Raw genomic sequence first — 113,429 nt, forward strand, 5'->3', positions numbered from 1 at the left:
GTCCGTGCACCCGCTGCCGGGGGCGCTGGAGAGCCAGGACGCCGTGCTGTTCGCGGACATCTTCCCGACCGCCTACGAGGTGGGCGTGATCAACGGGGGCGTACGGCCCGGTGACACGGTCGTCGTCGTCGGGGCGGGGCCGATCGGACTCGCCGCGATCCTCACCGCCCGGCTGTACTCGCCGGAGCGGATCATCGCCGTGGATCTCGCCGACTCCCGGCTCGAGGCCGCCAAGCGGCTCGGTGCAGACGCCGTCGTCCCCGTGCGGGACGAGCCGGAGCAACTCGTCGCCGACCTCACCGACGGCCTCGGCGCCGACGTGGTCATCGAGGCGGTGGGAGTGCCGGAGAGCTTCGAGATGTGCACCCGCATGGTGCGGCCCGGCGGCCGGGTGGCCAACGTAGGCGTGCACGGCAAGCCCGCGACCCTGCATCTCGAAGACCTGTGGATCAAGAACGTGACCATCACCACCGGGCTGGTGGACACGTCCTCCACGCCCATGTTGCTGAGGATGGCGGCCTCCGGGCGGGTGCCCACCGCACCGCTGGTCACCCACACCTTCCCGCTGGACCAGATGGAAGAGGCGTACGAGGTGTTCGCACACGCCGCCGACACCGGCGCGCTCAAAGTCGTGCTCGGCGAGCAGCGGCACGACGAGCTGGCCGTTCCGGCGGCGTAACCCGAGGGGCGGTGTGGTGCACGGTCAGCGCCTTGTTCCCCGAGAGGCGTCGCCAACGGATAACGATTCAGGAAGTGGTCAGCATGCTGGGCTACATCATGGTGGGCCTTGACGGCTCGTCCGAGAGCCGGGCGGCCGCGGAGTGGGCGGCTCGTGAGGCGAAGCTGCGTGGACTGCCGCTGCGGCTGGTGCACGTCTGGGAGCCCGTCCCGGAACCGATGGCACAGGCCCCGCTTCTCGGTCCGGAGACCCTGCAGCACTGGAGCGAGCGGATCCCACGCGAGACAGCTGAGGGGCTCCAGTCACGTCATCCGGGAGTGGACGTGAACGCGGTCCACCTGACCGGGCTGCCGGGCGATGTCCTGGTGGACGTGGCGAGGGACGCCGAACTGGTGGTCCTCGGCTCCCGCGGCCTGAGCGGGATCGGAGGATTCATGGTCGGCTCCGTGGGCCAGGCCGTCATCGCGCGCACCGAAGTGCCGGTGGTACTGGTGCGGGCCAGTGAACAGGCAGTGGACGAGCACACCATGGACCCCGCCGGCATACCGTCCGCGGCGACCCCGTTCCGCGCGGTGCTCCTCGGCCTCGACACCCGCAGTCTTGACGACATGGTCATCACCTTCGCTTTCGAGGAGGCGGCCTGTCGCGACACGGCCCTGCGCGTCCTGCACGCCTGGACCGCGCCGCCGTACAACATCTACGGCCTGTCCGACCATGTGAGCCTGTACGACGAGCTCGCCCGGGAGTATGCGGCCGAGCTCACCGAGGCACTGCGTCCCTGGCGGCACAAGTACCCGGCCGTCGAGGTGATCGAGGCCTCCAGCGCCGGCAGTGCTGCGGACCAGCTGGCGAACGCCTCCCGCGATGCCTCCCTGGTCGTCGTGGGTCGGCGGATACGGCGCAGCCGGTTCGGCGTGCACATCGGCCCCGTCGCCCATGCCGTCCTGCACCACGCCGTCGCCCCCGTCGCCGTGGTGGCACACGCCTGACAAGCCGGAATGGTCGTACCAGGAGCGGTCAGCCTTCGGGCACCGCCATGTCCCGGGCCACCATCGTTGCCCAGGTGCCGATCTGCTCGAAGTCGCGATAGTCGCCGCCCTTTCCGGACTTGACGATCATCCGGGCGATGCGCCCCTTGACGTCACCCTCCAGCCGTCCCCCGAAGGTGGCGTGACCACGTGGGCCGATGCGGTTCATCACCCGCTGTACGCCGGGCGCCGGGGGGATGTCCCGCTCGGACGCCGAGGGGTCGAGGGGCCCGCTGCTGAACAGCCACACCGGCCGCTCGGCCAGGGCCTTGCGGTGCCGCCGTGCGAAGCGTCGGGTGTCGCGATGCCAGCGGCCCCCGTAGAGTCCGCCGCCGAGGACGACCGCGCCGTACGACGCGAGGTCGGTGACGTCCGAGGCGGGCCGCACGTCCACGGCCAGCCCTTCCTCGGCCAGGACCTCACCGACGTAGTCGGCGATCTCGGCCGTCGATCCGTTGGTGGAACCGTAGGCCACCAGAACCTTCTCTTTCATGATTGCCAGGCCTTCTCACGGCTTGCGCTGCCAGTAGTAGGGGAGCCCGTGCAGGGTCGGCTCCTCGGGCGACAGTCGGGAGTCGTCGAAACGGTAGGTGAGGTGGTCGACGACCGCGACCACACCGTCCATCCGGCGGCACATCTCCACCGCCGAGGTGGTTTCCACACGCCGCTCCAGCTGTCCGGTGAGCGTGACGACGCCCTCGCGGACGTCCACGTCGGCGGCATCGGGCGGCAGACACAAGGCCCGCCCCAGTACCTCGTTTCTGATCGCCTCCCGGATCTCCGCGTCTGGGCGCAGGAACACCTCGAGCAGATCGCGGCGGGTGACGATGCCGACGAGCCGCTCCTCGTCGTCGACAACCGGCAGCCGTTCGACGCCGTGCTGTGCCATGACGCGGGCCGCCTCGACGACGGTCGCGTCGCTGTGGACCGTGATGGCGGGATGGGACATGAGCTGTCCGGCCGTCCGGGCTTGCGCCTTGGTCCGGCGAGCGCGCGATCCCGGCGTCCAGCGCGGCCGGCGGAGCAGCCGTCGCGGCTCGGACGGGTCCGTCCGGGTCTCCGCCTGCCTGACCATCACGTCCGTCTCGGAGATCACCCCGAGGACCTTTTCGTCGTCGTCCACCACTGGCAGACCACTGATCCGGTGCTCGGCGAGCAGCCGGGCCACCTCCTTGAACGGCGTGCCGTACTCGGCGCGCACGACGTCGGCCGTCATCAGTGCGCCGACCTTGCTGTGCTTCATCGTGTTCCGCCTCCTTCGGCGGTGCGCAGACCCGCGGTTCAGCGGAGCCGGCGCAGATAGGGGTCTTGGGCGCGGCGCGGCAGCAGCCGGATCCGCGCGTCGAGAGCGGTGATGTGCTCGGGCCGGGCGAGGACCGGATTGAAGTCCGCCTCCGCCAGCTGCGGCAGGTCGCTCGCCATCCGGGACAGTCGCAGCAGCAACTGCTCAAGACCTGGGAGATCGACCGGACCGGTGCCGTCACACCCGAAAAGGAGGGGCGCGCAGCGCGGTGCGGTGATCAGGTCGTGCACGTCTGTGTCCGTCAGCGGGGCGAGCCGCGCCGCGTGGTCGGCCAGGACCTCCGTCGCCGTGCCACCGAGGCCGAACAGGACCAGCGGCCCGAACACCTCGTCCTGGACCACGCCCGCGAAGAGTTCGATGCCGCGCGGGGCGAGCGGCTGGACCACCGCCCCGGTCATGATGTGGCCGAAGCGGACGTCGAAGTCCCGGAAGGCGGCACGCACCTGGGCGTCCCCGCGCAGGTCCAGATGGACCGCGTGCTGGGCCGTCTTGTGTACAAGCCCCGGCCAGTAGGCCTTGAGGACGACGTGCCCGTCCGGCCCCTTGAGCCGGTCGGCGGCCCACACGGCCTCGTCCTCGGTTTCCACCCAGGCCCACTGCGACTGCGGGATGCCGTAGCAGTCGAGGAGTTCGGCGCAGGTGCGCGGGTCGAGCCAGGCGCCGTCGGGATGCTGCTTCAGGAACCGATCCACCAGGGTCCGGCCACGCGAGGTGTCGATGCCTTCCAGAGCCGTGACGGTGCCGGGCGGCCGGGCCAGCCATCGGGCGCGTTCGGCTGCGTGGGCGAGGGCGCGGGCCGCCGCCTGCGGGTCGGCGTACGCCGGCACCTGGCCGGTGTTCGACGGCAGCAGCCGCACCGGTACGTCCTGGTCCAGGAGAACGGCGGCGATCGTGCGGGAGCGGCGTGCCGGGGCGTGGGTGAGGGCATTCACCAGGACGTCGCCGGTCGCTGCCGCGACGGCGGTGGGTACCAGTGCGACGAGTACCGCGTCGACGCCCTCGTGGGTGGCGAGCCGGTCAAGGCAGGTGCGCAACTGCTCCTCGGTGACCGCCGCCGTCGCGTCGACGGGGTTGGCGGTACTCGCGCCCGGCGGGAGAACGGTCAGCAGGTCGTCGACGAGGCCGGGCGGCAGTGGCGGCAGGTTCAATCCGGCCTCCGCACACGCGTCCGCCGCCAGCACACCGGCGCCGCCCGCGTTGGTGACGACGACGACCCGGTCGGCGGCGGGCAGTGGCTGGGAGTGCAACAGGGCAGCGGTTTCCAGCAGTTCGGGGATGGCGCGGGCGGCGGTGATCCCGGCCTGGGCGAAGAGCGCGCGCCGCGTCATGGTCGTCGTGGCGGCCGCCGCGGTGTGCGAGGCGGCGGCCCGTCGGCCCGCCTGGGTACGGCCCGCGTCGACGGTCAGGATGGGCATGCGGCGGGTGACGCGGCGGGCGGTACGGGAGAAGGCACGCGGATTGCCGAAGGACTCCAGGTGCAGCAGCGCCAGGTCGGTGCGCCCGTCGGACTCCCACCACTGGAGCAAGTCGTTGCCACTGACGTCGTACTTGTCGCCGAGCGAGACGAAGCTGGAGACACCGATGCCGAGTCGCTCCAGCCCGCCGAGCAGGGCGATGCCCACCCCGCCGGACTGTACGGCGACCCCGGCGCTGCCCCGTGCGGGGTGGGCGGCGGCGAAGGTGGCGTCGAGACGGAGCCCCTCCTCGGTGTTGGCCAGGCCGAGGCAGTTCGGGCCGACGAGACGCATGTCGTGCTCACGGCACGCTGCCAGAAGTTTCCTGGACTGGTGGGCGTCGAGCCCGGAGGAGACCACCAGCAGAGCCCGGACACCGAACTGCCCGCACTCCTCGGCGACCTGTGCGACTTTCTCGGCAGGCACGGCGATCACCGCCAGGCCGGGGATCATCGGCAGGGCACTCACGCCCGGGTAGGCGCGGACGCCGAGGATCGACGTAGCCGCCGGGTTGACCGCGTACAACTGGCCCGTGAACCCGCCGGTGGTCAGGTTGTGCAACACGGCCCGGCCCACCGAGCCCGGCCTGCGGCCCGCCCCGACGACCGCGACGCACCCGGGCCGCAGCAGCGGCGCCAGGCTGGCCACATCCGCGGCCTGCCCGCGGCGCTCGACGCTCCGGCGGTAGTCCTCCGTGTCGTCCAGAGGGATCACGCAGTGCACCTCAGGCCCGTCGAAGCGCCGTTCCGCGCGCAGCCCCAGGTCGGCGAAGACCTTGAGCATCTCGTGGTTGTCGGTGAGCGCGTCCGCGGCGAACGTCCTGATGCCGTGAGCGCGGGCAGCGGAGATCAGGTGCTCCAGCAGCAGGGTGCCCACTCCGCGGTGATGGCGTTCGTCCCCCACCGCGAGCGAGATCTCGGCACTGCCGGCCGTTTTCCCGGCATCGATCTGGTACTCGGCGATGCCGATGATCCGGCCACCGCGCTCGGCGACCAGCGCCCGGTAGCCGGAGTCCTCCGGCTGGGCGACCCTGGCGGCGGCCTGCTCGGCGGAGCGCCGGCTCACGGAGAAGAAGCGCAGCCGCAGGTTCGCGTCCGACATTTCCGAGTACAACCGGAGGACGGCCTTCTGGTCGTCCGGCCGCGCGGGCCGTACGCACACCGTCGTGCCGTCGGTGAGAAGGGCGTGCACCCGTTCGCCGGATGCCGGGGTGACGCTCATGGCATGCCTTTCGTCGCCGGTCCGCAGTTTCAGTCTCGCTCTCGGAAGGCCGCGAGCCGATGGGCCGGACGGGCATGTGAAGGGTCCGACGGTCCCAGGTAGGCCCCTCACGGCCCTGGCTCGCCGGCTCCGTGTCCATGGCGCCCGCCATGGGGCGCAGGACGTCAATGGCGCGTAGCGCCCGCGCCGCGTCCACGACCACGGCCAGACGGGCGCCCTCCCACAGTCCGATGAGGCGGGCGGGCCACCGTCGCAGGCACTCACCACGGTCTCTGGTGGAGGGGCCACCCCGGCCGCTGTTCCATGGCCGTACGGCCCTCACCGGCGGGTCGTACCGCCCGCATGCGGGAGTCACCGTGTCGACCCAGACTTGGCGTATGGGCCGTACGGCCCTCCGCGAGGACATGGCGGCCCCTGCACGGCGCCCGGCCTCGGCCCGTGACGCATGGCAGCGAGGAGCACATCGAGCTCAGGAGGTGCGCGTCATGGTTGCGCCTGTCATCGCCGGAGTCGGGGAGAGCCTGGGCGCCGCCCAGCGCGACGAGCTGATCGAGGGCCCGGCCGCCCCTGGGTCGGCTGAGAGCCGCCGAGCAGTGCGAACCCCGGGTCCTGGGCTCACACGGCCTGAGCTCTTTAACCGGGTCACCGATCGCACGGTGGGTCCGCACCTGGTCCCGTCACCCACGCCGTCGTCCACCAGGTCGGCTGCCCCGTGGCCGTCGTGCCGCACGAGTGAGAGACCCGGTGCGAGATGAGCACACCTACCCAGTACCTGTACGAGTTCGCCGAGGGCAGCCGGGAGATGGCTGACCTGCTCGGCGGCAAGGGCGCCGGCCTGGCCGAGATGACTCGGCTCGAACTGCCGGTGCCGCCCGGCTTCACCGTCACCACGGAGGCGTGCCGGGTGTATCTGGAGACCGGTCAGGAACCGCCGGAGCTCGGCGTGGAGGTGGCCCATGCGCTGGCCAACCTGGAGCGTGCCTTGGGGCGCGATCTCGGGCGGGCCGACGATCCGCTGCTGGTGTCCGTTCGTTCCGGAGCGCGTTTCTCCATGCCCGGGATGATGGACACCATCCTCGACATCGGTCTCAACGACGACTCCGTGGCCGGCCTTGCCAAGGCGTCCGGACGGGAGCGGTTCGCCTGGGACTCCTACCGCCGCCTGCTCCAGATGTTCGGCCACAGCGTGATGGGGGTGGACGCCGGGCTGTTCGAACGGGTCGTCGGAGCCCATAAGACCGCGCTGTCCGTGACCGACGACCACGCCCTGGACGCGGAGGAACTGGCGCACGTCGTCGAGGAGTTCAAGGGCGTCATCCGCCGCGAGACGGGAGAGGAGTTCCCGCAGGACCCCTTCGAGCAGCTCTACCGGGCCGTCCGCGCGGTTTTCGGCTCCTGGAACAGCGAACGCGCCCGCGTCTACCGCCGCCGCGAACACATCCCAGACGACCTCGGCACCGCGGTGAACATCCAGGCGATGGTCTTCGGCAACCTCGGCCCCGACTCCGGCACCGGCGTCGCCTTCACCCGCGACCCTGCCACAGGGGAGCGTGGCATGTACGGCGACTATCTGCCCGACGCCCAGGGCGAGGACGTCGTCGCCGGCGTGCGCAACGCCGTCCTGCTGGCCGAGCTGGAGCACCTCGACCCCCGGGCGTACGGACAGCTCGGCGATCACCTGCGCACTCTGGAGGCCCATTACCGCGACCTGTGCGACGTCGAGTTCACAGTCGAGCGCGGACGCCTGTGGATCCTGCAGACACGGGTGGGCAAGCGCACCGCCGAGGCAGCCTTCCGCATCGCGCACGAGCTCGACGAGGCGGGCACGATCACGCCCGACGAGGCGCTGGCCCGCGTCGACGGCACGGAACCGCACCGAGCACATGTTCCTCGGCGACCGCAGGGCCCTGGTCGAGGCGATGATCCTGGCCCACGACGACACCGCACGCGAGGCGGCCCTGGCCGCATTGCTGCCGCTCCAGCGCGAGGACTTCACCGGCATTCTGGAGGCGATGGACGGACTGCCGGTGACGATCCGGCTGCTCGACCCGCCGCTGCACGAGTTCCTGCCCGACCGCACGGACCTGGCCGTCCGCATCGCCTCCACCGCCCACCCCGATCCGCACGACCGCGAACTCCTCACCGCCGTCGAGCGGATGCACGAACAGAACCCGATGCTGGGGCTGCGCGGGGTACGCCTCGGCCTCGCCGTGCCCGGCCTGATCGCCATGCAGGTCCGGGCGGTCGCCGAGGCCGTCGCCCAGCGGCTGCGTGACGCAGGTCGGCCCCGCGCCGAGATCATGATCCCGCTCGTGGGGACGGTAGAGGAGCTGCGGCTGGCGCGGGCGGAGGCGGAGCGAGTGCTCGCGGAAGTCGCAATGGAGACGGGGACCACCCTGGACTGCCCGATCCGGCACCATGATTGAACTACCCCGTGCGGCACTCACCGCCGGCCGGATCGCCGAGGTGGCCGACTTCTTCTCGTTCGGCACGAACGACCTCACCCAGACGACCTGGGGCCTGTCCCGCGACGACGCCGAGGCGTCCTTCTTCCCTCTCTACTTGGAGAAGGGCGTCTTCGCCGCCTCCCCCTTCGAGACCCTCGACCAGGAGGGGGTGGGACGCCTCGTGGAACTCGCCGTCGAGGCCGGCCGTGCGGTCAACTCCCGTCTGGAGACGGGAGTGTGCGGCGAGCACGGCGGTGATCCGGAGTCCATCCACTTCTTCCATCGGGCCGGGCTGGACTACGTCTCCTGCTCACCCTTCCGGATCCCGGCGGCGAGGCTGGAGGCGGGGCGGGCGGCGCTCGTCGGTGCCGTCGGCAGTGACAGCAAGTGACGTCCGTCAGCCGTACCGCCTGATCGTCGGCGCGAAGCTTCGTTTCTCGGGGAGGCCGGGTGTCGCATGCCTGCGTCGGTGTCACCCGGCTCACCACACAGGGGGCCTGCGGTTTTGCGCCTGTCGAGTGGCCACCGCCGACGGAACCGGGGGAGGCTGGAGGGAGGCGGCGATCCACGTGCCCCGGCAGCCGTCCCCGGTCGCGACGAGGGCCGCGACCGGACAGGGTGTGCATCGGATGGGAGAAGACCCATGAAGGTCGGAGTACTGACCGGTGGCGGTGATTGTCCCGGCCTCAACGCCGTGATCCGCGCCGTCGTCCGCAAAGGCGTCCAGGAATACTCATTCGATTTCGTCGGTGTGCGGGACGGCTGGCTCGGATTGCTCAAGAACGACGTCGTTCCACTCGAAATCTCCAGCGTTCGGGGAATTCTTCCCCGCGGCGGGACCATCCTCGGGTCCTCTCGCACCAACCCGTTCAAGCACGAGGAGGGGCTGCGACGAGAGCGGGACACGCTCGCGGCGCATGATGTGGACGCGCTTGTCGTGATCGGCGGGGAGGACACGCTGGGGGCGGCCACGGAGCTCAGCCGACAGGGGATCAATCTGGTCGGCGTGCCGAAGACCATCGACAATGACGTCTCGGGTACCGACTACACCTTCGGCTTCGACACCGCCGTCGGTATCGCGACGGAGGCCATCGACCGCCTTCACACCACCGCCGAGTCACACATGCGCGCCCTTGTGGTGGAGGTGATGGGACGGCACTCCGGCTGGATCGCCCTGCACGCCGGCATCGCCGGCGGCGCCAACGTGATCCTCATCCCGGAGCGGCCGTTCGACATCGAGCAGGTGTGTGAGCAGGTGAAGCGCCGGTTCCAGATCAACTACGCGCCGATCGTCGTCGTGGCCGAAGGGGCGACCCCCAAAGAGGGTCAAATGATCGTCAAGGACCAGTCTCTGGACGAGTTCGGTCATGTGCGGCTGTCCGGCATCGGTGAATGGCTGGCCCAGGAGATCTCCGCACGCACCGCGAAGGACGCCCGCACCACGGTCCTGGGCCACATCCAGCGCGGCGGTACCCCGAGCCCCTTCGACCGGTGGTTGGCCACCCGCTTCGGGCTGCACGCCATCGACGCGGTCAAGGAGGGGGACTTCGGCTGCATGGTCGCCCTGCGGAGCACGCGAATCGTCCGCGTGCCCCTCGCGGAAGCCACAGCGGAGAACAAGGTGGTGGAGCCGTCGCTGTACGACGAGTTCGAGGCGTTCTACGGCTGACCCGTCATCCGGCGTGCGGTACGACCGCGACCGGGCAGCGGGCGTGGTGCAGTACGGCGTGGGCGACCGGGCCCAGTCGGCCTTCGGCCGCCTGCGGCTCGGTACGGCGCCCCACGACGAGCAGGCCCGCACCCCGGGAGGCGTTCAGGAGTGCTTCCGCTGGGTGGAGCAGCATGACGTCGGAGCCGACCGTCACACCCGGGTACTTTCGCTGCCACGGACGCAGGGCGTCAGAGAGCCGCAGAACCTCCTGATCCTCCCAGGTGGCTCGGTCCTCCTCGGTCACCACCAGGATGCGGGGTGAGACGGACTCGACGGGAAGGGCCCAGGCCTGCACCACGCGCAGAGGTGCCGCGCGGGCCTCGGCGGCCGAGAAAGCGAAGTCGGCCGCCTCACCGACCGGCCGATGCGCGTTGAACCCCAGCACGACCTGGCCGGTGCCGCGTGCCGCGGACGCCCCATCGGCGAAGGTGCCGGAACGGTGAGGGACGAGCACGACGGGGCAAGACGCCACTGCCGCCGTCCGCAGGGCCACCGAGCCGACTGCCAGCCCCTCGAAACCGCCCGTTCCGCGGGTGCCGACAACGAGGAGTGCGGCATCACGTGCCGCGCTGCGGAGGGCGTCGGCCGGGGAGTCATCGGCATGCTCGCCCTCCACTTCCAGGTCTGGGTAACGGTCGGCGAATTCCGTAACCGTCCGCTGGACCAACTGGGCGCCCATCTCCTGCAACCGGTCCCGTGCCGTGCCAGGCACGACGGTCCCGGGAAGCTGGGGAGAGGCGTGGAGCAGTCGCAGCGGAACGCCGCGCAGCGCGGCCTCCCGCGCCGCCCAATCGGCTGCCGCCGCGGCGCGCTCGGACCCGTCGATGCCCACCAGCACAGGGGGACGCATCCTGGCCTCCTTCGTCCGGCCCGAACCTTCGCGGGGGCCACGGGCCCATGACTCCTCTCCTCCACTGTTCCACGGCGGGACCGCTCCGGCGCCCGGGCCGGATACGGAAGCCACAGGGGCTCCGGCAGCCTGTCCCGGCGCGGTCGTGGTGCTCGGCCTGAGGGCGATCCGTGTCACATGAGCCCGGTGGTCGGGGGAACCCGGGTGCCACCTGTCCCACGTCGCATGTCCCGACCGACCGAAGAGGCGAGCCGATGACCGACATCCAAGGCTTGCTGGGCGATGAGGCCGATGACCTGCTGGCCCACACCGCTCACGGGATCCCCAAGGAAGACCTGGTGCTTCCAGGCCCCGACTTTGTGGAGCGGGCCGTGGCCGTGTCCGACCGCTCCCCCCGGGTCCTGCGCAACCTGCAGTCTCTTTTCGACCATGGCCGTCTGGCGGGGACAGGACACCTGTCGATCCTGCCGGTCGACCAGGGCATCGAACACTCGGCGGCGTCCGCCTTTGCCGCGAACCCCCGCTATCTCGACCCCGGGAACATTGTCGAACTTGCCGTCGAGGGTGGCTGCAACGCGGTCGCGAGCACGCTCGGTGTGCTCGGTGCCGTGTCACGGCGCTATGCGCACCGGATCCCGTTCATCGTCAAGCTCAACCACAACGAGCTGCTGACCTACCCGAACCACTACGACCAGGTCATGTTCGGCGATGTCGAGCAGTGTTTCGACCTGGGCGCGGCCGGTGTCGGCGCCACCGTCTACTTCGGCTCGGAGCAGTCGGACCGACAGTTGCAGGAAGCCCGCGAGGCATTCGCGCGCGCCCATCAGCTGGGCATGTTCACCGTGCTGTGGTGCTACCTGCGCAACCCGGCGTTCAAGAAGGACGGCGTGGACTACTCGGTGTCGGCCGACCTCACCGGGCAGGCCAACCACCTCGGTGTGACGATCGAGGCCGACATCGTCAAGCAGAAGCAGCCGGAGAACAACGGCGGCTATCTCGCGCTGGGCTTCGGCAGGACCGACGAGCGTCTGTACGACAAGCTCACCACCGATCATCCGATCGACCTCACGCGCTGGCAGGTGGCCAACTGCTACATGGGACGCGTCGGGCTCATCAACAGCGGCGGTGCGTCGGCCGGCAAAGGAGACCTGGTGCAGGCCGTACGGACCGCCGTGATCAACAAGCGGGCAGGAGGCACCGGCCTCATCACCGGCAGGAAGGCCTTCCAGCGTCCCACCGCAGAGGGCATCGCGCTGCTCCACGCCGTACAGGACGTCTACCTCGACGACGACGTCACCGTGGCCTGACCAGCCAACGGCGCCCCGCCGTGCACAGGCGCACCCGAGGGCCGGCCAGGGGCTCGGACCGCATCAGCTGCACCCCTCGGCGAGGGCGTCCGGCAAATTCGCGTACGGGCGTAGGGCATTCGGTAACGCGGGCATCGTGGCGCTCCACGCGGACCAGCTGTGAAGCGCCACCAACGACGCGCGTCGCCAGAGGAGTCAAGGGCTCGACAGTGACCACGACATGACTTACAACGACGTCGGACACCACCGCCCGTGCACGTTCGACCGCCGGGGAACGTCGTGTCCGAAGCCTCACCCGCTGGCGCGGCTCAGACCGAGGGACGTCCGCCGCTCAGCGCAGTGAGAGTGGAATCGAGGTCCGTCGCCTTGGGCCGGTTGTACGGGAGCTTGGCGAGCAGGCGGGCCATGCCGCAGGTGTCGGTGACCGCGGAGAAGACCAAGCCACCGGCGACGCCTGCGGAGATCCATCGCGCCCCCGGGCGGAGCCGTCCGGCGAGGAGGCCCGACAGGACGAGGGACCCGGCGGCCAGGCGGACCTGCCGCTCCATCGGCCAGGGTGCGCGGACGCCGGCGGGGCGGTGGACGTCGTGGCCGAGCTGGGTCCAGGTGCTGGTGCCTCCGGTGAGGGTGGCGGCTGTGATGCCGGCCTCGGCCAGTCGCCGGCAGGCTTCTGCGGAGCGGGCGCCCGAGGCGCACACGACCAGGAGGTCGCCGCGCTCGGCGGCCATCTTGAGCGCGGGCAGGGCCGCGTCGAGGTGGTCGAGGGGGATGTTGTGGGCGTCGGGCAGGTGGCCGGTCGCGTATTCGCCGGGGGTGCGTACGTCGATGACGGTCAGCTCGTGAAGGCGGGCGCTGGCCTGGCCGGCGGTGAGGGCGGTGTGTGCCACGGGAATTTCCTTTGCTCTCTGTACGTCACCCCTTCGGTAGGATACCCATGGGGGTATCCGCGAAGGAGTGTGGGCTGTGGAACTGGTGATGGCGGCTGAGGAACTGAGGACGGTGGTCAACAGGTTGCGCCGGGCGCAGGGCCAGATCGCCGGTGTGATCAAGATGATCGAGGAGGGGCGGGACTGCGAGGACGTGGTCACGCAGCTCTCGGCGGCGTCCCGGGCGCTGGACAGAGCAGGCTTCGCGATCATCGCCACCGGCCTCCAGCAGTGCCTGGCAGACGGGGACATGGCGGCATCCGAAGACCGCGAGGTGATGCGGGCACGGCTGGAGAAGCTCTTCCTCTCATTGGCCTGAGGCTGTCCGGTCATGTCAGGGCGTCGGTGAGCATGAACGCGGCCACTGCCAGCAGTACGACGGCGAACGTGCGTTGCAGCAAGGGGCCGGAGATCCTGGTGGCCAGCCGCTTGCCGTCCCAGGCGCCCAGGATCGCGGCCCCGGTGAACGGCGCGATCACCGTCCAGTCGACGCCCGCCGTGGTGGCGCCCCGGGTGGCCAGGGAGGCGAGCGAGTTCGCGGAGATGACCAGCAGGCTCGTGCCGATCGCGGCCTGCATCTCGAACGCCAGCACCGTGACCAGAGCCGGAACGGCAAGAAAGCCCCCGCCGACGCCGAGCAGCCCGGTCAGCGCCCCCAGCCCCGCGCCGGCTCCGGCGGCCCGGGCCGGCCGTGCACCCTGGGGCCCTGCGGGAAGGCCCCGGGCGGGGCGCAGCATACGGACGGCCGCGGCAGCGGCGACGGCGGCGAACGCGGCGGTCAGCAGCGGCTGCGGCAGACGCCCTGCCAGGGCCCCGGCCACGGCGGCGGGCAGGAGACCTGCCGCCGCGAACAGGGCACCCGTTCGCCACCGCACGTTCCCGGCGCGGGCGTGACCGTACAGGGCGGTCAGCGAGGTCGCGACGACGATGAGGAGTGCGGCCGTGGTGGCGGCCGCCGGGGTGAAACCGAGCAGATAGATCAGCGCGGGCACCGCCAGGACGCTGCCGCCCCCACCGAGCGCGCCGAGCGCCAGCCCCACCACCCCTCCGGCGATCAGGGCCAGGACCAGCTCACTCACGCTATGACACCGCCACTGCCGTTCACGCCGGTGACCGGCAGGCCCTGCCGGGCCCAGGCGGTCATGCCTCCGGTGACGTCGGTGGCCTCAACGCCGACGGCAGCGAGGAAGTCCGCAGCCGTGCGGGAGCGGTTCCCGGAGCGACAGATGGCCACCACCCGCCTGCCCCGCACGGCGGTGGGCAATGGTGCTCCCGCCATCAAGCGGGTGAGAGGCAGGTGCAGCGCGCCGGGCGCGTGCCCGGCGTTCCACTCCTGCGTCTCGCGGACGTCGAGGAGGACGGCTTGCCCGTCGGCGACCAGCCGGTGGGCCTGTTCGGGGGTGACGCGGCCGGAGCCGCGTCGGAAGAAGGGCGACATGGTGCGTGTCTCCGTGCGGAAGGTGGGATGTGGTTCAGTCCTTGCCGGCAGGCCCGATGAGCGACAGCCCGGCTTCGCCGGCGGCGGTGAAGGCGTCGTCGACGGCGACCACCTCACGGCCGGCGGCGTCCAGCAGGGAGGCGGCGACCGCCGCGCGCATCCCGCCGGCGCAGTGCACCCACACCACACCTGCGGGCACCTCACCGAGTCGGCCGTGCAGCTCGTGGACGGGGATGTGCACCGAGCCGTCGACGAACCCGTCGGCCCGCTCGGAATCGCGGCGCACATCCAGCACCACCACCTGCTCACCCCTCTCGCGGGCCTCGGCAAGATCGGCGAAGCGGGCGCGACGGAACGAAGCCAGCCGCTCGCCTTCGCGGACCCAGGTGTGTGCCTCTCCGGTGGCGGCGGCGGCCGGACGGTCGATGCCCACGCGGGCCAGTTCCCGCTGCGCCGCAGTGATCTGCTCCGGCGTGGAGGCCAGCAGGGTGACGGGCTTGCCCCAGGGGATCAGCCACGCCAGGTAGGTGGCCAGTTTGCCCTCGCCCTCGAAGTTGAACGAGCCGGCCACGTGGCCCTCGGCGAAGGCGACACGGTTGCGCAGGTCCACCACCCACTCTCCGGCCGCCAGCCGGGAGGCGATCTCCTCGGCGTCGGCCGACCGCGGCGGGGTGAGGTCGACGGGCGCGGGGCCGGAGGCGTTGGCCGGACCCATGTGCGCGTAGTAGGCGGGTACGTCGTCCAGGCCGGCGAGCATCTCCGCGACGAAGGTGGCGACGTCCATGGTCAGGGCGTCGTTGTTCTTGCGCTCCGCGCCGATCGTCGTCGCGTCCCCCTCGGCCTGTGACGAGGAGCAGAAGCTGCCGAAACCGTGCGTGGGCAGCACCCGCACGTCGTCGTCGAGGGTGTCGGCAAGTCGATGTGCGGAGGCGTGCTGGGCGCGGGCCAGCCGCTCGGTCAGCCGCGGCTCCACCAGGTCCGGCCGCCCGACGCTGCCGATCAGCAGTGATCCGCCGGTGAAGGCCGCTACGGGCCTGCCGTCCTCCTCCAGGACATATGACGTGTGGTGCGGAGTGTGGCCGGGAGTGGCCATGGCGCGCAGCAGCAACCCTTCGTCTACCGCGATCGCGTCACCGTCGGCGATGGGCGTGCGATCGAAGGACACCGAGGCCCCGGCCGGAACCAGGTAGCGGGCGCCGGTCGTGCGGGCCAACTCCAGGCCACCGGTGACGTAATCGTTGTGCACGTGGGTCTCGGCCACGTGGACGATGCGCACCCCGCGGCGGGCTGCTGCTGCGATGACCTGATCGATGTCGCGCTGGGGATCCACCACGACGGCGGCATCCGGCCCGCCGGCCAAGTAGCTGCGGTTGCCCAGTCCCTCGAATTCCAGGGTGTCGACGAAGAACACGGATACGACTCCTCTCGCGACGGTGTACCCCGGGGGGTATCTGTCCTTCACCGTAACAGAAATACCCCCGGGGGTATTTCGCGGAGGTGCGAGGGGTTCTCCCCGGGAGCCTCTCTGTGCCTGAAGCGCAGGTCATCAAGGCTGGGGGACATGGAAGGTGGTGTTGCGGACCGCGTCGCGAGCCGATCGCGGCCGTGCTTGCGTCCGTGGTTCGTGTTCACACTCGGACGGGATGAGACGCCGCACCGATCAGCGCCAGCCAGTCGGTCAGCCCGGCCGGGTCGGCGGTCCCGCACTGGAAGCCGACATGCCCGTCCGGCCGGACCGCCACCAGACCGCGGCCCGGGCTGTTCGCCAGCCGAAGGACAGTGACCTGGGAGCCGGCCACCACCTGCGGTGGCGGGGGAGCGGCGTCCCGCTGCAACAGCAGGTGCACACCCGGGCCGGCCAGCAGTTCGTGGAGCCTCCGTGGAGCCCCTCCGAGGCTGACGGTCGCGTCCGGCAGGCGGTCTCCTGGGCGGGGAGCACCCCGCAGGGGAGGTGTTCCCTGCACCGACAAGGGGCTGTGCCGGTAGTTCACCCGCAACTGGGAGATGAGGCGGATGGCCTCGGCGACCAGCCTGCGCCGGTCGAGCAAGGCGGGTACGGCTGCGGCTGCATGCGGGGCGGCCACTCCACGCAGCCAAGAGGAGAATCGCCCGGTCGACGCCTCTGCCCAGAACGCCATATGCGTGAGGACGATCCGGCGGCGGGCAGCCGGCCTGCGCTCCTGGTCGTAGGAGTCCAGCAGCACGTCGTCACCGGGATCGCCCTCGGCATGCCCTGCCGCGAAGCCGAGTTTCCAGCCGAGGTTCACCGCGTCCTGGATGCCGGCGTTCATGCCCTGACCGGTGGCAGGCGAGTAGTTGTGGGCCGCGTCCCCGGCGAGGAAGAGCCGCTCCTGGCGGAACCGCCGCGCGAGGCCACACCGCAGCGGCACCCGCGCGGACCAGGCCAGGCGCTCGATCCGTGCCGGCGTCCCCGCGTCGCTCAGAAGGCGCTGGAGCTCGGCTTGCGGGACGGCGGCGCCGGGCTGACCGAAGTCCCGCCCGGCGCTGCCGACGGCCGCCCGGGTGGCCAGCAGGCGCCAGGCGGCCTGCTCTCCGAGCGGGAAGAGGAACACCAGCCCGTCACGCCCCGCGAACACTTGAGCACCGGAAGGACCGTGGCGACCCGCAGCACCCGCCAGATCGAGGTCGGCGAGGATCACCTCCACGGCGTACGGCCTGCCATGCCAGCCGATGCCGGCACAGGCCCGCACGGTACTGGCCGGGCCGTCGCAGCCGGCGACGTAAGGACAGCTGATCTCCTCCGTGCCGCGCGGCGATCGCAGGACGGCCGACGCGTTGTGCCCGTCATCGCGGACGGTGACCAACTCGGTGCCACGTTCCACGCGCACCCCGCGGTCGGCGAGCGCCCGCGTCAGCACTTCTTCGACGTCCGTCTGCCGCACGAGGGACAGATGCCGGAACGCCGTCTCAGGCAGCGCGAAATCGGCCAGCCTGGCTTCGACGACACGGGAGCCGAGACGGAGAACGGCCGCAGGGGCGGTGTCCGCCCGTTCCAGCACGGCGTCGGTGACCCCGAGAGGGCGCAGAACCTCCAGGGTGCGCGGATGCAGGATGAGGGCGCGGGAGGGCCGGAAGGGCTCGGGCCGCCGCTCGACGATCCGGACCCGTGCCCCGTGGTCATGGGCCTCCAGCGCCAGGGTGAGGCCGGTCGGCCCCGCCCCGACGACCAGGACGTCCACGGTCATCATCGTGTCCCGGCCGTCACCCGCCACCAGTCCGAGGCGTCGTCCCGCGCCGCACCCTCGACCAGTCCGGGGTCCGCGAGGACGTCGTCGCGGCGCAGCCCGGGCAGCACGGTGTAGCCGATGGAGCCGGGCATACTGGCGAGGGCCAGTACCCGCCACAGGGAACGGGCGTAGTGCTCGGCGCGCTGCGGGGCGTCCCACTCGTACAGGCCGCGGTATCGGCCGTCCTCGTCGTGGGCCAGCCACAACTTCGAGGTGAAGCCTGGGAAACCGACGAACAGTGGAGTGTTCAGCAGGCTCTCCGCCCGGAACAGCGCGTGCCCGGGACCGTGGACCAGGCGCAACCGGAAGACGACCACCAACGTGCACGGATCCTTCGCCAGTCCGCTGCCGAGGCGGGTCTCCCGGTACGCCCGGGCCGACGTGCCGTCGGCGAAGCGGATGCGCGTTCCCACCCGTTCTCTCGGCAGGTGGACCCGGCGCCGGGCGAGCAGCATCCAGGAGGCGAGGAAACATCCGGCGACAGCCCGCCACGCCTCCAGAGGGGCGAGCGGCCCTTGTTCGCTCATGGTGGTCTCCTCCCGAGAAGGGACCGGCCCCGTACCACCACCATGCGGGAACGTGCCACGTCGCGCGACCCACGGACATCCGCCGCTGCACGCCCGGCCCCGGTCGGCGACGCCCCCGCTGATCACGCCCTTCTGGCTGCGGGCGTGCCTTCACCGGGCCGTGGAGTTCCTCAGAGTAGATCCGTTTGCACTCGACGACCGCTGTCGGGTGCGCTCGATGGACCACTGCAAAAGGCGAGGTTGTAGTTGAGGATTCTGGCGGCTTTGCTGATGGAGCCGGGCATGAGGTGGCGGTAGATCTTGAAAGTGACTTCGATGGTTTTGTGGCCCATCCACTCGGCGACGTCGGTGATGGGGATGCCGTGGGTGAGGCAGTTGGAGGCGAAGAAGTGCCGCAGGCTGTAGATGACCATCCCGGTGGGGATGTCGATCTCGCCGGCTTGCTTGATGCGTCGCCACTGGTTGGCGATGTGGTAGTGCGGGAACGTGGCGGAGGGGTCGCCGGGGTGGCGCAGGAGGTAGCCGTCGACGGTGCCGTGTTTGGAGGCGTACCACTCGATGGTCTGCCGCACCCGCGCGGGCAGGGGCACGTCCCGGTACTCGCCGGCCTTGCGGTGCTTGAGCCGCTCGTACTGGCAGGTGGTGCGATTGACCTGTTCGGTGATGCGGTAGACGTCGTCGGCCACGATGTTGTTGAGGTTCACCGCGAACGCCTCGCCGTTGCGCATGCCGCATCCGCTCATCAGGTCGGCGACCAGCAGGAAGCTGTCGTCGCCGGCGGTGCGTATCTGACGCAGCTGCTCGGGGGTGGGGATCACCACGCGCTTGGGGTCGTACCGCGGCGGCTTCACCCCGGAGACGGGATTGTCCTCGAACAGTCCCAGCCGGTCCGCGTCCAACAGGATCGCCTTGAGCCTGTCGAACGCGTTCGCCTGGGCGGCCAGGCCAACACCGTTGCGTTCCAGGGTCAGGATGAAGTCCTCGACGACCTTGTGGTCGAAGGTGTCCATCCGCCGGCTGCCCAGCAGCGGCAGCAGGTGAATGTTCAGCAGCGACTCCAGGTGCACCACCGACGCCGGCCCCAAATCCCGCTGTCCGGCCTTCCACTGCGAGGCGTACTCCCCGAACCGCATCGCCCCGTACTTCGCGACCCGCTCCGTCTTCGCCTGACCCCGCGGCACCCCCCTCTTCGCGTTGTAGATTTCCGTCAAACGCGCGATGGCCTTGTCCTGGGTCGCGAACCCGGACTCCTTCACCTGCTTCCCGGCCGCCGACCGATACCGGATCTTGTACGGGTGAGGACACTTCGACCACCGCGACCGCGGATGCTCACACTCCTTGAAAAGCGACCCCATCCCACGAACCAGGGCAGTGGAACTCACGGTTGCTGACTCCTCCGGGACCGATGCTGACAGTTTGCTAACCGTCGGCGGTCCGGAACGCCGCTGACCTGCACTTATGCGAGCAGGGTTCGCTATGTTCTGGAACTGGATCGGGCGGACGCAGGGGGAGATCGAGCAGGCGCGCCGGGACTGGATGGAGGGCTCCCGGTTCGGGGAGGTGAAGGGGTACGACGGGGATCCGCTGCCGGCGCCCGAGCTGCCGCCGACCCGTCTGAAACCACGGGGAAGGGTTCGCTGACCCGCGGAAATGGCTGATGCTGGTGACGGGCGGGGACTTGCTTTGAACACTGCCGCCCGCCCGTCGGCCCCTCGAAGGGGCGGCGGATTTCCTTGCTCAGCCTGCGAGACGGTGAGATCGGGGCCCGGTCAACCCAGATGGAGAAGGCCGGCCTCGACGACAGCACGGCCGAAGGGGCTCGCGAGTTCGGCGAGACGCTCACAGCCGGCGTCACCGAGGGCGGCGTAGGCGGGAAGGGCCAGGCGGTCGGTGCGGTCCTCGATGTGCCGGCGCAGGAGTACGCCTTCCGGGCTGAGGGAGTCGCCATCCAGGAGACCTCGCTCGCGCAGGTGCTCCTGGGTGCCGGCCCACTCATCCTCGGGCCATGCGCGGCTCGCCTTGAGGAAGCCGACGGGGACCTCACCGGTCGCGGCGTGCAGAATCAGCGCCTCCAAGCCTCCGACACCCTCGCTCAGCAGGCATGCGACATGGCCGTCTCCACGGAACTCCCGGAGCAGTGTCTGGGCATGCCACAGCCGCAGCACCGGCTCCTTTGGCCACGGCAGTGCGGCATGCGCCGCGAACAGCGGGCGGCCCTGCGCGTGTTCACAGGCCGCCTCGGCGGCCCGGCGGGTCAGCGCCAGCACCTCGTCCACGTGGGGCAACTCGTGAATTCCCGCCCGTCGCAGGGCTTCGCCCGCCGCGGCGTACCGCGCGTCCAACACCTGCTGCGGCGTCGTTGCGTCCCAGGCCCCGTCGACCGCCTGCCGTACGGCATCGGGGTTGAAGTTGTAGAAGGTCGAGATGACCAGTTCGGCGGAAGCTTCGCCGAATGCGGCGCTCCTGGAAGCGAAGTACCCGGCGCGACCGCTCAAGCCGAGGTCCGCGTACCGTCGCCTTGCCTCGGGAACGAAGTAGATCATGCCGTGGACGGGCTCGAGACGGCGCCAGGCCTCGTGGGCGGTCTGCATCGGGTCACCTCTTCGGAGAGTCGACGAACGGGACATGCGCTGCGGGTTCACTACTCGGCGTGCGCTTGCAGGTGTTCGAGCAGCAGGCGGCTCAGCGTTTCGGGCGCCTCCTCGGGGATCCAGTGGCTGACGCCCTGGAGGGTCTCGAACCGGTACGGCCCGTCGACCCATTGCTCGGTCTCCTGTGCGGCTGCCGGACCGAACGCGCTGTCCTCCGTGCTCCAGATGTACAGCGTGGGGACGTCGATGACGCCGATGGCGCCGTCGGGGCGGCCGGCCCGATACCAGTTCAGCGCCGCGCTGAGAGCGCCCGGCTGGGACAGGTGCGACACGTAGGCGTCGGCGCTGCCTTGTGGGACCTTTCCGGCGTAGAAATCGCGAAGCTCTTGGGCACCGTGGGCGAGCATGCGCTCCTCGGTCGCTGGTGTCTCGCGCCAGTCGATCATGTAGTGGGAGCGTTCGCGCTGGTCCTGGTCGGTGCGCAGGGTGGTGGCCAGAGCGCCGGGGTGCGGGGTCGAGACCACCGTCAGGGTGCGCACGCGGCCGGGGTGGGCGTGCGCGGTCCACCAGGCCACCGCGCCTCCCCAGTCATGGCCGACGAGGTCGAACGCCGCCCAGCCCAGTTCCTCACTGATCGCGACCACGTCGTCCACGAGAAGGCTGATGCGATAGTCCTCGGGCCGCTGGGGGCGGGCGCCGGGGGAGTACCCACGCTGGTCGGGCGCCACCACCCGGTAGCCGTGCGCGGCCAACGCCTCGATCTGCCGCTGCCACACCAGCCCCGTCTGCGGGAAGCCGTGCAGCAGCAGCGCCGGGCGGCCCTCGGGCGGACCCGCCGCGATCGCGTCGAACACGCCCGCACCCGTGGAGATGCTCAGCTGCTGAGTCACGACCCATCCCTTCGTACGACACCCCTTCGTACCGACTGGTCGGTACCCTCCAGGTGAGGGGGCGGACTGTCAAGAGCCGGGGCATGGTTGAACCTGACGCCGGATTCAATTATAACCGGCGGAAGGCCGGCCACCGGCTCCACCCGGACGAACCGGGCCAACAGGAAGCAGTGAGGCGACATGAGGGAAGCAGTCATCGTTTCGACGGCACGCACGCCGATCGGAAAGGCCTACCGCGGTGCGTTCAACGACACGCAGTCGCAGGAACTCGCCGCCCACGCCCTTTCGCACGCGGTGCAGCGGGCCGGGCTCGAGGGTGGTGAGGTCGAGGACGTGATCTTCGGCTGCGCCGTGCAGCAGGGGTCCTCGGGTTTCAATGTCGCGCGTCAGACCGCTCTCCGTGCCGGGCTTCCTGACGTCGTGTCGGGGATGACGATCGACCGTCAGTGCTCGTCGGGCCTGATGGCCATCGCGACGGCCGCCAAGCAGATCGTCGCGGACGGCATGCAGGTCGCTGTCGGCGGCGGTGTCGAGTCGATCTCCCTGGTGCAGAACGACCACATGAACACCCACCGCATGGCGGATCCCTGGCTGGCCGAGCACAAGCCGGGCATCTACCTGCCGATGCTGCACACGGCGGAGATCGTCGCCGAACGCTACGGCGTGAGCCGGGAACGCCAGGACGAGTTCGCCCTGGTGTCACAGCAGCGCACCGCGGCGGCGCAGGAGGCCGGCCGGTTCGACCAGGAGATTGTCGCGCTCGGCAGCGTCAAGAAGGTCCTGGACAAGCAGTCCGGCCAGGTGCGGGACGAGGCGGTGACCCTGACCCGGGATGAGGGCAACCGCGCGTCGACGACGCTCGAGGGCCTTGCCGGGTTGGCGCCGGTGCTGCCCGACGGTGAGGTGAGCGCGCGATCCAGCGTCACGGCGGGCAACTCCTCGCAGCTGTCGGACGGGGCTTCTGCGTCGGTGCTGATGGAGTCGAAGGAGGCCGAACGCCGCGGACTTCAGCCGCTGGGCGTCTACCGGGGTATGACCGTTGCCGGTTGCGGGCCGGACGAGATGGGCATCGGCCCGGTTTTCGCCATTCCGAAGCTGCTGAAGCAGCACGACCTCACCATCGACGACATCGGCCTGTGGGAACTCAACGAGGCGTTCGCCTCCCAGGCGCTGTACTGCCGGGACGAACTGCACATCGACCCGGAGCGGTTCAACGTCAACGGCGGCGCCATCTCGGTCGGTCACCCGTACGGAATGACCGGAGCCCGGCTGGTGGGGCACGCCCTCATCGAGGGCAAGCGCCGCGGTGTCCGGTATGTGGTGATCTCGATGTGTGTCGGCGGCGGCATGGGCGCAGCCGGACTGTTCGAGGTCGCCTGAGGTGCCGAGCGTGACGGACAAGGCGCGCACCGCCGTCCTCGTGGACTTCGGCGGTGTCATCACCTCCAGTGTGCTGCGGGCTTTCACCGACTTCGGCGCCTCGCTCGGCGTCGATCCGCGCCTGCCGCTGGACCTCCTCGGCCGGGACGAGGCATCACGCACCCTCCTGGCCGACCACGAGTGCGGCCGCATCGACGCCGAAGCCTTCGAGCGAGGGTTCGCCGAACGGCTCCGTGCCCACGGAGCCGACGTGGCGGCCGAGGGGCTCACGGCCCGCATGCAGGCGGGAATGTCGATCGACCAGGACATGCTCGCGCTGCTCGGTGGCCTCCGGGCCGCCGGCCGTCCCGTCGCGCTCGTGTCCAATTCGTTCGGTACCGGAACCTACGACGGCGTCGAACTCGTGTCCCTCGCCGACGTGATCGTCATCTCCGCCGAGGTCGGGATCCGCAAGCCCTCCCGGCGGATCTACGCGATCGCGTGTGAACGCCTCGGTATCGACCCCGAGCAGGCAGTCATGATCGACGATCTGCGGCAGAACCTCGACGGAGCGGCGCGGCTCGGAATCGGGGGCGTACTGCACACCAGCGCCGCCGACACCCGCCGCCAACTCGCCGAACGCTTCGGAATCACCACCTGACGATCGACCGAACGGGCGCGGTGAGGTCGGTCATCCGGCCGCACCGCCCGAGCACTTGATGCCGAAGCCGGGCCAAGTCAACCCATCGGTGAGGGCGCGAGCCGCACCCTCCCCTGCTCACACTCCGGAAGGCACCGCCCATGACCAGCGTTTTCGATCCCGTGTGCCGCCACGCCGCCGCCACCCCCGACCACATCGCACTGCGCGGCGCCACGGATCAGTGGACCTACCTTCAGCTGCGGGCCGCGAGCATGCGGTACGCGGGCGCCCTGGTCGCCGCGGGCCTGTCCCCGGGGGACCGGGTGCTGCTCGCGGCCCCTTCGGTGCCCGAGTTCGTGGTGGCCTATCTCGGGATCCAGGCCGCGGGCTGTGTCGTGGTGCCCGTCAACACGATGTCCACCCGGGCCGAGGTCGAGTACGTTCTCGGCGATGCCGGATGCTCACTGGCGATCGCATGGCACGCGCTCGGCCCGGCCGTCGCGGAGGCGGCCGCGGCGCTCTCGGTGCCCTCTTGGACGCTGTCCCCGGGCGCGTCGGTCACCGCTGCCCCGGCCGGCGTCGTCGACCGGGACCGCGGCGAGACCGCGGCCATCCTCTACACCTCGGGAACCACGGGACGGCCGAAGGGGGCCCAACTCACCGTCGGGAACCTGCTGTCCGCCGGGGAGATCGGCGCCGAGTGCAGCCGAGCGACGAGCGCCGACCGTACTGGCACCGGCCTCCCGCTGTTCCACGTGTTCGGCCAGGCATCGGTCATGATGGCGACCTTGACCGTGGGCGGCTCGATGTCGTTGCTGGCCCGATTCGACCCGGCGTCGATGCTGGACATGCTGCGCCGCGACCGGCTCACCATCATGGCCGGCGTGCCGACCATGTGGAACGCGCTGCTGCACGCGGCGGGTGACGCGAATCCGGCGGACTTCGCCGGGCTCCGGGTCGCCGTCTCCGGTGGCGCGTCGCTTCCCGGGGAGATCGCCCGGGCCTTCGAGGCCCGCTTCGGCTGCACCATCCTCGAGGGGTATGGGCTCACCGAGACCACCGCGTTCGGCACCTTCAACGACATCGACCGCGGCGGCAAGACCGGGTGCACCGGCAGGGCAGTGCCGCGGACGCAGGTTCAGGTGCGTGACGACGACGGCAAGGAGTGCCCGCCGGGCAGCGTCGGCGAGGTCCACGTCAAGGGGCCCACGGTGATGCGCGGCTACTGGAAGCGCCCCGCTGACACCGCCGCGACCCTCTCGTCCGACGGCTGGTTCCGGACCGGTGACCTCGGTGAAACCGACGCGGACGGCGACCTTCGTATCGTCGACCGCATCAAGGACCTGATCATCCGCGGCGGTTACAACGTCTACCCCGGCGAGGTCGAGGAAGTTCTCTACGAGCATCCGGACATCATCGAAGCAGCCGTGATCGGCGTACCCGACGAGCACTACGGCGAGGAGGTCGCCGCGCTCATCGCCGCCCGGCCCGGTGCGGAGCTCGGCGCCGCCGAGGTGTCGAGCTGGGCACGGGAGCGGCTGTCCGCATACAAGATCCCGCGCATCGTCCGGTTCGTGGACGCGCTGCCCAAGGGCCCGACCGGGAAGATCCTCAAGCGGTCCATCGACCGTACGGCTCTGACCCGCGACAGGGCGCCCGCCGACGTTCCCGCCGCCCGCCGCCACTGAGTCTCCGCCCTCCGCGTTTGTGATTGTGGTGTCGGATTCAAGTACAGTTGCCGGGATGGAGACCACTGCGCACGAGGAGATCGACGGCGAGCAGGCACCGCCCATGGCGCCCCTGACGCACCTTCGTGAGCCCCCCACGACGAAGCGCGGAGCGCGGACCCGGGCCGCTCTGGTGAAAGCGGCACGGAAGGTGTTCGAACGGGACGGCTACCTCGACACGCGCCTGACCGACATCACCAAAGAGGCTCAGTGCGCGGCGGGATCCTTCTACACCTACTTCGCCAACAAGGAAGAGGTGCTTGCCGCCGTCCTCCTGGAGGCGCAGGAGGACATGATGCACCCCGGCATGGCCCGGGTGGAGGGTACCGACGATCCCCATGCGGTACTCGAGGCGAGCAATCGCGCGTACCTCGAGGCGTACAAACGGAACGCGAAGCTGATGGGCCTGCTCGAGCAGGTCGCCCAAGTGGAGCCGGAGTTCCGTGAGTTCCGGCGTCGGCGCGCCGACGCGTTCATCCGCCGCAATGCCCGTGGCATCGCCGACCTGCAGGCGCGGGGTGTCGCGGACCGCGAGGTCGATCCGATGATGGCCTCCCGTGCGCTGTCGGGCATGGTCAGCGTCATGGCCTACAACGCCTTCGTGCTCGGCGAACGGCAGGAAGAAGGTGCGCCGGTGGACTTCGAGGAGCTCGTGTCCACGGTGACCCGACTCTGGGCGAACGCCCTCCGCTTCCCCGACCACCGCTGATCCGCCTGCCCCTTAGCCGCTCATCCCCCTGGGGATTGGGCGGCTTTCTTCATGTGGTTTGGTGTGGGCAGCTATTGAACTTGACGTCGGATTCAACTATACAGGTGAACGCATCGCACGCCCGTCAACGGAGAGGGTTGCCGTGAACGTCGCACAGAGAGTCGCCATCGTCACCGGTGGTGGCGCGGGCATCGGCGGCGCGCTGGCCGCACGGCTCGCTCGTGAGGGTGCCCGGGTCGTCGTCGCGGACCTCGACGCGGACAGCGCGCGGGCGGTGTCGGAGGCAGTCAACGCCGACCGCCCGGGAAGCACCGTCAGTGCCGGCGCGGACGTGTCGGACACAGAGCAGATCCAGCGGTTGGTCGACCTGGCGGAAAGCACCTTCGGTCCGGTCGATCTCTACTTCGCGAACGCGGGCATCGCGGGGGCGCCCGGCCTCGACGCGAGCGAGCAGGACTGGGACCGCACGATCGACGTCAACCTGCGAGCCCACATCCGTGCGGCAAAGCTGCTGGTACCGGGGTGGCTCGAGCGCGGTGAGGGCTACTTCGTCAGCACGGCCTCGGCGGCCGGACTGCTGACCCAGATCGGCTCCGCCACGTACGCCGTCACCAAGCACGCGGCGGTCTCCTTCGCCGAGTGGCTGAGTGTCACCTACGGCGATCGCGGGGTCCGTGTCAGCTGTCTGTGCCCGATGGGTGTGAACACCAGGCTGCTGTACTCCGGGAAGGACTCCGGGGACGTGCTGGGAAGAGCGGCGACGCGGGCCGTCACGTCCGCGGGTGACGTCCTGGAGCCGGCCGAAGTCGCCGACGCCGTCCTGGCCGCAGTCAAGGACGAGCGCTTCCTCGTCCTGCCGCACGAAGACGTTCTCGACATGTACCGGCAGAAAGGCTCGGACTACGACCGGTGGCTGCGCGGGATGCGCCGCTACCAGAGCTCCCTGCTGGCGCAGACATGACCGGCGCGCCGGGCGAGCTGGTCCTCGCCGAACACCGAGGGCCGGTGCTGGTGCTCACGTTCAACCGGCCCGCCAAGCTGAACGCCTGGACCGACGAACTCGAGGACCGCTACTTCGCGCTGCTGGACGCCGCCGAGGACGACCCGGACGTACGCGCCGTCGTGGTCACCGGTGCGGGACGCGGATTCTGCGCCGGAGCGGACCTGCAACAGCTGCAGGCGGTCGGCGAGGTCTCCGAGGCGGACCGGGTTCGGCGCCGTCCGCGGGACGTTCCGCGGACCCTGCGCAAGCCGCTGATCGGGGCGGTCAACGGGGTGGCCGCCGGCCTGGGCATGGTGGAGGCCCTCTACTGCGACCTTCGTTTCGGCTCGCCCGCGGCCCGGTTCACCACGGCATTCGCGCAACGCGGGCTGATCGCCGAGTACGGGATCTCCTGGCTGTTGCCCCGGCTGGTGGGGCACAGCCGGGCAGCGGACCTGTTGCTGTCGAGTCGCATGGTGGATGCCGAGGGGGCCTTCCGTATCGGACTCCTCGACCACCTGGTCCCCACCGGCAGCGTGGTGGATGCCGCTGTCGCGTACGCCGCCGATCTGGCGAGGCACTGCTCCCCGGCATCCATGGCCACCATCAAGAGCCAACTGAGCAACGACGCGGACGGCACCTACGCCGATTCCGTGGCCCGGGCGGAAGGCCTCATGCTCCAGGCCTTCCGCGGGTCCGACGTCGTCGAAGGCGTGGCCAGTCACCTGGACAAGCGCCCGCCCGACTTTCCCTCCCTACCCGTCAGGAGTTCGGATGTCACTGTTTGAGATGTCGGCCCGCGCCAAGAAGTACCAGGCGGATCTGCTCGAGTTCATGGATGCGCGCATCTACCCCGCCGAGGCGGTGTACCACGAGCAGATGCGCACGTCGGGTGACCCGCACTTCCACCCGCCGATCCTCGAGGAGCTCAAGGCGGAGGCCCGCAGGCGTGGACTGTGGAACCTGTTCCACCCGCACCCGGAGTGGGGCCCCGGTCTGACGAACCTCGAGTACGCGCCGCTGGCGGAGATCATGGGGCGCAGCCACATCGCCTCCGAGGCGTGCAACTGCAACGCGCCCGACACCGGCAACATGGAGGTGCTCACGCTGTTCGGCAGCGACGAGCACAAGGAGAAGTACCTCAAGCCCCTGCTCGACGGGACGATGGCCTCGGCCTTCGCGATGACCGAGCCGCGTGTCGCCAGCTCCGACGCCACCAACATCGAGCTGCGGATGGAGCGCGACGGGGACGCGTACGTGCTCAACGGCCGCAAGTGGTTCGCCTCGAACGCGATGCACAAGAACTGCAAGGTGCTCATCGTGATGGGCAAGACCGACCCCACGGCGGCCCCCCATCGCCAGCAGTCGATGATGGTCGTACCCGTAGACGCCCCCGGGGTCACCGTGGTCCGCAACCTCCCGGTGTTCGGGTACGCGGATCGCGAGGGCCATGCGGAGATCGTCTTCGAAAATGTCCGGGTGCCGGCCAAGGACGTGCTCAAGGGCGAGGGCGAGGGTTTCGCGATCAGCCAGGCCCGGCTCGGACCCGGTCGTATCCACCACTGCATGCGGGCCATCGGCGCGGCCGAGCGGGCGCTGGAACTGATGTGCCGGCGCGCGCAGTCACGGGTGACCTTCGGCAGCCCGGTCGCCGAGCGGTCCAACATCCAGGACTGGATCGCGGAAGCGCGCATCGACATCGAGATGATCCGCCTGCTCACGCTCAAGGCCGCGTACCTGATGGACACGGTCGGCAACAAGGAAGCGCGCACCGAGATCGCGGCCATCAAGGTGGCCGCCCCCGAGATCGCGTTGAAGATCGTCGACCGCGCGATCCAGGTGCACGGGGGAGCGGGAGTGACCGACGACTTCCCGCTGGCCATGATGTACGCGCATCTGCGGACGCTGCGGCTGGCGGACGGTCCCGACGAGGTGCACAAGCGGGCCATCGCCAGGCAGGAACTGCGGCAGTACCGCGACGCGGCGACGGCGGCGGTGAGCTGAGATGGCGGGACTCGACCTCACCGGTCGCACCGCCGTCGTCACCGGGGCCTCGCGCGGTATCGGCCTGGCGATCGCCCAGGCCATCGCGGAGGCCGGCGGGAACGTCGTCCTCACCTCCCGCTCCCAGGAGGCGGCGGACGCCGCCGCGGCCCAGGTCAAGGGCACAGCGGTCGGCGTCGGGGCGCACGCGGTCGACGAAGAGGCGGCCCGGCGCTGTGTGGATCTGACGCTCGAGCGCTTCGGCGGCCTGGACATCCTCGTCAACAACGCGGGGACCAACCCGGCCTACGGGCCGGTCATCGACCAGGACCACGGCCGGTTCGCGAAGACGTTCGACGTGAACCTGTGGGCGCCCGTCCTGTGGACGGGTCTCGCCACGCGGGCCTGGATGGGGGAGCACGGCGGGGCGGTCGTCAACACTGCGTCGGTGGGCGGCATGGCCTCCGAGGCGAACATCGGGCTGTACAACGCCTCGAAGGCCGCACTGATCCATCTCACCAAGCAACTGGCCCTCGAACTCTCGCCGAAGGTCCGCGTCAACGCGGTGGCACCGGGTGTGGTGCGCACCAAGCTGGCCGAGGCCCTGTGGAAGGAGCACGAGCAGACCGTGTCCGCCTCGATGGCGCTGGGCCGTATCGGGGAGCCTGCCGACATCGCCTCCGCGGTCGCCTTCCTCGTCTCGGACGCCGCGAGTTGGATCACCGGCGAGACCATGGTGATCGACGGCGGGCAACTGCTCGGCGACGCGCTCCCGTTCAGGCAAGGAGCCCGTATCGGTGTCTAGCGCGGACATCATCGGAATCGACGCCGGGTCCGTGAGCCGCTGGTTCGCCACCCTCGGCGTCGACTTCGCCGGGCCCTTGGCCCTCGAGCGGATCGGGCTGGGCCAGTCGAATCTGACGTATCTCGTACGGGATCGGGACGGCCGCAGATGGGTGCTGCGGCGCCCACCGCTGGGTCATCTGCTGGCGTCGGCGCACGACGTGGCCCGCGAGGCGCGGATCCTGACCGGCCTGGAGAGCACCGCCGTCCCGACCCCGCGGGCACTCGGGCTGACCGATGATCCCGCCGTGACGGACGTCCCGCTTCTTCTCATGGAGTTCGTGGACGGCGAGGTCGTCGACTCGATGTCGATCGCGCGGTCGTTGACGCCCGAGCGCCGCCGGGCGATCGGGATGTCGTTGCCGCGGACGCTGGCGCAGATCCACGCGGTCGATCTCGAGGCGACCGGGCTGACCGGTCTGGCGAGCCACAAGCCGTATGCGCAGCGTCAGCTCAAGCGGTGGTCGGCCCAGTGGAAGCGGTCCAGGACCCGCGAGCTGCCCGCCCTGGAGGACCTCACCCGGCGCCTGGTGGCGGCCGTGCCGGAGCAGCGCGAACTGGCGCTCGTGCACGGCGACTTCCATCTGCGCAACGTCATCACCTCCCACGACAGCGGGGAGGTGACCGCGGTGCTCGACTGGGAACTGTCGACGCTGGGGGACCCGTTGGCGGACATGGGCAGCCTGCTGGCCTACTGGCCGGCCAAGGGTGAGAACACCTTGGGCGACTTCGTCGCGACGGCCCTCGACGGCTTCCCGCACCGCGAGGAACTCGTGGCGGCCTACTCGGCGGCGTCGGGACGAGATCTGACGGCGCTGGACTACTGGCACACGATGGGCCTGTGGAAGGTCGCGATCATCGCGGAGGGAGTCATGCGCCGCGCGATGGACGAACCGCGGAACAAGGCCGCGTCCGGGACCCCGACCGCGGAGCGCATCGACGCACTGGTGACGAAGGCCCACGAAGTCGCGGACACGGCAGGTATCTGAACCGATCGCCCGCACACAGGACTTCGACACCCACGCTCAGAGGAAAGCAGCAGTGAAGAGTGAGAGGAGCCGAAGCATGGCCGGCCTGCCGGAGGTCCTGGCCCTCGACGAGACCGGGCCGGACCTGTTCCGGTCCGGCCCGATCCCCAGCGAATGGGCGCGGACGTTCGGTGGCCAGATCGCCGCCCAGTCGCTGATGTCCGCGGCGCGCACTCTCGACCGGTCGTACGCGGCGCACTCGCTCCACGGGTACTTCCTGCGGCCCGGCCGCCCGCACGAGCCGACCGACCACCTGGTCGAGCGGCTCCGCGACGGCGGCAGCTTCTGCACCCGCCGGGTGACCGCGGTCCAGGCCGGGGAGACGATCTTCACGGTGACGGCGTCGTTCCATCGCGGGGACGAAGGGTTCTCTCACCAGGTGGACATGCCGGTGGTGCCGGCACCTGACGACATCCCGGAGTCCGACCGCATCAACGGCTGGGGCATGCCGCGGCCCGCGGAATGGCGCCACTGGGAGATACGCTGGGCGCCCGGCGGCGAGACCGGCCACGTCCCGGGGTCACCGGCTCGCCAGCGGGTGTGGATCAGGTACGGACATCCGCTGCCGGACGACGGTGCCGTCCACGCCTGCGCACTGACCTATCTCAGCGACATGGCGCTGCTGGGCTCCGCGCGGCTGCCACATCCCCCCACCGCCGTACAGGGTGCGTCGCTGGACCATTCGCTGTGGTTCCTGCGCCCCTTCCGCGCGGACGAGTGGCTGCTGTACGACCAGGTCTCCCCTTCGGCCGAGCACGGCCGGGCGCTCACCCGCGGAAGGCTGTTCGACACGGGCGGGCGTCTGGTGGCCGCCGTCGCGCAGGAGGGACTCATGCGCTTCGACCGGCCCCGGCCGATGGAGGGCGGCGACGGGGAAGCGTCCCTGTCGCCGCCCGCTCCAGCTGTCCCCGACCTGCGTTGACCACCCGTTCGTCACAGGGGCTTGGCGAGGACGGCTTTGCGGTGGCTGAAGGTCTCGATGGAGTAGCGGCCGTGGTAGCTGCCCATGCCGCTCTCCCCGACGCCCCCGAACGGCAGGTCGGAGACGGTGAGATGGGCCAGCGGAAGGCCGAACCCGAGGCCGCCGGAGGAGGTTTCGGCGGCGAGCCGCTCCCGGGTGGTGGCGGAGTCGGTGAACGCGTACAGGGCCAGCGGCTTTTCGCGGTCGTTGATGAAGTCGATGGCCTCGTCGAGTCCGGCCACCTCGACGATGGGGAGGATCGGGCCGAAGATCTCCTCCTGCATGACGGGTGCGTCCGGTGACACCTCGGCCAGGACGGTCGGCGCGATGTACTTCGCCTCGCGGTCGTACGCGCCGCCGGTGGCCTGACGGCCGGAGTCCAGGAGAGCGGTCAGCCGGTCGAAGTGGCGTTCGCTGACGATGCGGCCGTACTCCGGGGAGGCGGCGGGGTCGGACCCGTACAGCCCCTCGACGGCCTTGGCCAAGGCGCCTTCGAGAGCAGGCGCGGTCTCGGGGTCGGTGAGGACGTAGTCGGGCGCGACGCAGGTCTGCCCGGCGTTGAGGAACTTCCCGGCCGCCAGGCGGGCGGCGACGGTGTCCAGGTCGGTGTCCCGGTCCACGAACACCGGGGACTTGCCGCCCAGTTCGAGGGTGACGGGCGTGAGGTGCCGGGCGGCCGCGGACATCACGATGCGGCCGACCGTGCCGTTGCCGGTGTAGAAGATGTGGTCGAAACGCTGCTCGAGCAGGGCGGTGGTCTCCGGGACCCCGCCTTCGACCACGGCGACCGCGTCGGTGTCGAGGTACTGCGGCACGAGGCGGGCGAGGGCGGCGGAGGTGGCCGGGGCCAGCTCGCTGGGCTTGGCGACCACCGCGTTGCCCGCGGCCAGGGCACCGGCCACCGGGGCCAGCAGCAGCTGCGCCGGGTAATTCCAGGGGGCGATGACCAGTACGACCCCCAGGGGGTCGTACTGCGTCCAGGCACTCGCCTCGCCGATGAACGCCGGGACGGGGGCCGGTTCGGGGCGCAGCCACCCGTCGAGATGCTCCAGGGTGTGGTCGATCTCGCGTATGACGAAGTCGATCTCCGTGCGATAAGCCTCGGCGGCGCTCTTTCCCAGGTCGGCGTGGAGCGCCGCGGCGAAGGTCTCCCCCTGCTCGGTGAGCAGGGCACGCATCCGGTTCAGCTGCTCGGTGCGCCAGGCCACGGGCTTGGTCCTGCCGACGCGGAAGGTGGCGCGCAGCCGGGCGACGAGCTCGGCGGGCTGCTCGGGTGCGGGGTTGTTCATGGTTCCCTCACAGGTGCGGTGGGGCGGAAGGGGAGCGTCGACGGGGGATCAGCCGCGGTTCAGGGCGTCGATGAGGTTCCGGGCGAGCTGCGCCGAGGAGGCGGGGTTCTGACCGGTGTGCAGATTGCGGTCCGCCACGACGTGCTCGCTGAACGGGGCTCCGGCCTGGAAGTCGGCCCCCAGCTCCACCAGGCGGTCCTCGAGCAGCCACTTGGCCTTGTCGGCGAAGCCGGCCGCGGTCTCCTCGGCGTTGGTGAAGCCGGTCATGCGGTAACCGGCGAACGGCCAGCTGCCGTCCTCGCGGCGGGCGGCGAGCAGGGCCGCCGGGGCGTGGCACAGCACCGCGAGCGGCTTGCCGGAGTCCAGCGCCGAAGTGAGCAGTCGGCCGGAGCCGGCGTCCACGGCGAGGTCCTCCATGGGGCCGTGGCCACCGGGGCAGAGGACGGCGTCGTACGCGTCGAGGTCGACCTCCTCGAGCTTGACGGGGTGCTCCAGGTCGGCGCGGATGGCAGCCAGGTACGCGGCGATGGCATCGGACTGCTCCTTGCCGCCGGTGGACTCGGCGGCGAGGCTGACGGCGTCGACGGTCGGAGCCACGCCGCCGGGTGTGGCGATGGTGACCTCGAACCCGGCCTCGCGCAGCAGCCGGTGCGGAGTGGCGAGTTCCTCGGCCCAGTAGCCGGTCGGGTGCAGGGTGCCGTCGGCGAGCGTCCAGTGGTCGGCGCCGGTGACGACGAACAGAACTGCGGTCATGACTGTCTCCTTCACAGTGCGCACGGTTCGCGCGGTGGTGGGGGTGTTGTCCGTTGGGGTGCCGGTGGTGGGGTACCGGTGGTGGGGCGGCGGCGGACGGTGGTTCAGGCGACGGTGATGATGATCTTGCCGCGGGTGTGGCCCTCGCGGCTGAGACGCTGGGCGTCGGCGGCCTGCTCCAGGGGGAACGCGGCGGCCACGTCCACCCGCACCTCCCCGCGTTCGGCGAGTTCGGTGAGAGCCTCCAGGTCCCGGGCGTCGGGTCGCACGAAGACGTACCCGCCACCGAGGCCGAGCACGGCGCCGTCCACAGCCGAGGCCAGGCGGCCGCCCCCGGCGAGCAGCCCTGGCGAGACCTTCAGGGCGTCCCCGCCGACGAGGTCGAGGACGGCATCCACACCCTGCGGCGCGAGGGCGTGCACACGGTCGGCGAGGCCCTCGCCGTAGACGACCGGCTCCGCTCCCAGCCCCCGCAGATAGGCGTGGTTGTACTCGCTGGCGGTGCCGATGACCCGGGCGCCGAGCGACCTGGCGATCTGAACGGCCAGAGAGCCGACGCCACCCGCCGCGGCGTGCACCAGCACGGTGTCGCCGGCCCGCACCCGCAGGGAGCGGGTCAGCGCCTGGTATGCGGTGAGGCCGGCCAGCGGAAGGCCGGCGGCCTCTTCGAAGGAGAGGCCGGCGGGCTTGCGGGCGAGCGTACGGACCGGGGCGGCGACGTACTCGGCGAAGGTCCCGCGGGAGACGAAGTCCTCACGGACGTAGCCGATCACCTCGTCGCCCGGAGCGAACTCGGTGACTCCGACGCCGGTCTCCTCGACGACGCCCGCCACGTCCCAGCCGGGGATGACAGGGAAGACGGCGTCCATGACGGGGTCCAGGTACCCCGCCTGGATCTTCCAGTCGACCGGGTTGACGGCGGCGGCCTTCACACGGACCAGCACGGTGTCCACGCCGAGCTTCGGGTTCGGTACATCGCCGTACTCCAGGACCTCGGGGCCGCCGTAGGTGCGGTAAGTGATGGCCTTCATGGGGGTGACTCCTTGTGTAGCGGTGGTGCGGTGGTGCGGATAGCGGTGCGGTTGGTCAGGCAGCGGTCGTGGCAGCGGCCGGCTCCGCCGCGGGCAGGTGCTCCGTACGGGGTGCCGGCTGTCCCCGCTTGAGGCCGACCAGCGAGAGGGCCAGGACGAAGGCGAAGGCGACACCGGCAAGGGCGAAACTCAGGGTGAACTGGCTCTCGGCAGGCAGTGGGGGTACTCCGGCCGGAAGGTTCTCGATGGTTCTGGAGGCGAGCAGCGAGGTGATCAGCGCGCTGCCGATCGCGCTGCCGACGGACCGGGAGATGGAATTGATGCCGTTGGCGATGCCGGTCTGATGGGGCGGCACGCCCGCGACGATGAGGGCGGGCATCGCGGCGTAGCCGAGGCTGATGGCTGTGCCGACAGCCATGCCGGCGCCGATCACCGAAGGGGTCGAGGAGTGTGCGGCGGCCAGCCACGTGAAGCCGATGATGCCGATCACCGCGCTGAGGGCGAGCGTGAGGCGTGGTCCGATTTTGCGGATCAGCACGCCACCGAACTGGGAGACGACGAGCGACGCGATCGTGCTGGGCAGCAGGTACTCGACGGAGGCGCGGAGCACGGAGGCGCCGAAGCCGTAGCCCGCGATGTCCCTCGGCACCTGAGCCAGGTAGGAGACGCCGAGGAACTGGGCGAACATCCCGAACCCCACGAAGAGGCCCGCGAGGTTGCTGAAGAGCACCGGGCGGTGGAGGAACATCCTCATGTCGACCATGGGTTCGCGGACGCGGCTCTCGGTGAAGCTCCAGACTCCGGCCATGAGGACCGCTCCGGCGAAGCTGCCCAGCGTAGGGGCGGAGGTCCAGCCCCACTCGTGACCCTGGGAGATCGGCAGCAGCAGGAGAACCAGGAAGAGGCCGAGGGTGAGGGCGCCGAGCAGGTCGGTTCGCCCGCCGGTCTTGGTGCGGCTCGCCGGTACGAGGAGGACGACGGTCAGCAGGGTGACCACTGCGAGGCCGGTGGCCAGCCAGAAGACGTGGTGGTAGTCGGCGTTCTCGCCGCGGGTGAGCAGGCCCGTGGTGACCAGTGCGAAGCCGCTGCCGAACGCCAGGGTGCCGCTGACCAGCGCCATCGCTCCCGGCAGACGGCGGGCGGGGATCTCCTCGCGGAGCACCGACAGGGCGAGCGGGAAGATCGCGGTGGCGGCGCCCTGCAGCACGCGGCCGACGATCAGCCAGAGCAGCGAGTCGGTCATGGCGGCCAGGACCGAGCCGACGATCATGACTGCCAGCACGCCGATGAGGGTCGGCTTCTTGCCGTGCTGGTCGCCGAAGCGGCCGAGCAGCGGGGTGAAGACGGCTGCCGAGAGCAGGGTCGCGGTGGTGACCCAGCTGACCTCGGCGGAGCTGGCTCCGAGGCTGCTCTGGATCAGGCCGAGGATCGGCACCACCAGTGTCTGCATCATCGACACGATCATCGCGGCGAGGCTCAGGGCAAGGACCACGGCGGTCTCGGCTCGCTGTCGGCCGGGCGGCGGAGCAAGGGGTTGGGACACGGGTGCTTTCTCCGGTGCGGGGCGGGGCGCTGGGGCGGGAACCCGACGGGGGACTGGTCGAGGGTTAGATGCTTGATGCAGCCAAGCAATGACAGTGACGGTAGACCTCAAAGGTTGAGAACGTCAAACGTTGAGCTTCGCCTACACTTGAGGCATGGCCCACACCTCCGCCCTGCCCGCCGCACGCTCCGCTGCGCAGGACAGCGACCCCGACCACGACGCACTCATGGAGCGCTTGGCACGCGCTGCTGCCGGCTACTACCGGGACCTGACAGCGGCGGCCGCACTGCACGGGCTCACCATGACGCAGGCCAAGATGCTCATCCTGCTCCGGCGGCAACCGCTGCCCATGCGCGCCCTCGCGGGGCGGCTGGCCTGCGACGCCTCCAACATCACGGGACTCGTCGACCGGCTGGAGGCGCGTGGACTGGTCTCCAGGCACGCCGACGCGGCCGACCGGCGGATCAAGAACGTGGTCGCCACCGAAGAGGGACGGGAGGCAGTCCGCCTCATCCGCGCCGACATGCGGGGCACCTCGGAAGCTTTTGAGCGTCTGGACGAGGAGGGCCGCCGCAGTCTCTACGAGCTACTGGGGCGCCTGCACCCCGAGGACATGCAGGGGACCACCTGATCGCGGCCGCAGCGCCGACCGCTGCGTCGGACCGCGCGGGCGCCGGGCGTTTCAGCCGGGCGGTGCCGTCAGGTGGATCAGATGCCGCATACCTCGTCCACGATCTCCTGGGCCTCCGTCTCGTCCCCGCAGTCGCTCAGCTCGCGTGCCGCCCCGCCGATCACGGTGGTGAGCACTCTCGCCCGAACCCGGTCGGCACGTCGCTTCTCGTCCATCTCCAGGAGCCGGGCGTTGCGCCTTACCCACGCGCGGTCCCACTGGCGGCGCAGCGCGTCGAAGCCCGTGGGGCCGTCATCTTCCGCGAGGAGTCTGCCGAACCGCCGGTTGTCCCACGCGCCCTCCGGGTACGCCCTGGCTCCCGCCACGAAAGGGGCGATGGGGTCGTCCACGCCACGGCCTCGCTCGGCGGTCGGCGTGGCCGCGGTCCGGCGCAACCGGTAGTGCGCTCGACCGCTCGGCGGTCGGTGGCCGAGCGGGTCGCCTGCTCGGGTCGGCGGGCCCCTCGGCTCGTGGACTGCTCCAAGCGGATGTGCTGGTCCGCCCAGTGCTACGGCGAGGCGGGCAGGTGCGGGGAGCGGAGCACGAGCAGGGTGATCTCGCTGGGGGCGAAGACGCGGAACGGCGGGCCCCAGAAGCCGGTGCCGCGGCTGGTGTAGAGGAGGGTGCGCGTGCCGTGGTGGCTGAGGCCGGCGAGGGCGGGCTGGTCGATGCGGACCAGGTGGTGGAAAGGCCAGATCTGGCCGCCGTGGGTGTGGCCGGAGAGCTGGAGGTCGATGCCGTCGGCCGCCGCCCGTTCGACGAACTTGGGCTGGTGTGCCAAGAGCAGGACGGGTAGGTCGGGGTCGGCGCCGTTCAAGGCTCCGGCGAGGTGGGCGCGGTGGCCTGCCAGGCCGGAGGACTCGGCGGTGACGTCATCCACGCCGGCGACCACGAGGGTGTCGCCTCCGCGTTCGAGCAGCAGATGGCGGTTGCGCAGCGGCTCCCAGCCCAGCTCGCCCATCAGGTCGACCCAGCCCTGGGCCTCGCTGTAGTACTCGTGGTTGCCGGTGACGTAGACACGGGCCCGGGTGGCCCGCACGGTACCGAGTGGGACGGCCTGGGCGCGGCGGCGTTCGGCCGTGCCGTCCGCGATGTCGCCGGTGTGGCAGACCAGGTCGGCTTGCAGAGTGTTCACCGTCTCGCATACCCGTGCCGACCAGCGAGTGCGATCGAGCGGGCCGTAGTGGGTGTCGGTGATGAGGACGACGCGGGTGCCGTCCAACCCGGCACCCAGCCGGGGGAGTTGCACGTCGAGTCGGCGCACGCGCGGCACGCGGCGGGCTTCGGCGTACCCCCAGGCGAGTAGTACCGCGGTCACGCCGAGGACGGCCCACGTGACGATCCGGGCCCGGTCCTGACTCTCGCCGACGCCGGCCACGGTCAGAGCGAGCCGCAACGGGACGCCGAGCAGAACGGACCAGGTGAACAGAACCCAGCTGCTGCCCAGCAGGGTGTCACCGACGATCGCCGCCCGGTCCTGCTGGCGCCGGCCGTGACCGCGCGCCATCGCGAGCGGCATACCGACGAGGCCGACGGCGAACAGGGCGGTGCCGGCCAGCATGACGGGCAGCGGCCAGTGCTGGCCGGTGTGCAGGAGCACCCAGCAGGGCACGGCCCACAGCAGAACGGGGGCGATCATTGGGATGTAGCGCATCAGGCGGTGCAGTCGGCTCTGCCGCGGAGCTTGCGCTTCGCTGTCGGCGGGTCGGGTGCTGCTGGTGTCGGTCACGCTTTCCCTCCCTGACCGGGCTGCCGTCCCGCGCACTGTATCCGGTCGCCCGGGGGCCGGCCGGAGGGGCGTTCATGGGAGCGCCCCGCCCCCGTGGGGCGGAGAGTCTCCTGCGGGACGGCAAGACTTCGCGGTGACACCGCGCGAGTCCTTCGAGTGGATCGCCGGTCCGTTCCGGGATCAGGAGTTACTTGTCGACCAGCGACATGTGGTGCGCGTTGCAGCGGTCTCCCTGAACCCCGATCCGGCCGGCGAGTTCGTTGAGGTCCGCCAGTTCGTCGGCGGACAGCGGTAGTCGGGTGGCGCCCGTGTTCTCCTCGATCCGCGCGATGCGTCGTGTGCCCGGAATCGGAACGATCCACGGATGCTGCGCGAGCAGCCAGGCGAGCGCGACCTGCCCGGGGGTGGCGTCCTTGGCCTGCGCGAGGGTGGCGATGTGCTCGACGAGAGCCTGGTTCGCCTCCCGGTTCTCGGCCGTGAAGCGTGGAATGTTCGCGCGGAAGTCACCGGTCACGAACGAGGTCGACGCGTCCACGGTGCCGGTGAGGAATCCCTTGCCGAGCGGGCTGAAGGGCACGAATCCGATTCCGAGCGCCGCGCACGTCGGCAGGACCTCCGGCTCGGGGTCCCGGGTCCACAGCGAGTATTCACTCTGTACGGCCGTCACGGCGTGGACCGAGTGGGCACGGCGGATGGTTTCCGCACTGGCCTCGGAGAGTCCGAAGCAGCGGACCTTGCCCTCCTGCACGAGTTCGCCCACGGTGCCGGCGACGTCTTCGATCGGCACCTGCGGATCGACGCGGTGCTGGTAGAACAGGTCGAGCCGCTCGACCCCGAGCCGTTTGAGGGAGGCCGTGGCGACGGCACGGATCTGCTCGGGCCTGCTGTTGAGTCCGGCGGGAGCACCGTCGTCCTCCGGGTGGGACGGGGCTGGTGGTGGAGGGACGTTTGGTGCGCGGGATCGCGGCAAAGTGCGAAGCCGTGGGTGTGCGACGCGATCCGAGCCTGGACGAACTGGGAGCCTTCCTCACGGCACGCCGTGCCCAGCTGAGTCCCGGCAAGGCCGGGCTGCCCGACAATGCCACGCCCACGCGGGAGCAGCTCGTCGAGCTCCTCCGCTCCCTCCACCGCTGAGCGCACAGGTCGCGGCCCGCACAGGCCGCGGCCCGTCCCGCAGCCCCTGTGTCCCCTTGCAAGAAACGTCCGGGATGCCGCGTGAGCCCTGTCTCACCTGGGCGGCGCCCCTTGGCTATGCAACGAGTTGCATACGAGGATCGACGTATGGCGCTCGAGCACGCGATCCTCGTCTCCCTGCTGGAGAAGCCGGGCTCCGGCTATGAGCTGGCCCGGCGGTTCGAGCGGTCCATCGGATACTTCTGGACCGCCACGCACCAGCAGATCTACCGCGTTCTCAAGCGCATGGAGAGCGAGGGCCTGCTCGCCGTCCGCGAGCTGTCGCAGCAGAGCCGACCGGACAAGAAGGAGTACTCCGTCACGGGCCCCGGCCGCGCCGCCCTCTCTCAGTGGCTGCACGAATCGATCCAGCCCGAGAGCATGCGGCACGACCTCGCCGTGAAGATCCGCGGCGCGGCCTTCGACGACCCGTCCGTGCTGATCCGTGAGGTCGAACGGCACCGCCAGGTACACAGCGACCGGCTCGCGCACTATCTGGCCGGGGAGCTGCGCGACTTCACCGGCCCGGCGGCCCCCACCCCGCTCGATGCCGGTCAGGAGCTGCAGCATGTCGTGCTGCGCGGCGGCATCGCGTACGAGCGGATGACGATCGCCTGGCTCGACGACGTCCTCGCCACTCTCCGCCGGCTCGGCACCTCACAGCCGCACGCCTGAAGTGGCGGCCACCGCCGCCCGCGCCCAGCGACCTCCACCCCTCCACCTCCACCCTCAACCCTCGGAAGGCGGATCTCCATGGCCGACCCCCTCCTCTTCAACCCCCGCACGTACGACCCGGCGCAGTTCGACCCCGAGACCCGCAGGCTGCTGCGTGCCACCGTCGACTGGTTCGAGGACCGCGGCAAGCGCAGGCTCATCGAGGACTACCGTTCCCGCGCCTGGCTTGCCGACTTCCTCGCGTTCGCAGCCAAGGAAGGGCTGTTCGCCACCTTCCTGACCCCGGCGTCCGCCGCCGGACGCGAGGACCAGCGCTGGGACACGGCCCGGATCGCCGCCCTCAACGAGATCTTCGGGTTCTACGGTCTCGACTACTGGTACGCATGGCAGGTGACCATCCTCGGTCTCGGGCCGGTCTGGCAGAGCGGCAACACCGCGGCTCGGACCCGCGCGGCAGAACTCCTCGCCGGGGGTGAGGTGTTCGCCTTCGGTCTCTCCGAGAAGACCCATGGCGCCGACATCTACTCCACCGACATGCTGCTGACGCCGGACGGCGACGGCGGCTTCAGGGCGACGGGCTCCAAGTACTACATCGGCAACGGCAATGCCGCCGGGCTCGTCTCGGTCTTCGGCCGACGCGCCGACATCGAGGGCCCGGACGGCTACGTCTTCTTCGCCGCCGACAGCCGTCACCCGGCCTATCACCTTGTCAAGAACGTCGTGGACTCCTCCAAATACGTCAGCGAGTTCCGCCTCGAGGACTACCCGGTGGGCCCGGACGACGTCCTGCACACGGGCCGCGCCGCCTTCGACGCCGCCCTCAACACCGTCAACGTCGGCAAGTTCAACCTCTGCACCGCCTCGATCGGCATCTGCGAGCACGCGATGTACGAGGCGGTCACCCACGCGCACCATCGCATCCTGTACGGCCGCCCCGTCACCGCCTTCCCGCACGTGCGCCGCGAGCTGGCCGACGCGTACGTCCGCCTGGTCGGCATGAAGTTGTTCAGCGACCGCGCCGTCGACTACTTCCGCTCCGCCTCGCCGGACGACCGCCGCTACCTGCTGTTCAACCCGATGACGAAGATGAAGGTGACCACGGAGGGCGAGAAGGTCATCGACCTGATGTGGGACGTGATCGCCGCCAAGGGCTTCGAGAAGGACACCTACTTCGCACAGGCCGCCGTCGAGATCCGGGGACTGCCCAAGCTCGAGGGCACGGTGCACGTCAACCTCGCGCTGATCCTCAAGTTCATGCGTAACCACCTCCTGCACCCGGCCGAGTTCGCGGCCGTGCCGACCCGTCTCGACGCGGCCGACGACACGTTCCTCTTCGAGCAGGGACCGGCCCGTGGCCTCGGCTCCGTACGCTTCCACGACTGGCGCCCCGCCTACGACGCATACGCCGGTGTGCCGAACGTCGCCCGCTTCCGGGAACAGGCCGACGCCCTGTGCGCGTTCGTCGCCACCGCGGCCCCCGACGAGGAGCAGAGCCGCGACCTCGATCTTCTTCTCGCCGTCGGCCAGCTGTTCGCGCTGGTGGTGCACGGCCAGCTGATCCTGGAGCAGGCCCGTCTGACGGACCTGAACGAGGATGTGCTCGACGAGCTGTTCTCCGTCCTCGTCCGCGACTTCTCCGCCTTCGCCGTCGAACTGCACGGCAAGGACTCCGCCACCGTGGATCAGCAGCGCTGGGCGCTCGGCGCCGTCCGGCGCCCCGTCGTCGACGAAGCGCGTTCGGGACGCGTGTGGGAGCGTGTGGAGGCACTGGCCGGGGCGTACGAGATGGCGCTGTGACAGCCCGCCCAGCGGGCTCGTCGACATGTGAGGGTCAGGGCCCCCGGCAGCAGTGACGCTCGCACCGTGGCCCTCTGCGCGACCTGCCGCGCGGAGGGCCACGGCCGAACCAGCCAAGGGATGCGTACTTGGGGGACCCGGCGGCGCGGTGCTGACACCCGTGCTGGTCGGTGCTGACCAGACGACCACGTCATCACCTGATCGCCGGCGCCTTATGTCAGGGTTTTCGGGTCGACTGCCTCTTCGCCCGGGGTGTGTCCGCGTCGGCCGCTGTCGGGACGGGCTGCCGGCTGACCTCGGGCAGGGCCTGTTCGGCCCAGATCACCTTGCCCTGCGGGGTGTACCGCGTGCCCCAGCGCTCAGCCATCTGCGACACCAGGAACAGGCCCCGGCCTCCCTCGTCCGTCGTCGCGGCGTACCGCAGATGCGGTGACGTGCTGCTGCCGTCGGCCACCTCGCAGATCAGCGTGCGGTCGCGGATCAGCCGCACGTGGATCGGCCCGGCGCTGTAGCGGATGGCGTTGGTGATGAGCTCGCTCAGGATCAGCTCCATGGTGAAGCCGAACTCTGACAGGCCCCATGCTTCGAGCCTCCGGGACACGGCGTCGCGCATACCCGAGACGGCGGCCGGGTCCGCTGGTACATCCCAGTCGGCGATGCGGTCGCGCGGCAGTACCCGAGTGCGGGCGACGAGCAGGGCGACGTCGTCCCCGGGACGATCGGGGAGCAGGCTGTCCAGCACGTCCTGGCAGGTCTCCTCGGGCGGCCGGCCGGAGTGGCCCGTCAGCGCGTCGCGCAGAATTTCCATTCCCACGTCCAGGTCGCGTCTGCGGTCCTCGATGAGTCCGTCGGTGTACAGGACGAGCTGGGTTCCCTCCTCGAGGCACAGCTCCGCGGTCTGGAACGGCATGCCGCCGAGGCCCAGGGGCGGACCGGCCGGCACGTCCGGGAAGGTGACGGTTCCGTCGGGCTGGACCAGCGCGGGCGCCAGATGCCCCGCACGCGCCATGACGTAGTGGCGCGTCACGGGGTCGTAGATCCCGTACAGGCAGGTGGCGCCCACAACGCCAGCTGCGCTCTCTGCCGTCTCGTTCTGGTCGATGCGCCCGACCAGGTCGTCCAGATGGCTCAGCAACTCGTCGGGTGGCAGATCGAGGGCGGAGAAGTTGTGCACCGCGGTCCGCAGCCGTCCCATCGTGGCGGCGGCGTGCAGGCCGTGGCCGACCACATCGCCGACGGCCAGTGCCACCCGGCTCCCCGGCAGGGGAATCACGTCGAACCAGTCTCCGCCCACGCCCGACTGGGCGGGGAGGTAGCGGTAGGCGATGTCGAGGGCGTTCTGCTCCGGCATGGCCTGCGGCAGCAGGCTGCGCTGGAGGGTGACTGCCAGAGTGTGCTCGCGGGTGTAGCGGCGGGCATTGTCGATGCTTATCGCGGCACGGGCCACCAGCTCCTCCGCCAGCGACAGATCCTCTTCGTCGAAGGGCTCATGCTGGTGCGCGCGCCAGAAATTGGCCATGCCCAGCACGACGCCACGGGCCTGGATGGGGGCGCTGATGAGGGAGTGGATGCCGTGGTCGATGATCGCCTTGGCGCGCTCGGGGTCCTGCACGCGCCAGCCCGTGGCGGTCGGTAGATCGCTCACCAACTGGGACCGGCCGCTGCCGTAGCCGCGCGCCTGGGGCGTGGCGGGAAGGTAGTCGAAAAGCCGGCCCTGTTCGGAGAGCGGATGGTCGTCCTGAATGCCGCACACGGCCGCGCGTCGCATGTCCGTCGCCGTGAGGGCCGGCTCCTCGCCGTGCAGGACTGCGTCGGCCAGGTCCACGGTGACGAAGTCCGCGAAGCGAGGAATCGGGACCCGCGCCAACTCGTCGGCGGTGCGCAGCACGTCCAGGGTGGTACCGATGCCGAGTCCGGCGTCGTACAGCAGCCTGAGCCGCTCCCGTGCCACCTCCGCCCTGCCGGTCACCGCCTGCAGCTCGGTGGAGTCGCGCAGTGTCACCACCATTCCCTCGGGGCCGCCCCCGAAGTCCGTGGGCCGCTGGTTGACCGCGAGCAGCCGCTCGCCCGCGAGGTGCACCTCGTCGGTGGCCTCGCGCCCGGAGACGAGCAGCGCCTTCATCTCGGGATCGAGGCCCGGCAGCTCCGAGACGAGCTGCCCCTCGACGTCGGGAGGCAGCTCCAGCAGGCGTCTGGCTTCGTCGTTCGCCAGCATCAGCTGCCCGTCGGCGGCCACGATCAGTACCCCTTCCCGAACGGAGTGGAGCACCGTGTCGTGGTGCTCGTACATCAGGGTCATCTCGTCCGGGGCCAGGCTGTGTGTCTGGCGTCGCAGCCGCTTGCCCACCAGCGCCGTCACACCGGTGGACAGCGCGAGGGCTGCGGCCCCGGCGCCCAGGATGATCGGTAGTTGCCGGGCCAACTGACTCTCGACGTTCTCGACCTTCATCCCGGCCGAGACCAGGGCCACCACCTGGCTGTCGGCGTTCTCGATCGGGACCGTGGCCTGCACCTCGCGACCGAGCGGGCCGTCGACGCTCTCCACGTAGACCTTCCCCGCCCGCGGCGGCCCGATCTCGCCCACGAACCGCTTTCCGATTCGGTCCGGCAGGGGGTGCGTGTACCGGATGCCCTCGGTGTCCATGACCACGATGAAGTCGACGCCGGCGGCCCGGCGTGCCGCCTCGGTGAGCGGCTGGAGAATCCTGCTCGGATCCCGGGTCTGCAATGCCGCCAGGACGCCCGGTGAGTGCGCGTAGGTCTGTGCCACGGCCGTGGAGCGTCGCCTGGCCTCGGCGCTGGAGTCCCGCTCCGACTGCAGGATGAGAGCGAAGACACCGCAGGTCACGAGCAGCACTACCAGAGCCACCTGGAAGAGCAGCACCTGCCCGGCCACGCTCTGCGTGCCCTTGCTGAGGAGGCGCCTGACTGATGGGTGTCGAAAACGGGCGAAAAGACTCGCCATGCGCCCTTTTTAGCATCGGTGATTCCAAGGGGCCAGGGCTCGGCCCGACCCGCCCCCGGCTGACCTCGGATGCCCGGGCGGCATGCGCTGTATGGCTTCGGTTCCTCTGGGCGCGGCCGTCCGGTGCGCGCGTTTCTTGCGTGCGGCGCATGATCCTTCCGTGCTCGATGTCCTATTAGATCGATATGATGCTTTTGTGATCATGTCTGCACGGCTGTGGCGCCGTCGCCCCGCCTACAGCGGCCGATGGGAAGCTGCCCGGCTGTCACCCCTCATCCTGACCGCCCTCATCGCAGGCCTGGCGTTCTCCACACCCAGGGAGATCGCCTTCAGTCGCCTTCTGCCCGTCGCGCCCGCCCTTGCCGCCGCGATGTGGCCCGTGCTCCCCACGATCCTGCTGGGGGCGTTCTGTCTGCTGCTCATGATCGTCCTGAGCTTCCTCCACACCGATCTGGGGACGCAGTACACGGCGGCCGCGATCGTCGCGGTCACCCTGGCGGCCGCATACGGGAGCCATGTCCGACTCCAGCGTGAGGAAACGCTCTTCCAGATCCGGCTCGTCGCCGACGCAGCCCAGAAGGTGCTGCTGCGCCCGCTGCCACGCCGCATCGAGGGCGTCGAGATCGAGTCGCTGTACCTGGCGGCCCAGGAGCAGGCCCGGATCGGCGGTGACTTCTACGAGGCAATCGGTACACCGCACGGGGTCCGGCTGCTCATCGGCGACGTACGGGGCAAGGGCCTGTCAGCAGTGGGGGCGGCCTCGGCGGTGATCAGTTGCTTCAGAGAGGCCGCTTACGACGAGCCCGACCTGCAGGGCATCGTTCACCGCCTCGAGACCGCCGTCAGGCGTCACAGCGCTGCGTTTCCGGCCCAGGATCAGCCCGAGCACTTTGCCACCGCTCTTCTCACCGAGATCCCGCACGACGGCGGCTACGTGCGACTTCTCAACTGCGGGCATCCCCCGCCGCTGATCGCGCATCACGGAGAGGTCCGGGTCCTGGTCCCGACCATCGCCTCCCCGCCTCTCAACCTCGCAGCGCTCATCGGTGACCGTTACTGGGTCGACGTCGTCGCCTTCGCCCCGGGGGACCAGCTGCTGCTCTACACGGACGGCGTATCGGAGGCCCGGGATCACGCGGGCGAGTTCTTCCCGCTGCCGGACTGGATGCGGCGGCAGGCCCTTGAGCAGCCCCGCGAGCTGCTCGACCGGCTGCACCGGGCTCTGCTGCAGCACAGCGGCGGAAGGCTCGACGACGACATCGCGGCCCTCGCGCTGAGGACTTCCAACCCGCAGGATCGGGGAACCGTCGGCATCGAGGGCTGAGCCTTCGGGTTCGCGTGCCGGAAAACCGCAGGCCCAAGTTTTGGCGGGAGCTGCCATGCCCATGATCCGGTTGACCGTGCCTGCCGGTGCTCTCACGGAGGAGGGCCGCGCCACCGTTCAGCGCGACCTCCCGGCTGTCCTGCTGCGCTGGGAGGGAGGGCCCGACACCGCCTTCTTCCGCGCTCAGGCGCGGAGCCACCTCGTAGAGCTGCCCGAAGGCGCCCAGGCGACTGCCGAGGACGACGCGCCTCGCTTCCTCGTGGAGGTGACGGTGCCGCAGGGAGCACTGTCCGAGCGGAGCAAGGGCGGCCTGGTCCAGGACGCGACGCAGACAGTTCTGTCGGCCGCCGGTCTCGCTCCGGACGACGCACTGCGCGTGTGGGTGCTCGTGTACGAGCAGCCGGACGGAACCTGGGGCGCGGGCGGCTGGGCGGCTCCGTCATCCGGTACGCCGACCTGGTCGCGCTGGCGCGGCAGGGAAAGGAGCAGGCCGATGCGTGAACTGACCTATGTCGCCCGCCGTACGGTCGAGTGGCGCGAGACGCCCGACCTCACGGTGCAGTCGGCCGGTGAGGCGATTGTCACGCCGGTCGCCGCGACCTCTTGCGACGTCGACTCCGCGATCCTGGCCGGACACGGCTTCATCGACCCGCCGTTCGCCCTCGGGCACGAGTGCGTTGCCCGCGTCGCCGACGTCGGCGACAACGTGACCACCGTCGCTCCCGGCGACCTCGTCGTCGTGCCCTGGTCCATCAGCTGCGGCACCTGCGACGACTGCCGCGCCGGACTGACCGCCCACTGCACCTCGGTCCCGCACATGGCGATGTACGGCGCACCGATCGGCGGCGCCTGGGGCGGGCTCTTCTCCGACCTGGTCCGCGTCCCGTACGCGGACGCCATGCTCGTCTCGCTGCCCACCGGCCTCGACCCGGTCGCGATGGCCTCGGCGAGCGACAATTGGTCGCTGTCCTGGCGCCTCGTCGCACCCCATCTCACGGCCCGCCCCGGCGCCAGGGTGCTGGTAGTGGCCCGCGGCAGCATCGGCCTGTACGTGTGTGACATCGCCCGCGGGCTGGGCGCTTCCGACGTCCTCTACGTCGACCCCGACCCCGAGCACCGCAAGCTCGCCGAGAGCTTCGGCGCCCGCACCGCCGAGGCGATCCCCCTGCGGGTAAGCGCGCACGTCACCGGAACCGACGACCGCAAGATCTTCGTGGAAGGCCCGATCGCCACAGAAGCAGTCCCGTCCACCATCCTCGTTCAGGCGGACGGCATCTTCGTCGCGCCCGACCCAGAGGCCGCCCGCGCCCTCTTCCCGGCCCTCGACATCTCGGAGTAGGCCCGTGTCCGGCCAGGACATGCCACCGCTCCGAGACTGAGGGACCGCAGCACCCACCGAGATCGACCACATTGCTGCTGGTCAGGAGCGTTTCCTGAGGCGAGGCCGGTGAGAACCGCTGCGGTGGCGACCTGTACCAGCGACAGGACGACAGCGAGGAAACGGTTCGCAAGCGGCTTGAGGTGTTCGACCGTGCTACCTCGCCGATCACCGAGTACTACCGACTGCGGGATCTCGTGGTCGGGATCTCCGCGCTGGGCTCGGTGGCGGAGGTCACGGAGCGCTCGATGTCGGCTCTGCGTGGGCGTGGTCTCCTCGGGACGAATCAGCAGGGCAGGCCATGGCGGAGGAGAGGGGCGGAGGGCAGGTCAGGACGGGATGATCTGCCATTGCTGCCGCGTCTGTGACGCGTATGGCTGCTGTTCGATGTTGGCTCCGTCGGCGGTGCTGCCCTCGTCGACGCCGAGGGAGAGCCCGCTGTAGCGGTTGATGAGGAGGTAGCTCCCGTCACCGGTGGGCGTGACGGCCCAGTGCTGCTGGGGGGCGCCGGCGTCTGCCCAGATGCCGACGTTGCCGCCGTCCGCGCGAGACAGACCCGCGACCTCCAGAAGCTTGCCGCTGCCCACACCCTTGATCTTGTAGTAGCCGTCGCCGGTGCTGGTGAAAGTCCACTTCTGGTTCGCCTGGTTGAGCCAGGGCCACTGATCGACATTGGTGCCGTTGGCGGTGCCCGCGCCCTCCACGTCGGCGACCTTGCCGCTGTGCCGGGCGACCAGCCGGTAGACGGTGCCGTCGCCGGGCAGTGTGGTGGACAACAGCGCCGGTTCGACCGAGCGGCCGCCGATCCTGACGCCGCTGATGTTGGTGTAGTCGCCGGTGGCCGCATTGACCTGGATCCGTACGAAGCCCACGTTCCGCCTGGGCCACTCCACCAGCTTGTACTTGCCGTCGCCGGCCCACGTGCCGGAGGCGACCCGGGTGAAGGTGACACCGTCGGTGCTGGTCAGGATGGTGTATGAAGTGATGTCGCCGTCGGTGGAGTTGGTGCGGTTCCACTGCTTGGGCAGGTACTCCAGGGTGGAGACGTTGCTCCACACGCCGCCCAGGTCGATGGTGATGGACTGCGGCAGCGGCAGGCTCCAGGTCGACCAGCAGGTCTCGTAGCGGACGTCGCTGAGTCCGTCGATGGCGTGGAGCGGTCCCTCGCCGGTGTGGAAGGCGGTCGCATACGCGTTGACCGGTGTGACCGGGTGCTCGGCGCGCAGTGGCTGGGTGGGCAGCGGCGGCCGGGAGGTGTCCGGGCTCCAGGCGGCACCCACGTCGGCGAGCCGGTTGACGATGTTGGTGTCCAGCAGGCCGTTGCGGTTGGGCGGGCAGTTGAGGATGAACGAGGTGTACTTCGGCTCCAGGTCGGCCAGATGCGACAGGATCGCGGACCTGCTCATGAGGCTCTCGGCCGGGGTGGAAGGGTGCCAGAACCAGCCGTTGCTGATGGTCTGTCCCTGCATGCCGGCGTAGGTGTTGCCCGCCGGTGCCGTGACGCCCAGCGGCTCCTCGAAGAAGATCGCGTCGCTGAGGAAGGGCTCCGTCAGTCCACCGATGTCGATCATGACGCAGTGCGGCTGCAGCTCCTTCACCAGCGAACGGACCCTCTGGTAGGAGACGGCCTGCTGCCCCATCTGCCATGCGTAGCCGTCAGTCATGAACATGTCAATACTGCCGTAGTGGGTGAGCAGTTCGCGAATCTGGCCGAGGATGAAGGTCATGTGGTCGGGCTTGATGGCATCGGTGATTTCGAGCCCGCTCACCTTGTGGCGGCTCTCCCATGCCTCGACACCGAAGGTGCGGTCCCAGATCGAGTAATAGAACCCGACCTTCAGTCCCTTCGCCCGGAAGGCGTCGCAGTACGCCCGCACCACGTCCCGCTTGTAGGAGCTGTTCGCGACGTTCTGGGTGCCGTAGGCGCTCGGCCACAGGGCGAAGCCGTCGTGGTGCTTGGTGGTCAGGATGCCGTAGCTCATCTTCGCGGCGACCGCCGCCTCGGCCCACTGTGCGCAGTTGACGCTCGGGGGAGCGAAAAGGGCAGGGTTCTGATGTGGTTCGGCCCACTCCTGGTCCGTGAACGTGCCCAGGCTGAAGTGGTTGAACATCCCGAACCGCATGTCGACCATCTTGCCCAGGTCGGTCTGCGTGTCAGCGGCGGCCGCCTGCGACAGAAGGCCGGAGAAGCCGGGGACGATCGGCAGCGCACTCGCGGCGGTCGCCGCACCTGCGCCGAGAAGCGCACGGCGGGTCATTCTGCGTGAGGACATGGCCCACTCCTGTGGATCGGTGGCATTGATTGCGGTGACAACGCCCCAGAGGGCAGTCGACGGCCCGGGGCCGGAACGTGCACGGACGGTCAAAGTGGCCGTGAAACGGTGCTCTTCGCCGGAGGAACATCGGATCTATTAAGGAGCTTCGATGCGGGGTCTGTCTAGGGGATCGACGGAAACCACTTGCTCACAGCCGATGGAGCACTCAATCCTCAGGATCACGCCACCGGTACTTGAGGCGCGACCAGGTCGATAGATCGGATGAATGGGTTGCCGTTAGCCGTCCATGCCGGGCCGTGGACGGCGGGCCGCGTGACTCCCGGCCGAAGCTCGAACTGATGTGATGTGCGTCACGCCACCCCATTGGTTACGTTGAGGTGACTGGTTACCGATGGTGAGTATGGGGGTCCTGAGGTCACCGAAGGGACGTTCGCGTTGAACGCGCGTCGTTGATCCACCCCGAGCCGCGCACGTCGCGCTCGAACCCACCCCGTAACGGCAGTCGTACCGCCTCCATGTCAGAGGCATAGGGAGTGTTGTCATGACCAGCAAGAACGTCGACATCGCGCGTGAGTACTTCCAGGCCGTTCAGAAGGGTGACCTGGTCAAGGTGGGCGAGCTGCTGGACGAGGAGATCGTCTGGCATCAGCCGGGCGCCAACCGGTTTTCCGGCGAGCGCAAGGGGCGCGACGCCGTCTTCGCGATGCTCGGCGGGATGATGGAGGCCAGTCAGGGCTCCTTCGCCATCGACACGATCCACGCTCTCATGGGCAACGGCGACATGGTGGCCGCCTCGATCCACTTCGCCGGCCGGCGCGAGGACGCGTCCATGGGCATGGACGGCGTGGATGTTCTGCGCCTCAAGGACGGCAAGATCGTCGAGATGTGGCTGTTCTCCGGCGACCAGGTGGCCGAGGACGCCTTCTGGGGGGAGTAGGCCGCCCGCATCCTTCCTGGTGACCAGTCAGGTCACTGGCGGGCGTCGTAGCTCTCGCGTGCCGCGAGCACCTCGGTGAAGTGTTCCTCGGCCCAGAGGGCCAGTGCCTGAAGCGGGGCATGCAGCGTACGCCCCAGCGCAGTCAACTCGTACTCGACCCGGGGCGGGACCTCGCCGTACACGTGCCGGGTGACGAGTCCGTCGCGTTCCAGGTCCCGGAGTGTCTCGGTGAGGACCTTGGCGCTGATGCCGTCGACGCCGGTGCGCAGGTCGCGGAAGCGCATGGGGCCTGCGCTGAGCGCGATGACCACCATGGCCGTCCACTTGTTGGCGATGCGGGCGAGCGAGGTGCGGGACGGGCAGGTCGCCGTCATGACATCGAAGGCCGGAAACTCTGGCACGTCACACGTCCTCATCGGTTGCGTTGAGGTGGCTATTACCGGCGGTAAATGCAAGGCCCGGCAGGCAGCATCTTTACCGAGGACGTCGTGTCGCACCAGCCCGGTCCCCCCCTTCTCCGGCGGCCACCGCGGCGGGGCGATCCGGAGCGGCTCGGGGCCGCCGGGCCCGGGTGGGTCTCGGGGGCCTCTGTGAGTCAGACGGGGGTGTTCTCGTCGGGGACGAAGGGGTCTCCGTGGCCGGGGACGACCAGGGCGGGCTTGAGGGCCAGGATCTTGCGGCGGGAGGCGCGCAGGCCCTCATGGTCGTCGGAGGTGGGGTCCTCGGCCGGGCCGTGGACGCTCCACCAGGCGTGAGTGAGGACGACGGTTCCTTCCGTCGTCTCCGCGACGGTGGAGATGTCCTGGGGGGTGTGGCCGGGTGTTTCGAGCAGGCGGATCGAGGGGGAGAGCTGGTACCCGTCGGCGGGCCGGTCGTACCAGAGGTTGTTGTGGTAGGCGGCCCAGACGTCGTGGGCGCGCGCGTGGGGGAAGAGGGCTGCGTTGAGAGTGTGGTCGGGGTGGTGGTGACTGAAGACCACGTCGGTGACCTCCTCGGGGCTGATTCCGGCGGTGGCGAGCGGGTCGAGGATGAGTTTGCGGTCCTCGACCATGCCGGGGTCGACGACGACGATCGTGTCGCCGTCGCACAGGAGGGAGACGGTCGAGGCGACGTGCCACGGCTTCTCTTTGCCGTCGCGGTGGGCGTTGCGTGTGTCGAGGCTGTCGTAGCCGGTGGTCAGCACAGTGAATGTGGCCGTCATGAGAGGTGATGCTCCTTCGTTGCTCGTGGGGAAATGGCCGGATGGAGGGCGTGGTGTGCCATCCGTGCCGGGGATTTGAGGGTGTGTGAAGCCGCGCCCCGGCGCGGGTCTGGTGAACGCCGGCCGGGCGGGGGTGGCCGGACTCAGTCGGCGGTGGTCTGGGTGCGGGCGGCGCGGGCGCGGTCGCCGCAGCGGACGGAGCACCAGGGGCGTCGTCCGGTGGCGCCCGGCGCCGACGGCAGCCCGGGATCGGCAGTGCCGGCGACGGCGGCAGTCTCACTCACGCATCTCACGGTACAGCTTGCCTTCATCCGTGACAAACGCCTAGGGTCACGGATGTAAGCCAATCTATCCGTGAGGTGATTTCGCCATGGCAGCAACCGGCGCGTCCAGCGAGCAGGTCCCCGTCCGCGCCTTCGGCGGTCCGACCGCGCTCATCGAGTACGGCGGGCTGCGGTTCCTGACCGACCCGACCTTCGACGCCCCCGGCACCTACCCCTCGGGGCTGGCCAAGACCGCGCCCGCCTCCGCAGCGCCTGCCGACCTGGGCCCCATCGATGTGGTGCTGCTGTCGCACGACGAGCACGACGACAACCTCGACACCACGGGCCGGACCCTGCTCGCCGACGCGCCCCTCACTCTGACCACGCCCGGTGGCGCGGGCAGGCTGGGCGGCACCGCACGCCCGCTGAAGGACTGGGAGTCCATCGAGCTGGACCGTCCCGATGGCGGCACGATCACCGTCACCGGCGTCCCGGCTCTGCACGGCCCCGGGGCGCGCGAGGACCTCGAACCGATCGTCGGTGAGGTCGTCGGTTTCGTCCTCAGCGGTGACGGCCTGCCCACCGTCTACATCAGCGGCGACAACGCCCAGCTCTCGCTGGTCCGCGAGATCGCCGACCGTTTCGGCCCGGTGGACACCGCTGTGCTGTTCGCCGGCGCGGTCCGCACCGATGTCCTGGACCGCGCGCTGCTCACCCTCGACAGCGCTCAAGCCGCCGAGGCAGCCCGCGTTCTGGGCGCCCGCCGGATCGTGCCGGTCCATTTCGACAGCTGGGCCCACTTCACCGAGGGCCGCGAGCAGCTCGTGGACGCCTTCACTGCCGCCGGATTGATCGACCGCGTGGAACTGGCCTGACCCCGCACGCCCGGCCGCTGCGGTGCGTCACGAGCCCACCGCAGCGGGACCCCAACCGCGGGCGCGGCTACGCGGTGCCCGGACCCGGGCAGGACAAGGAGAACGGTCTCTCACAGACCCTCAGCCGTCCTCGCCGAACCGTACGCACTGTCCGGCTTCGCCGTCATGGCCGCCGACGAGGAGGACGAGGCCCTGCGCCGGACGCGCAGCTACGCCCACAGCCCCCGGGTGCTCCTGAGCTCCACCCAACTCATCGCCGACGCCCACCATCTGCCCGCCGCGCAGGCCTCCGCGTCCGCTTGCCGACAGGGCCCCCCGGCCACGCCCCCGGGGAAGTTCGCGCGGACCGCCCGTCGCGCAACGTCGGCCAGGTGACCACGCCAGACGCCGCACACCTCGCCCACCACCGATGGGCTCGTAACGGAGACACCATGCACAACACCGCGACCACACCGCCTGGCGGGCCGACAGACGCCCCCTCGGCCCCTGCCCCTCCGCTGGCCGAGACGCAAAAGCGCATCCTGGTCATCCTGGTGGCGTCCCAGGTCCTCAGCGGCGTGGGGCTCGCGGCCGGTGTCACCGTCGCCGCCCTGCTGGCACAGGACATGCTCCACTCCACCACCCTGGCCGGGCTGCCCAGCGCCCTGCTCACCGCAGGCTCCGCCCTCGCCGCCGTCACCATCGGCCGCATCTCCCAGATCCGCGGGCGCCGCCCCGGCCTTGCCGCCGGCTACCTGGCGGGCGCCCTCGGCGGTGCCGGCGTCGTCGTCGCCGCCGCCCTCGACAGCCCCGCCCTGCTGTTCGTCTCCCTCTTCCTCTACGGCGCGGGTACCGCCGCCAATCTCCAGGCCCGCTACGCCGGAGCCGATCTCGCCGCCCCGCGTCATCGTGCCCGCGCCCTGTCCACCGTCCTGGTCGCCACCACTCTGGGCGGGGTCGTCGGCCCCAACCTCACCGCTCCCGCCGGGCACCTCGCCGCCGCCCTCGAACTTCCCCCGCTGAGCGGCCTGTTCCTCGTCTCCGGCACCGCGTTCGCCCTGGCCGCACTGACCCTGCTGATCTGGCTGCGTCCAGACCCCCTCCTGCTCGCGCGCACCCTCCCCGCCGAGCCGGACGTACCCAAGCGCACCAGCACAGGACCGGCACCCGACGTCCCGCAGCCCGCCCCACACCGCCGTCCCGGCCTGCCGCTGGGGGTCCTGGTGATGGTTCTCAGCCAGCTCGTCATGGTCGCGATCATGACGATGACCCCCGTGCACATGCACGACCACGGCCACAGCACCGCCGCCTCCGGCCTCGTCATAGCCCTGCACGTCGGCGCGATGTACCTGCCCTCACCCCTGACCGGAGCACTCACCGACCGCTACGGCCCCACCGCTACAGCTGCCGCCTCCGGCCTGACCCTGCTGGCCGCCGGCGTCCTCGCCGCCGCCGCACCCGCCGACTCCGTCCTCCTGCTCACCCTCGCTCTCATCCTGCTCGGCATCGGCTGGAACTTCGGCCTGGTCAGCGGCACCACCATGATCACCGACGCCGTCCCCCTGGCCACGCGAGCCAGGACCCAGGGCATGGTCGACGTCGCCATCGCCATCGCCGGGGCCACCGGCGGCATGACCTCCGGGATCGTCGTCGCCGCGGCCGGCTACCCCCTCCTCGCCCTTACCGGCGCCGCCTTCGCACTTGCACTCCTCCCCGCAGTCATCGTCACCGCCCAGAAGAGCTCACGCCGCACATCTTCCTCGAAACGCCGGTAGACCAGCACCGAACTCGGCGCTTGCCCGTCGCCGGGCTGACTGCTGCCGTCACTTCGTCCCCGGGCTGCTTCTCGCCTGCCGGGCGGCTCAGGTCGGCGTCACAGTGCGTCCTTCAGTGCTCGTGCCTGCCGGCGCCAGAACTCCCGCGAGACCTCGGCCTTGGGGAACACGAGGTCGAAGCCGTGGAAGGTGCCGGGGACGACGTCGAGGTCGCAAGGGACGCCGCTGTCACCGAGCCGTCGCGCGTACTCGACGTCCTCGTCGTGGAAGAGATCGAGGGTGCCGACGCCGATCCAGGCCGGAGGAAGACCGGTGAGATCCTCGCGGCGGGCCGCGGCCGCGTACGGCGAGACGTTGGGGCCGGCGACGGCGTCGCCGAGGTAGGACGACCAGCCGTACCGGTTGCTCTTGGGCGTCCAGACGCGCACCTTGAGGGTGCCCAGGTCGGTTCTCGTCGTCGTGCGGTCGTCCAGCATGGGGGAGAGGAGCAGTTGGAACGTCACACGCCGACGAGCCATGGTGGCTGACAGAGACGGTCGCATCTTGGGCTTCACGACTCTTGAGGGAGAGCCGTCCACAGGCGTTTTGGGCATGATGTTCGTCGATCCGCAGGCCATCGGCCAGGGGATCGGCCGCCTGCTGTTCGAACACACCATCGCCGTCGGGCGAGACCTGGGGTTCACCCAGGTCACGATCGACGCGGACCCGAATGCCGAGCCCTTTTACCGTGCGATGGGCGCAGTCCGCATAGGAGACGTCCCATCGGGCTCCATCGCCGGCAGAGTGCTGCCGCAGATGGTCGTCACCATCCAGCGCTGAAACAGCGCTGCTTGACAACATCATTGGGAAGCCTCCGTGTACCCAGAGCAGTGCCGGAGCCGCTGTCTTCAGGCCGGTCGGCTGGAAGACGCGAAGCGAGACAGGCGGTGCGTCTTTCGGCCCGGGCACGACGATCTCCTGGACCGTGACGTCCGGCCCTGGACCGGTCGCGCGCCACTTCACGCTGCGCACGATGCGCGACGACAGACGTCCGTAGGACACATGGGGGATGAAGCGACCTCGTTTGAGATCGGGGTGGAAGGTACTCATCGGGTCCCCGTTCTTTCCCCTCATCGAGGGTGTAGGGAATCGTCTGGCAACCCGCCGGGTGGTCGGCGTCGAGAGTGGGACGGTTGTCAGATCTTGGTCTTCTCCCGGACCCACGCGCCGATCTGTGCGATGGCGGCGTCGGTCTCCGGAATGCGGCCGGCACCGTAGACGTACGAGTGCTGGCCGCCGGGGACCACCACGGTCGCCGTGTCGATTCCGGCGTCCTCGACGCGGGCGGCGAACTCCGCGTCCTCACCGGCCAGGACCTCGTACGTTCCCCAGGAGACGAGGGTCGGGGGGAGGCCGCTCAGGTCGGCCCGGTTCAGGTTGATCCTGGTGTCCGTGAATCCGATGCCCGTGCCGCCGACCCAGGACTCCCGGAAGAAGGCCAGCAGATCCTTGCTGAGAATCTTGTCCGTCCCGGCGTTGGTCGTGATGGTGTCGTTGGCCATCTCGAGGTCGCACCAGGGGGAGATCGACACGATGGCGCCGGGCAGGGGCTGCTTCTTGTCGCGGAGGCGAAGCGCCAGGGCGACGGCGATGAACCCGCCGATCGAGTGGCCGATCGTGATGATGTTTCCCGGCTCGTACCCTTCGGACAACAACCAGTTGAAGGCCGCCTCCGCGTCGTCGACCTGGGACGGGTACTTGTGTTCCGGTGCCCGCCGGAAGTCGATGACCAGTACGGGGGCCCCGGCGGCCTTGGCGATGTGGCCGGCGAGCTTCCGGTCGGCGTGTGCCGACGCCAGCACGGAGCCCCCGGCGTGACTGTGCAGGAGGACGTAGTCGGCACTACGGACTCGGTTTGTCCGAGCGACGCCTGGGCGCCGCGCTGCGCGGCCGTGACCGCGGCACGTACACCGTCTCCACCAAGGTCGGGCGGCTGCTCGAACCCAGCCCTGGGGGCGGCCGCGGCGACGATCTCGTCCACGGCTTCGCCGTGCCCGACACCCACCGGCGAGTGTGGGACTTCAGCTTGGACGGCGTCCTGCGCTCCCTGGAAGCGAGCCTGCACCGCCTCGGTCTGGACCGTGTGGACATCGCCTTGCTGCACGACCCGGACCACCACACCGAACAGGCCCTCACCGAGGCGTACCCGGCGCTGGAACGGCTGCGTGGCGAAGGCGTCGTCAAGGCGATCGGCATCGGAGTGAACCAGTGCGCGCTCCCCGCCCGCTTCCTGCGCGACACCGACATCGACGTGGTGCTGCTCGCCGGCCGCTACACCCTGCTGGAGCAGGAGGGGCTCGCCCAGGTACTGCCGGAGGCCGCCGCCCGCGGGACGAGTGTCATCGTCGGCGGGGTGTTCAACTCGGGGCTGCTCACCGACCCGAAACCCGGTGCCATGTACGACTACGCGCCCGCCCCACTCCCTGTGCTCGACCGGGCGCTGCGCATGAAGGCCGTCACCGAACGCCACGGCGTACCGCTGCGCGCAGCCGCTCTGCGTCTCCCCTTCGCGCATCCGGCGGTCGCGAGCGTACTGTCCGGAGCTCGCTCCGCCGAGGAGGTCCGCGACACGGTGGACCAGCTGGGGCGAACGGTACCGGCCGCGCTCTGGGACGAACTGCGCGCCGAGGGGCTGCTGCCCCCGCACGTCCCCGTCCCCGGCCGCGAGGCCGACGGTGACGATGCGTTCAAGGTTGGCGGCAACGACGACCGTTGCCGCCGTCGTCTTCCTTGATTACTTCGCCTGGGGAGGTGGGAAAACCCGAATGGAGTTGGCTGCCGACCTTCGGCCCCCGTCGACGGCCGCGTCGTGCCGTCGGCTTCGGTAGCATCGGTGCCATGTCTGGTGCTTCGTGCGCGGCTTGTGCCGCGGTGACGAGGACGCTCCGCTAGCGGCGGGGCGTTCATCTCACTTCTGTTGAACGTGTCGTCGCTCCGTGGTGGGACCGGAGCGGCACGTTCGTGCTGCTCGGAACTTCTTCTGGGCAACGGAGTACTCGGTGTTCTCAGGCATTCTCTTTTCGCTCCGGGACGGATCGTCCCCGGTGCGTGCGTGGCTGGTGCTGTGCTGCATGGCCATGCTGCAGTTCTTCATCGCGGTCGACGTGACCGTGGTCAATGTCGCCCTGCCCTCGATCGGCGCCGACTTCGGCGTCGACGGTCACGCCCTGACCTGGGTCGTGGTCGGGTACACGATCACCGGCGGCGGGCTGCTGATGCTCGGCGGCAGGCTGGGCGACGTGCTCGGCAGGCGCCGCATCCTCCTGCTCGGCACCACGCTCTTCGGTGCCGCGTCCCTGCTGGCCGGACTCGCGCCGTCCTTCGCCGTGCTGGTGACGGCCCGCCTGCTGCAGGGTGCCGGGGAAGCGATCGCGCTTCCGGCGGCCATGGCCGTGATCGTGCTCATGTTTCCCGAGGGGCCGCGCAGGTCGCGGGCTTTGAGCGTGTGGGCGGCCGTCGCCAGCTGTGGCCTCGTCGTCGGGTTCGTGGTCTCCGGGATCATCACCGAACTGCTCGGCTGGCGGTGGATCTTCCTGGTGTCCGTGCCGTTCATCCTGGTCGTGCTCGCTGCGGTGATCTTCCTCGTGCCGAGCGAACGGCCTGCCGAGCCAGCACCGCTGGACCTTCCCGGTTCGCTCTTGCTGATCGCGGCTCCGCTGCTGTTCACCCTCGGCGTCGTCGAGGCAGGAGAGGCGGACGGCACGCTGCCCTGGCTGCCGCCGGTGGCGCTGGTCGGCGCGGTGGTAACCGGGGCCCTGTTCGTCGCGGTGGAGCGCCGTTCGCGGAAGCCGCTCGTGCCGCTGCGGTTCTTCCGCAATCGGCCGCGCGTCCTGGCCAACCTCGCCACCGCGCTGCTGAGTGCGGCACTGTCCACCTCGTTCCTGCTGTTCACCTACTACCTGCAGGACCGGTTGGGCGCCGGTCCGCTCCAGGCCGGTCTGACGATGCTGCCCCTGGCCGTATCCCTGATCGTGGCCTCGGTGCTGGTTCCCCGGCTGCTCGGACGGTGGGGCGCCCGGGCCTGTGTCCTGGCCGGCATCGGCTTCACCCTGCTGGCGATGGCAGCCATCGCTCTGGTCTCCTCCCTCGGGGCCACCGGCCTGGCGATGGTTCCGGCCATGATGCTCATCGCTGCCGGGATGGGGTTCGGGCTCGTCGGGCTGCAGTACGTCGCGGTGACCGGGGTGACCGAAGACGACGCCGGCATCGCCTCCGGCGTCCAGCGAGCCGCCGACCAGCTGGGAGGTTCCACCGGCATCACCATCTACGTCGGCATCGGGTTCGCTCCCGCCCTGGACGGTACCGACCCGTTCCTCGTCAGCAGCCTCCTGGCCGTCGCCGGGCTCGCCGCGGCAGGGCTGGTCGCCTGGCGGATCTGCCTGCCCGCCACGGTGACGGAGGAAACGCTCGGGTGATCGCCGGACGGTGCTGCGCCCATTGAGCCGCTTCCCGAGGTCTCGTGCGTCAGCGCTCCACCTGTCCCCGCACGCGGCGGGAGGGAGCGAAGCCGTACAGGTCGAGGATGCCCGGCGGGTCGGCTAGCCCGGGTCCACCCTGTTCGATCCAGGTGGTGATGTCTGCGGTGGCGTCGGGGTCGTTGACCAGGCCGAGCCACACGGGCCGGCCGCCTTCCGCGCGACCGGCGGGCGAGGGCTGCACGACGACGACGTTGGCGTGCTCGCAGGCGTCCAGGCAGTCGGTGACCCGGACGGTCGCGGTGCCGTCGAGCGCTTGGCGAAGGCCGCGCAGCTGGGCCGCGTGGTCGAAGCCGGGGATCTTCGATGTGCCGCAGCAGCACCCCCGGCATACGGTGACCGTGCACCGGGCCGCCCCGGCGGACGTGGGGGAGGGGGTGGCGGCACTGCGGCGGGAGCGCTTGCTCACGCGGTGTCCTTTCCGGGGCCGGTCCAGGCGGCCTCGCGCAGCAGGCGCAGGCCGTTCAGGCCGACGATGACGGTGGAGCCCTCGTGCCCGGCGACGCCGAGCGGCAGCGGCAGCGTACCGATCAGGTCCCAGGCGACCAGCACGGCGATGAACGCCCCGGCGATGGCCAGGTTCTGGAGCACCAGGCGGCGGGCCGTGCGGGACAGGCGTACGACGGTGGGGATGGTGGCGAGTTCGTCGCGCACCACGACGGCGTCGGCGGTCTCCAGGGCGAGGTCGGAGCCGGCCTTGCCCATGGCGATGCCGGTGTGTGCGGCGGCCAGGGCCGGGGCGTCGTTCACACCGTCGCCGACGACCAGAACCCTCCGGCCCTCCTGCTCCCAGGCGCGGACGGCGGCCACCTTGTCCTCCGGTAGCAGCCCGGCGCGGACGTCGGTGATGCCGACCTCGGCGGCCAGCTGCCGCGCGGCGCGTTCGTTGTCGCCGGTCAGCAGGGTCGGAGCGCGGCCGGTCAGGGCGGTGAGCGCGGCGATGGTGGCGGCGGCATCCGGGCGCAACCGGTCGGCGATACCCAGCGCCCCGGCCGGTTCCCCGTCGATCAGGACCACCACGGCGGTACGCCCGGCGTCCTCCAGCCCTTGGACGACGGCATGCGCCCGGCCGCCTCCGGCGGGCAGGAGCCGGTCCGGGGAGCCGACCTGGACGGTGCGGCTCTCGACGGTGGCCGTGACGCCCTGGCCCGGCACGGAGGTGAAGCCGTCGGCGTCCGCGAGGGTCAGCCGGCGTTCGCGGGCGGCGTCGACGACGGCGCGGGCCAGCGGGTGTTCGCTGGGGTGCTCGGCGGCCGCCGCGAAGGCCAGCAGCTCGTCCTCACTCAGGCCGCTGCCGGTCAGCGGGCGGATGTCGGTGACGCGGGGCGTGCCTTCGGTGAGGGTGCCGGTCTTGTCCAGGGCGACGGTGTCGATCTGGCCGAGGCGTTCCATGGCGACGGCGGACTTCGCGAGCACGCCGTGCCGGCCGGCGTTGGCGATGGCCGACAGCAGTGGCGGCATCGTGGACAGCACCACCGCGCACGGCGACGCCACGATCATGAAGGTCATCGCGCGCAGCAGGGCCGGCTGAAGGCCGTCGCCGAGGAGCAGTGGAACGGCGAAGACCGCCAGGGTGGCGGCGACCATGCCGACCGAGTACCGCTGCTCGATCTTCTCGATGAACAGCTGGGTCGGCGCCTTGGTCTCGGAGGCTTCCTCGACCATCTTCACGATCCGGGCGATCACCGAGTCCGACGGATCCCGCTCCACCCGCACCCGCAGGGCGCCGGTGCCGTTGACCGTGCCGGCGAACACCTCGTCGCCCGTCTCCTTGGTCACCGGCAGCGGTTCGCCGGTGATGGTGGCCTGGTCCACCTCGCTCGCGCCGGCCACCACCCGGCCATCCGCGCCGGTCCGTTCACCGGGCCTCACCAGGATCAGGTCCCCGACCGCCAACTGCTCGGCGGGCACGCTCTCCTCGCCGCCGTCGGGCAGCAGCCGGGTCGCGGTGGAGGGAGTCAGGTCGAGCAGGCCGCGCACCGAGTCCGCGGTCCGGGCGGTCGCCACCGCCTCCAAGGCACCGGAGGTGGCGAAGATGACGATCAGCAGCGCGCCGTCCAGGACTTGGCCGATGGCGGCGGCGCCGAGCGCGGCGACCACCATCAGCAGATCCACGTCCAGGGTCTTGTCCTTGAGGGCCTTCAGGCCCTCCCAGCCCGGCTCCCAACCGCCGGTGACGTAGACGGCGGCATACAGCGGGCCCCACAGCCACACCGGGGCGCCGAGCAGATGGAGCGGCAGCGCGGCCAGGAACAGCACCAGGGCAGCCAGCGCCCAGCGGGCTTCGGGCAGCGCCAGGAGCCGGGTGCGCCGCCGTGGAGGGGACCCGGCGGATCGGTGCCCCGGCGCAGCGGGAGCGGTCAGCGTGGAAGTCATCAGACGGGTGCCTTCGATGGGGACGGGGGTTCCGACCCCTCCACCGTACAGGAACATCTGAACAGCTATTCATGCGTTCATTCCCGTACGATGGCCGTATGGGCCATGGACAGAAACCCCTCGCGAGCGACTACGCCACCCCGCGCACCCGGCTGACGCCGGAGAACGCGCCGAAGGTCGCCGAGACTCTCCAGGCCCTGGCGACGCCCTCCCGGCTGCTGATCCTGGCCCGGCTGCGCGAAGGCCCCTGCGCGGCCACGGAGCTCGCCGACGCCGTCGGCATGGAACAGTCCGCCTGTTCGCACCAGTTGCGGGTGCTGCGCAACCTCGGACTGGTCACCGGCACCCGCCGGGGCCGCTCCGTCGTCTACGCCCTGCACGACAATCACGTCGCCGGACTGCTCGACCAGGCCCTGTATCACATCGAGCACCTGCACCTGGGCCTCCCCGACGAGCCCGGTCAAGAGCCCGTACCGGTCGCGACCCCCTGACGCCCCACTGTGCGGGCAGCCTTGGTGGATGCGTGTCTTCTGAGACTCGGTGGCGGGGAACGCCTCGGCGGCATGTACGACAAGCGGCGAAGCACTGCTCCCTTGTCCGCAGGGCACTGCTCCCGTCCCCGGAGGCTCAGTCCCGCGGTGGCGGGGCCGTGCTCTCCCGGACCACGAGATGGGTGGCGATCTCGAGGCCGATCTGAGGGATCTTCTCGCCGCGGCCGAGGGTCAGGGCCAACTCCGTCGCGGCCGCGGCCATTTCGGTCAGCGGCTGGTGCACGGTCGTCAGTGGCGGGTCCACCCAGGCCGTGACCGGTACGTCGTCGTAGCCGACCACGCTCAGGTCCTCCGGGATGCGCAGGCCGGCCTCGCGTGCCGCCTGGTAGACGCCGAGCGCCTGCAAGTCGTTCGCGGTGAAGATCGCGGTCGGCCGGTCGGGGCGGGCCAGCAGCTCGCCCGCCGCGGCGTACCCGTCCTCGCGGGTGAGCTGCATGCGGACGATCAGCTCCGGGTCCACCGCAAGCCCGGCCGTGTCCAGCGCCGAGCGGTAACCGGCCATCCGCGCCAGGCAGAACGCGTGATCGGGGCCGCTGATCATGGCGATGCGCCGGTGGCCGAGGCCGATCAGGTGGCGTGCCGCGGACTGTCCACCCCTGAAGTGCGTGGCGGCGACGTACGGAACACCGTCGGGGACGTCGTCGATCGGGTCGAAGACGACGTACGGGATGCTGTTCGCCGCGAGGCGGTCGCGCTCCGCCTCGGAGAGCCAGGACACCGACAGGACGCACTGCGGGCGACGCCCCGCGGTCTCGTCCATCCCGGCCTTCGAGTCGTGCAGGCCGAGCTTGGAGACCATCACGCCGATCCGGTTCCTGCGGGCCACCTCTTCCACGCCGCGCAGGATCTCCACGCCCCACATGCTCTCCAGCTCGCGGAAGACCAGCTCCACGATCTTCTGGCGGCGGCTTCCGGAGGGCTTGCGGTACCCGTACTTGTTGATCAGTTTCTCGACCCGGGCCCGGGTTTCGTCGGACACCCCCGAGCGGCCGTTGAGCACCTTGGACACGGTGGGGACCGATACGCCGGCCGACTCCGCGATGTACGCGATGGTCACCGACGGGAGCCCGCCGCCCGACGCGGGCTCCTTGCTGTCCTTCGGCGCATCCTCGCTCTTGTCCGCCACGGCTGCCTTTCCTCGTTCCTGAATCCGGACTTCCGCCCGCCCCCGTGTGCGCCCGCCCGTAGGGCGCCATTCTGGCACCGGAGCCGGAGCGGGCTCACCCGGTCCCGGGCCGCGCCCGTGCGGGAACGGCGGTGAGGCGCTCACCCCTCCTCGCGACGGTGACGCTCCGCCCGTTCCGGGCCGCGGTGAGCGGTGTCCCCGCCGCCGCGGACGGCCCACGCCCGCCCGGCGGATGTCATCGCTTCTCTGCAGGGGCCTCCGGTTCGGCGGCGAGGACGCGGACGTCCCACGCGCGGAGGTTCACGGCGGTGCCGGCCGGGAGCGCGCCGCCGTCGAGGGCGTCGGCCATCTGCACGGGTGCCGTGACGGTCGCAGGTTCCCAGCTCCAGTTGTGGACCACGTGGACGCGGCGGCCGTCGGGGGAGGTGCCGGTCGAGACCGTGACCGAGCCGGGCAGGTCCCGCCAGCCGCTGCGCGGGGTGGGTGCGAGCCATGCGGCGAGCGCGCGGGCGAGATCGCGGCCGGGCACGGTGCCGACGCAGGTGACGCGGCCCGCGCCGTGGCGGCGGGTGGTGACGGCGGGCCAGCGCCCGAAGTGCGGGTGGTCGTATTCGGCCAGGACGTCGGCGTCCTCGACGGCCAGGCCTTCCACCCAGCGGGTGGCCACCGCGTCGGTGCCCAGCCCGAGCGGGCTGCCGGGCGGGGTGCGCAGCGGCAGGTCGGCGTGCAGGTTGCTGAACTCGTCGTAACGCACGCCCGCGGCCTTCACAAGCCGCGCGGGCGTCACCTCGTGGCGTGCCCGCGCCTCGTGGTCGCCGTAGCCGGTACGCGGCCCGAGCACGAGATGGCCACCCGCTTCGGCGTACGCGGCGAGCCAGTCGAGCATCCCGTCGTCCGCCACGTACAGTCCCGGCGCGATGAGGACGGGGTGCCGTTCGGCGGCCGACTCCGGTGCGAACCCCGGGCGTTCGCCGCGCGGATCGTGCAACTGGCGGGCGTGCAGGATCCGCACCTGCCGCCCCGCCTCGAACGCGCCCCGGTAGAACGGCTCGAAGATGCCCTCGTAGGCGTACGAGTCCGGGCCGCCGTCGGGGCCGGCGAGCGGCGGGTGCTCGCGCATCAGCCACTTGCTCGGCGCCGAGTAGACCATCGCGATGTCCGCGTCCGGTACGATCCCGGCGACCAGGTTCCCGGCCCGTTCGAACTCGGCTCCCAGTCGGGCGAGTTCGCGGTAGGCGCGCCCCGGTCGTCCGCTGTGCGGGAGAATTCCGCCCCAGTAGGTCTCGGTGCCGAAGTGCAGCGTGTGCCAGTGCCAGTGCTCGATCATGCGGGCCCCGCGCGCGACCAGCGCCCACGCGGCCTGCCGCCACTGCCCGTCGAAGGCGGGACGGTTGTCCGAACTACCGCCGATGGCCTGGGCGTTGGTCTCGGTGATCAGGAACGGTTCCTGGCGCGAGGAGTAGATCCGGTCGGCGCTGTGGTGCAGTGCCCACACCCCGTACGCCATCCACTGCTGCGGCAGTTTCTCGCCCGGCGGCTCGGGCAGGGTGAGGCTGTCCTGCATGTCGTAGTACGGGTTGCCCGCGGTGACGTCCAGGGCGTCGGTCATCGCGTCGTCCTCGAGCCCGGGGGAGCCGTAGGCGAGGCAGGTGGTGACGAACTGCCCGGCCCTCGCGTACTCGCGTACGACGCCGGCCTGCCAGGCGATGAACTCGGTGGTCCGGCGCGCCTGGAACGCCTGCCAGGCGAGGTCGTACTGCGGCTGGGCGTTGCCCTCGGGCGTCCACAGGTCGGCCCAGGTGGACAGCCGGTGCGACCAGTACACCAGGCCCCACTCGCGGTTGAGGGTCTCCACATCGCCGTACCGCTGCCGCAGGTCGTCCACGAACCGCTGGAAGACACCGTGGTTGTGCGGCAGTCGCGGGCCCGGTTCGTTGTCGACCTGGAAGCCGATGACGGCGGGGTGGGCGGCGTAGCGGGCGGCGATGGCGCGGATGACCCGCTCCGCGTGGAAGCGGAAGGCCGGGTGCGTGAAGTCGACCTCCTGCCGGGCACCCCACGCGGCGCGGTGCCCGGTGGCGTCCTCGGCGGCGATCTCGGGGTACTGCCGGGCCAGCCACGGCGGCACCGCATAGGTGGGAGTTCCGAGGACGACGGAGATGCCGCGCTCGTGAGCGCCGTCCAGGACGGGTTGCAGCCAGTCGAGCTCGAAGCGGCCGTTCTCGGGCTCCCAGGTGGACCAGACCGACTCGCCGACGCGGATGACGGTGAACTTGGCCTCGGCCATGAGATCGAGGTCGGTCTTCAGGCGCTCGTACGGCTGGTACTCGTGGTAGTAGGCGGCGCCGAACAGGACGCGCGGGGGCAGTGTGGTCATGGAGGTCCTCATGAAACGGCAGTCCTCATGAAGGGGCCCCGGCTGCCGGGAGCGGGACGTCGGACCGGGCAGCCGGGACGATGGGGGTGGGCTCAGACGGCCGAACCGGTCACTGTGGAACCGGACTTGACCACCTGGTAGGTGATCTTGGTGCCGCTGTAGAAGTGGAACGTCAGCGTCACCGGTGCGTTGTCGCGCAGCGAGGTGAGGAACTTCTCGGTGAGGGTGATGGTGTCGCCCGCGTAGTCGGGGGTGAAGGAGATGTTGAACTCCTGGAACGCCGTCCAGTCGGTGGGCCCGGCGTTGGTGCCGTCGGCGTACTTGGCCTCCATGGTGGCGAGGTGGTCCCCGTGGAACCGGGTGGGAACGGCGAGCGCGGAGGTGGTGCCCGACGCGCCGGTCTGCTGCGGGGCGTCGTACGTCGCCACGTGGAGCTTCCAGGGCAGGCCCCGCGAGAACCTGGCCTGGAGCGTGGCGTTGTCACCGTACGAGCGGTCTCCGGCCAGGCGGGTCAGCGTGGCGGCCTTCAGGGTGAGCCTGTCACCCGAGACCGTGTAGTCCGAGTCCGCGACCAGCTTCCGGTCACCGTGCCAAAGGCCCCGGAACGACAGGCCGTTGCGGTTCAGCGTGAGCGACTGGTCCGTGATCCGACCGGACTTGGGGACGAAGAGGCGGTCGAAGGACGTCGAGCCCGAGCGGGTGGTCCAGCTCGCCCTGATCAGGTCGAAGAGCTCCTGGTCCCGCCACTGGAAGGTCTGGCGGTTCAGATAGGCGAAGGGATCCCACAGGGCGGTGGTCACTCCGGCCTGGCGTGCCGCATGGCCGAAGTGCTCGAAGTACTTGAGGGCCTCGCCCCGCTCGACGCGGGAGGGGTGGTGGTGGTCCGGCCAGCTGAGCAGCCCGTACTCACCGAGGTAGACCGGGATGCCGCGCGCTACGAAGGTGTCGCGCATGCGCTGGAAGGCACCGTCGAGGTCCTTCCGGGCCGCCTCGTCGTAGTGGGTGCCGCCCGCGATGTTCACGCTGAACGGGAACCAGCTGTAGTAGTGCACGGTGGCGACCAGGTTGGGGTCGTTCAGGGACTTGATCGTGTTGTACAGCGTGTCCATGAGCGCCTGGTCAGGCGTGCAGTAGATCGTGGGCAGCACGAGCAGGCGGTTGCCGTTCTTTCCGCCCGAGCCGCGGACGATCTTGTGGAACGACGCGTTCAGCTCGTTCAGGAGCGTGGCCTTCTGCTGGGCCGTGGCGTTCTCGAACTCGGGCTCGTTGATGCTCTCGAAGAGCAGGGTGCGCGGCTTGTCCTTGAACGTCGACGAGATCTGCGTCCACAGGGAGTTGAAGCGGGCCATCACGTTGTCGTGGTCGGTGGGCATCTGGTCGACCCACTGCCACGAGTCGTGGTGCACGTTGAGCACCACGTAGAGCCCCTCGGCCAGCGCGAAGTCGGTGATCTCCTCCACCCGGTCCATGAACGCGGCGTCGACGGCGTACGGGGCGGTGGCGGACTGGTGGTCGGTCCAGGTGACGGGGATACGGACGCTGCGGAAGCCCTCCGAGCGGATCTTCGCCAGGTGCGCTCTGGTGGTGAGCGGGTTGCCCCAGGAGGTCTCGTCCGGGATGGCGTCCAGGGTGTTGCCGAGGTTCCAGCTGGGCTGCATCTCGGCGACGGCGTGCTTGGCGTTCGCGGGCACGCGCGGCACCTGCGGCGCGGCTTCGGCGGCCGGAGCGGTGAGCCCGGCGCCGAGCAGCAGGCCGGCGGTGGCGAACAGGGCGAGCAGCATGTTCGCCATGCGTCTCGGGAGTCGCCTCGCGGCTTGGTACGAGTGGGTCATGTCCCTCGGTCCCTTTCGGTTTCGGGATGGCTGTGGGGGTGCCCCGCCTGCGGGACGCGCGTACAGGCGGAAATCCAGGGGGGAACGGCGCGCTCAGGTCGTCGGATCGCTCAGGTCGTCGGCCTCGCCCGGACGGTCGGTTCATACGCGAACCAGTCGGCGTGGACCGTGCCTCGGGCCGCGTACAGGCCGATGACGCGGCCCGTGAACCCGCCGGCCACCTCGGTCGACAGATAGCGGCCGTCAAGCATGGCGAGTACGGCGAAGGTGCCGTCCGGCTGCTCCACGCCGAGGGTGATGACGTCCGGCCCGGTGCGCGCGTCGTGCGGACGGGGCGGCGGCGTGATCCTCACGGACAGGACGGCCGGGCCTGCGGGCACCGGCAGCGTGGCCACGGTGGCGCGGACCGAGCCGACGCGTGAGATGACCTGTACCTGGGTGCCATCCGTTTCGATGGCGTAGTGGTGCTGCTCGTCCAGGCGTACGGCGAGACCGCCGGCTCCCTGGGTCGCATCGATCAACGCGTCGGCCCGGCAGGCGAGGTGCTGTTGGCGGCGGCCGATGAAGACGGCGTCCGGCTCGTCGAGGGACGTACCGCGGGCCCGCAGGGTCATCCGGCCCGGGCGCTCCTCGGTCGTGCAGTGCTCGGGGGACCGGTCGCGCAGGGAGATCCAGGACGGGTGGAACTCGGGGAGATCGAAGTCGTCGCGGAAGGTTGCGTCGGCGGCGATGCCGGTGTCGGAGGGGGAGACGATCTCGCCGACCACGGGCCAGCCGTCGTCGGTCCAGGTGACCGGTGCGAGGAACGTCTCGCGGCCCATCACGTGCCAGCCCGGGGTGCCGCCGTGCGGCCGGACGCCGAGGAACACCATCCACCACGAGCCGTCCGCGGCCTGCACCAGATCTCCGTGACCGGTGTTCTGCACGGAGTGGTCCGTGCCGCGGTGGGTGAGGACAGGGTTGTGGGGGCAGGCCTCGAAGGGGCCGCTCGGGCCGGGCCCGCGGGCGATGGAGACGCCGTGCCCGCGCTCGGTGCCGCCCTCCGCGATGAGCAGATACCAGTACTCGCCGATGCGGTAGAGGTGCGGCGCTTCGGGGGCCTTGGCACCCGGCGCCCCGGACCACAGTCTGCGCTCCGCACCGAGCGTGCGCCCTGTGTACGGGTCGATCGCGACCTGCCCCACCCCGGCGAACGTGCACCAGCAGGTGCCGTCCTCGTCCCAGGCCAGGTCCGGGTCGATGCCCGGGACGCCGGGAAGCCACACGGGATCGGACCAGGGGCCGGCCGGGTCGGCCGTGGAGACCAGCAGGTTGCCGCCGCCCTCGGAGCAGTTGGTGACGATCAGCCAGAAGCGGCCGTCGTGGTGGCGCAGCGTCGGTGCGTAGATCCCCCCGGAGGACGGCATGTCGGCGGGCAGACGCAGTTGTTCCGGCCGGTCGAGGACGTTGCCGATCTGCGTCCAGTGCAGCAGGTCACGGCTGTGGAAGAGCGGGATGCCGGGGAAGTACTCGAAGCTGGAGCAGACAAGGTAGTAGTCGTCGCCCACGCGGCAGACGCTGGGATCGGGGTGGAAACCCGGAACGACGGGCTGATCGGACACCATGAGGCCCTTCATCGATGGTTCGGGGTACGGACGGGGCTGCCGGTCAGCCCTGACGGCGCCGGTGAGGACACCCGTGCGGAAGTGCTTCCGGAGGAACGGGTAGACGATCAGCAGCGGCCCCGGCGTCAGGACGACGACGGCCATCTGCAACGACTGTCGAAGCGCTTCACCTAGAGGTGGAAGTTAACGAGGTGTTTCGTTCGAAACAAGGGGTGAAACACCATGAAACTTTCTCCAGTTCGGAGCATTGACACCCTGTGACGGCCGGTGGCAGCGTCGATGTGCTTCCCCAAACGCTCGGCTTCTGCCGCATATTGAGGTTGCCGCCTCGCGAGTTCAGCTCTCCAGCCGGAGACCGGCCGGACACCGCTCCGCAACCCCGCTCCGCCACTGTCGAAGCGCATCGACGATGCGATCCCACGGCTCACGCTCGACGAACGGCTCGCGATGCTGCATCCCACAGGCCTTCCCCCCACCGGCCGCCGGAGATCAGCACGGTCGCCGATCCGGGAGGAGGGCTGAGGGCCCCGCCTGGACGCTGGCCGCGAACCAGCTCCTGACCCCTGCGGGGCGTCCCGGCGAGTGAGACGGCCCGGTCCTGTGCGGTGACGGTCACCCGCTGCGTCGGCAGCAGCCGGTGACCGTCCCGGTGTCGGGGACCTCAGCAGCGGGGGACGTGGAGGCGACAAGTCCCAGTCGGCCGGGGCATGGGAAGGCACTCGCCGGGCGTGCCCCGTGCTAGCGTTGGCTGTTTGCTGTGTCGCTGTGTCGGTGCTCCGTTTCGGTGTCCCCGACCGGTGGCCGCGTCCCCGCCGCGCCTTCCTCGGTACGGTTCCTTCGGAGGAAGGCTTTTCTGTGAGCGAAGCAGTACGTGGCGATGCCCTGCGGCAGGACAGCGCGTCCGAGGTGTCGGGCGCCGCTTCGGCGCTGCCCACGGTGGCGTCCTTCGCCCGGCTGGGGCTGCCGGCCGAGGTTCTGCGGGCACTCGACGAGCGCGGTGTGACCGTGCCCTTTCCCATCCAGGCGGCGGCGCTGCCGCCCGCGCTCGCCGGGCGGGACGTCCTGGGCCGGGGCCGCACAGGATCCGGCAAGACGCTCGCCTTCGGCCTGGGGATGCTCGCCCGGACGGCCGGGCGGCGCGCGCAGCCCAAAGAGCCGCTGGCGCTCGTTCTCGTGCCCACCAGGGAGCTGGCGCAGCAGGTCGGTCAGGCGCTCACTCCGTACGCCGAGGCGCTGCGGCTGCGGCTCGCGACCGTGGTGGGTGGAGTATCCGTCGGACGGCAGACCGCCGTGCTGCGGGAGGGCGCCGAGATCGTCGTGGCCACGCCCGGGCGGCTCCACGACCTCATCGAGCGCAAGGACTGCCGGCTGGGACGAGTACGCATCGTGGTCCTTGACGAGGCCGACCAGATGTGTGACATGGGGTTCCTGCCGCAGGTCACCGAGATCCTGGACCAGGTGCGCTCCGACGGGCAGCGGATGCTGTTCTCCGCCACCCTCGACCACGACGTCGACCAGCTGGTGAAGCGCTACCTGCGCGACCCGGCCGTCCACTCCGTGGACCCCTCGTCCAGCGCGGTCTCCGAGATCGAGCACCACGTCTTCGTCGTGCACGGCCCGGACCGGTACGCCGTGACCACGGAGATCGCCGCCCGGGACGGCCGCGTCCTGCTGTTCCTGGACACCAAGCACGGCGTCGACCAGCTCACGCGGCATCTGCGGGCCAGCGGCGTGGCCGCCGCCGCCCTGCACAGCGGGAAGTCCCAGCCGCAGCGCACCCGGACGCTGGCCCAGTTCAGGAACGGGCAGGTCACCTCGCTGGTGGCGACGAACGTCGCCGCACGCGGCCTGCACGTCGACGACCTCGACCTCGTGGTCAACGTCGACCCGCCCACCGACCCGAAGGACTATCTGCACCGTGCGGGCCGCACCGCTCGGGCCGGCCGCTCCGGCACCGTCGTGACCCTCGTCCTGTCGGGACAGCGCCGCGAGACGAGCCAGGTCATGGCGGACGCAGACGTCGCTCCCAAGGTCACCAAGGTGCGGTCCGGCGAGGCGGAGCTGAGCCGGATCACCGGCGCCAAGGCCCCTTCCGGAGAGCCTCTCGACGGCAGGTCGGCCGCATCGCGCCCCAAGAACCACAACGTCCCGTTCCGCGGCCTGGGCAGCGCAAAGGACGCGACGAGCGGCTCCGGTGGCAGGACGTCCCGCAAGACCAGCGAGGCCCGCAAGCTCGCGGAGGCCCGCAAGGCGGCCCGGGTGCGGCGCGGCGGCTGAGCCCGGCTTCCCGGACTCAGGGAGTCCGGGACGAGGCGAGGTGGTCTCCTGCGGGACGGGGCGCGGGCGTGGAAGCCGCGCCCCGGCTTCTCTCAGGGCATCCGGACGACGACCTTGCCGGCCTTCGCGTGCCCTGCCTCGACGTACTCCAGCGCTTCCCGGGTCGAGTCGAACGGGAAGACGGTGTCGACGACGGGGCGGATCTTGCCGGCGTCGATGAGCCGGGTGAGCTCCCGCAGCTGGTCCCCGCCGGCCTTCATGAACAGGAACGAGTACGTCACCCGGCGGCGTCGGGCGCGCCGGCGGATCCTGAAGCTCAGCGCGCTCATCGCCAGCCGGATGACCGGATTCGCCCCCAGTTCCCTGCCGAAAGCGGCGTCCGGGGGACCCGCGACACTGATGACGTGCCCGCCGGGCCTGAGCACGTCCAGGGACTTGTCGAGCGTCTCGCCGCCGAGCGAGTCCAGGACGACGTCGTAGTCGTGCAGGACCGTCTCGAACGCCTGCTTCCTGTAGTCGACGACGACGTCCGCGCCCAGGCTCTTGACCAGGTCGACGTTGGCCGTGCTCGTGGTCGTGGCCACGTGCGCCCCCAGGTGCTTGGCCAGCTGGATGGCGAGGGTGCCCGGTCCGCCGGAGCCAGCGTGGATGAGGACCTTCTGGCCCGGCTGGATGTGGGCCCGCTCGACCAGCACCTGCCACGAGGTCAGGGCGACCAGAGGGAGTGACGCGGCCTCCTCGATGGTCAGCGCGGCAGGTTTGATCGCCACGTCGTCCTGGTGCACCGCGATGAGTTCGGCGAACGCGCCGATACGGTCCTTGTCCGGCCGGGCGCTCGAGCGCGTCGACCTCCACGGCTTCTCGATGGGCGGCATGATCGCCCAGGTGATAGCGCAGGACGAACCTCGACTCGTCCGCAAACTCGTCCTCACGGGCACCGGCCCCGCCGGCGGCGAGGGCATCAAGAACGTGACCTGGCTGTCCCACCTCGACACCGTCCGGGGAGTGCTCACCCTTCAGGGCCCCCAGCAGTTCTTCACCCGCACCGCCAGCGGGCGTCGAGCCGGCAAGGCGTTCCTGGCGAGGCTGAAGGAGCGCACGGCCGACCGGGACAAGGCGATCTCCCCCGTTTCGTACAGCAACCAGCTCAAGGCCATTCACCGTTGGGGCTGGAGCGGCCTCACGATCTGACCGTCATCCGCCGGCCTGTGCTCGTCGTCAACGGGGACAGCAACAGGATGGTGCCGACGCGGAACTCGGTCGACCTGGCCCGGCGGGTGCCGAACGCTGAGTCGGTGATCTATCCCGACGCCGGCCACGGCGGCATCTTCCAGTTCCACGAGCAGTTCGTGGAGACGGCTCTCGCGTTCCTGGGGCGGCCGTAGGCGCGGCGGTCGCGCCTCGCGCCCGACTCCCTGGTACGCGGCGCGGCGCAAGCGGGCAGTCACCCGGATGCGCGTTCACCGCACCTCAGCGGATGAAGGTCAGGGCGTTCTCGATGCCCTGCTCGAGGACCTCATCGGAGAACTTCGGATCCGAGAGGGCGCGGGACAGTTGCATCGTCCCGACGATCATGGTGTAGAGCCCGAGGGCCTTACCGTATGCGGACCGCGGATCCTCAGGGGCCAGACGGGCGGCCATCTCGTCCAGGATGGCCCGCGCGCCGTCGGTGTAGGCCTGCTTGGTCGCGCCCTCACAGCGGCCGACCTCGTCGAGCAGGGCGGCGGAGGGGCATCCGAGGCCGGGGTGGTCCCGGTGGGCGGGCGACAGATACTCGCGAACGAAGTCCTCGAGTCCCTCGCGGCCTGGCCGCAGCGTGCCGTACCGCTCGATCTGGGTGCGCAGTTCCTGCGCGATGACGTGCGAGACGAGGTCGTCCTTGGACGTGAAGTGGGCGTAGAAGGCGCCGTTGGTGAGCCCCGCGTCCGACATCAGCGTGGAGATGCCGGAGCCGTCTATCCCGTCCTGCTTGAACCGCCGGCCGGCCCTCTCGATGATCCGTTGCCGCGTCACCTGCTTGTGCTCCTTGGTGTAGCGCGCCACCAGGGTTCCTCCGTTCGCTCCGCGGGGCCATCGCCCGGCGTCCCATCCTAGTCCATGGTCTGACGCACGTAATATCACGGTCGGCAGTGGACCTGCTGGGTCTCACGACTGGACGGACCTATGCTGGCCTCATGAGGCGGACATCCTTTGCGCAGTGGCCCTGCTCGATCGCGCGGACCATGGATCTGCTCGGGGACTGGTGGACGCCGCTGGTGCTGCGCGAGGCGTTCTACGGGATCCGGCGGTTCGACGCCTTCCAGGAGTCGCTGGGCATCGCCCGCAACACGCTGACGGACCGCCTGCGGCGGTTGGTGGAAGAGGGCCTGCTCGAGAAACGGCCGTACCAGACCGAGCCGGTCCGGTATGACTACGTGCTCACCGAGAAAGGGCGCGACTTCTACGGCGTGCTGCTGGTGATGAACCGGTGGGGAGACCGCTGGCTGTCCGGCGAGGCGGGCCCGCCGGTGACCATGCATCACGACGTGTGCGGGCACGAGAGCCACGCCGAGGTGGTGTGCGCCGCGTGCGGCGAGCCGATGACCGCCGAGAACACCCGCCCCAGGATGGGTCCCGGCTACCCGCCTCACCTGGCCGAGCGGCCGGACGTGCGCGAGCGTTTCGCGAGCTGACTCAGGCCCTGCGGTACCCGGGCCCGCCCTTGACAAGTGAGTCTATCTACGCAACTTTACTGGTCACGTACTGATGTTGAGGTTCTCAATGGCCAGGGAGGCTGCTCGATCATGGAGTGGACGGGCGTGCGCTACGCCGACAAACCGACGGCCGAGGTCCACACCTGGATCGCCGCCCCGCCGACGGGGGTGTGGAAGCTGGTGTCCGACATTCAGCTGATGCCGAGCCTGAGCTCCGAACTGCAGTCGGTGGAGTGGCTGGACGGCCGGAGCGGCCCTGCACCCGGCGCCCGGTTCATCGGCCGCAGCAAGCACGCGGCGCTGGGGGAGTGGGCCACCACGTCCCACATCGTCGAGTACGAGCCGCCGCGGGTGCTGGCCTGGGCCGTCGAGGACCCGCAACACCCCTCGGCCGTCTGGCGGTTCACCCTGGAGCCGCAGGACGGCGGCACGCTGCTGCGGGAGTGGATGCAGCTGGGGCCGGCCCGCTCGGGTCTCTCCTTCGCCATCGATCGCATGCCGGAGAAGGAGCAGAAGATCGTCTTCGTCCGCATGCGGGAGTTCGAGGCCGGCATGGCCGCCACTCTCGAAGCCATCAAGAAGCTGGCCGAGAACCCCCGGACCCCGGATGAGGCGAGCCGCTGATGCGTACGTCCACCACGATCGAAGCCTCCGGTGGCGACTGGCGGGAGATCGTCGACTACGTCACCGAGGCGGAGAAACTCGGTCTGGACATCTGCTGGGTCGCGGAGGCCTGGGGCTCCGAGGCGCCCTCCCCCCTGGGCTACCTCGCCGCGAAGACCGAGCGCATGCTGCTCGGCTCCGGAATCATCCAGCTCGGCACCCGCACACCGATGGCCATCGCCCGCGCCGCGATCACGCTGTCACAGATCTCCCGAGGGCGCTTCCTCCTGGGACTCGGCCCCTCGGGACCGCAGGTGATCGAGGGGCTGCACGGCGTGCCCTTCACCCGGCCGCTGGCACGTATGCGGGAAACCGTCGAGATCGTGCGCCGGGCCGCCGCGGGGGAGAAGGTCTCCTATTCCGGACGGGAGTTCCAGCTTCCGCTGCCCGGCGGAGAGGCGAAGCCCATGCGTCTGTCGATGCGCGCCGAGTACGAGATCCCCGTCTACCTGGCGACCCTCTCGCCGAAGATGCTGCGCTTGACCGGTGAGATCGCCGACGGCTGGCTCGGCACCAGCTTCGTGCCCGAGGGTGCCGGAGAGGCGTACTTCGGCCACTTGGACCAGGGCCTGGCCGCTGCCGGTCGCACCCGCTCCGACCTCGACATCTGCCAGGGCGCCGAGGTCGCTTTCGCCGATGACGAGGACGCGCTGCGCACGATGGTGGCCGCACGCAAGAAGGAACTCGCCTTCAGCCTCGGCGGCATGGGCTCCGCGACCACGAACTTCTACAACAACGCCTACAGCCGCCAGGGATGGGCGGAGGTCGCCGCCGAAGTGCGGACGCGCTGGCAGGCCGGGGACCGGGACGGCGCGGCCGACCTGGTCACCGACGAGATGGTGCTCGCAACCACGCTGATCGGAACTGAGGCCATGGTGCGCGAGCGGTTGCGCGTGTGGCGCGACACCGGCGTCGACACCGTCCGCTTCTACCCGGCCGGTGAGACCCTGGACGCCCGCCTCACCACGCTCGGCCGGGCCATCGATCTGGTCCGCGAGATCGAGGACGAGGCGGCGCGGTAGCGACAGGACCGGCTGGTTCCGGTCCTGTGTCACGCCGGTCCCGGTGCTGTCATCCAGCGCCACTGGGTGAACTGCTCCAGGCTGGCCGTGCCGCCGATGCGGGAGCCGTTGCCGGAGCTGCCCATGCCTCCGAAGGGGGCGTTCGCGGCGTCCTTGGCGGACACGTCGTTGATGTGGACCATGCCGGTGCGCAGCTGCTCGGCGACAGCCGTCGCCCTGGGCACGGAGCCGGAGTGCACGGCCGCCGTCAGACCGTACGCGGTGTCGTTGGCGATCTCGACGGCCTCCGCCTCACCGCGGAAGGGAATGACCGGGGCGACGGGACCGAAGATCTCCTCGGTGAACACGGGCATGGCCCGGTCGACGTGGTCCAGCACGGTGGGCGGGTAGAAGAGCCCGTCGCGTCGGCCGCCCGTGAGCACCCGCGCCCCGGCGGCCACGCTCTCGTCGACGAGGTGCTCGATCCTGGTGGCCTGCCGTTCGCTGATGACCGGGCCGACGCTGACACCGTCCTCGCGGGGGTCGCCCATGCGCAGGGCCCGCGCATGCCCGACCAGCGCGTCGGTGTACGCCTCGACCAGGTCGGTGTGGACCAGATGGCGGCCGGCGGCGACGCACGCCTGCCCCTGGTATCCGAAGGTGCTCACCGCTCCGGCCAGGGCGGCCGCCTCCACGTCCGCGTCCTCGAGCACGACGAGCGAGTTCTTGCCGCCGAGCTCGAGGGAGACCCGCTTCAGCCCCTCACCCGCCACCCGGGCCACGGCGCGTCCTGCCTCGGTGGAGCCGGTGAACGCGACCATCGCGACATGAGGGGCCGCCGCGACCGCCTGTCCGGTCTCCGCGCCACCCGGCAGAACGTGCAGTACGCCGTCGGGCAGCCCGGCATCCTCGAAGAGCTGCGCGATCAGGACGCCCCCGGACACCGGGGTGAGCGGGTCGGGTTTCAGCAGCACGGTGTTGCCCAGTGCGAGGGCGGGCGCCAGCGCGCGCATCGCGAAGAGCAGCGGCGCGTTCCAGGGGTTGATGACACCGACGACGCCGAGCGGCACCCGCCACGCCACACTCGTCCCGCCGGCGGCCTGAGGGGCCAGGACCTCACCCCGGGGCAGGGATGTCAGTCCGACGGCGTGCGTCAGTTGGGCGAGGGCGGCGACGATCTCGTAGTCGCCCTTGGCGGGGACGCCGGCCGACTCGCGGACGATCCAGTCGCGGAATGTGTCGCCGCGTTGACGCAGGGCGGCGGACGCGCGCAGCAGGACCTCGGCCCGATCGGAAGGAGCTGCCGCGGCCCAGTCCCCGGCGGCCCGGGCTGCCCGTGCGCCGGCCCGGGCGACGTCCGCGGGGGAGGCGATGCCGATGTCGGCCAGTACGTCCCCGGTGGCCGGTTCGATCACCTGACGGGTGCCGCCCTCGGACTCGCGCCAGCCCGAGCTGTAGATCTTTCCGGCCCACTCGGCCCGGTCCGGCCACTTCTCGCCGATGACAGCCATGGGTCCCACTCTCCGTCCCCGATCGATGCCGCCGTCCTGCCATAAGGACCTGTTCGCGCACATCTGTCGCGTTTGATGTCTAGTGTCGTAAGGAACGAAGGTGCGGCGCACCTCGGGTTCAGGACGCTCCCCGGCGGGCGGCCCCAGGGCGGGAGTGAGGCGAGATGAGGTCATGATCGGATCCGCGTCCGCCCGGGACGAGGGACCGCCGAGCGGGGGGTCTCGGGAACATGTCGACGAGGCGGCCACGGCCAGGGTCGTCGTCGATGGCCGCGGTGTCGTGACCGCGTGGAACGAAGGGGCCCGGCGACTGCTCGGATACCGGGCCCCCGAAGTGGTCGGCCGGCACGCGGCCCGGCTCCTCGCGGACGCCGCTCACACGCACGTACCGGACGCGGACGCGCTGACCGGCCTGCGAAGGTGGAGTGGGACGGCGACCCTGCTGCACCGGGACGGTCACCGGCTCACCGTCGGGTTGCTGGCCCATCACCGGGCGAACGACGCGGGCGACGACTGGCTGCTGGTGTCACCGGTGGCCCGGCCGGCACCCACGCCTGAGGACGACGCCTTCGTGCGGCGCAGCTTCGCGCAGGCTCCCTACACGATGGCCCTGTACGACACCGGACTGCGGTTGCGCTGGGCGAACGCGGACATGGAACGGGTGATGGGCCTGCCCGAGGAGGAGATGCGCGGTCTGCGGGTGACGGAGATCGTCCTCGACCCGGAGAGCGAGCGGACCGAGGAGGGCATGCGCACCGCGCTGGAGACCGGCCGTCTCCAGGAGCTCGGCGCCGCGCTGCGCCTCGCCGGCCATGAGCGGGAGAGCGCCTGGTCGGTGTCCCTCGTCCCTGTGCGGGACTCCGACGGGAGACCCGAAGGTGTCCTGCTGTCGGCACACGACGTGACGGAGCAGTACCTCGCCCGGCAGCGACTGGTCCTGGTCGACGACGCCAGCCGGCGGATCGGCAGCACTCTGGACCTGCCCCGTACCGCCCAGGAACTCGCCGACGTCGCCGTCCCGCGGTTCGCGGACTTCGTCACGGTCGATCTGCTGCCGGCGATCGAAGGAGGTGAGGACCCGCCCGAGGGCGCTCCGCACGGCCCGGTGAGGTTGCGCCGGGTCGCCTCTCAGTCGGTTCTGGAAGGCTGCCCCGAAACCGTGGTGCAGCACGGGACGGTGGCGGCCTACCCGGAGGGTTCCACCGCAGCGCGGTGCCTGGCCGCGGGGCGGCCGATCATCGAGCACATCACGCCCGCCGCCCTGGAGGAGCTGGACCGGACGGCCCCGCAACGCGCCGAACGGATGCGGCAGTTCGGGTTCCACTCGGTGCTGGCGGTGCCCATGCGCGCGCGTGGTCTCACCCTGGGAGTGGCCACGTTCTCCCGCCACCGGCGGCCCAAGCGCTTCGCGCAGGACGATCTGCTGCTGGGCCAGGAGATCACTGCCCGCGCCGCCGTGTGCATCGACAACGCCCGGCGCTACACCCGCGAGCGTGACACCTCCCTCACGTTGCAGAACAGCCTGCTCCCCCAAGGCCTGCCCGAGCAGGCGGCGCTGGACGTCGCCTCCCGCTATCTGCCCGCCAGCGCCCGGGCCGGTGTGGGCGGCGACTGGTTCGACGTCATTCCGCTCTCCGGCGCCCGGGTCGCTCTGGTCGTCGGTGACGTCGTGGGCCACGGCATCCAGGCCTCGGCGACCATGGGGCGGCTGCGCACCGCCGTACGCACGCTGGCTGATGTCGACCTGCCTCCCGACGAGTTGCTGACCCACCTCGACGATCAGGTCAACCGCCTGGCCGGTGGGGCGGACACCATGGCCCAGCTCGACGGTGACATCGGCGCCACCTGTCTGTACGCCGTCTACGACCCGGTCTCCCGCCACTGCACGATCGCCCGCGCGGGCCACCCCGTGCCCGCGCTTGTGGCACCTGACGGCACCGTCGACTTCATCGACGTTCCGGCAGGGCCTCCCCTCGGCCTGGGCGGCCTGCCCTTCGAGTCGACCGAGCTGGAGCTGGCCGAGGGCAGCCTGCTCGTGCTCTACACGGACGGGCTCGTCGAGGTCCGCGGCCATGACATCGACGAAGGGATCGCCGCCATGCGCGAGGTGCTGCGGCGACCGGCCGGTGATCTGGAAGCCACCTGTGACGCCTTGCTGCGCACCTTGCTGGTGGATCGCCCTTCCGATGACGTGGCGCTCCTCGTGGCCCGCACCCGCGCCCTCGACGCCTCCCACGTGGCGACCTGGCCGGTGCCGCCGGACCCCGCAGCGGTGGCCGAGACGCGCAAGGCCGCCTGCCGGCAACTGTCCGAGTGGGGCCTGGAGGAGGCTGTGTTCGTCACCGAGCTGGTCGTCAGCGAACTGGTGACCAACGCCATCCGGTACGGCCGGCCCCCCATCGAGCTCAGGCTGATCCACGACCGCACGCTCATCTGCGAAGTCTCCGACGGCAGCACGACCGCACCCCACCTGCGCAGGGCCCGTACCTTCGACGAAGGCGGACGCGGGCTGCTTCTCGTCGCCCAGCTCACCCAGGGCTGGGGTACCCGTCAGATCACCAACGGCAAGATCATTTGGGCCGAGCAGTCACTTCCCGCCGACTGAGGCGCGACCCCTGCGTACCGTCCACCGGCCGGTCCGTCTCCGGGCGGGCGTGGCAAGATCCGCAGACATGGAGATCGAACGTGAGGATCGGCCCGTAGCCCTGGTCAGCGGGTCCACTTCCGGGATCGGGGAGGCCGTCGCGCGGCGGCTGGCGGCGGACGGTATGCGCGTCGTCGTGCACTCGCGGCGCAGTGCGGAGGCCGGGGAGGCCCTGGCAGCGGAGCTCGGCGGGGCGTACGTGCGGGCGGATCTGGCAGTGGAGGAGGAGGCCCGGGGACTGGTCGAGGCGGCTCTCGACCGGTACGGGCGGCTGGACGTGCTGGTGAACAACGCGGGCATCAGCCGGCCGATCCCGCATGCCGACCTCGCCGCGGCGACACCGGCGGACTGGCGGCACCTGCTGGAGGTCAACCTGATCGCGCCATGGGTGCTGTGCACAGCGGCCCTTCCGGCGCTGCGCCGCTCACCGGCCGGCGGCAGCATCGTGAACATCACCAGCCACGCCGGCGTCCGGCCCAAGGGCTCCTCGGTGCCCTACGCCGCGAGCAAGGCCGCGCTCAATCATGTGACCCGGCTGCTTGCGGCAGCGCTCGGGCCGGAGGTGCGGGTGAACGCGGTGGCGCCGGGGCTGGTGGACACACCGATGACGAAGGACTGGACACAGGCACACGAACTGTGGCGGGACCGTGCCCCCATGCGCCGCCCGGCCCGGCCCGACGACGTGGCCGGCCTCGTGGCATCGGTGATCGCCAGCACCTATCTCACCGGTGAGGTCGTCGTGCTCGACGGCGGGCTGAATCTGACCTGAGGGGCCGGCCCCGGGCGGGACGGGAGTCTGCGCCGGTCCCGCACCGTCGAAGGCGCCGGGGCCGTGGAGCGTGGGCGGGCCCCGGCGCTCCACGTTCCGCCCCGGGGCCGAGTGATCCGAAGTGAGAGGGGAGTGCACGTGAGTCTCCGAGGCCCCGTCCCCTAATCTCGTGCATGAGACGTCAGAGGCAGGTGCATCCACCGTGAGGAGGCGAGGGTGCTCGGTCGTGGCACGGGCGCGCGGTTGCTCGCGGGCGCCATGGTGGCGTTCTGCATGGTGCTGGTCGGCCCCAGTGCACCGACCGGTGCCCTGTTCGCCGGGGCGCAGCCCGCGGAGGCCGCCGGGGACGTCGTACCGAACCGGGTCATGACGTGGAACATCTGCAACCCCTGCGAGGTGAGCGACGTCGACCGGGCCGCGGAGATCGCCGCGTACGCGCCCCAGGTCATCGGCCTGCAAGAGGCGTGCGTGCGTGACGTGGAGCGGATCCGGGAGTACCTGGAGAACCTTCACGGGCTGGTCTACCACGTCGAGTACGGGTCGGTGCTGCGGAAGTGGGGCCGCTGCGGGGGAGCGCCGTGGAATCCGGGGGCCTTCGGTCAGGCGATCCTCTCGGCCGCACCGATGACGGACCGCGTCAACGTGGAGTATCCCGACGGCGGCTCCGAAGACCGCGGTTACATGGCCGTCACCACCACCGTGGGCGGCCGGTCCGTCCGGGTCTTCAACACGCATCTCGCCCAACGGCGTCAGGAGGCGGTCCGGGCGGACCAGACTCGCGTACTCGCCGCAGAGGTCGCCCGGCACGATCGCGCGATCCTTCTCGGCGACTTCAACGCGGTGCCGGACACCCCCGAACTCGCCGGGATATGGGCCCTGGCCACGGACGCGGACCCCCAGTGCCGTCCGTCGCCCACCGGGACCTGCCAGCCGACCACCGACTGGCAGAGCAAGTTCGACTACGTGTTCCTGCGCGGGTTCGTCCCGCTCCGGCACCGCGTGCTTCCGACCCCGTACTCGGACCACCACATGCTGCACACCGACGTGGACCCGGCCTGACCCGCGCCCGGCCTACGCCTACCCGACGTCGACCATCGGGAGGGGCTCCCTCCCCGCCGGCGACGACACCGCCCAGCCGCGTCGCCCAGCCCTGCGCCCAGCACGCCGCCCGTCCGGTCGTCTGAACGACGCCACCTGCGCAGCCTGCCCCGGCGTCTCGACCGCCCGGTCCGGCCCGGTTCCCCGGGATCGCAGGTCAGCGGCCCCGCACCCCGTGATCACAGTCCGGCGCGGGACGCGACGCCGCCCCGCGACGTGGAATCTTGCCTCGCATGGGCATACGGGGAAGGCAAGCAAGCAGGACATGCCGGCGACAGGGACGCCGGCCCGAGCAGGAGGGAGGCCGCGATGACGGGGCCGGAGCACACGGAGACCGTCCTCGGGCCGTCCGTGCCGACAGCGTCCCTCGTGCTCGCCGGGACTCTGGAAGCCATCGGCGCCGGCGCCTACGTCGTGGACGAGAAGGGCTGCTTCATCGCCGCGAACGCCCGCGCCGAGCGCCTGCTGGGCCGGTCCGCCGAAGACCTGATGGGGCATGACGCGCACGACCTGCTGCACCGCGGCCCGCAGGGGCAGCCACTGCCGAGAACCCAGTGCGCCATGCGGCAGGCCTTCCACGCCGGACGCACGGCCCAGTCCGACGAGGACTACTTCGCCCGCGCCGACGGCACCCTGCTGCGCATCTCCTGGCTGATCACGCCGTACGACGTCGGCGGGCGGCAGGCCGGGACGCTCGTCGTCTTCCACACCCCGGACCACCCGCAGGTCAGCGGCCCACAGCCGGAACCGGCGTACCAGCCGCTGTCCGAACTGCACCGGCTGGCGCTGCTGGCCGAGACCACCGCGCAGCTGACCTCCACCCTCGACGTCGACGAGGCGCTGCGCAGGCTCGTGGTCCTGGTCCTGCCCCGGCTCGCGGACTGGGCGGTCATCGACCTGATCACCGAGCGCGACGAGGTGTGGCGTACCGTCGTGGTCCACGCCGACGGCGGCACCCTCACGCACCACGAGGATCTGCAGGGGCCGATGCCGCCGATCCCGGAGGAGTCCCCGATGCCCCTGTCCAGAGCCCTGCGCGGCGTGGCCTCCAACCTGGCCGACCCGCAGACCTACCACGGGCCACCGGACTCCGGCATCGCGGTCGAGCAGCGCCGCCTGTTCGACGTCACGGGGATGAAATCCGCGGCCATCGTGCCCATCCGCAGCACCCGCGCGGTCCTGGGAGCCCTGACGCTGGGCCGCGACGGGAATCAGGCGGCCTTCACGCCCATGGACCTCCCCCTCGTCGAGGACATCGCCCGCCGGGCCGGCCTCGCCGTGGACAACGCCCGTCTCTACCAGCGCCAGCGCAAGGTCGCCGAGACCATGCAGAACCATCTGCTGCCGCAGATGCCGGGCGTCTCGGGCCTGCAGATGACCGTCCGCTACCTGCCCGCACCGGACGCCTCGCAGGTCGGCGGCGACTGGTACGACGCCTTCCCCCTGCCCGACGCGTCCACCGCCCTGGCCATCGGAGACGTCGTCGGCCATGACCTGGAGGCGGCGGCCGGCATGGCGCAGGTCCGCAACATGCTCCGCGCCTACGCCTGGTCCCAGCACGAGCCCCCCAGCCGGATCGTCGAACGGCTCGACGAGGCGATCCAGCACATCACCGACGTGGACATGGCCACGACGATCTTCGCCCGGATCGAACCGGCCGACGACGGCCACTGGCAGCTGTCCTGGACCAACGCCGGGCACCCCCCGCCGCTGCTGATCAGCCGGGACGGCCTGGCCCGCTACCTCACCGACGGTCACGGCATCCTCCTGGGCACCCAGACCGGCACCCGGCGCCCGGACGCCACCGCGCAGCTGCCGCCCGGTTCCACCCTGGTGCTGTACACGGACGGCCTCATCGAAGCTCCCCGCCGCACCCTCGACGAGGGACTGGACCTCCTGCGCCAGCACGCTGCTGCCCTCGCCCACCGCCCCCTCACCTCGTTCACCGACCAGCTCCTGCGCCGCGTCCGCCCCTCCGGAAACGACGACGACGTCGCCGTCCTGACCCTGCGCGTCCCCGGGGTCTGATCCCTCGCCGGTGCGGGCGTCGGGCTCTCCGTCCCCATCCGGGTGAGGAGGACCGCCGCCGTCCCCGTGGGCGGGTCGACGCGCTGCCCGGGCGTGAGCCATCTGTCGGGGGCCGGACCGGAACCCTGTGAAGCGATGGTGAAAACCCGATGGAGAGCGTGTCGGTGGGGCCGCTTATGCTGCACCGGAAGATCACGCGGGACCAGGGGAGGGCGCGGCATGTTCGGCAGACTGTTCGGCAGGGGTGCAGAGAGACCGGAGGGGGATCCGCACATCCTCCCGGTCCCGCGCAGGCAGAAGAACGGGATGTACACCTTGCGTGCGCTCGGGGACACGTGGGTGCTCGCCCTGATCGAGGCGGCCGACGCGGGTGACTGGGCGGCGGTCAAGACGGCGCTGGCCCCCTTCGATCTCGGCCGCGACCATCGAGTCCTGGGGGAACTCGCCGAGTTGGGCGGCGTGCAGGACTGGATCGTCCGGGCCGTCGAGGAGGACAAGGAGCACCGGGCGACGGCCCTGCTCATATCCGGGGCCCGCCACATCGCCTGGGGCTGGGAGGCGCGGACCGCCGAGCGCGCCGTGAACGTCACGCAGGAGCAGTGGCGGGTCTTCCACGAGCGGCTCGAGACCGCCGAGGAGCACCTGCTGGAGGCCGCCGAGCTGCGGCCGGACTGGGTCACGCCCTGGCGCCAACTCCTCACCTCCGGCCGCGGCATGTCACTGGGCGCCGGGATCAACGAGGCCCGCCGCGACGCCGCCCTGCGCCGCGACCCGCTGGATCCGGAGACGCACCTCGAGTGGCTGTCGCAGCTGCAGCCCCGCTGGGGCGGCGAGCCGGGGCAGGCCCTGGCGTTCGCCCAGGGCGCGTTCGCCCGCGCCCCGCACGGGCACCGTCTCGGCTGCCTGATCGCCATGGCGTACATCGAGGAGTGGGTCGAGTCGGACCGCGGGGACTACCTCGTGACCGAGGAGATCCAGGCGCAGTTGCGGGAGGCGGCCGACCACAGCATCCTCCACCCCGCCTACGTGTGGCGCCCGGGCTGGCAGCAGGACTTCAACATGTTCGCCATGGCCCTGTCCCTGTCCGGTGAGCGCCACACGGTCCGGCGCGTCTTCCAGACGCTGGACGGCGCCTACACCGAGTGGCCCTGGGGCTACTTCTCCGAGCCCGAGAAGCAGTTCGCCCGCCGGCACCGCCGCGCCTGAGCCCTCCGGGCCCGACGGGGCTCGGGGCCTGAGCCCGCGCCGGTTCCGCGCGCCCACGCGCACACCCCAGCGACTGCCCGCACACCCCAGCGCCTGCCCGCCCGGCCCGGTGCCGCCCGCGCGCCACTCGCCATCCCGTCACTTCTCCCACCCCGGACTGCCCCATGACTCTCCCCGGCACCGCCCCGAACCCGCACGGCGCCGACCGCACGTTCCAGGTGGACCTGCGCGGCCTCGTCGATCTCCTCTCCCACCACCTCTACTCCAGCCCCCGCGTCTACCTGCGCGAACTGATGCAGAACGCGGTGGACGCACTGACCGCCCGGCGCACCCTCGAACCGGCCGCCCCCGCCGACGCGTTCGGCGTCCGTCTGTACGCCGACGGCTCGGTCGTACGCGTCGAGGACGACGGCGTCGGACTCACCGAGGCCGACGTGCACAGCTTCCTCGCCACCATCGGCCGCAGCAGCAAGCGCGCCGACCGGATCGCCGAGCAACGCGGTGACTTCATCGGCCAGTTCGGCATCGGCCTGCTCTCCTGCTTCCTCGTCGCGGACGAGATCCACGTCCTGAGCCGCTCCGCCCGTACCCCCGGCGCGCCGGCCGTCGAGTGGCGCGGCCGCGGCGACGGCAGCTACACCGTCCGCGCCCTGCCCGCCTCCGCCCGCCCCCGGCCCGGCACCACCGTCACGCTGACCCCGCGCACCGACGCGGGGGAGTGGACCCGCCCGGCGCAAGTGCACGCGCTGGCCCGGCACTTCGGCTCCCTGCTGCGCCACCCGGTGACCTTCGACGACGGCACAGGCGGCACAGGCGGCCCGGGCACGTCCGTCAACCCCGAGCCCGCCCCCTGGGCGCGGACGCACCCCACTCCGGGAGCCCGTTCCCGTGCCCTGGCCGCCTACGGCGAGGAGGTCTTCGGCTTCAAGCCGCTGGACACCATCGAGCTGGACCTGCCAGCCGTAGGTTTGAAGGGCATCGCCTGCGTGCTGCCCGAGACCGTCCCGGCCGGGCGCCGCCACGGCCACCGCGTGCACGTCAAAGGCATGCTGCTGTCCGAGCAGGCCGAGGAGATCCTGCCCGAGTGGGCGTTCTTCGTCCGCTGCGTCGTCGACGCCGAGAGCCTGCGCCCGACGGCGTCCCGCGAGTCCCTGTACGAGGACGACACCCTCGCCGCCGTCCGCGACGCCCTCGCCGAGCGGCTGCGCGCCTGGATCGCCCGGGCCGCGGCCAGCGACCCGGACCTGCTCGGCCGGTTCCTCCAGGCCCACCACCTGGCCGTGAAGTCGCTCGCCGTGCACGACGACGAGATCCTGCGGATGCTGCTGCCCTGGCTGCCGTTCGAGACCACCGACGGGCACACCACCCTCGACGAGTTCGCGCGCACCCACCGCACCGTGCTCGTGACATCCAGCGTCGAGGAGTTCCGGCAGGTCGCGGCGATCGCCTCGGCCGCCGGGCTCGGCGTCGTCAACGGCGGATACACCTACGACCGTGAACTGGTCCACCGGCTGCCCGAGATCAGGCCCGAGGCCACCGTCGCCGACCTCGATCCGGAGACCCTCACCGCCCACCTCGACCCCGTCGACCGGGAGACGGAACTCGCCGCAGCGGCCTACCTCGCCCAGGCCCGCGACGCCCTGGCCGTCTTCGACTGCGACGTCGCGCTGCGCACCTTCCAGCCGGCCTCCGCCCCCGCCCTGCTCGTCGACAGCCGCGAGGCCCGGCACGAGCGCACCCGTTCCCAGCTCGCCCGTGAGCAGGACGGCGGCCTGTGGGGCGACATCCTCGGCGCCCTGCGCCAGGAGGCCCCGCGGGCCCAGCTGATCCTCAACCAGCTCAACCCGCTGGTCCGCACCGCCGTCGCCATCGACGAGCCCGAGCTGGCCCGCACCAGTGCCGAAGCCCTCTACGGGCAGGCCGCGATGCTGTCCCGGCGCCCGCTCAGGCCCGCCGAGTCGAGCCTGATCAACCGCTCCTTCCTCGACCTTCTCGCCCACGCCCTCCGCAAGGACAGCTGACGATGCCGACGACCGCACCCCAGACCACCGACGAGCTGTACCAGGCGCTCCAGGACAACGACCGGCGCCCCTACGGCCGCACCCGCACCGTCACCGCAGAGGAACTCGTCGACGCCGCCGAGCAGTTCGCCGAGCCCGTGCCGCTCGTCCACGCGCTCCTCGAACTCCAGGAGGCGTACACCTACGGCTCCGAGCCCCGGAAGTCGCCCGTCGTGTTCGCGCGCCTGCTCACCCTCTTCGACGAGCAGCCCGACATCTTCGACGACCGCCTGCGCCACATGCTGTTCTGGCGGTTCAAGTGGGTGTCCAACGCCCTGCGCGCCCTGCCCGAGATACCGCTGGCCAGCCTGCGCCAGTGGCTGACGGAGATGCGCGACCGCTACGAGAAGGCCGGCCTCGGCCTGCACCCCTACTACGGACAGGCGTACCAGCTCGCCGCCCACGTAGGCGAGGACACCGCCCTCGCCTACGAGCTGTGGGCGGGCCGCAGCCGCACCCGGCTCAGCGACTGCGAGGCCTGCGAGATCTGCGAACGCGCCCTGTACCACCTCACGGCGGGCGACGACGAACGGGCCCTGCGGGCCTGGGAGCCCGTCCTGGCCGGCAAGGAGTCATGCCAGGAGGAGCCCGCCCGCTCCCTGTCGTACGCGCTGCTGCCCCTGCTGCGCACCGGCCGCACCGACCGGGCCCGCGAACTGCACCTGGCCGGCTACCGCGGCTGCCGCCGCAACCCCTCGATGTCCGGGGAGGTCGGCCGGCACCTGGAGTTCTGCGCGCTGACCGGCAACGAGGCCCGCGGCCTGGAACTGCTCGCCGAGAACCGGAACCTGTTCGACGAGGTCGACTCGCCGCTGGACCAACTCGACTTCCTGACCGGCGTGGAGGTCCTCCTGCAGCGCGTCGGCTCCCTCGGCCACGGCGAGCTGCCCGCCGCCGGATACGCGGGCCGCACCTGGACCGTCGCCGGCCTGCGCGCCGAGGTGCGGGACCGCGCCGACGACCTCGCCGCCCGCTTCGACGCCCGCAACGGAACCGCGGCCCACACAAGCCGCCGCAGGGCCCGCCTGGACCGCGCCCCGCTCCTGGACACACTCGAGCTGACCCTGCGCACCCGCAGCCTCGACGACGTGACCCCGGCCTCCCCCGTCGCCGCGACCGCCGTCCGCCCGGATGCCGCCGTCCCCGACTCGCTCCCCGAACTCATCCTCCGCGCCCGGACGTCGGACGAACAGGGGCACCCGGACGCTCAGGCCTGCTGGGCGCGGCTGCGGACTCTCGTCGCCGCCCGCGACTACACCCACCCCGACGATCCGGCCGTGGGACCGCTCGCCCGGCTGCGTGCGGACCTGCTGGCCGACGAGGCGAACCGGGCCGGCGAGAGGGACCGGTTCGCCGACGCCGCCGCGCTGCACGAGGAGGCCGCGGCCCTGTACGAGGACGCCGGCGCGCCCGGTGACGCCGCGCTCGCCCGTGCCTGCGTCCTGCTCGCCACCGCCGAGATCCCCACGGAGGGCGCCGACGGGCCCGAGGCGAAGGCCGCCGCCCTGACCGCCGCGCACGCGTCCCTGGTCCGTATGCACGAGGAGACGCCCGGCCTCACCCCGCACCAGGAAGCACGCCTGCTGCGGCTGCGGGCGACCGCCCTCGCCCTGCGCCTGCAGACGACGGGGAGCGAAGAGCACGTGGCGCCGGTCTTCGCCGAGGCGGACCGGCTGCGCGCGTTCGCCACCCGGCACGACCTTGCCGGCCAGATCTCCGGCGCCCAGCTGCTGAGGGCCACCACGTACGCCATCTCCGGCGACCTGCCCACCGCGGTCACCGAAACCGACGCCCTCCTCGAGCGGCTCAAGGCGCACGGACCCGCCTGGCACCTGCCCCGCACACTCGGACTGCGCGGCAGGCTCCAGCTCGTCCTCCAGGAGCCCCAGGCCGCGTACACCGACCTGGCCGAGGGACTGCGGCTGGCCGCCGACTGGCCGGGCGACACGGTCGACCCCACCCGTCTCCACACCGACCTGGCCGAGGCCTGCCTGCGCCTGGGCCGCCCCGACGAGGCACTGCGGCACCTGACGCGCTCGGCGGAGCTGGACCTGCGCCGCGGCAGCCGCACCGACGCGTACTGCACGTACAGCAACGCCGCCCAGCTCAGCCTCGACCTGGGCCGCGTCGAGGACTGCATCGCGCTGCTCGACTCCCTGCTGGCCGAACCGGACGTGGCCGCCGGCGAGCTGGACGACCGGCTCGTCGCCCAGCTGCGTCTGACCCGCGCCCGCGCGCTGCACGCAGGGGAGGACCTCAAGGCCGCCACGGCGGAGTTCGTCGCCCTCGCGGCGGAGTCCGCCGGATGGGACGACGACCCGGGCAGCCACGCCATGATCGCCGCGGAGACGGCCGTACTCCTCGCCGAGTCCGGCGACTTCGGCCGGGCCCGCGAGGCAGCCGACCAGGCACTGGCCGCCCATGCCCGGGCCCCGCGCTACGAGCACCTCAGCAACTCCCTGCGCGAACTCGCCCGTCTCCAGGCGCAGCAGCAGGGCCCCGACGGCCTGCCCGACGCCCTCGCCGTCCTCGCCGACGCCGGCCGGGTCGCCGACGAGGCCCGGGCCGCCGGGTACGAGGCTCACGGCCGCTCTCTGGACACGGCTCTGGCCTACGAACACGGGCGGGTCAACGCCTACGCCGGCGCGTACGAAGACGCCCTGGCGGCACTGGAGCAGGCCCTCGCCCTGCTCGGCGAGCCGGGACGGGAGGACGACGACCGCGCCGGCGAATGGGCCGAGTGCGTCCGCCTCGCGGGTGCCGTGGAGGGCCTCTACCTGGAACGCCCCGCCCCCGCCCGCACCCGCCTGGACGCGGCGATCGCCCGCCTGACCGCCCTGGGCCACACCGAGGAGACGGAGCCGCTGACCTCCTTGGCGGCCCGGCTGCGCGACGAGGAGTGAAGCGGGGCACGGGGCCGGTGCGCACTGCTGCGCCCGCCCCGTGCCTCCGCGTGCGCCGGCGCTGTCGCGCTGCCCGCGCACGACGATCCGGGCCAGGAGGGCCACGCGGCGCCTCTCGTAATGTGGCCTCCGTGATGGTGGGGAACGAACAGACCCGGCTGGTCGTGTTGCGGGGCAACAGCGGGTCGGGGAAGTCGTCCGTCGCGGCCGGGATGCGGGAGAGGTTCGGGCGGGGGCTGGCGCTGGTCGGACAGGACAATCTGCGCCGCGTCGTGCTGCGGGAGCGGGACCGGCCAGGCGCGGCGAACATCGGTCTGATCGACCTGACGGCCCGCTACGCCCTCGATGCCGGATACCACGTCGTCATCGAGGGGATGCTGTACGCCGACCGCTACGGCGAGATGCTGACCCGGCTGCGGGCCGACCACCGTGGACCGACCCACGCGTACTACCTGCACGTGCCGTTCGAGCAGACCCTCGTCCGCCACGCGACCAAGCCGATCGCGCACGAGGTCGGCGAGCCTCAGCTACGGGACTGGTACCGGGAACTGGACCTGCTGCCCGGCGGCGTCGAGACCGTCATCGGCGCCGACAGCACCCTGAGGGAGACCGTGGACCGCATCATGCTCGACACCGGCCTGGCGGGTCTGCCCGAGACCGACCTCTAGTCCGGCGCCCGGCCACGGAGCGGCGCCCCCGGGGACTCACCCGTCCGTACGCGCCGGGCAGGGCGCGAGTGGTCCGTCGCGGTCAGGATGGGCGGTGCCGGGCGCCCCGCGTCGGCAGCTCGGTGCTGCCCGACGTGACCCGCGGCTGTCGCTGCCCGTACGCGCGAGGGAGAGGTATGACCGAGACCGACGAGGCCGGGACCTTCTCTGCCGGGGCCGAGTGGCCCTCGGCGCACCGTGACCCGAGTACCGGCATGGTCGACCTCCGGCGCGTCGGAGCGAACCCGGATTTCTGGTATCCGGTCGCATTGTCGAAGAACGTGCGGAGCAAGCGGGCGTTCGCCACGACGTTCGCCGGTGAGCGCATCGCGCTCTACCGCGGGGAGAGCGGCACCGTGTACGCGCTGGAGGACCGGTGCGCCCACCGGCAGGTGCCGCTGAGCATGGGCGTCGTGGAGGGCGAGGTGCTCCGCTGCTGCTACCACGCGTGGGCCTATCGCGGCGACGGCCGCATCTCGCAGATCCCGTACCTCTCCAAAGGCGACGGCCGGCCCCCGCGCGGCGTGCGCGGCTACCCCGTCCGCGAGGCGTACGGCCTGGTGTTCGCGTTCCCCGGTGACCCGGACAAGGCGGCCGTCACCCCGCTGCCGGACCTGCCGGCGTTCGGCTCGCCGCGGTACAGGACGATGACCTACTCCCGGACGGTGCGCTGCCACTACTCGTTCATGCACGAGAACCTGCTCGACATGAACCACCAGTTCCTCCACCGGGGCGTGGTGGGCAAACTCCGTCCCGAACTGCTGGACTTCCGGACCGACGAGCGGTCGGTGGAGGCCAGGTACCTCTTCAGCCACGCCGGGGGCAAGCGGAACCGCGGGGCCAGCCTGCTGGCAGCCGAGGGCATCGGCGGCAGCGACTCCCGCGACGTCATGACGATCCGCACCGAGTACCCGTACCAGACTCTGGACCTGGTCCCGGAGAACGCCGAGCGGCCGGCCTTCCGCCTCTGGGTCGCCTATGTGCCCGAGGACGCCGAGCAGCGCAGATGCCGTACGTTCGGCCTGCTCATGATCGAGAAGCCGCGGATCCCCGGCGCTCTGCAGATGGCCTGGCCGCTCATCCGGCGCTTCACCGAGCGGGTGTTCGCCGAGGACCGGATGGCCGTCGAGGCCGAGCAGCGGGCCTGGGACGAGCAGGGCGCGGACCGCAACCGCGAGGTGTTCTCCCTCATCCTGGACGTCCGCGAGGTGCTGCGCGCCAACGGAGTCCCCATCCTCCCCCGGACCGGCGCGTGCGGCGCCGCCTCGCTGTGCAACGGCGACGACCGAGGTCCGGTCCTGCGGGCGGACGCCGACACCCCCTAGAGGGCCAGGAACTCCGTCAGCAGCCGGTTCAGTTCGGCGGGTCGTTCGGTGGGGAGGGAGTGGTGGGAGGCACCCGGCACGGTGACCACGCTCGCCCCGGGCAGGAGCCGGCGTGCGGCGGCCGCCGCACGCCGCGGGTCATGAGCACGGCTGTGTTCGGCCAGCAGCACCGCCGTCGGGACGGCGCATGCCGCGAGTGCCCGCGCCTCGGGGCGCCGCATGGCCACGACCTTCGACCGGCGGGCGGTGGCGGTGCTCTCCAGGAACGCCTGCCACACCGGATCCTCGGGATCACGGCCGGTCTCCCACCGGTGGAAGGCGCGCACGCGCCCGGCGGTGGGCTTCAGCAGCATCGGCAGGGCGTGCGCGAGGTAGCGGGGGCTCATGCCGGTGAAGCAGTTGACCGGGTCGAGCAGCGCGAGCCTGCCGAGCCGGTGGGGCGCGTGCAGGGCGTAGTTGAGGGCGATCCAGGCGCCGTAGGAGTGCCCGCACAGGTGCGCGCCGTCCAGGTTCAGTTCGTCGAAGAGGGCGTCGAGCCAGGCTGTCAGATCGGCGGCGCCGCGTAGCGGTACTCCGTCGTGCACGCTGCGGCCGATGTCTCCCATCAGGTCGACGGCGTGGATCCGGTGAGCCGGGGCCAGGGCGCCGACGTTGGCGAACCAGGCGGCCGAGGTCGTTCCGCCGCCGGGCAGCAGGACGAGCGGGACACCGTCCTCGCGCCCGCCGATGTGGACCCGGGTGCTGCCGTAGGGGGTGGGGACGTCGACGCCGTGCGTCTGCACGGGCCACCGTCGCAGGACGGCGTCGTACGCCTCGAAGAACGCTGCCGTGTCATCCATGTCCCCGCCCCAATGCCTCGCTCAACGATACTCTCGACCATCGAGATATTAGAGGAGTGAAGCATGGACGACCAGGATCCCGGTCTGCGACTGGTGCATCTGCTGCGGGCCGTGACCATGGAACTGGACCTGTTCGCAGCCGAGTTCGCCGGCCGCAACGGGCTTCATCCCACGGATGTGCGCGCGCTGATCCACCTGCTGGACGCCGGCCGGGAGGGCGTACGGGCCACCCCGGGGTGGCTGGGTGCGCAGCTGGGGGTGAACTCCGCGTCGACCACGGCCCTGGTCGACCGGCTGGAGCGACTCGGGCTGGTGCGCCGGGAGCGGGACACCCAGGACCGCCGCCGCGTACTGCTGGTGGTGCGGGACGAAGCCGTCCGGCTGGGCTGGTCCTTCTTCGGTCCGTTGATCCACGGGATGGTCGACTCGATGCGGTCCTTCGACGAGGCGGAACTGGCCGTGGTACGGCGGTTCCTGCTGGCCATGCGTGATGTGACCGCGGCCGGGCGGCGAGTCCAGCGGGACGACGACGGGGGAGCGTGAGTTCTTCCCGGCACCGGCAGTGGGCCCGGTGCCGCGCCATTCCGAGAGGACAGCCGAGGCCTCAAGGCCGGGGATTCGTACGCTGCCAGCGCGGGCGGGCGTGGGGGCCGCGGCGGCCCGCCACCGAGGCGCAGCGCGGGCACAGGCGCTGCACCCGGTCCGCGGCGCCACCGGACTCCGGGAAGGTGTCCGGCCAGCCGACGTGCGGGAAGCGGACCAGGCGGGAACGGCTGAGGGACAGGCCGCAGACCGTCTCGTTGCGGCCCGGCTCCCAGGCGTGCACCTCACCGGAGGGCAGCCGGCGCCGCCCCTCCTCCTCGTCGGTCCACTGCCCGGACGCCGCGACGGCGTACTGCTTGGAGCGCGCCACTGCAGGTCAGCCGGCCGCGTGGTCGACGTGCAGCCGCACCTGCTCCTCCAGCCGCCGCAGGCTGGTGTCCAGGGCGTCGGCGACGGCCTGCTCGCCCGGGTCGTGGCCGCCGTCGAAGAACGACAGGTGCACGGTCACCTCACTGGCTCCGCCGTCCAGACCGGCTACCTGCAGCCAGCCCGCGTAGCCGCCCTGGTCACGAGTGCCCCATTCGAGCCGCATCTGGTCCGGCCGGGCGCGCAACAGGGCGGAGGTGTCCTCGTCGGTGCGGTCCTCGTGCACGGTGACGGCCGGCAGTTCCCCGGCCTCCACGTGCAGGGCCTCGGGCAGCCAGCTGTCCAGCCGGCCGACGTTCGCGGCCTGGTCGAAGACGTGCTCGGGCCGTGCGGGCATCGTGCGGGAACGTTCGTACTCGGTCATCGCCTTACCGGCCTCACCTCGGGGGTCGTAGCGCCCACCGCGTTCCCGGCCTGCCCGCCCCTAACCGCGAAAGGCCCCGCCCGCGGGGTGCGGACGGGGCTTCCCGCCGATCAGAATTTGGGCTGCGGGGTCTGCGCCTGGACGAGTTCTTCCGCCTCCGCCTCCGTCTCCACGGACGGCGGGGAGCCGGCCAGCGGCTTGTTGGCGGTCTCGCGCATGCACAGCACCGCGATGACGCCGACGACCGCGGCGCCCGTGGCGTAGTACGCCGGCATGAGGGTCGAGTCGAAGGCACTGATCAGAGCAGTGATCACCAGCGGTGTCGTACCGCCGAAGATCGAGGTGGCCAGGTTGTAGGCCACCGAGAGCGACCCGTAGCGCACCTGCGTGGGGAATATCGCCGGGAGCGCCGCCGACATCGTGCCGAGCATCGCCACCAGCGAGAGCCCCATCAGCAGCAGGCCCAGGGTGATGAGGACGACGCTGCCCTGCCGGATGAGCAGGAACGACGGCAGGGACAGGAACAGGAAACCGAGCATCCCCGTCATCAGCAGCGGCTTGCGCCCGAAGCGGTCCGAGAGCCGCCCGACCTGGTTGATGACGCACATCTGCAGCACCATCACGACGAGCAGGATCAGCAGCCCGTGATTGGTCTCGTAGCCCAGCTCGTCGGACAGGTACGTCGGCATGTACGACAGCAGCATGTAGTCGGTGATGTTGTACGCCGCGACCAGCGCCAGACACAGCAGCAGCGGCCGCCAGTACCGGGTGAAGATCTTGCCGAGGTCGGCGGCCGCCGAGGTCTCCACGGCGTCGGCGGCCTCGCTCGCCTTCGCCTGGCCGCCCTCCAGCTTCTGGAAGGCGGGCGTCTCGTCCAGCTTGAGCCGCAGGTAGAGGCCGATGAGGCCGAGCGGGGCCGCGAGCAGGAACGGGACGCGCCAGCCCCACGACAGCATCTGGTCGTCGCTGAGGAGGGTCTGCAGGACGACGACGAGGCCGGAGGCTCCGACGTAGCCGGCGAGCGTGCCGAGCTCCAGGAAGCTGCCGAAGAAGCCGCGCCGCTTGTCGGGCGCGTACTCCGCGATGAACGTCGAGGCGCCCCCGTACTCCCCGCCGGTCGAGAAGCCCTGCACCAGCCGGAAGAAGATCAGCAGGGCCGGGGCCCACAGACCGATCGCGGCATGCGAGGGGACCAGACCGATGGCGAAGGTCCCCACCGCCATCATGATCATGGTGAGGGAGAGGATGCGCTTACGCCCGACCTTGTCACCGAGCGGCCCGAAGACCATGCCGCCCAGAGGACGCACCAGGAAGGCCACCGCGAACGTGGCGAAGGAGCCGAGCAGCTGGGCGGTGTCGTTGCCGGAGGGGAAGAAGACCCTCCCGATGGTCGACGCCAGATAGCTGTAGATGCCGAAGTCGTACCACTCCATCGCGTTGCCGAGGGCGGCGGCCTTGGTGGCGCGCTTGACCGCCGCGTCGTCGGTCACCGTGATGTCGCTGCGGCGCAGCTTCGGGCGACGTCGTTTCTCGATCGCCCGGAACAGCACGCGGTGTCGTCTCACAGCCGCGGGATCCACCGACTCGTCGTTGTCGGGCGCCGCCATCACGTGGTTCCTTTCGCCGTTCGTTCTTCCAAGCACCACGCCTGCACAGATCTCGCGCGCTCAAACGAACCCCTTCGCGCGGCGTACGGTCGGTCACGGAACGTGATGCACGGGCGCTCAGGGTGAGAGGCGGGTCGCCGCGCCGTCCGGGAGGATCTCCGGGACGGGTGTGTGCCCGTGCCCCGGCGGGGGAACCTGTTTCGCCGGGTGCGCGGCTGGTGAGAGGAGCCCAAGTGACGGCGTCAGCGGCGGGCGGCCACGACCAGGGCGCCCGGGAGGCCGGGTACGAGCCGGACCCGAACCGGTGGCGGGCCCTGTGGGTCACGCTGGTGGCCGGCTTCATGAGCCTGCTGGACGTGTCGATCGTGGCGGTGGCCCTGCCCACCATCCAGCGGCAACTGCACGCCTCCGCGGCCGAGGTGCAGTGGGTGGTGTCCGGGTACGCCCTCTCCTTCGGCCTCGCCCTCGTCACCGCCGGCCGCCTCGGCGACGCCCTGGACCGGCGCCGCATCTTCCTGCTCGCCCTCAGCGGATTCGTGCTCTTCAGCGCGGCCTGCGGAGCGGCCCCGAACATCGCGCTGCTGGTGGCGGCCCGGCTCGCCCAGGGCCTGGCGGCCGGCTTCATGGCCCCGCAGAACTCCGCTCTCATCCAGCAGATGTTCCGAGGCGGCGAACGCGGCCGCGCCTTCGGCTTCTTCGGCGCCACCGTCGGCATCTCCTCCGCCGTCGGCCCCCTCACCGGCGGTCTGATCCTCGCCCTTGCCGACGGCGCCCAGGGCTGGCGGTGGATCTTCTACGTCAATGTCCCCATCGGCATCCTCGCGATCCTCCTCGGACGCCGCCTGCTGCCCCGCACCCGGCGCTCGGGCCGGGAACACGTCGACCTGCCCGGCGTCGTGCTCCTCGGTCTCGGCGTCCTCGCGCTCATGTACCCGCTGGTGCAGGCGGAGAGCGGCGGCCTCACCCGGCTGTGGTGGATGTTCCCGGCCGGTGCCGCGCTCCTCTTCGTCTTCACCCGCTGGCAGCGCCGCCTGCTGGACCGCGGTACCCAGCCGCTGCTCGACCCGCGCCTGTTCACCACCGTGCGCGGCTACGCCGTGGGCGCCGGCGTCGGCACGCTCTACTTCATCGGCTTCAGCGGCGTCTGGCTGGTCTTCGCCCTCTTCTACCAGCACGGCCTGGGCTACTCCCCGCTCGAGTCGGGCCTCGCCGTGACCCCCTTCGCCCTCGGCTCGGCCGTCGCGGCCGCGGTGTCCGGGCGGCTGGTGGACCGGCTCGGCCGCCTGCTCACCGTGGGCGGGCTCACGGGCGTGATCCTCGGGCTGGGCGGCACCGCGCTGCTGCTGCGCTTCGCGCCCCTCGACCTCGCCCCCTGGCTCGCCGCCCCGGTCCTGTTCCTCGGCGGCGTCGGCGGCGGGTGCGTGATCTCCCCCAACATCACCATGACGCTGCGCGAGGTACCGGTACACATGGCGGGAGCGGCGGGCGGCGCGCTGCAGACCGGGCAGCGGCTCGGCGCCGCGGTGGGCACCGCCGCCCTGCCCGGTCTCTACTACCTGGTGCTCGGCAGCAGGAGCGACGACTACCGCGGTGCCCTCTTCCTCGCGATGGTGGCCGGGCTCGTCGGCATGGCCGCGTCCCTGGCCCTCGCGGCGTACGACTGGCGGCGCGACCGGCGGACGAGGGAGCCGCACCGCCCGTGCCCGGACGACGTCGCCCACAGTCCCGTACACTCCCGGCAGACCTGAGTCCCACGAGCTCACGAGGTCCGCGGCCGGGGCCTTCGCGGGGTGGGTGCGTCGTCGTCGAGCTCGCCGCGCAGCGCGCCGAGGGCGAAGGCCGTCATCGATGCCAGGAGCAGCAGCGCGAGCGGCCCCCAGATCGCGGGGATGGCCCAGAGGGGCCAGTCGTTGGCCGCCTGCGCCCACAGCGTCAGGATCGCCGTGGCGCCCAGTCCGACGCCGTGCCACCGCACCATCTTGGCAGCCGTCACATGACGCTGCTCGCCCCGCGCGAACAGGGGCCACAGCCCGCCCACGAGGGCCGCCAGACCGAACGACACGCAGGCCAGCGCACCGCCCAGACGGTCCTCGGGCCATCCCACCGGCCCGTCGGACGTCTGCTGCCGACGCCCCTCGGCGTCCCGCACCTCGACGACCTGCCCGTGCCAGATCACACCGACGACCTTCTCGTCCGGCTCCATCTCGGACATCACGGGCTCGGTGCGCAGGAACGTCACCTCCCACGGCTCGCCGGACGGCGGCACCAGCTCCGCCTCCGGAGACTCGCCCCGCTCACCGCGGTTCATGGCGGCGCTCCGTACGGTGAACTTCTGCTCCCACAGGCACCCCGGCGCCTTGACGGGGACATCGGCGCAGGCCGGCGCGGCGCGGTACTCCCGCTCCCGCTCCAGCGCCCCGCGGATCTCGTGAGCCGACGCCACTCCGACGCCGAGCGCCACGACGGCGATCAGCACCCACAGCACGGACCGCATGACTCCGTCCCCCGACGACCCCACCGCGCCTCAGCCCCCTCCGTGCCCACGGACCCCGGAGCATTGGAACACGGCTCAGGCGCCGGTGTGGACCCGCCTGCCTGCGACGTAGGTCTCCAGGACCCGGGTGGCGGCGATCTCCTCGGGCGGGCCCGCGAACGGGTCGCGGTCGAGGACGACGAGGTCGGCCGCCTTGCCGACGGTGATGCTCCCGGTGATGTCGTCGAGGTGGTTCACATGGGCGCTGCCCGCCGTGCAGGCGGCGATGGCGGCGCCCAGGTCGAGGCGCTGCTCCGGGAAGAAGGCCGGGGTGCCCTCGGGCGCCCCGGGGGAGACGCGGTTGACGGCGACGTGGATGGCCTGGAGCGGGTCGGGGCTGCTGACGGGCCAGTCGCTGCCGGCGGCGAGGGTCGCACCGGCGCGCAGCAGATCCCCGAAGGGGTACTGCCACGCCCCGCGTTCCGCCCCCAGGAAGGGCAGGGTCAGCTCGTCCATCTGCGGTTCGTGGGCGGCCCACAGCATCTGCAGGTTGGCGCTCGCGCCCAGCGTGCGAAAGCGCGGCAGGTCGTCGGGGTGGACGACCTGGAGGTGCGCCAGGTGGTGCCGGGTGTCGCGATGGCCGTTGGCGGCCCGGGCGGACTCCACGGCGTCGAGCGCCTCACGCACCGCCCGGTCGCCGAGCGCGTGGAAGTGGACCTGGAAGCCGTACGCGTCCAGTTCCGTGACGTACTTCCGCAGCTCACCGGGCTCGACGAAGCTGATGCCGCTGTTGTCCGAGGCGCAGCCGCAGCCGGTCAGATAGGGGGACAGCATGGCGGCGGTGTGGTTCTCGGCAATGCCGTCCTGCATGATCTTCACGGTGCCGGCGCGGAACCGGTCCCGGCTCAACTCCTCCCTCCGGGCGACGAGTTCGGGGATCTGCTCGGCGCCGCGCTCGCGGTCCCACCACAGGGCGCCGACGACCCGGGCGGTGAGCAGGCCCCGGTCCAGGGCCGTCAGGTAGGCCGGGGCCGGGTCGGTCAGGTTGGCGTACGTGCCGACGATGGCGTCCTGCCAGGCGGTGACGCCGTGGGAGTGCAGCACGGCCTGGGCGCGCAGCAGGCCGGCGAGCTGCTCCTCCGGTGTGGGGTCCGGCACCAGCCTCCCCACCAGATGGACCGCGCCCTCCTGGAGCATTCCGGTGGGGTTGCCGTCGGCGTCGCGCTCGATCCGGCCGTCGGCGGGGCCGGGAGTCCGGGCGTCGATGCCCGCGCGCTGAAGGGCCCGGCTGTTGACCCAGGCGCCGTGGTGGTCCCGGTTGGGCAGGAAGACGGGCCGGTCCGGGACGACCGCGTCGAGGGCCGCGGCCGTGGGGGAGCCGCCGGGGAACGCCTCCAGGGACCACCCGCCCCCGGTGATCCACTCGACGTCCGGGTGCGCGTCGGCGTACGCCCTGATCCTGCGCAGGTACGCGCCCGCGTCGGCGGTGTCGCCGAGGTGGCACAGGCCGAGTTCGAGGCCCGCGCCCATCGGATGGACGTGGGCGTCCTGGAAGCCCGGCAGCAGCAGCTTCCCGGCGAGGTCGACGACCTCGGTGCGCGGCCCGATCAGCTCGCGCACCTCGTCGTGCCCGACGGCGACGATCCGCCCGCCGCGCACGGCCACCGAGGTGGCGCGGCTGCGGGCCGGGTCGACGGTGTGCACGGGACCGCCGGCGAGAACGAGGTCCGCGGGTCCCGGGGCAGGAGGGTGTGACATGGGGGTGAACTCCATGGAGGATCAGACCGCGGTGCGGTCCATGGGCAGGGTGAGGGCTTCGGCGTCGGTGCCGCGCCCGGTGGTGAAGTAGGGGGAGCGCCGGACGTACTTGGCCACGGCGGCCATGCCGAGGCCGGCGAGCACGATCACGGCGGGCAGCGAGAACATGAACCAGCCGTTGTCCGGGCTCAGTTCGAAGTGATCGCTCATGGTCAGGTAGGAGTAGCCGAGGTAGCCGCCGAGCCCCAGCAGCACCAGCCCGGACAGGGCCGGCACGCCGACGGCGAGCAGCGCCTCGCGTGGTCCCTCGTGCCGCGCGGCGCGGAAGCGCACGGCGCAGGCGAGGGCGGTGAGGCCGTAGTAGAGGGCCACGATCAGGCCGATGGCGTTGACGGCGGCCAGGAGCATGTCGCTCAGCTTGGGGATCGCGAAGGCGAGCACGGCGATCACGGCGGCGACGGACATCACCACGGCCGTTCCCGCGGCGGGCGTGCCGTAGCGCGGGTGGACCCGGGTCCACAGCGGGCCCATGGTGCGGTCGCGGCCCATGGCCAGCAGGCCGCGTGCCGTGGGGATCAGAGTGGCCTGCACGGAGGCGACGGCGGAGAACATCAGGGCGACGAGAGGCAGGGTGGCCCACGGTTCGGCGGCCAGCTTCGCCCCGAGGTAGGGGAGGGCCTGCGGGCCGTTGCGGACGAGTTCGGCCAGGCTCATCTCCCGCTGGAAGGCGACCGAGGCGAAGAGGAACAGGCCGAGCATCGCGAACAGGGCGATGAGCCCGCCGCGGGCCGAGTCGCCCGGGTCCTTCGTCTCCTCGGTGACGCTGAACGCCGCGTCCCAGCCCCAGAAGAAGAACACCGCGAGGACCATGCCCTGGGCGAAGGCGGTGCCGCTGGAGATCTCGAACGGGTTGAACCAGGACAGGGACACCGTGTGGTCGCCGGTGACCAGGGCCCAGCCGCAGAAGCCGAGCAGCACCGCGTACTCGAAGACCAGCAGGGCGAACTGGAACCGGGTCGCGCCGCGGACGCCGGTGACGGCCAGGACGGTGAGGGCGAGCAGGATCACCAGCCCGACCGCCGTGCAGACACCGGTGGACGTCGGATCGAGCGCGACGCCGGACAGGCTGTGCAGGCCGGCCTTGTTGGCGAAGGCCAGCACGACCGAGCCCATGATCGCGCTGGTGTAGGCGCAGAAGATGACCGAGCCGACCAGCGTCACCCAGCCGGTGAGGAAGCCGGGCCAGGGGCCGAGCGATCTGCCGACCCAGGTGTAGCCGTTGCCGCAGTTGGGTTCGGAGCGGTTGAGCCGGGCGTAGGCGAGGGCGATGCCCAGCACCGGCAGGAACGCCAGCAGCAGGAGTGCCGGGGCCTGGAGGCCCACGATGGTCGCGATCGTGCCCATGCCGATGGCGATGCTGGTGGTGGCCGCGGTGCTGGACGCGGCGATGGCGACGCCGTCGATCACGCCGAGGGAACGGCGCAGCGCGGGGCGGGGCTGGGGCGGGGCGGACGACATGGTGGGCTCCTCGGGGGACGAGGGTGGGAAGAGCCGCGCGGGACTGTGATGGAACCGCCGGGGCCCACATTGGGTCAACCCTGTTGACGTAACGCGGCGCGGGTCGTTCACTGCCTTGTGCGAGAAGCCACCGGCGGGCGAGAGGCGTTCGGTGGGCGAAGGGCATCGGTGCGCGAGGAGAGGAGTGCCGGTCATGACCACCCGTGTCCCGCAGGAACGCCGGCGTCGCAGGCCGACCCGGTCGGGGGTCCTGCTGTCGGAGGACCTGATCGTGGAAACCGCGTTGCGGCTCATCGGCGAGCACGGGCCCGAGGCACTGAGCGTGCGCCGGCTCGGCGCGGCCCTGGGCTGCGATCCGACCGCCCTCTACCGCTACTTCCACGGCACCGACGACCTGGTGCTCGCCATCGCCGACCGGATCATCGGCGACGCCATGGCCGGCTTCGCCCCCGGGGACGACTGGGTGGCCTCACTGCGCGAGATGGCCCTCAGAGTCCGCGCGGGATACCTCGCCCATCCCCGGGCGGCCGCCATGGCCGCCCATCGCGTGACCCGGCGCCGCAACGAGATCCGTGCCGTGGAGACGGGGATCGGCCTGCTGCTCACCGCGGGCTTCCCGCCCGCCGACGCCGCACGGCTCTACCTGGCCTTCATCGACACCGTGCTCAGCCACGCCGCCACGGAGGCGGCGTTCCACGCTCTCCCCCCGCAGCAGCGCGAGGCGGACCACAGGTCGTGGCGCGACGTCTACCAGGACCTCGATCCGGCGGCGTACCCGTCCCTGACCGCGGTGCGCCGGGAGCTGCCCGCGATGGCGGACAGCTCCTTCGAGCAGGCGGTGGACCTCCTGCTGGAGGCCCTGGCGGCCCGGGCACGGCGGCCGGAGTAGCGCCGCTAGAGCACTTCGGCCCCTCCGGGGGTGTCGTCCAGAAAGCCGCCCGACTGGTGCTGCCACAGTTTCGCGTAGGCGCCCTCGGCCGCGAGCAACTCCTGGTGGGTGCCCTGCTCGACGATCCGGCCGCGGTCGAGGACGACGAGCTGGTCCATGCCGGCGACCGTGCTCAGCCGGTGCGCCACCACCAGCGCGGTCCGCCCGTCCATGAGCCGCCACAGCGCCTCCTGGACCAGCAGTTCGCTCTCGGAGTCCAGGGCGCTGGTCGCCTCGTCGAGCAGCAGGATCGGCGCGTCCCGCAGGATCGCCCTGGCGAGAGCGACGCGCTGGCGCTGGCCGCCGGACAGCTTGACGCCTCGCTCGCCCACCATGGTGTCGAATCCGTCGGGCAACGCGTCGGCGAACTCGGTGACATGGGCCGCCTCGGCGGCCCGGCGGATCTCGGCGTCGGTGGCGTCCGGCCGGGCGAAGGCGATGTTGTCCCGCAGGGTGCGGTGGAACATCCCAGGGTCCTGCGGCACGTACGCGATCCTTCCGCGCAGGTCGGTCTGGCGCACCCGGCTGATGTCCTGGCCGCCGACGAGGATGCGGCCGCCGTCGATGTCGGTCATCCGCAGCAGCAGCCGGGTGAGCGAGGTCTTGCCGCCGCCGGACCGGCCCACGAGACCGATCTTCGCCCCGCTCGGCACGGCCAGGTCGAGTCCCTCGAAGAGCGGCCGGCCACCCCGGTGGGCGAAGGTCACCTTCTCGAAGCGGACGTCGGCGGCCCGGGGCCGCAGCGGCTCCGGCGCCGGCGGGTCGAGCACGGTCGGCGGTGTCAGGAGCAGTTCGGTGAACTGCGCCGCCTCCGTCATCGAGCTCTCCAGCCGGCGGTAGATCTGGTTGAACTCGAACATGATCCGGGTGGCGTTGTTGTAGTAGGTGAAGGCGACCACGATGGCCTCCACGCCGTGCGCGCCGCCGCCCAGTGTCACCGCGAGCAGCAGGCCCATCGCGTTGGTGAGGACGGACATCGGCGCGACCAGCGTGTCGATGCGCAGGTTGCCGTAGTCCCACGACCGCACCGTGAGCCGACGCGACATCGCCACCCGGGACCGGTGTTCGGCGGCCTCGCGCTCCTCCGCGGCGAACGCCCGCACCGTGTCCATGTTCATCAGGCTGTCGGCGACATGCCCCGACACCCGGGCGATCGCCTCCTCACGCTGGTCGACGAGCGCCTGGCGGCGCCGGATGAGCGGCACGACCAGCACCGCCGTCAGCGCGATCATCACCAGCAGACCGACGACGAGCAGCGGTTCGTAGCGCCACAGCACCACCGCGCCGAACGTCAGCGGCACGAAGCTCCCCACGATCTGGAACGTCAGCGTGTCGACGAACTGCTCGAACCGGGAGGCGAAGCTGAGGACCCGCTTGGTCAGCGAACCGGCGAAGTTGTCGTGGAAGAACGCGGCGTCCTTGGCGAACAGTTCGTCCATGCCGATCACGTACAGGTGCTCGATGCCCAGGGCGTCGAGACGGTTGAGGCAGTGCAGGGCGATGCGCCACAGCGCCTCCGCGACCAGCAGGACGCCGGCGAAGGCGAGCACGTACGGCAGCGTCGAGCCGACGGTGAGGTCCTTGTTCCCCGCGAAGTCGCCGACCAGCTTGGCGACGATCAGCGGCGCGATGTAGTAGAGGCCGATGTTGCCCAGCGCCGAGAGCAGCATCGCGGGTGCCGTCCACCGGCGGAGCCGGGACAACTCCCGTCCGTAGTAGCGAAGTGCGAGCAGCACCGAGCGCCTGCCCGGTAAAACCCTGTGTGTTTCCGGCGTTTCCATCCCACCCCTGTGTCGTCCTGTGGCCGCCCGCCACGCCGCGCGTGCGGGCAGGGGCCGTCGCCGCAACGGATGTGTGAGGTTTCGGGTCGAGTCCGGAAGTGTCCCGCGTCGCCGGCCACGGCGTCCAAGCGTTTTCCGGCCGGGCGGTGGTGTGCGGGGAGCGCCAAGGAGCGCGACGGCGGACTGGCGGTGGCGGCGTCGTCCCTGGCCGGCGTGTCGGGGGAGGACGCCGGCAGCCGGGCAAGGTCGGACTGAGGCACCCAGGGTGGGTCAGGACGCGGCGCTGGACTCCGGGCGCAGGGTGAAGACCCGGTCGAGGCCGACGAGGGTGAGGACGCGCAGCAGGTTCGCCGGTACGGCGGCCAGAACGACGTCGGCGTCGGTGGTCAGGGCGTGCTGGCGGGCGGCGAGGAGGGCGGTGATACCGGAGGAGTCGCAGAACTCCAGGCCGGACAGGTCGAGGACCAGGCACTGCCCCGGTGACAGGGGGAGCCGGTCGAGCCTGCTGTGGAGTACGGGGGCCTGGTCGAAGTCCAGGTCGCCGGCCACGTGCAGAACGGGGCCGGTCGCGGTGTCGCTCTGTCTGATGCTGATCGGGTTCATGAGGTGTGATGCGTCGCGGGGCCCATGGGGGAAGGGGCGGCGGGAACGCCGAGGGCGAGCAGGGCGGTGTCGTCGTCGAGACCGTCGCCGAAGCTCTCGAGCAGCCCGGTGAGGGCGGTGATCACCTCGTGCGGTGCGGCGGGAGCGTGGTCGGTGGCGAAGGCGTGCAGCGCATCCTCGCCGTACAGGTCGTCCCGGGCGGGACCGATGCGGGCCTCGGTGAGGCCGTCGGTGTACAGCACGACCGTGTCGCCGGGCGCCAGGACGGTCTCGGCCGTGCCGATCGGTGCGCCGGGGACGACGCCGATGAGCAGCCCGCCCGGGGTGGGCAGGAACTCGGCGCGGCCGTCGGACCTCAGGACGAGCGCCGGCGGGTGGCCGCCGGAGGCGAGGCGCACGGTCGTCGGCCCCTGGTCGCCGCCCGGCTCGATGATCCCGAAGATGCAGGTGCAGTAGCGGGGGTTGCCGTCGCCGGTGTACCGCTCGTGCAGGACGGCGTTCAGCGTGCTCAGCGCCGAGGCCGGATCCGGGTCGTGGTGGGCCGCTGCGCGCAGGGTGTAGCGGGTCAGCGAGGTGAGGGAGGCGGCCTCGGGGCCTTTGCCGCACACATCGCCGAGGAAGAACGCCCACCTGTCACCGGCGACGGGGAACAGGTCGTAGAAGTCGCCGCCGAGCTGGTCCGGCGCGGCCGTGTGGTAGTGGACGGCCGTCTCCAGGCCCGGCACGGCGGGCAGCGAATCCGGTACGAGGGAGCGCTGCAGGACGGCGAGCGCGTCGGCCAGTCTGGCCCGGTCGGCCTCGGCCTGCCGCCGGGCCTCGTCCGCCTCGGCGCGGGCCCGCTCGGCCTCCCGCCGGCGGTGCAGCAGTTCCTTCTCGTACGCGCGGCGGTCCGAGGCGTCGAAGACGGTGATGCGGATCAGCAGGGGCTCGCCCTCGGTCCCGTGCTTGATCACGGCGGAGACCAGCACCGGCAGCCGGCTGCCGTCCTGGCGCCGCATCTCCAGGGCGATGCCCCGCAGTTCCCCCTGCATGCGCAGCAGCGGAGCGAAGTGTGTCTCGTGGTACAGCTTCCCGCCGACGGTGAGCAGGTCCGCGAAACGCTTGCGGCCCGCCACGGCGTCACGATCCAGGCCGAGCCAGTCCAGCAGCGTGGTGTTGATCTTGGCGATGGTGCCGTCCATCATCGTGGACAGGTAACCGCAGGGTGCGGACTCGTACAGGTCCTCCGCGCTGTCCTCCAGCAGCGCGGTGAAAGCGGCGTCCGTGCTCGCCTCGTCCCCCGCTCCGGCGGGCTCGGGCACGCCACTCGTACGGCACATCACTTCAGGGACTCCAGAAAGCCGAGGATCGCCTCGGTGGTGGCCTGTGGCGCGCTGAGCTGCGGGCAGTGCCCGGTGGCGTCGAGCGTGACCAGGCGGGAGGCGGGGATCGCCGCGTGCACATAGGCGCCGACCTCGCGGGGCGCGATGGCGTCCTGCTCGCACTCCAGCACGAGCGTCGGCACGGACACGCCCTTCAGGTCCTCACGGCTGTCGGTGAGGAACGTCGTACGGGCGAAGACGCGGGCGATGTCGGGGTCGGTGGCGCAGAAGCTGTTGGTCAGTTCCTGGCCGAGCTCCGGCCGCTCCGGGTTGCCCATGATCACCGGGGCCATGGCGGACGACCAGCCCAGGTAGTTCGCCTCCAGGGAGGCGAGCAGCTCGTCGATGTCCTCCGTGCTGAAGCCGCCGCCGTACCCCTCGTCGTCGATGTAGCAGGGCGACGGTGTCACCATCACGAGCGCCCCGATCCGCTCCGGCGCGGCCTGCGCCGCCAGCACCCCGACCATGGCACTCACCGAGTGCCCCACGAACACCGCCTGCCGCAGGTCGAGCTCCTCGCAGACGTCGACGACGTCAGCGGCGTAGCCGTGCAGCGAGGAGTACCGCTCCTCACTCCATGCCGCGAGGTCCGAGCCGCCGGAGCCGACGTAGTCGAACAGCACCACCCGGTAGCGCTCGGCGAGCACCGGCACCACCAGGCGCCACATGTTCTGGTCACAGCCGAAACCGTGTGCCAGGAGCAGCACCGGTGCGCCGTCGGGACCGATCACGTTGACGTTGTTCCTGCGGCGGATGTCCATGCAGACCATGCTGCCACCTCGGCGGGAGCGGTTCGACGGCGGCCTCGTGGACAGCCGCGACGCGATCGCGAAGTCAGCCCAGGTACAGCGGCACCTTCGAGGCCAGCTCGCCGAGCCCGGCCTGCTCCGCCTCGGTCGGCGCCCGCCGCCCGGTGCCGATGAGCAGTGCGTCCACGTCGGAGAAGGACGACGGGAAGGGGCTCCCCGTGATCTGCTCCAGCATCTCCCGGGACCGGACGATCCCCTCCGCGGGCGGCTGCTCCGCGTCCGGGAGGCAGGCGATCAGGTCGAGGTGGTGCAGCGTCCACTCCAGGACGTACGTGGAGAGGAAGTCGCCCACGGTGAGGATCTCGTCGCGGGTGCCGACCCGGCCGGCCGGGTCGGCGAGCAGGGCGGCGCGGCCGGCGGCGGAGCCGACGTCGTCCAGGTGGAACTTGAGCAGGCGCGGATCCTCGTACGCGGCGGCCAGCCGGACGGTCAGCGCGTCGAGCGGGTCGTCACCGGTCGGCGGAGTGTCGGAGATGTCCCAGTACGTCAGCACGTCGCGGGTCGGTTCCCGGCCGGACGGGGTGGCCAGGGTGATCAGGACGTCCTGGGCGTCGACGATCAGATGGCACACCAGGTCCCGCACCAGCCAGCCCGTACAGCCGGAGGGCCGCCGAAGTCCTCCTGGGATAGATCCGCCACCGCCGCGCGCAACGCCGTCCAGGTGTGTGAGAAGAGATCCACCTCGGCACCGTAGCGCCGCGCCGCGACGCCGGACAAGCTCATCCTCCGGGCACCCCTTGCCGTCCGCCCACGAGGGCGGCGAGTTCGTCCGCCGTCCGCGGACCCTGCTCCGCTCGGGCCAGCCACCCCTGCGCGCGCAGGAGTTCCGTCACCGCGGCACCCCACGGCAGGCGCAGCCCCGCCTCGCGGAGGAGATCCGTGCGGGCCAGAGCCGTGGCCGCGGGCCCGGTGCGGACGCCCGACGGGGTGAGGAGCGCCGCGTCGTCGGCCCAGCGCAGGGCGAGATCGACGTCATGGGTGGCCATCACCACCGTGGTGCCGGCGGTACGGAGTCCGTCGAGGGTGGTGAGGAGCCGCTCCTGGCCCTCGGGATCGAGTCCGGCCGTCGGCTCGTCGAGGACGAGGACGCGGGGCCGCATGGCGACCGCGCCCGCGATGGCGGTGCGCTTGCGCTGCCCGTAGGAGAGCAGATGGGTGGGCCGGCCGGCCAGGGCCGTGATGTCCAGGGCGGCGAGCGCCTCCGCCACCCGCGCCCGCACCTGGGTGTCGTCCAGACCGAGGTTCAGGGGGCCGAACGACACATCCTGCTCGACGGACGCCGCGAACAGCTGGTCGTCCGGGTCCTGCACCACCAGCTGCACGGTCGTCCGCAGCCGGGTGAGCCCCTTGCGGTCGTACGACACCGGCTGCCCCTCGACCGTCAACCGCCCCTCGTGCGGCCGCAGTCCGCCGGAGAGCAGCCGCATCAGCGTGGTCTTTCCGCTGCCGTTGCGGCCGAGCAGCGCGAGTGCGCGCCCCTCGCGGATCTCGAAGTCGAGGCCGCTGAGCACGGTGGGGCCGTCCTCGTAGGCGAAGGACGCGCCCCGCAGGGCGACGAGGGCGGGCTCGCTCATGTCAGCGGCCTTTCCAGGACGAGGGTGAGGGCGGCCAGCGCCGCGAGCAGCGCGCAACTGGCAGCCGTGAAGCGGACGGAGACCCGGGCCTCGGGCACCAGGACCCGCAGCGTGCCGTCGTAGCCGCGCCCGGCGAGCCCGGCCTGGAGCCGGGTGGCCCGGTCGAAGGCCCGGACGAACGCGGTGGCGCCGAGCCCGGCCAGGGAACGCCACTGTGCGGCCCGGCTGGTGTGACCGAGCCGGGCCGCCTGGGCTTCCCGGATGCGGCGCACGGAGTCCAGCAGCAGGAAGCTCATCCGGTACGTCACGAGCGCGACGTCGACGACCGGCGCGGGGATCCCGGCCCGGACCAGGCGGGGCAGCAGGTCGGACATCGGCGTGGTGAAGGCGAACAGCAGCACGCCCAGGGAAGCCGCCGAGGTGCGCAGCAGCAACTCCCCGGCCCGGACCGGCCCGTCACCCGCGAGGGAGACGAAACCCCCCGGTCCGCCCACCTGGACGAGCAGCGTGAGCGCGCCGGTCACGCAGAAGCCCAGCGGCACCCGGTAGGCCCGCCACAGCCGCCGCCCGGGCACACCGGCCGGCCCCAGCAGCACCACCAGGGCTGTCAGCAGCACCAGGGCGGCACCCGGCCAGGGCGGCAGGGAGATCGCGAGCACGGTGAGGCCGAGCCCGAGCACGGCCTTGTCCACGGGATGGCGGCGGCGCCAGCGACTGCTGTGCGCCGCCGCGTCGATCGGCAGCACCCGGGGTCAGTCCTGTTCTGCGGTGGACTTCCCGGCGGCGCCGGCGAGCGCGCTGCTGGCCTCCCGCTCCAGCGCCCGCTGCTCGCCCTGCCGACGGCCCCGCCGCAGCCCGAAGTAGTAGGCGAGGACACCGGCGCCGAGAGCGGCCTGGAGGGAGAACAGTGCCGACTCGATCTCGCCGGACGGCGGCTCGTACAGCGGCGAGAACCACGGCTCGTAGTCCGGCCGCAGCTCGGTGATCGCCGTCTCGGCCTCGGCGTCGGCGCCCGTGAACGGCTCCTTCTTGTGGTCGCCGAGGCCGAGCGCCAGGGGCAGCACGGCGAGCGCGGCCACGGCGAACAGCAGCACCAGGTTGATCTTCGTGTTCCTGCTCATCGGGCCACCGCCTCGGTCTCGGTCCGTGCCTGCTTCTTGGCGAGGAGCACGCCCAGCCGGGTCAGTTCGCCCTTGCTGGACTGCACCAGCAGCCGCATCACGAGCACGGTCAGCAGGCCCTCACTCACTGCGAGCGGGATCTGGGTGACGGCGAAGATGGAACCGAACTTGCCGAGTGCGCCCAGGAATCCGCTGCCCGGGTCGGGGAAGGCGAGCGCCAGCTGCACGCTGGTGACGCAGTAGGTGGACAGGTCGGCGACGAACGCGCCGCAGAACACGGCCACCATCAGCGGAGCACCGGAGCGACGCAGCAGTGCGTAGACGGCGTATCCGGCCCAGGGACCGACGATCGCCATCGAGAAGACGTTGGCGCCGAGCGTGGTCAGGCCGCCGTGCGCGAGCAGCAGCGCCTGGAAGAGCAGGGTGATGGTGCCCAGCACCGCCATGATGGGCGGCCGGAACAGGATGGCTCCGAGGCCCGTGCCGGTGGGGTGCGAGCAACTGCCGGTGACGGACGGCAGTTTCAGGGCGGACAGGACGAAGGTGAAGGCGCCGGACGCACCGAGGAGCAGCGTGCTCTCGGGGTGCTCGCGCACTTCACGGGTGAGCGACCGGACCCCGTGGACGACGAACGGCGCCGACGCGACGCCCCAGGCGACCGCGTGCGCCGGAGGAAGGAAACCCTCGGCAATGTGCATGGCTCAGCAGACCCTCTCCAGCACCTCGTGGATGGTTGACGCGCCTTGGCCGGTCTCCTGGCTGACGGGTACCACCGCCCGGACTCCGCCTTCCCGGGTCACTGAGACCCAGTGGCTGCCCGCTAGGGCTGGAGCCGGACTTCCCGATTCACAGTGGCGAGGGCCGCACCGGCATCACACCGGATTTCCCGTTCACCAAGGCCTGGTGACAATAAGGCCCGGATAAGGGCGGTGACAAGCCACCCCAGGGGGCGCGCGAGGGGGCGCCCGCTCGCACACCGGCGCATCCCCCCGCTGATCCACGCGCTGCGGCGGGCGCCGCCGCGCGGCTGCGGAGCCCGCGTCAGTCGTCGCCCCCGTCGTCTCCGCCGTCGTCGCCCTCCCCGTATCCCCCGGCCTGGCGCGGGCTCTCCGGCTTGGGCTGCTGCGGCCCGCCGTTGCCCGCCGCATCCGTCGGAGTCGCGGCGCCGGGCGGCGGCGCGGCAGGGGTCGGGGAAGCGGCCGGCGCGGACGGAGTGACATCGGCCACGGTGCCGGTCGTCGGCGTGCCGACATCCACCGGGCCGGTCGCCGGGCCGGTCGCCGGGCCGGCCTTCGGGTCGGCTTCCGGATCGGAGGAGAGAGACGAGGCGGAATCGCCCGACGGGGCGGCGGCGGGGCTGCTCGCAGTCGGGGACGCGTCGGGTTCGGTGCCCTCCGCGGTGGTGTCGGGCGAGAACCAGCGCATGCCGATGAGCATCGCGGCGAGGAAGAGAGCAGCGGCGGCGGCCGTCGCGGCCAGTCTCGTCCGGCTGCCGAGGCCGCCGCGCCCGCGGGAGCGACCCGAACGCCCCGCCTGGGCGGCCCGGGCCGCGGTGCGGTGCCCCGTGGTAGCGGGCAGCGCGTACGTGGTCGGGTTGCTGGTCTCGGCAGCCGCGTTCGGGCCGGGCGCGGCGTGCGTCGCCGCGGACGCGGTCGTCGGCCGCAGCGGCGGTGAGACCTCCGGCAGCGGCTCGGGCAGGCCGCGCCAGGCGCCCCCGGCGAACCACTCGGCGGCCTGCTGGGCGGTGGGCCGGTCCTCGGGCTGCTTGGCGAGCAGACCGAGGAGGTAGTTCTCGAACGCCGGCGGGAGTCCGGTGACACCGAGCTCGCGGGGCGGCACGGGGGTCGAGTCGAGATGCTGGTGGAGGAGGGCGACGGCGGTGTCGGCCTGGAACGGCGGGCGGCCGCTGAGCAGCTGGTAGAGCACGCACCCCAGGGAGTACATGTCGGAGGCGGGCCCCGCCTGCCGGCCGAGGGCCCGCTCGGGCGCGAGGTAGAGGCCGGTGCCGACGATCTGGCCGGTGGCGGTGAGGGCGGCGCCGGGGTCGTCGAGGAACCGCGCGATTCCGAAGTCGCCGATCTTCAGCGTGCCGTGGGCGTCCAGCAGCAGGTTGGCGGGTTTGACGTCCCGGTGCACGATGCCCTGCGCGTGCGCGGCGGCGAGCCCCGCGGCGGCCTGCGCGGCGAGACGGGCCACGCGCTCGGCGGGCAGCGCGCCGGAGCCGGTCAGCACCCCGGCGAGACTGTCGCCCTCGACCAGCTCCATCACCAGGTACAGCCGGTTGTCGTACTCGCCGAAGTCCAGGACGCCGACCACGTTGGGGTGGTTGAGACGCCCGGCGGTCTGCGCCTCCAGACGGAACCGGGAGGCCGCCGTGGCATCGGTGTCCTGGGGGAGCAGCAGCTTGAGGGCCACCGCTCTGGCGAGCGTCTCGTCGTACGCACGCCAGACCTCTCCCATTCCACCGCGCCCGATCTCAACATCCAGCCGGTAGCGGCCCGCTAGCAGCACTCGTCCTCGTCTCATGCGTGGGAAGGTCGTCGCCGCAGGCCGAACTCCCCGCTTCTGCACGGGGATTGGTGGGGGGTGCCGCAGCCGACCCAGGATACTGGCGCGACGTGACCACCAATCTCCGCAGCGGTGTCCTCGTAGGGTGCGGTTTCGGAAGTCCCGGAGCGAACAGGTCGCCCGCCGGAGTGAAGGTCGCGCGCGCCCGGTTGCCGCGGGGCGCCGGCGCCGGTTCAGGCCACCGCGCCCGCCCCCTTCTCACGGCGCGGCAGCACAGCCACCGCCAGAGCCGGTACGGCCGCGAGGACCAGCCACGGCACGGCGGCCGGCAGGCCCAGGTCGAGCAGGAAGCCGGTGGCCGCGCTGCCGGCCAGGACGATCAGCCCGGAGACGGACGACAGCGCACCCATGTAGAGCCCGAGCCGTCCCTCCTCGGCGAGGTCGGGCACCCAGGCGCGGGCGGCGG

Annotated in this window: 98 protein-coding genes, 7 pseudogenes and 1 riboswitch (2 of these 106 cut by a window edge); of the genes and pseudogenes, 51 read left to right on the top strand and 54 right to left on the bottom strand. The window is 71.1% G+C overall.

Annotation, left to right across the window (positions count from 1 at the left end):
* Positions 1-679, top strand: partial view of a zinc-dependent alcohol dehydrogenase family protein gene (locus IO24_RS0107700; protein WP_031133240.1) — the 3' portion only. Its footprint begins 392 nt before the window's first position; 679 of the gene's 1,071 nt are visible here — the last part of the coding sequence; its start codon lies off the left edge, out of view; the stop codon is at positions 677-679.
* A gap of 83 nt (positions 680-762) precedes the next feature.
* Positions 763-1,668: a universal stress protein gene (locus tag IO24_RS0107705; protein ID WP_031133242.1), complete on the top strand. Its 906-nt coding sequence runs from the start codon at positions 763-765 to the stop codon at positions 1,666-1,668.
* Positions 1,669-1,696: 28 nt separating this feature from the next.
* On the opposite strand, the gene IO24_RS0107710 is transcribed toward IO24_RS0107705, so the two are convergent.
* The 3 genes from IO24_RS0107710 to IO24_RS0107720 are packed head-to-tail and all read right to left on the bottom strand — an operon-like array spanning position 1,697 to position 5,685.
* On the bottom strand, positions 1,697-2,200 hold the full coding sequence (locus tag IO24_RS0107710) for a flavodoxin domain-containing protein (protein ID WP_031133244.1): 504 nt from the start codon (positions 2,198-2,200) through the stop codon (positions 1,697-1,699).
* Between the two features lie 15 nt (positions 2,201-2,215).
* On the bottom strand, positions 2,216-2,950 hold the full coding sequence (locus IO24_RS0107715) for a CBS domain-containing protein (protein WP_031133246.1): 735 nt from the start codon (positions 2,948-2,950) through the stop codon (positions 2,216-2,218).
* A gap of 38 nt (positions 2,951-2,988) precedes the next feature.
* Entirely contained in the window at positions 2,989-5,685 is a 2,697-nt protein-coding gene (locus IO24_RS0107720; RefSeq protein ID WP_031133248.1) for a bifunctional acetate--CoA ligase family protein/GNAT family N-acetyltransferase, read from the bottom strand.
* A gap of 751 nt (positions 5,686-6,436) precedes the next feature.
* Here IO24_RS0107720 and IO24_RS47120 point away from each other — a divergent pair.
* Positions 6,437-8,523: pseudogene (locus IO24_RS47120) on the top strand (putative PEP-binding protein).
* A gap of 252 nt (positions 8,524-8,775) precedes the next feature.
* Complete coding sequence (locus IO24_RS0107730) at positions 8,776-9,801, top strand: 6-phosphofructokinase (protein WP_031133250.1); 1,026 nt, start codon at positions 8,776-8,778, stop codon at positions 9,799-9,801.
* 4 nt (positions 9,802-9,805) lie between these two features.
* Here the strand turns inward: IO24_RS0107730 and IO24_RS0107735 are convergent, their stop codons facing one another.
* Positions 9,806-10,693 (bottom strand): universal stress protein, encoded by an 888-nt coding sequence (locus IO24_RS0107735; protein WP_031133252.1) that lies wholly within the window; start codon positions 10,691-10,693, stop codon positions 9,806-9,808.
* A gap of 254 nt (positions 10,694-10,947) precedes the next feature.
* On the opposite strand from IO24_RS0107735, the gene IO24_RS0107740 reads away from it, so the two are divergent.
* Complete coding sequence (locus IO24_RS0107740) at positions 10,948-12,000, top strand: class I fructose-bisphosphate aldolase (RefSeq protein ID WP_031133253.1); 1,053 nt, start codon at positions 10,948-10,950, stop codon at positions 11,998-12,000.
* Positions 12,001-12,308: 308 nt separating this feature from the next.
* On the opposite strand, the gene IO24_RS0107745 is transcribed toward IO24_RS0107740, so the two are convergent.
* Positions 12,309-12,887 (bottom strand): rhodanese-like domain-containing protein, encoded by a 579-nt coding sequence (locus IO24_RS0107745; RefSeq protein WP_031133254.1) that lies wholly within the window; start codon positions 12,885-12,887, stop codon positions 12,309-12,311.
* 76 nt (positions 12,888-12,963) lie between these two features.
* On the opposite strand from IO24_RS0107745, the gene IO24_RS0107750 reads away from it, so the two are divergent.
* Positions 12,964-13,245: a metal-sensitive transcriptional regulator gene (locus tag IO24_RS0107750; protein WP_031133256.1), complete on the top strand. Its 282-nt coding sequence runs from the start codon at positions 12,964-12,966 to the stop codon at positions 13,243-13,245.
* Positions 13,246-13,255: 10 nt separating this feature from the next.
* Here the strand turns inward: IO24_RS0107750 and IO24_RS0107755 are convergent, their stop codons facing one another.
* The 6 genes from IO24_RS0107755 to IO24_RS0107780 all read right to left on the bottom strand — a co-directional run bounded on the left by IO24_RS0107755 (position 13,256) and on the right by IO24_RS0107780 (position 19,494).
* A complete protein-coding gene (locus tag IO24_RS0107755; protein ID WP_031133259.1) occupies positions 13,256-14,005 on the bottom strand; it encodes a sulfite exporter TauE/SafE family protein in 750 nt (249 codons plus the stop codon).
* A complete protein-coding gene (locus IO24_RS0107760) occupies positions 14,002-14,364 on the bottom strand; it encodes a rhodanese-like domain-containing protein (protein ID WP_031133262.1) in 363 nt (120 codons plus the stop codon). The genes IO24_RS0107755 and IO24_RS0107760 overlap by 4 nt, the downstream gene beginning before the upstream one ends.
* Positions 14,365-14,398: 34 nt before the next feature.
* Entirely contained in the window at positions 14,399-15,775 is a 1,377-nt protein-coding gene (locus tag IO24_RS0107765) for an MBL fold metallo-hydrolase (RefSeq protein ID WP_031133264.1), read from the bottom strand.
* A gap of 217 nt (positions 15,776-15,992) precedes the next feature.
* Positions 15,993-17,570, bottom strand: a complete 1,578-nt coding sequence (locus tag IO24_RS0107770; RefSeq protein WP_234335171.1) for an FAD-dependent monooxygenase — start codon at positions 17,568-17,570, stop codon at positions 15,993-15,995.
* A complete protein-coding gene (locus IO24_RS0107775) occupies positions 17,570-18,139 on the bottom strand; it encodes a hypothetical protein (protein WP_031133268.1) in 570 nt (189 codons plus the stop codon). Before IO24_RS0107775 ends, IO24_RS0107770 begins: the two co-directional genes overlap by 1 nt.
* Before the next feature lie 170 nt (positions 18,140-18,309).
* On the bottom strand, positions 18,310-19,494 hold the full coding sequence (locus tag IO24_RS0107780; RefSeq protein ID WP_078899008.1) for a tyrosine-type recombinase/integrase: 1,185 nt from the start codon (positions 19,492-19,494) through the stop codon (positions 18,310-18,312).
* Positions 19,495-19,615: 121 nt separating this feature from the next.
* Between IO24_RS0107780 and IO24_RS0107785 the strand changes: the two are divergent.
* Positions 19,616-19,780, top strand: a pseudogene (locus tag IO24_RS0107785) (pirin family protein); the annotation flags it as partial.
* A gap of 128 nt (positions 19,781-19,908) precedes the next feature.
* Here the strand turns inward: IO24_RS0107785 and IO24_RS0107790 are convergent.
* Both IO24_RS0107790 and IO24_RS0107795 read right to left on the bottom strand, forming a co-directional pair.
* The gene (locus IO24_RS0107790) at positions 19,909-20,730 is read right to left on the bottom strand and encodes an SCO6745 family protein (protein ID WP_031133275.1); all 822 of its coding nucleotides are present in this window, start codon (positions 20,728-20,730) and stop codon (positions 19,909-19,911) included.
* Between the two features lie 50 nt (positions 20,731-20,780).
* On the bottom strand, positions 20,781-21,620 hold the full coding sequence (locus IO24_RS0107795) for an alpha/beta fold hydrolase (protein WP_031133278.1): 840 nt from the start codon (positions 21,618-21,620) through the stop codon (positions 20,781-20,783).
* A gap of 180 nt (positions 21,621-21,800) precedes the next feature.
* Here IO24_RS0107795 and IO24_RS0107800 point away from each other — a divergent pair, with 180 nt between their 5' ends.
* From IO24_RS0107800 to IO24_RS0107845, 10 genes are all read left to right on the top strand, one after another.
* On the top strand, positions 21,801-23,000 hold the full coding sequence (locus tag IO24_RS0107800; RefSeq protein ID WP_031133279.1) for an acetyl-CoA C-acyltransferase: 1,200 nt from the start codon (positions 21,801-21,803) through the stop codon (positions 22,998-23,000).
* Between the two features lie 10 nt (positions 23,001-23,010).
* Positions 23,011-23,640 (top strand): HAD family hydrolase, encoded by a 630-nt coding sequence (locus IO24_RS0107805; protein WP_037667617.1) that lies wholly within the window; start codon positions 23,011-23,013, stop codon positions 23,638-23,640.
* Positions 23,641-23,780: 140 nt separating this feature from the next.
* Positions 23,781-25,307, top strand: a complete 1,527-nt coding sequence (locus IO24_RS0107810) for a class I adenylate-forming enzyme family protein (RefSeq protein ID WP_031133281.1) — start codon at positions 23,781-23,783, stop codon at positions 25,305-25,307.
* 55 nt (positions 25,308-25,362) lie between these two features.
* A complete protein-coding gene (locus tag IO24_RS0107815; RefSeq protein ID WP_031133283.1) occupies positions 25,363-26,055 on the top strand; it encodes a TetR/AcrR family transcriptional regulator in 693 nt (230 codons plus the stop codon).
* Positions 26,056-26,197: 142 nt separating this feature from the next.
* Positions 26,198-27,016: an SDR family oxidoreductase gene (locus IO24_RS0107820; protein WP_031133285.1), complete on the top strand. Its 819-nt coding sequence runs from the start codon at positions 26,198-26,200 to the stop codon at positions 27,014-27,016.
* Positions 27,013-27,825, top strand: coding sequence for an enoyl-CoA hydratase-related protein (locus tag IO24_RS0107825; RefSeq protein WP_031133287.1), 813 nt, complete (start codon positions 27,013-27,015; stop codon positions 27,823-27,825). Before IO24_RS0107820 ends, IO24_RS0107825 begins: the two co-directional genes overlap by 4 nt.
* Positions 27,812-29,041, top strand: coding sequence for an acyl-CoA dehydrogenase family protein (locus IO24_RS0107830; RefSeq protein WP_031133289.1), 1,230 nt, complete (start codon positions 27,812-27,814; stop codon positions 29,039-29,041). Before IO24_RS0107825 ends, IO24_RS0107830 begins: the two co-directional genes overlap by 14 nt.
* A 1-nt stretch (position 29,042) precedes the next feature.
* A complete protein-coding gene (locus IO24_RS0107835; protein WP_031133291.1) occupies positions 29,043-29,825 on the top strand; it encodes an SDR family oxidoreductase in 783 nt (260 codons plus the stop codon).
* Positions 29,818-30,852, top strand: a complete 1,035-nt coding sequence (locus IO24_RS0107840) for a phosphotransferase family protein (RefSeq protein ID WP_031133293.1) — start codon at positions 29,818-29,820, stop codon at positions 30,850-30,852. The genes IO24_RS0107835 and IO24_RS0107840 overlap by 8 nt, the downstream gene beginning before the upstream one ends.
* A 76-nt stretch (positions 30,853-30,928) precedes the next feature.
* Positions 30,929-31,813, top strand: coding sequence for an acyl-CoA thioesterase (locus IO24_RS0107845; protein WP_045295980.1), 885 nt, complete (start codon positions 30,929-30,931; stop codon positions 31,811-31,813).
* An 11-nt stretch (positions 31,814-31,824) separates the two neighbouring features.
* Here IO24_RS0107845 and IO24_RS0107850 read toward each other — a convergent pair whose 3' ends face one another.
* From IO24_RS0107850 to IO24_RS0107865, 4 genes are all read right to left on the bottom strand, one after another.
* Complete coding sequence (locus IO24_RS0107850) at positions 31,825-33,141, bottom strand: aldehyde dehydrogenase family protein (RefSeq protein WP_031133297.1); 1,317 nt, start codon at positions 33,139-33,141, stop codon at positions 31,825-31,827.
* 48 nt (positions 33,142-33,189) lie between these two features.
* Positions 33,190-33,894 (bottom strand): type 1 glutamine amidotransferase domain-containing protein, encoded by a 705-nt coding sequence (locus IO24_RS0107855; RefSeq protein ID WP_031133299.1) that lies wholly within the window; start codon positions 33,892-33,894, stop codon positions 33,190-33,192.
* A gap of 104 nt (positions 33,895-33,998) precedes the next feature.
* Positions 33,999-34,925 carry an NADP-dependent oxidoreductase gene (locus IO24_RS0107860; protein WP_031133301.1) on the bottom strand — a complete coding sequence of 309 codons (927 nt, stop codon included), beginning with the start codon at positions 34,923-34,925 and terminating at the stop codon, positions 33,999-34,001.
* Between the two features lie 55 nt (positions 34,926-34,980).
* Positions 34,981-36,468, bottom strand: coding sequence for an MFS transporter (locus IO24_RS0107865; RefSeq protein WP_031133303.1), 1,488 nt, complete (start codon positions 36,466-36,468; stop codon positions 34,981-34,983).
* Positions 36,469-36,622: 154 nt separating this feature from the next.
* Here IO24_RS0107865 and IO24_RS47125 point away from each other — a divergent pair, with 154 nt between their 5' ends.
* Positions 36,623-37,099 carry a MarR family winged helix-turn-helix transcriptional regulator gene (locus IO24_RS47125; RefSeq protein ID WP_031133304.1) on the top strand — a complete coding sequence of 159 codons (477 nt, stop codon included), beginning with the start codon at positions 36,623-36,625 and terminating at the stop codon, positions 37,097-37,099.
* A 77-nt stretch (positions 37,100-37,176) separates the two neighbouring features.
* Here IO24_RS47125 and IO24_RS0107875 read toward each other — a convergent pair whose 3' ends face one another.
* From IO24_RS0107875 to IO24_RS0107885, 3 genes are all read right to left on the bottom strand, one after another.
* Positions 37,177-37,488: a hypothetical protein gene (locus tag IO24_RS0107875; protein ID WP_051905867.1), complete on the bottom strand. Its 312-nt coding sequence runs from the start codon at positions 37,486-37,488 to the stop codon at positions 37,177-37,179.
* Between the two features lie 158 nt (positions 37,489-37,646).
* Entirely contained in the window at positions 37,647-38,867 is a 1,221-nt protein-coding gene (locus IO24_RS0107880) for a metallophosphoesterase (RefSeq protein ID WP_031133308.1), read from the bottom strand.
* A gap of 187 nt (positions 38,868-39,054) precedes the next feature.
* Complete coding sequence (locus IO24_RS0107885) at positions 39,055-39,837, bottom strand: aldo/keto reductase (protein WP_234335165.1); 783 nt, start codon at positions 39,835-39,837, stop codon at positions 39,055-39,057.
* 11 nt (positions 39,838-39,848) lie between these two features.
* Between IO24_RS0107885 and IO24_RS45120 the strand changes: the two genes are divergently transcribed.
* The 3 genes from IO24_RS45120 (at position 39,849) to IO24_RS0107900 (ending at position 42,512) form a co-directional block, all read left to right on the top strand.
* Complete coding sequence (locus IO24_RS45120; RefSeq protein ID WP_157851240.1) at positions 39,849-40,001, top strand: hypothetical protein; 153 nt, start codon at positions 39,849-39,851, stop codon at positions 39,999-40,001.
* A 147-nt stretch (positions 40,002-40,148) separates the two neighbouring features.
* Positions 40,149-40,715: a PadR family transcriptional regulator gene (locus tag IO24_RS0107895; protein ID WP_031133312.1), complete on the top strand. Its 567-nt coding sequence runs from the start codon at positions 40,149-40,151 to the stop codon at positions 40,713-40,715.
* 78 nt (positions 40,716-40,793) lie between these two features.
* Positions 40,794-42,512, top strand: a complete 1,719-nt coding sequence (locus IO24_RS0107900; RefSeq protein WP_031133314.1) for an acyl-CoA dehydrogenase family protein — start codon at positions 40,794-40,796, stop codon at positions 42,510-42,512.
* A gap of 217 nt (positions 42,513-42,729) precedes the next feature.
* Here the strand turns inward: IO24_RS0107900 and IO24_RS0107905 are convergent, their stop codons facing one another.
* Positions 42,730-45,477: a SpoIIE family protein phosphatase gene (locus tag IO24_RS0107905; RefSeq protein ID WP_199808811.1), complete on the bottom strand. Its 2,748-nt coding sequence runs from the start codon at positions 45,475-45,477 to the stop codon at positions 42,730-42,732.
* 202 nt (positions 45,478-45,679) lie between these two features.
* Here IO24_RS0107905 and IO24_RS0107910 point away from each other — a divergent pair, with 202 nt between their 5' ends.
* The 4 genes and pseudogenes from IO24_RS0107910 to IO24_RS46245 all read left to right on the top strand — a co-directional run.
* Entirely contained in the window at positions 45,680-46,801 is a 1,122-nt protein-coding gene (locus IO24_RS0107910; RefSeq protein WP_031133318.1) for a PP2C family protein-serine/threonine phosphatase, read from the top strand.
* A 55-nt stretch (positions 46,802-46,856) separates the two neighbouring features.
* Positions 46,857-47,302 (top strand): annotated as a pseudogene (locus IO24_RS42750) (tautomerase family protein).
* Positions 47,295-47,963, top strand: a pseudogene (locus IO24_RS0107915) (alcohol dehydrogenase catalytic domain-containing protein); the annotation flags it as partial. The pseudogenes IO24_RS42750 and IO24_RS0107915, both read left to right, overlap by 8 nt.
* 296 nt (positions 47,964-48,259) lie before the next feature.
* Positions 48,260-48,442 (top strand): annotated as a pseudogene (locus IO24_RS46245) (adenylate kinase family protein); the annotation flags it as partial.
* A 66-nt stretch (positions 48,443-48,508) separates the two neighbouring features.
* Here the strand turns inward: IO24_RS46245 and IO24_RS0107920 are convergent.
* Positions 48,509-50,452: an RICIN domain-containing protein gene (locus IO24_RS0107920; protein WP_031133322.1), complete on the bottom strand. Its 1,944-nt coding sequence runs from the start codon at positions 50,450-50,452 to the stop codon at positions 48,509-48,511.
* A gap of 544 nt (positions 50,453-50,996) precedes the next feature.
* Here IO24_RS0107920 and IO24_RS0107925 point away from each other — a divergent pair.
* On the top strand, positions 50,997-51,392 hold the full coding sequence (locus tag IO24_RS0107925; protein WP_031133323.1) for a nuclear transport factor 2 family protein: 396 nt from the start codon (positions 50,997-50,999) through the stop codon (positions 51,390-51,392).
* A 32-nt stretch (positions 51,393-51,424) separates the two neighbouring features.
* On the opposite strand, the gene IO24_RS0107930 is transcribed toward IO24_RS0107925, so the two are convergent.
* The 3 genes from IO24_RS0107930 to IO24_RS45125 form a co-directional block, all read right to left on the bottom strand.
* Positions 51,425-51,808 carry a winged helix-turn-helix transcriptional regulator gene (locus IO24_RS0107930; protein WP_031133325.1) on the bottom strand — a complete coding sequence of 128 codons (384 nt, stop codon included), beginning with the start codon at positions 51,806-51,808 and terminating at the stop codon, positions 51,425-51,427.
* Positions 51,809-51,987: 179 nt separating this feature from the next.
* Complete coding sequence (locus tag IO24_RS0107935; protein ID WP_031133327.1) at positions 51,988-52,593, bottom strand: MBL fold metallo-hydrolase; 606 nt, start codon at positions 52,591-52,593, stop codon at positions 51,988-51,990.
* A gap of 143 nt (positions 52,594-52,736) precedes the next feature.
* On the bottom strand, positions 52,737-52,877 hold the full coding sequence (locus IO24_RS45125) for a CGNR zinc finger domain-containing protein (RefSeq protein WP_157851241.1): 141 nt from the start codon (positions 52,875-52,877) through the stop codon (positions 52,737-52,739).
* Between the two features lie 86 nt (positions 52,878-52,963).
* On the opposite strand from IO24_RS45125, the gene IO24_RS0107945 reads away from it, so the two are divergent.
* From IO24_RS0107945 to IO24_RS0107955, 3 genes are all read left to right on the top strand, one after another.
* Complete coding sequence (locus IO24_RS0107945; RefSeq protein WP_031133329.1) at positions 52,964-53,731, top strand: MBL fold metallo-hydrolase; 768 nt, start codon at positions 52,964-52,966, stop codon at positions 53,729-53,731.
* 165 nt (positions 53,732-53,896) lie between these two features.
* Positions 53,897-54,106, top strand: a complete 210-nt coding sequence (locus IO24_RS0107950; RefSeq protein ID WP_031133331.1) for a hypothetical protein — start codon at positions 53,897-53,899, stop codon at positions 54,104-54,106.
* Between the two features lie 56 nt (positions 54,107-54,162).
* Entirely contained in the window at positions 54,163-55,485 is a 1,323-nt protein-coding gene (locus IO24_RS0107955; RefSeq protein WP_031133333.1) for an MFS transporter, read from the top strand.
* 98 nt (positions 55,486-55,583) lie between these two features.
* Here the strand turns inward: IO24_RS0107955 and IO24_RS0107960 are convergent, their stop codons facing one another.
* The gene (locus IO24_RS0107960; RefSeq protein WP_107062915.1) at positions 55,584-56,102 is read right to left on the bottom strand and encodes an alpha/beta hydrolase fold domain-containing protein; all 519 of its coding nucleotides are present in this window, start codon (positions 56,100-56,102) and stop codon (positions 55,584-55,586) included.
* Between IO24_RS0107960 and IO24_RS0107965 the strand changes: the two are divergent.
* Positions 55,984-56,304 (top strand): annotated as a pseudogene (locus IO24_RS0107965) (GNAT family N-acetyltransferase); the annotation flags it as partial. The gene IO24_RS0107960 and the pseudogene IO24_RS0107965 sit on opposite strands and share 119 nt — an antisense overlap.
* Positions 56,305-56,660: 356 nt before the next feature.
* Here the strand turns inward: IO24_RS0107965 and IO24_RS0107970 are convergent.
* On the bottom strand, positions 56,661-57,326 hold the full coding sequence (locus IO24_RS0107970; RefSeq protein WP_157851242.1) for an alpha/beta fold hydrolase: 666 nt from the start codon (positions 57,324-57,326) through the stop codon (positions 56,661-56,663).
* Between IO24_RS0107970 and IO24_RS0107975 the strand changes: the two genes are divergently transcribed.
* Both IO24_RS0107975 and IO24_RS0107980 read left to right on the top strand, forming a co-directional pair.
* Positions 57,311-58,258, top strand: coding sequence for an aldo/keto reductase (locus IO24_RS0107975; RefSeq protein ID WP_078898970.1), 948 nt, complete (start codon positions 57,311-57,313; stop codon positions 58,256-58,258). The genes IO24_RS0107970 and IO24_RS0107975 overlap by 16 nt on opposite strands.
* A gap of 337 nt (positions 58,259-58,595) precedes the next feature.
* On the top strand, positions 58,596-59,939 hold the full coding sequence (locus IO24_RS0107980; protein WP_031133343.1) for an MFS transporter: 1,344 nt from the start codon (positions 58,596-58,598) through the stop codon (positions 59,937-59,939).
* Positions 59,940-59,988: 49 nt separating this feature from the next.
* Here the strand turns inward: IO24_RS0107980 and IO24_RS0107985 are convergent, their stop codons facing one another.
* Entirely contained in the window at positions 59,989-60,408 is a 420-nt protein-coding gene (locus tag IO24_RS0107985) for a hypothetical protein (protein WP_031133344.1), read from the bottom strand.
* The gene (locus IO24_RS0107990; protein WP_031133346.1) at positions 60,405-62,375 is read right to left on the bottom strand and encodes a heavy metal translocating P-type ATPase; all 1,971 of its coding nucleotides are present in this window, start codon (positions 62,373-62,375) and stop codon (positions 60,405-60,407) included. Before IO24_RS0107990 ends, IO24_RS0107985 begins: the two co-directional genes overlap by 4 nt.
* 98 nt (positions 62,376-62,473) lie before the next feature.
* On the opposite strand from IO24_RS0107990, the gene IO24_RS0107995 reads away from it, so the two are divergent.
* Positions 62,474-62,866 carry an ArsR/SmtB family transcription factor gene (locus IO24_RS0107995; RefSeq protein ID WP_031133348.1) on the top strand — a complete coding sequence of 131 codons (393 nt, stop codon included), beginning with the start codon at positions 62,474-62,476 and terminating at the stop codon, positions 62,864-62,866.
* 136 nt (positions 62,867-63,002) lie between these two features.
* Here the strand turns inward: IO24_RS0107995 and IO24_RS0108000 are convergent, their stop codons facing one another.
* From IO24_RS0108000 to IO24_RS0108015, 4 genes are all read right to left on the bottom strand, one after another.
* Entirely contained in the window at positions 63,003-63,983 is a 981-nt protein-coding gene (locus IO24_RS0108000) for a LacI family DNA-binding transcriptional regulator (RefSeq protein WP_078899016.1), read from the bottom strand.
* A gap of 304 nt (positions 63,984-64,287) precedes the next feature.
* Positions 64,288-66,429, bottom strand: a complete 2,142-nt coding sequence (locus IO24_RS0108005; protein ID WP_031133352.1) for a beta-galactosidase — start codon at positions 66,427-66,429, stop codon at positions 64,288-64,290.
* A gap of 92 nt (positions 66,430-66,521) precedes the next feature.
* Positions 66,522-68,219 carry a cellulase family glycosylhydrolase gene (locus tag IO24_RS0108010; RefSeq protein WP_078898968.1) on the bottom strand — a complete coding sequence of 566 codons (1,698 nt, stop codon included), beginning with the start codon at positions 68,217-68,219 and terminating at the stop codon, positions 66,522-66,524.
* Positions 68,220-68,371: 152 nt separating this feature from the next.
* Positions 68,372-69,877 (bottom strand): glycoside hydrolase family 43 protein, encoded by a 1,506-nt coding sequence (locus IO24_RS0108015; RefSeq protein WP_031133357.1) that lies wholly within the window; start codon positions 69,875-69,877, stop codon positions 68,372-68,374.
* Between the two features lie 894 nt (positions 69,878-70,771).
* Between IO24_RS0108015 and IO24_RS0108020 the strand changes: the two genes are divergently transcribed.
* Positions 70,772-72,142 carry a DEAD/DEAH box helicase gene (locus tag IO24_RS0108020; protein WP_420823205.1) on the top strand — a complete coding sequence of 457 codons (1,371 nt, stop codon included), beginning with the start codon at positions 70,772-70,774 and terminating at the stop codon, positions 72,140-72,142.
* 92 nt (positions 72,143-72,234) lie between these two features.
* Here the strand turns inward: IO24_RS0108020 and IO24_RS0108025 are convergent, their stop codons facing one another.
* Positions 72,235-73,017 (bottom strand): NADP-dependent oxidoreductase, encoded by a 783-nt coding sequence (locus tag IO24_RS0108025; RefSeq protein WP_234335164.1) that lies wholly within the window; start codon positions 73,015-73,017, stop codon positions 72,235-72,237.
* Between IO24_RS0108025 and IO24_RS46250 the strand changes: the two genes are divergently transcribed.
* Entirely contained in the window at positions 73,016-73,333 is a 318-nt protein-coding gene (locus IO24_RS46250; protein ID WP_234335163.1) for a hypothetical protein, read from the top strand. The two genes, IO24_RS0108025 and IO24_RS46250, sit on opposite strands and share 2 nt — an antisense overlap.
* Positions 73,334-73,380: 47 nt before the next feature.
* Positions 73,381-73,527 (top strand): alpha/beta fold hydrolase, encoded by a 147-nt coding sequence (locus IO24_RS46255; RefSeq protein WP_234335162.1) that lies wholly within the window; start codon positions 73,381-73,383, stop codon positions 73,525-73,527.
* A gap of 85 nt (positions 73,528-73,612) precedes the next feature.
* Here the strand turns inward: IO24_RS46255 and IO24_RS0108035 are convergent, their stop codons facing one another.
* Positions 73,613-74,185, bottom strand: coding sequence for a TetR/AcrR family transcriptional regulator (locus tag IO24_RS0108035; protein ID WP_031133362.1), 573 nt, complete (start codon positions 74,183-74,185; stop codon positions 73,613-73,615).
* Between the two features lie 131 nt (positions 74,186-74,316).
* Between IO24_RS0108035 and IO24_RS0108040 the strand changes: the two genes are divergently transcribed.
* The 3 genes from IO24_RS0108040 to IO24_RS0108050 all read left to right on the top strand — a co-directional run bounded on the left by IO24_RS0108040 (position 74,317) and on the right by IO24_RS0108050 (position 76,520).
* On the top strand, positions 74,317-74,814 hold the full coding sequence (locus IO24_RS0108040) for a winged helix-turn-helix transcriptional regulator (RefSeq protein WP_031133364.1): 498 nt from the start codon (positions 74,317-74,319) through the stop codon (positions 74,812-74,814).
* Positions 74,815-74,925: 111 nt separating this feature from the next.
* Positions 74,926-75,459 carry an SRPBCC family protein gene (locus IO24_RS0108045; protein ID WP_031133366.1) on the top strand — a complete coding sequence of 178 codons (534 nt, stop codon included), beginning with the start codon at positions 74,926-74,928 and terminating at the stop codon, positions 75,457-75,459.
* Positions 75,459-76,520, top strand: coding sequence for an LLM class flavin-dependent oxidoreductase (locus IO24_RS0108050; protein ID WP_031133368.1), 1,062 nt, complete (start codon positions 75,459-75,461; stop codon positions 76,518-76,520). The genes IO24_RS0108045 and IO24_RS0108050 overlap by 1 nt, the downstream gene beginning before the upstream one ends.
* Before the next feature lie 29 nt (positions 76,521-76,549).
* On the opposite strand, the gene IO24_RS41960 is transcribed toward IO24_RS0108050, so the two are convergent.
* Positions 76,550-78,010: an aldehyde dehydrogenase family protein gene (locus IO24_RS41960; RefSeq protein WP_031133370.1), complete on the bottom strand. Its 1,461-nt coding sequence runs from the start codon at positions 78,008-78,010 to the stop codon at positions 76,550-76,552.
* 172 nt (positions 78,011-78,182) lie between these two features.
* Here IO24_RS41960 and IO24_RS0108060 point away from each other — a divergent pair, with 172 nt between their 5' ends.
* From IO24_RS0108060 to IO24_RS0108100, 9 genes are all read left to right on the top strand, one after another.
* Positions 78,183-80,615: a SpoIIE family protein phosphatase gene (locus IO24_RS0108060; protein ID WP_031133372.1), complete on the top strand. Its 2,433-nt coding sequence runs from the start codon at positions 78,183-78,185 to the stop codon at positions 80,613-80,615.
* A gap of 67 nt (positions 80,616-80,682) precedes the next feature.
* Entirely contained in the window at positions 80,683-81,423 is a 741-nt protein-coding gene (locus IO24_RS0108065; protein WP_031133374.1) for an SDR family NAD(P)-dependent oxidoreductase, read from the top strand.
* A gap of 258 nt (positions 81,424-81,681) precedes the next feature.
* The gene (locus tag IO24_RS0108070; protein WP_045295984.1) at positions 81,682-82,482 is read left to right on the top strand and encodes an endonuclease/exonuclease/phosphatase family protein; all 801 of its coding nucleotides are present in this window, start codon (positions 81,682-81,684) and stop codon (positions 82,480-82,482) included.
* 348 nt (positions 82,483-82,830) lie between these two features.
* A complete protein-coding gene (locus IO24_RS0108075; protein WP_031133378.1) occupies positions 82,831-84,549 on the top strand; it encodes a SpoIIE family protein phosphatase in 1,719 nt (572 codons plus the stop codon).
* A 219-nt stretch (positions 84,550-84,768) separates the two neighbouring features.
* The gene (locus IO24_RS0108080) at positions 84,769-85,755 is read left to right on the top strand and encodes a hypothetical protein (RefSeq protein ID WP_031133379.1); all 987 of its coding nucleotides are present in this window, start codon (positions 84,769-84,771) and stop codon (positions 85,753-85,755) included.
* Positions 85,756-85,919: 164 nt separating this feature from the next.
* Positions 85,920-87,776, top strand: a complete 1,857-nt coding sequence (locus tag IO24_RS0108085) for an HSP90 family protein (RefSeq protein WP_031133380.1) — start codon at positions 85,920-85,922, stop codon at positions 87,774-87,776.
* 2 nt (positions 87,777-87,778) lie between these two features.
* On the top strand, positions 87,779-90,718 hold the full coding sequence (locus tag IO24_RS0108090) for a hypothetical protein (RefSeq protein ID WP_031133382.1): 2,940 nt from the start codon (positions 87,779-87,781) through the stop codon (positions 90,716-90,718).
* Between the two features lie 134 nt (positions 90,719-90,852).
* Complete coding sequence (locus tag IO24_RS0108095; protein ID WP_031133384.1) at positions 90,853-91,386, top strand: AAA family ATPase; 534 nt, start codon at positions 90,853-90,855, stop codon at positions 91,384-91,386.
* 176 nt (positions 91,387-91,562) lie between these two features.
* Positions 91,563-92,750, top strand: a complete 1,188-nt coding sequence (locus IO24_RS0108100) for an aromatic ring-hydroxylating oxygenase subunit alpha (RefSeq protein WP_045295977.1) — start codon at positions 91,563-91,565, stop codon at positions 92,748-92,750.
* On the opposite strand, the gene IO24_RS0108105 is transcribed toward IO24_RS0108100, so the two are convergent.
* Positions 92,747-93,589 (bottom strand): alpha/beta fold hydrolase, encoded by an 843-nt coding sequence (locus IO24_RS0108105; protein ID WP_031133388.1) that lies wholly within the window; start codon positions 93,587-93,589, stop codon positions 92,747-92,749. The two genes, IO24_RS0108100 and IO24_RS0108105, sit on opposite strands and share 4 nt — an antisense overlap.
* Positions 93,590-93,652: 63 nt before the next feature.
* On the opposite strand from IO24_RS0108105, the gene IO24_RS0108110 reads away from it, so the two are divergent.
* Complete coding sequence (locus tag IO24_RS0108110; RefSeq protein ID WP_031133391.1) at positions 93,653-94,132, top strand: MarR family winged helix-turn-helix transcriptional regulator; 480 nt, start codon at positions 93,653-93,655, stop codon at positions 94,130-94,132.
* 61 nt (positions 94,133-94,193) lie between these two features.
* Here IO24_RS0108110 and IO24_RS0108115 read toward each other — a convergent pair whose 3' ends face one another.
* From IO24_RS0108115 to proP, 3 genes are all read right to left on the bottom strand, one after another.
* Positions 94,194-94,502 carry a hypothetical protein gene (locus tag IO24_RS0108115; RefSeq protein ID WP_031133394.1) on the bottom strand — a complete coding sequence of 103 codons (309 nt, stop codon included), beginning with the start codon at positions 94,500-94,502 and terminating at the stop codon, positions 94,194-94,196.
* A 6-nt stretch (positions 94,503-94,508) separates the two neighbouring features.
* Entirely contained in the window at positions 94,509-94,922 is a 414-nt protein-coding gene (locus IO24_RS0108120; RefSeq protein ID WP_031133397.1) for an SRPBCC family protein, read from the bottom strand.
* Positions 94,923-95,032: 110 nt separating this feature from the next.
* On the bottom strand, positions 95,033-96,529 hold the full coding sequence (proP, locus tag IO24_RS0108125) for a glycine betaine/L-proline transporter ProP (protein ID WP_031133399.1): 1,497 nt from the start codon (positions 96,527-96,529) through the stop codon (positions 95,033-95,035).
* A 233-nt stretch (positions 96,530-96,762) separates the two neighbouring features.
* Between proP and IO24_RS0108130 the strand changes: the two genes are divergently transcribed.
* Entirely contained in the window at positions 96,763-98,277 is a 1,515-nt protein-coding gene (locus tag IO24_RS0108130; protein WP_031133400.1) for an MFS transporter, read from the top strand.
* Between the two features lie 11 nt (positions 98,278-98,288).
* On the opposite strand, the gene IO24_RS0108135 is transcribed toward IO24_RS0108130, so the two are convergent.
* From IO24_RS0108135 to IO24_RS0108145, 3 genes are all read right to left on the bottom strand, one after another.
* Positions 98,289-99,023: a hypothetical protein gene (locus IO24_RS0108135; RefSeq protein ID WP_234335161.1), complete on the bottom strand. Its 735-nt coding sequence runs from the start codon at positions 99,021-99,023 to the stop codon at positions 98,289-98,291.
* A gap of 75 nt (positions 99,024-99,098) precedes the next feature.
* Positions 99,099-100,760 carry an amidohydrolase gene (locus IO24_RS0108140; RefSeq protein WP_031133404.1) on the bottom strand — a complete coding sequence of 554 codons (1,662 nt, stop codon included), beginning with the start codon at positions 100,758-100,760 and terminating at the stop codon, positions 99,099-99,101.
* Positions 100,761-100,781: 21 nt separating this feature from the next.
* On the bottom strand, positions 100,782-102,278 hold the full coding sequence (locus tag IO24_RS0108145) for an APC family permease (RefSeq protein WP_031133407.1): 1,497 nt from the start codon (positions 102,276-102,278) through the stop codon (positions 100,782-100,784).
* A 193-nt stretch (positions 102,279-102,471) separates the two neighbouring features.
* Between IO24_RS0108145 and IO24_RS0108150 the strand changes: the two genes are divergently transcribed.
* On the top strand, positions 102,472-103,167 hold the full coding sequence (locus IO24_RS0108150; RefSeq protein WP_031133409.1) for a TetR/AcrR family transcriptional regulator: 696 nt from the start codon (positions 102,472-102,474) through the stop codon (positions 103,165-103,167).
* Between the two features lie 5 nt (positions 103,168-103,172).
* Here IO24_RS0108150 and IO24_RS0108155 read toward each other — a convergent pair whose 3' ends face one another.
* The 11 genes and pseudogenes from IO24_RS0108155 to IO24_RS0108205 all read right to left on the bottom strand — a co-directional run.
* A complete protein-coding gene (locus IO24_RS0108155; RefSeq protein ID WP_078898958.1) occupies positions 103,173-104,987 on the bottom strand; it encodes an ABC transporter ATP-binding protein in 1,815 nt (604 codons plus the stop codon).
* 270 nt (positions 104,988-105,257) lie between these two features.
* Positions 105,258-105,590 (bottom strand): STAS domain-containing protein, encoded by a 333-nt coding sequence (locus IO24_RS0108160; protein WP_031133414.1) that lies wholly within the window; start codon positions 105,588-105,590, stop codon positions 105,258-105,260.
* Positions 105,587-106,909 carry a PP2C family protein-serine/threonine phosphatase gene (locus IO24_RS0108165; RefSeq protein WP_031133416.1) on the bottom strand — a complete coding sequence of 441 codons (1,323 nt, stop codon included), beginning with the start codon at positions 106,907-106,909 and terminating at the stop codon, positions 105,587-105,589. The genes IO24_RS0108160 and IO24_RS0108165 overlap by 4 nt, the downstream gene beginning before the upstream one ends.
* Positions 106,909-107,712 carry an alpha/beta fold hydrolase gene (locus tag IO24_RS0108170; protein ID WP_031133418.1) on the bottom strand — a complete coding sequence of 268 codons (804 nt, stop codon included), beginning with the start codon at positions 107,710-107,712 and terminating at the stop codon, positions 106,909-106,911. The genes IO24_RS0108165 and IO24_RS0108170 overlap by 1 nt, the downstream gene beginning before the upstream one ends.
* Before the next feature lie 73 nt (positions 107,713-107,785).
* Positions 107,786-108,441: pseudogene (locus IO24_RS40470) on the bottom strand (maleylpyruvate isomerase N-terminal domain-containing protein).
* Between the two features lie 38 nt (positions 108,442-108,479).
* Positions 108,480-109,334, bottom strand: a complete 855-nt coding sequence (locus tag IO24_RS0108180) for an energy-coupling factor ABC transporter ATP-binding protein (RefSeq protein WP_031133420.1) — start codon at positions 109,332-109,334, stop codon at positions 108,480-108,482.
* Positions 109,331-110,080, bottom strand: a complete 750-nt coding sequence (gene cbiQ, locus IO24_RS0108185) for a cobalt ECF transporter T component CbiQ (RefSeq protein WP_031133421.1) — start codon at positions 110,078-110,080, stop codon at positions 109,331-109,333. Before cbiQ ends, IO24_RS0108180 begins: the two co-directional genes overlap by 4 nt.
* Positions 110,081-110,086: 6 nt before the next feature.
* A complete protein-coding gene (locus IO24_RS0108190; RefSeq protein ID WP_031133423.1) occupies positions 110,087-110,455 on the bottom strand; it encodes an energy-coupling factor ABC transporter substrate-binding protein in 369 nt (122 codons plus the stop codon).
* Positions 110,452-111,153 (bottom strand): energy-coupling factor ABC transporter permease, encoded by a 702-nt coding sequence (locus IO24_RS0108195; RefSeq protein ID WP_031133425.1) that lies wholly within the window; start codon positions 111,151-111,153, stop codon positions 110,452-110,454. The genes IO24_RS0108190 and IO24_RS0108195 overlap by 4 nt, the downstream gene beginning before the upstream one ends.
* A gap of 30 nt (positions 111,154-111,183) precedes the next feature.
* Positions 111,184-111,368: riboswitch (cobalamin riboswitch) on the bottom strand.
* 128 nt (positions 111,369-111,496) lie between these two features.
* Positions 111,497-112,981, bottom strand: a complete 1,485-nt coding sequence (locus IO24_RS0108200; protein WP_234335160.1) for a serine/threonine-protein kinase — start codon at positions 112,979-112,981, stop codon at positions 111,497-111,499.
* Positions 112,982-113,196: 215 nt separating this feature from the next.
* Positions 113,197-113,429 carry the 3' end of an MDR family MFS transporter gene (locus IO24_RS0108205; RefSeq protein WP_031133429.1) on the bottom strand. It continues 1,072 nt past the right edge of the window, so only the last 233 of its 1,305 coding nucleotides appear in the window; the start codon falls outside the window, past its right edge; the stop codon is at positions 113,197-113,199.

Origin of the sequence: Streptomyces flavovariabilis, from assembly GCF_000725785.1 — a bacterium.
GTDB classification, from domain to species: Bacteria; Actinomycetota; Actinomycetes; order Streptomycetales; family Streptomycetaceae; genus Streptomyces; species Streptomyces hawaiiensis.

Excerpts from the sequence above, each read along its gene's own strand:
- IO24_RS0107705 (WP_031133242.1), top strand. The coding sequence starts at position 763 with ATGCTGGGCTACATCATGGTGGGCCTTGACGGCTCGTCCGAGAGCCGG.
- IO24_RS0107710 (WP_031133244.1), bottom strand. The coding sequence starts at position 2,200 with ATGAAAGAGAAGGTTCTGGTGGCCTACGGTTCCACCAACGGATCGACG.
- IO24_RS0107715 (WP_031133246.1), bottom strand. The coding sequence starts at position 2,950 with ATGAAGCACAGCAAGGTCGGCGCACTGATGACGGCCGACGTCGTGCGC.
- IO24_RS0107720 (WP_031133248.1), bottom strand. The coding sequence starts at position 5,685 with ATGAGCGTCACCCCGGCATCCGGCGAACGGGTGCACGCCCTTCTCACC.
- IO24_RS0107730 (WP_031133250.1), top strand. The coding sequence starts at position 8,776 with ATGAAGGTCGGAGTACTGACCGGTGGCGGTGATTGTCCCGGCCTCAAC.
- IO24_RS0107735 (WP_031133252.1), bottom strand. The coding sequence starts at position 10,693 with ATGCGTCCCCCTGTGCTGGTGGGCATCGACGGGTCCGAGCGCGCCGCG.
- IO24_RS0107740 (WP_031133253.1), top strand. The coding sequence starts at position 10,948 with ATGACCGACATCCAAGGCTTGCTGGGCGATGAGGCCGATGACCTGCTG.
- IO24_RS0107760 (WP_031133262.1), bottom strand. The coding sequence starts at position 14,364 with ATGTCGCCCTTCTTCCGACGCGGCTCCGGCCGCGTCACCCCCGAACAG.
- IO24_RS0107770 (WP_234335171.1), bottom strand. The coding sequence starts at position 17,570 with ATGACCGTGGACGTCCTGGTCGTCGGGGCGGGGCCGACCGGCCTCACC.
- IO24_RS0107775 (WP_031133268.1), bottom strand. The coding sequence starts at position 18,139 with ATGAGCGAACAAGGGCCGCTCGCCCCTCTGGAGGCGTGGCGGGCTGTC.
- IO24_RS0107780 (WP_078899008.1), bottom strand. The coding sequence starts at position 19,494 with ATGGGGTCGCTTTTCAAGGAGTGTGAGCATCCGCGGTCGCGGTGGTCG.
- IO24_RS0107790 (WP_031133275.1), bottom strand. The coding sequence starts at position 20,730 with ATGCAGACCGCCCACGAGGCCTGGCGCCGTCTCGAGCCCGTCCACGGC.
- IO24_RS0107800 (WP_031133279.1), top strand. The coding sequence starts at position 21,801 with ATGAGGGAAGCAGTCATCGTTTCGACGGCACGCACGCCGATCGGAAAG.
- IO24_RS0107810 (WP_031133281.1), top strand. The coding sequence starts at position 23,781 with ATGACCAGCGTTTTCGATCCCGTGTGCCGCCACGCCGCCGCCACCCCC.
- IO24_RS0107815 (WP_031133283.1), top strand. The coding sequence starts at position 25,363 with ATGGAGACCACTGCGCACGAGGAGATCGACGGCGAGCAGGCACCGCCC.
- IO24_RS0107825 (WP_031133287.1), top strand. The coding sequence starts at position 27,013 with ATGACCGGCGCGCCGGGCGAGCTGGTCCTCGCCGAACACCGAGGGCCG.
- IO24_RS0107830 (WP_031133289.1), top strand. The coding sequence starts at position 27,812 with ATGTCACTGTTTGAGATGTCGGCCCGCGCCAAGAAGTACCAGGCGGAT.
- IO24_RS0107835 (WP_031133291.1), top strand. The coding sequence starts at position 29,043 with ATGGCGGGACTCGACCTCACCGGTCGCACCGCCGTCGTCACCGGGGCC.
- IO24_RS0107845 (WP_045295980.1), top strand. The coding sequence starts at position 30,929 with ATGGCCGGCCTGCCGGAGGTCCTGGCCCTCGACGAGACCGGGCCGGAC.
- IO24_RS0107850 (WP_031133297.1), bottom strand. The coding sequence starts at position 33,141 with ATGAACAACCCCGCACCCGAGCAGCCCGCCGAGCTCGTCGCCCGGCTG.
- IO24_RS0107855 (WP_031133299.1), bottom strand. The coding sequence starts at position 33,894 with ATGACCGCAGTTCTGTTCGTCGTCACCGGCGCCGACCACTGGACGCTC.
- IO24_RS0107860 (WP_031133301.1), bottom strand. The coding sequence starts at position 34,925 with ATGAAGGCCATCACTTACCGCACCTACGGCGGCCCCGAGGTCCTGGAG.
- IO24_RS47125 (WP_031133304.1), top strand. The coding sequence starts at position 36,623 with ATGGCCCACACCTCCGCCCTGCCCGCCGCACGCTCCGCTGCGCAGGAC.
- IO24_RS0107895 (WP_031133312.1), top strand. The coding sequence starts at position 40,149 with ATGGCGCTCGAGCACGCGATCCTCGTCTCCCTGCTGGAGAAGCCGGGC.
- IO24_RS0107900 (WP_031133314.1), top strand. The coding sequence starts at position 40,794 with ATGGCCGACCCCCTCCTCTTCAACCCCCGCACGTACGACCCGGCGCAG.
- IO24_RS0107905 (WP_199808811.1), bottom strand. The coding sequence starts at position 45,477 with ATGGCGAGTCTTTTCGCCCGTTTTCGACACCCATCAGTCAGGCGCCTC.
- IO24_RS0107910 (WP_031133318.1), top strand. The coding sequence starts at position 45,680 with ATGTCTGCACGGCTGTGGCGCCGTCGCCCCGCCTACAGCGGCCGATGG.
- IO24_RS0107920 (WP_031133322.1), bottom strand. The coding sequence starts at position 50,452 with ATGTCCTCACGCAGAATGACCCGCCGTGCGCTTCTCGGCGCAGGTGCG.
- IO24_RS0107925 (WP_031133323.1), top strand. The coding sequence starts at position 50,997 with ATGACCAGCAAGAACGTCGACATCGCGCGTGAGTACTTCCAGGCCGTT.
- IO24_RS0107930 (WP_031133325.1), bottom strand. The coding sequence starts at position 51,808 with ATGAGGACGTGTGACGTGCCAGAGTTTCCGGCCTTCGATGTCATGACG.
- IO24_RS0107935 (WP_031133327.1), bottom strand. The coding sequence starts at position 52,593 with ATGACGGCCACATTCACTGTGCTGACCACCGGCTACGACAGCCTCGAC.
- IO24_RS0107945 (WP_031133329.1), top strand. The coding sequence starts at position 52,964 with ATGGCAGCAACCGGCGCGTCCAGCGAGCAGGTCCCCGTCCGCGCCTTC.
- IO24_RS0107950 (WP_031133331.1), top strand. The coding sequence starts at position 53,897 with ATGGCCGCCGACGAGGAGGACGAGGCCCTGCGCCGGACGCGCAGCTAC.
- IO24_RS0107955 (WP_031133333.1), top strand. The coding sequence starts at position 54,163 with ATGCACAACACCGCGACCACACCGCCTGGCGGGCCGACAGACGCCCCC.
- IO24_RS0107960 (WP_107062915.1), bottom strand. The coding sequence starts at position 56,102 with ATGGCCTGCGGATCGACGAACATCATGCCCAAAACGCCTGTGGACGGC.
- IO24_RS0107980 (WP_031133343.1), top strand. The coding sequence starts at position 58,596 with ATGGCCATGCTGCAGTTCTTCATCGCGGTCGACGTGACCGTGGTCAAT.
- IO24_RS0107990 (WP_031133346.1), bottom strand. The coding sequence starts at position 62,375 with ATGACTTCCACGCTGACCGCTCCCGCTGCGCCGGGGCACCGATCCGCC.
- IO24_RS0107995 (WP_031133348.1), top strand. The coding sequence starts at position 62,474 with ATGGGCCATGGACAGAAACCCCTCGCGAGCGACTACGCCACCCCGCGC.
- IO24_RS0108005 (WP_031133352.1), bottom strand. The coding sequence starts at position 66,429 with ATGACCACACTGCCCCCGCGCGTCCTGTTCGGCGCCGCCTACTACCAC.
- IO24_RS0108010 (WP_078898968.1), bottom strand. The coding sequence starts at position 68,219 with ATGGCGAACATGCTGCTCGCCCTGTTCGCCACCGCCGGCCTGCTGCTC.
- IO24_RS0108015 (WP_031133357.1), bottom strand. The coding sequence starts at position 69,877 with ATGAAGGGCCTCATGGTGTCCGATCAGCCCGTCGTTCCGGGTTTCCAC.
- IO24_RS46250 (WP_234335163.1), top strand. The coding sequence starts at position 73,016 with ATGATCGCCCAGGTGATAGCGCAGGACGAACCTCGACTCGTCCGCAAA.
- IO24_RS0108025 (WP_234335164.1), bottom strand. The coding sequence starts at position 73,017 with ATGCCGCCCATCGAGAAGCCGTGGAGGTCGACGCGCTCGAGCGCCCGG.
- IO24_RS46255 (WP_234335162.1), top strand. The coding sequence starts at position 73,381 with ATGGTGCCGACGCGGAACTCGGTCGACCTGGCCCGGCGGGTGCCGAAC.
- IO24_RS0108040 (WP_031133364.1), top strand. The coding sequence starts at position 74,317 with ATGAGGCGGACATCCTTTGCGCAGTGGCCCTGCTCGATCGCGCGGACC.
- IO24_RS0108045 (WP_031133366.1), top strand. The coding sequence starts at position 74,926 with ATGGAGTGGACGGGCGTGCGCTACGCCGACAAACCGACGGCCGAGGTC.
- IO24_RS0108050 (WP_031133368.1), top strand. The coding sequence starts at position 75,459 with ATGCGTACGTCCACCACGATCGAAGCCTCCGGTGGCGACTGGCGGGAG.
- IO24_RS41960 (WP_031133370.1), bottom strand. The coding sequence starts at position 78,010 with ATGGCTGTCATCGGCGAGAAGTGGCCGGACCGGGCCGAGTGGGCCGGA.
- IO24_RS0108060 (WP_031133372.1), top strand. The coding sequence starts at position 78,183 with ATGATCGGATCCGCGTCCGCCCGGGACGAGGGACCGCCGAGCGGGGGG.
- IO24_RS0108065 (WP_031133374.1), top strand. The coding sequence starts at position 80,683 with ATGGAGATCGAACGTGAGGATCGGCCCGTAGCCCTGGTCAGCGGGTCC.
- IO24_RS0108070 (WP_045295984.1), top strand. The coding sequence starts at position 81,682 with ATGGTGGCGTTCTGCATGGTGCTGGTCGGCCCCAGTGCACCGACCGGT.
- IO24_RS0108075 (WP_031133378.1), top strand. The coding sequence starts at position 82,831 with ATGACGGGGCCGGAGCACACGGAGACCGTCCTCGGGCCGTCCGTGCCG.
- IO24_RS0108080 (WP_031133379.1), top strand. The coding sequence starts at position 84,769 with ATGTTCGGCAGACTGTTCGGCAGGGGTGCAGAGAGACCGGAGGGGGAT.
- IO24_RS0108085 (WP_031133380.1), top strand. The coding sequence starts at position 85,920 with ATGACTCTCCCCGGCACCGCCCCGAACCCGCACGGCGCCGACCGCACG.
- IO24_RS0108090 (WP_031133382.1), top strand. The coding sequence starts at position 87,779 with ATGCCGACGACCGCACCCCAGACCACCGACGAGCTGTACCAGGCGCTC.
- IO24_RS0108095 (WP_031133384.1), top strand. The coding sequence starts at position 90,853 with ATGGTGGGGAACGAACAGACCCGGCTGGTCGTGTTGCGGGGCAACAGC.
- IO24_RS0108100 (WP_045295977.1), top strand. The coding sequence starts at position 91,563 with ATGACCGAGACCGACGAGGCCGGGACCTTCTCTGCCGGGGCCGAGTGG.
- IO24_RS0108105 (WP_031133388.1), bottom strand. The coding sequence starts at position 93,589 with ATGGATGACACGGCAGCGTTCTTCGAGGCGTACGACGCCGTCCTGCGA.
- IO24_RS0108110 (WP_031133391.1), top strand. The coding sequence starts at position 93,653 with ATGGACGACCAGGATCCCGGTCTGCGACTGGTGCATCTGCTGCGGGCC.
- IO24_RS0108120 (WP_031133397.1), bottom strand. The coding sequence starts at position 94,922 with ATGACCGAGTACGAACGTTCCCGCACGATGCCCGCACGGCCCGAGCAC.
- proP (WP_031133399.1), bottom strand. The coding sequence starts at position 96,529 with ATGGCGGCGCCCGACAACGACGAGTCGGTGGATCCCGCGGCTGTGAGA.
- IO24_RS0108135 (WP_234335161.1), bottom strand. The coding sequence starts at position 99,023 with ATGCGGTCCGTGCTGTGGGTGCTGATCGCCGTCGTGGCGCTCGGCGTC.
- IO24_RS0108140 (WP_031133404.1), bottom strand. The coding sequence starts at position 100,760 with ATGTCACACCCTCCTGCCCCGGGACCCGCGGACCTCGTTCTCGCCGGC.
- IO24_RS0108145 (WP_031133407.1), bottom strand. The coding sequence starts at position 102,278 with ATGTCGTCCGCCCCGCCCCAGCCCCGCCCCGCGCTGCGCCGTTCCCTC.
- IO24_RS0108150 (WP_031133409.1), top strand. The coding sequence starts at position 102,472 with ATGACCACCCGTGTCCCGCAGGAACGCCGGCGTCGCAGGCCGACCCGG.
- IO24_RS0108155 (WP_078898958.1), bottom strand. The coding sequence starts at position 104,987 with ATGGAAACGCCGGAAACACACAGGGTTTTACCGGGCAGGCGCTCGGTG.
- IO24_RS0108160 (WP_031133414.1), bottom strand. The coding sequence starts at position 105,590 with ATGAACCCGATCAGCATCAGACAGAGCGACACCGCGACCGGCCCCGTT.
- IO24_RS0108165 (WP_031133416.1), bottom strand. The coding sequence starts at position 106,909 with ATGTGCCGTACGAGTGGCGTGCCCGAGCCCGCCGGAGCGGGGGACGAG.
- IO24_RS0108170 (WP_031133418.1), bottom strand. The coding sequence starts at position 107,712 with ATGGACATCCGCCGCAGGAACAACGTCAACGTGATCGGTCCCGACGGC.
- IO24_RS0108180 (WP_031133420.1), bottom strand. The coding sequence starts at position 109,334 with ATGAGCGAGCCCGCCCTCGTCGCCCTGCGGGGCGCGTCCTTCGCCTAC.
- IO24_RS0108190 (WP_031133423.1), bottom strand. The coding sequence starts at position 110,455 with ATGAGCAGGAACACGAAGATCAACCTGGTGCTGCTGTTCGCCGTGGCC.
- IO24_RS0108195 (WP_031133425.1), bottom strand. The coding sequence starts at position 111,153 with ATGCACATTGCCGAGGGTTTCCTTCCTCCGGCGCACGCGGTCGCCTGG.
- IO24_RS0108200 (WP_234335160.1), bottom strand. The coding sequence starts at position 112,981 with ATGAGACGAGGACGAGTGCTGCTAGCGGGCCGCTACCGGCTGGATGTT.